Origin of the sequence: Gordonia pseudamarae, from assembly GCF_025273675.1 — a bacterium.
Taxonomy (GTDB): Bacteria; Actinomycetota; Actinomycetes; order Mycobacteriales; family Mycobacteriaceae; genus Gordonia; species Gordonia pseudamarae.
Genome location: NZ_CP045809.1, coordinates 4667581 through 4782923, shown reverse-complemented (window position 1 = coordinate 4782923; position 115343 = coordinate 4667581). Strand labels below are relative to the sequence as shown.

General features: G+C 66.6%; 100 protein-coding genes, 2 tRNA genes, 1 other RNA gene and 4 pseudogenes (2 of these 107 only partly in view). 64 read left to right on the top strand and 43 right to left on the bottom strand.

Annotated elements, in window-relative coordinates:
* From GII31_RS20910 to GII31_RS20890, 5 genes and pseudogenes are all read right to left on the bottom strand, one after another.
* Positions 1 to 1984, bottom strand: partial view of an Eco57I restriction-modification methylase domain-containing protein gene (locus GII31_RS20910; protein ID WP_246221986.1) — the 5' portion only. It extends 1502 nt beyond the left edge of the window; only the first 1984 of its 3486 coding nucleotides appear in the window; it begins with the start codon at positions 1982 to 1984; its stop codon lies off the left edge, out of view.
* Positions 1981 to 4800: a helicase-related protein gene (locus GII31_RS20905; RefSeq protein ID WP_213245240.1), complete on the bottom strand. Its 2820-nt coding sequence runs from the start codon at positions 4798 to 4800 to the stop codon at positions 1981 to 1983. Before GII31_RS20905 ends, GII31_RS20910 begins: the two co-directional genes overlap by 4 nt.
* A gap of 1 nt (position 4801) precedes the next feature.
* Positions 4802 to 9949, bottom strand: coding sequence for a DEAD/DEAH box helicase (locus tag GII31_RS20900; RefSeq protein ID WP_260840171.1), 5148 nt, complete (start codon positions 9947 to 9949; stop codon positions 4802 to 4804).
* A 124-nt stretch (positions 9950 to 10073) separates the two neighbouring features.
* A pseudogene (locus tag GII31_RS20895) lies at positions 10074 to 10445 on the bottom strand (TipAS antibiotic-recognition domain-containing protein); the annotation flags it as partial.
* Positions 10446 to 10494: 49 nt separating this feature from the next.
* Positions 10495 to 11040: a hypothetical protein gene (locus tag GII31_RS20890; RefSeq protein WP_213245239.1), complete on the bottom strand. Its 546-nt coding sequence runs from the start codon at positions 11038 to 11040 to the stop codon at positions 10495 to 10497.
* Positions 11041 to 11110: 70 nt separating this feature from the next.
* Between GII31_RS20890 and tgt the strand changes: the two genes are divergently transcribed.
* The 3 genes from tgt to GII31_RS20875 all read left to right on the top strand — a co-directional run bounded on the left by tgt (position 11111) and on the right by GII31_RS20875 (position 15016).
* Complete coding sequence (tgt, locus tag GII31_RS20885) at positions 11111 to 12385, top strand: tRNA guanosine(34) transglycosylase Tgt (RefSeq protein ID WP_213245238.1); 1275 nt, start codon at positions 11111 to 11113, stop codon at positions 12383 to 12385.
* Positions 12386 to 12639: 254 nt separating this feature from the next.
* On the top strand, positions 12640 to 14016 hold the full coding sequence (locus GII31_RS20880; RefSeq protein WP_213245237.1) for a hemolysin family protein: 1377 nt from the start codon (positions 12640 to 12642) through the stop codon (positions 14014 to 14016).
* Positions 14009 to 15016, top strand: coding sequence for a hemolysin family protein (locus GII31_RS20875; protein WP_213245236.1), 1008 nt, complete (start codon positions 14009 to 14011; stop codon positions 15014 to 15016). Before GII31_RS20880 ends, GII31_RS20875 begins: the two co-directional genes overlap by 8 nt.
* Before the next feature lie 37 nt (positions 15017 to 15053).
* Here GII31_RS20875 and gluQRS read toward each other — a convergent pair whose 3' ends face one another.
* Positions 15054 to 15962 carry a tRNA glutamyl-Q(34) synthetase GluQRS gene (gene gluQRS / locus GII31_RS20870; protein WP_213245235.1) on the bottom strand — a complete coding sequence of 303 codons (909 nt, stop codon included), beginning with the start codon at positions 15960 to 15962 and terminating at the stop codon, positions 15054 to 15056.
* A gap of 112 nt (positions 15963 to 16074) precedes the next feature.
* On the opposite strand from gluQRS, the gene GII31_RS20865 reads away from it, so the two are divergent.
* A complete protein-coding gene (locus GII31_RS20865; RefSeq protein WP_213245234.1) occupies positions 16075 to 17139 on the top strand; it encodes an ATP-dependent DNA ligase in 1065 nt (354 codons plus the stop codon).
* A gap of 2 nt (positions 17140 to 17141) precedes the next feature.
* On the top strand, positions 17142 to 18206 hold the full coding sequence (locus GII31_RS20860) for a DNA polymerase domain-containing protein (protein ID WP_213245233.1): 1065 nt from the start codon (positions 17142 to 17144) through the stop codon (positions 18204 to 18206).
* 12 nt (positions 18207 to 18218) lie between these two features.
* Here GII31_RS20860 and GII31_RS20855 read toward each other — a convergent pair whose 3' ends face one another.
* Positions 18219 to 19157 (bottom strand): calcium/sodium antiporter, encoded by a 939-nt coding sequence (locus GII31_RS20855; protein ID WP_213245232.1) that lies wholly within the window; start codon positions 19155 to 19157, stop codon positions 18219 to 18221.
* 132 nt (positions 19158 to 19289) lie between these two features.
* Here GII31_RS20855 and GII31_RS20850 point away from each other — a divergent pair, with 132 nt between their 5' ends.
* The 4 genes from GII31_RS20850 (at position 19290) to GII31_RS20835 (ending at position 23249) form a co-directional block, all read left to right on the top strand.
* A complete protein-coding gene (locus tag GII31_RS20850; protein WP_213245231.1) occupies positions 19290 to 20387 on the top strand; it encodes an HtaA domain-containing protein in 1098 nt (365 codons plus the stop codon).
* 81 nt (positions 20388 to 20468) lie between these two features.
* Complete coding sequence (locus tag GII31_RS20845) at positions 20469 to 21386, top strand: alpha/beta fold hydrolase (protein WP_213245230.1); 918 nt, start codon at positions 20469 to 20471, stop codon at positions 21384 to 21386.
* A gap of 40 nt (positions 21387 to 21426) precedes the next feature.
* Positions 21427 to 21759: a Fic/DOC family N-terminal domain-containing protein gene (locus GII31_RS22535; protein ID WP_322973041.1), complete on the top strand. Its 333-nt coding sequence runs from the start codon at positions 21427 to 21429 to the stop codon at positions 21757 to 21759.
* Between the two features lie 497 nt (positions 21760 to 22256).
* Positions 22257 to 23249, top strand: a complete 993-nt coding sequence (locus GII31_RS20835) for an aldo/keto reductase (protein WP_213245229.1) — start codon at positions 22257 to 22259, stop codon at positions 23247 to 23249.
* 88 nt (positions 23250 to 23337) lie between these two features.
* Here GII31_RS20835 and GII31_RS20830 read toward each other — a convergent pair whose 3' ends face one another.
* The 3 genes and pseudogenes from GII31_RS20830 to GII31_RS20820 all read right to left on the bottom strand — a co-directional run bounded on the left by GII31_RS20830 (position 23338) and on the right by GII31_RS20820 (position 24858).
* Complete coding sequence (locus tag GII31_RS20830; RefSeq protein ID WP_260840170.1) at positions 23338 to 23865, bottom strand: hypothetical protein; 528 nt, start codon at positions 23863 to 23865, stop codon at positions 23338 to 23340.
* 40 nt (positions 23866 to 23905) lie between these two features.
* A pseudogene (locus tag GII31_RS20825) lies at positions 23906 to 24595 on the bottom strand (DNA adenine methylase); the annotation flags it as partial.
* A gap of 177 nt (positions 24596 to 24772) precedes the next feature.
* A tRNA-Ser gene (locus GII31_RS20820) sits at positions 24773 to 24858 on the bottom strand.
* Between the two features lie 120 nt (positions 24859 to 24978).
* Here GII31_RS20820 and ffs point away from each other — a divergent pair.
* The 4 genes from ffs to GII31_RS20800 all read left to right on the top strand — a co-directional run bounded on the left by ffs (position 24979) and on the right by GII31_RS20800 (position 30219).
* Positions 24979 to 25073: signal recognition particle sRNA small type (gene ffs, locus GII31_RS20815), an RNA gene on the top strand.
* Between the two features lie 50 nt (positions 25074 to 25123).
* Positions 25124 to 26407 carry an aminotransferase class I/II-fold pyridoxal phosphate-dependent enzyme gene (locus GII31_RS20810; protein WP_213245227.1) on the top strand — a complete coding sequence of 428 codons (1284 nt, stop codon included), beginning with the start codon at positions 25124 to 25126 and terminating at the stop codon, positions 26405 to 26407.
* Positions 26408 to 26439: 32 nt separating this feature from the next.
* Positions 26440 to 27723, top strand: coding sequence for a glycosyltransferase 87 family protein (locus tag GII31_RS20805; RefSeq protein ID WP_407649858.1), 1284 nt, complete (start codon positions 26440 to 26442; stop codon positions 27721 to 27723).
* 9 nt (positions 27724 to 27732) lie between these two features.
* A complete protein-coding gene (locus tag GII31_RS20800) occupies positions 27733 to 30219 on the top strand; it encodes a DNA polymerase III subunit gamma and tau (RefSeq protein WP_213245226.1) in 2487 nt (828 codons plus the stop codon).
* A gap of 43 nt (positions 30220 to 30262) precedes the next feature.
* On the opposite strand, the gene GII31_RS20795 is transcribed toward GII31_RS20800, so the two are convergent.
* A complete protein-coding gene (locus GII31_RS20795; protein ID WP_213245225.1) occupies positions 30263 to 31585 on the bottom strand; it encodes a class I SAM-dependent methyltransferase in 1323 nt (440 codons plus the stop codon).
* A complete protein-coding gene (locus GII31_RS20790) occupies positions 31582 to 32979 on the bottom strand; it encodes an FAD-binding oxidoreductase (protein WP_213250823.1) in 1398 nt (465 codons plus the stop codon). Before GII31_RS20790 ends, GII31_RS20795 begins: the two co-directional genes overlap by 4 nt.
* 187 nt (positions 32980 to 33166) lie before the next feature.
* Here GII31_RS20790 and GII31_RS20785 point away from each other — a divergent pair, with 187 nt between their 5' ends.
* From GII31_RS20785 to GII31_RS20750, 8 genes are all read left to right on the top strand, one after another.
* Positions 33167 to 33628, top strand: a complete 462-nt coding sequence (locus GII31_RS20785; protein WP_213245224.1) for an SRPBCC family protein — start codon at positions 33167 to 33169, stop codon at positions 33626 to 33628.
* 19 nt (positions 33629 to 33647) lie between these two features.
* Positions 33648 to 34604: a pseudouridine synthase gene (locus tag GII31_RS20780; RefSeq protein WP_213245223.1), complete on the top strand. Its 957-nt coding sequence runs from the start codon at positions 33648 to 33650 to the stop codon at positions 34602 to 34604.
* Positions 34601 to 34942 carry a hypothetical protein gene (locus GII31_RS20775; RefSeq protein ID WP_213245222.1) on the top strand — a complete coding sequence of 114 codons (342 nt, stop codon included), beginning with the start codon at positions 34601 to 34603 and terminating at the stop codon, positions 34940 to 34942. Before GII31_RS20780 ends, GII31_RS20775 begins: the two co-directional genes overlap by 4 nt.
* On the top strand, positions 34939 to 35307 hold the full coding sequence (locus tag GII31_RS20770; RefSeq protein ID WP_213245221.1) for a YbaB/EbfC family nucleoid-associated protein: 369 nt from the start codon (positions 34939 to 34941) through the stop codon (positions 35305 to 35307). Before GII31_RS20775 ends, GII31_RS20770 begins: the two co-directional genes overlap by 4 nt.
* Positions 35308 to 35313: 6 nt before the next feature.
* A complete protein-coding gene (gene recR, locus GII31_RS20765) occupies positions 35314 to 35925 on the top strand; it encodes a recombination mediator RecR (protein ID WP_213245220.1) in 612 nt (203 codons plus the stop codon).
* A 105-nt stretch (positions 35926 to 36030) separates the two neighbouring features.
* A complete protein-coding gene (locus GII31_RS20760; protein WP_260840169.1) occupies positions 36031 to 37638 on the top strand; it encodes an alpha/beta hydrolase in 1608 nt (535 codons plus the stop codon).
* A gap of 117 nt (positions 37639 to 37755) precedes the next feature.
* Positions 37756 to 38331, top strand: coding sequence for a uridine kinase family protein (locus tag GII31_RS20755; RefSeq protein ID WP_213250820.1), 576 nt, complete (start codon positions 37756 to 37758; stop codon positions 38329 to 38331).
* Between the two features lie 20 nt (positions 38332 to 38351).
* Positions 38352 to 39074, top strand: coding sequence for a uracil-DNA glycosylase (locus tag GII31_RS20750; RefSeq protein ID WP_213245218.1), 723 nt, complete (start codon positions 38352 to 38354; stop codon positions 39072 to 39074).
* Positions 39075 to 39217: 143 nt separating this feature from the next.
* On the opposite strand, the gene GII31_RS20745 is transcribed toward GII31_RS20750, so the two are convergent.
* Complete coding sequence (locus tag GII31_RS20745; RefSeq protein ID WP_213245217.1) at positions 39218 to 39940, bottom strand: type 1 glutamine amidotransferase; 723 nt, start codon at positions 39938 to 39940, stop codon at positions 39218 to 39220.
* Positions 39937 to 41226 carry a Mur ligase family protein gene (locus GII31_RS20740; RefSeq protein WP_213245216.1) on the bottom strand — a complete coding sequence of 430 codons (1290 nt, stop codon included), beginning with the start codon at positions 41224 to 41226 and terminating at the stop codon, positions 39937 to 39939. Before GII31_RS20740 ends, GII31_RS20745 begins: the two co-directional genes overlap by 4 nt.
* 114 nt (positions 41227 to 41340) lie before the next feature.
* Here GII31_RS20740 and GII31_RS20735 point away from each other — a divergent pair, with 114 nt between their 5' ends.
* Complete coding sequence (locus GII31_RS20735) at positions 41341 to 42396, top strand: alpha/beta hydrolase (RefSeq protein ID WP_213245215.1); 1056 nt, start codon at positions 41341 to 41343, stop codon at positions 42394 to 42396.
* Between the two features lie 9 nt (positions 42397 to 42405).
* Here GII31_RS20735 and GII31_RS20730 read toward each other — a convergent pair whose 3' ends face one another.
* The 6 genes from GII31_RS20730 to GII31_RS20705 are packed head-to-tail and all read right to left on the bottom strand — an operon-like array spanning position 42406 to position 48936.
* Positions 42406 to 43167 carry an ABC transporter ATP-binding protein gene (locus GII31_RS20730; RefSeq protein ID WP_260840168.1) on the bottom strand — a complete coding sequence of 254 codons (762 nt, stop codon included), beginning with the start codon at positions 43165 to 43167 and terminating at the stop codon, positions 42406 to 42408.
* A complete protein-coding gene (locus GII31_RS20725) occupies positions 43164 to 44117 on the bottom strand; it encodes an ATP-binding cassette domain-containing protein (protein ID WP_213245213.1) in 954 nt (317 codons plus the stop codon). Before GII31_RS20725 ends, GII31_RS20730 begins: the two co-directional genes overlap by 4 nt.
* 17 nt (positions 44118 to 44134) lie before the next feature.
* Positions 44135 to 45283, bottom strand: a complete 1149-nt coding sequence (locus tag GII31_RS20720; RefSeq protein ID WP_213245212.1) for an RNA-guided endonuclease InsQ/TnpB family protein — start codon at positions 45281 to 45283, stop codon at positions 44135 to 44137.
* A 42-nt stretch (positions 45284 to 45325) separates the two neighbouring features.
* Positions 45326 to 46225 (bottom strand): ABC transporter permease, encoded by a 900-nt coding sequence (locus GII31_RS20715; protein ID WP_213245211.1) that lies wholly within the window; start codon positions 46223 to 46225, stop codon positions 45326 to 45328.
* Positions 46218 to 47240, bottom strand: a complete 1023-nt coding sequence (locus GII31_RS20710) for an ABC transporter permease (protein WP_246221983.1) — start codon at positions 47238 to 47240, stop codon at positions 46218 to 46220. The genes GII31_RS20715 and GII31_RS20710 overlap by 8 nt, the downstream gene beginning before the upstream one ends.
* Positions 47241 to 47256: 16 nt before the next feature.
* Positions 47257 to 48936, bottom strand: coding sequence for an ABC transporter substrate-binding protein (locus tag GII31_RS20705; protein WP_260840167.1), 1680 nt, complete (start codon positions 48934 to 48936; stop codon positions 47257 to 47259).
* Between the two features lie 200 nt (positions 48937 to 49136).
* Between GII31_RS20705 and GII31_RS20700 the strand changes: the two genes are divergently transcribed.
* From GII31_RS20700 to GII31_RS20685, 4 genes are read left to right on the top strand one after another with little or no spacing between them, the layout of a single operon-like run.
* Complete coding sequence (locus tag GII31_RS20700; protein WP_213245209.1) at positions 49137 to 50030, top strand: hypothetical protein; 894 nt, start codon at positions 49137 to 49139, stop codon at positions 50028 to 50030.
* Positions 49984 to 50787 (top strand): hypothetical protein, encoded by an 804-nt coding sequence (locus GII31_RS20695; protein WP_213245208.1) that lies wholly within the window; start codon positions 49984 to 49986, stop codon positions 50785 to 50787. Before GII31_RS20700 ends, GII31_RS20695 begins: the two co-directional genes overlap by 47 nt.
* Positions 50777 to 52261, top strand: a complete 1485-nt coding sequence (locus GII31_RS20690; protein ID WP_260840166.1) for an opine metallophore biosynthesis dehydrogenase — start codon at positions 50777 to 50779, stop codon at positions 52259 to 52261. Before GII31_RS20695 ends, GII31_RS20690 begins: the two co-directional genes overlap by 11 nt.
* Positions 52262 to 52307: 46 nt before the next feature.
* On the top strand, positions 52308 to 53510 hold the full coding sequence (locus tag GII31_RS20685) for an MFS transporter (RefSeq protein ID WP_213245206.1): 1203 nt from the start codon (positions 52308 to 52310) through the stop codon (positions 53508 to 53510).
* 58 nt (positions 53511 to 53568) lie between these two features.
* Here GII31_RS20685 and GII31_RS20680 read toward each other — a convergent pair whose 3' ends face one another.
* The 3 genes and pseudogenes from GII31_RS20680 to GII31_RS20670 form a co-directional block, all read right to left on the bottom strand.
* Positions 53569 to 54516: an EamA family transporter gene (locus GII31_RS20680; protein WP_213245205.1), complete on the bottom strand. Its 948-nt coding sequence runs from the start codon at positions 54514 to 54516 to the stop codon at positions 53569 to 53571.
* 177 nt (positions 54517 to 54693) lie between these two features.
* Positions 54694 to 55560, bottom strand: a complete 867-nt coding sequence (locus GII31_RS20675) for a DAPG hydrolase family protein (protein WP_213245204.1) — start codon at positions 55558 to 55560, stop codon at positions 54694 to 54696.
* Positions 55561 to 55639: 79 nt separating this feature from the next.
* Positions 55640 to 55758: pseudogene (locus GII31_RS20670) on the bottom strand (LLM class flavin-dependent oxidoreductase); the annotation flags it as partial.
* Positions 55759 to 56226: 468 nt separating this feature from the next.
* Between GII31_RS20670 and GII31_RS20665 the strand changes: the two are divergent.
* The gene (locus tag GII31_RS20665; RefSeq protein ID WP_260839988.1) at positions 56227 to 57231 is read left to right on the top strand and encodes an IS481 family transposase; all 1005 of its coding nucleotides are present in this window, start codon (positions 56227 to 56229) and stop codon (positions 57229 to 57231) included.
* A gap of 214 nt (positions 57232 to 57445) precedes the next feature.
* Here the strand turns inward: GII31_RS20665 and GII31_RS20660 are convergent, their stop codons facing one another.
* From GII31_RS20660 to GII31_RS20650, 3 genes are all read right to left on the bottom strand, one after another.
* Positions 57446 to 57961, bottom strand: a complete 516-nt coding sequence (locus tag GII31_RS20660; RefSeq protein ID WP_213245202.1) for a hypothetical protein — start codon at positions 57959 to 57961, stop codon at positions 57446 to 57448.
* Between the two features lie 95 nt (positions 57962 to 58056).
* On the bottom strand, positions 58057 to 59076 hold the full coding sequence (locus tag GII31_RS20655) for an LLM class flavin-dependent oxidoreductase (RefSeq protein WP_213245201.1): 1020 nt from the start codon (positions 59074 to 59076) through the stop codon (positions 58057 to 58059).
* 104 nt (positions 59077 to 59180) lie between these two features.
* Positions 59181 to 60164 (bottom strand): hypothetical protein, encoded by a 984-nt coding sequence (locus GII31_RS20650; RefSeq protein ID WP_213245200.1) that lies wholly within the window; start codon positions 60162 to 60164, stop codon positions 59181 to 59183.
* A 376-nt stretch (positions 60165 to 60540) separates the two neighbouring features.
* On the opposite strand from GII31_RS20650, the gene GII31_RS20645 reads away from it, so the two are divergent.
* The 3 genes from GII31_RS20645 to GII31_RS20635 all read left to right on the top strand — a co-directional run bounded on the left by GII31_RS20645 (position 60541) and on the right by GII31_RS20635 (position 63172).
* Complete coding sequence (locus tag GII31_RS20645) at positions 60541 to 61257, top strand: FadR/GntR family transcriptional regulator (RefSeq protein ID WP_213245199.1); 717 nt, start codon at positions 60541 to 60543, stop codon at positions 61255 to 61257.
* Between the two features lie 7 nt (positions 61258 to 61264).
* Positions 61265 to 62125 carry a sterol desaturase family protein gene (locus tag GII31_RS20640; protein ID WP_213245198.1) on the top strand — a complete coding sequence of 287 codons (861 nt, stop codon included), beginning with the start codon at positions 61265 to 61267 and terminating at the stop codon, positions 62123 to 62125.
* 159 nt (positions 62126 to 62284) lie between these two features.
* The gene (locus tag GII31_RS20635) at positions 62285 to 63172 is read left to right on the top strand and encodes a LysR family transcriptional regulator (protein ID WP_213245197.1); all 888 of its coding nucleotides are present in this window, start codon (positions 62285 to 62287) and stop codon (positions 63170 to 63172) included.
* Between the two features lie 210 nt (positions 63173 to 63382).
* Here GII31_RS20635 and leuA read toward each other — a convergent pair whose 3' ends face one another.
* From leuA to GII31_RS20610, 5 genes are all read right to left on the bottom strand, one after another.
* Positions 63383 to 65230, bottom strand: a complete 1848-nt coding sequence (gene leuA, locus GII31_RS20630; RefSeq protein WP_260840165.1) for a 2-isopropylmalate synthase — start codon at positions 65228 to 65230, stop codon at positions 63383 to 63385.
* A gap of 77 nt (positions 65231 to 65307) precedes the next feature.
* Positions 65308 to 65544, bottom strand: coding sequence for a hypothetical protein (locus tag GII31_RS20625; protein WP_213245195.1), 237 nt, complete (start codon positions 65542 to 65544; stop codon positions 65308 to 65310).
* Positions 65545 to 65609: 65 nt separating this feature from the next.
* Complete coding sequence (locus GII31_RS20620; protein WP_407649857.1) at positions 65610 to 66911, bottom strand: condensation domain-containing protein; 1302 nt, start codon at positions 66909 to 66911, stop codon at positions 65610 to 65612.
* A gap of 114 nt (positions 66912 to 67025) precedes the next feature.
* The gene (locus GII31_RS20615; protein WP_213245193.1) at positions 67026 to 67598 is read right to left on the bottom strand and encodes a nitroreductase family protein; all 573 of its coding nucleotides are present in this window, start codon (positions 67596 to 67598) and stop codon (positions 67026 to 67028) included.
* Between the two features lie 18 nt (positions 67599 to 67616).
* Positions 67617 to 69173, bottom strand: a complete 1557-nt coding sequence (locus GII31_RS20610) for an MFS transporter (protein WP_213245192.1) — start codon at positions 69171 to 69173, stop codon at positions 67617 to 67619.
* A gap of 117 nt (positions 69174 to 69290) precedes the next feature.
* Between GII31_RS20610 and GII31_RS20605 the strand changes: the two genes are divergently transcribed.
* Both GII31_RS20605 and GII31_RS20600 read left to right on the top strand, forming a co-directional pair.
* Positions 69291 to 69959 carry a TetR/AcrR family transcriptional regulator gene (locus tag GII31_RS20605; protein WP_213245191.1) on the top strand — a complete coding sequence of 223 codons (669 nt, stop codon included), beginning with the start codon at positions 69291 to 69293 and terminating at the stop codon, positions 69957 to 69959.
* A gap of 136 nt (positions 69960 to 70095) precedes the next feature.
* A complete protein-coding gene (locus GII31_RS20600; protein ID WP_213245190.1) occupies positions 70096 to 70605 on the top strand; it encodes a hypothetical protein in 510 nt (169 codons plus the stop codon).
* A gap of 157 nt (positions 70606 to 70762) precedes the next feature.
* Here the strand turns inward: GII31_RS20600 and GII31_RS20595 are convergent, their stop codons facing one another.
* The gene (locus tag GII31_RS20595; RefSeq protein ID WP_246221982.1) at positions 70763 to 72217 is read right to left on the bottom strand and encodes a hypothetical protein; all 1455 of its coding nucleotides are present in this window, start codon (positions 72215 to 72217) and stop codon (positions 70763 to 70765) included.
* 299 nt (positions 72218 to 72516) lie between these two features.
* Here GII31_RS20595 and GII31_RS20590 point away from each other — a divergent pair, with 299 nt between their 5' ends.
* From GII31_RS20590 to GII31_RS20485, 22 genes are all read left to right on the top strand, one after another.
* Positions 72517 to 73782, top strand: coding sequence for an aspartate kinase (locus tag GII31_RS20590; protein ID WP_213245189.1), 1266 nt, complete (start codon positions 72517 to 72519; stop codon positions 73780 to 73782).
* 6 nt (positions 73783 to 73788) lie between these two features.
* Positions 73789 to 74814: an aspartate-semialdehyde dehydrogenase gene (locus GII31_RS20585; protein ID WP_213245188.1), complete on the top strand. Its 1026-nt coding sequence runs from the start codon at positions 73789 to 73791 to the stop codon at positions 74812 to 74814.
* Between the two features lie 230 nt (positions 74815 to 75044).
* A complete protein-coding gene (locus tag GII31_RS20580) occupies positions 75045 to 76322 on the top strand; it encodes a lipase family protein (RefSeq protein WP_213245187.1) in 1278 nt (425 codons plus the stop codon).
* A gap of 34 nt (positions 76323 to 76356) precedes the next feature.
* Positions 76357 to 77037 carry a hypothetical protein gene (locus GII31_RS20575; protein ID WP_260840164.1) on the top strand — a complete coding sequence of 227 codons (681 nt, stop codon included), beginning with the start codon at positions 76357 to 76359 and terminating at the stop codon, positions 77035 to 77037.
* Positions 77038 to 77128: 91 nt separating this feature from the next.
* Entirely contained in the window at positions 77129 to 77557 is a 429-nt protein-coding gene (locus GII31_RS20570; RefSeq protein ID WP_213245185.1) for an organic hydroperoxide resistance protein, read from the top strand.
* Between the two features lie 101 nt (positions 77558 to 77658).
* Positions 77659 to 78114, top strand: coding sequence for a hypothetical protein (locus tag GII31_RS20565; RefSeq protein ID WP_213245184.1), 456 nt, complete (start codon positions 77659 to 77661; stop codon positions 78112 to 78114).
* Between the two features lie 210 nt (positions 78115 to 78324).
* A complete protein-coding gene (locus GII31_RS20560) occupies positions 78325 to 79656 on the top strand; it encodes a DUF2252 domain-containing protein (RefSeq protein WP_246221981.1) in 1332 nt (443 codons plus the stop codon).
* A 17-nt stretch (positions 79657 to 79673) separates the two neighbouring features.
* Positions 79674 to 81065, top strand: coding sequence for a dipeptidase (locus tag GII31_RS20555; protein ID WP_213245182.1), 1392 nt, complete (start codon positions 79674 to 79676; stop codon positions 81063 to 81065).
* Positions 81066 to 81149: 84 nt separating this feature from the next.
* Complete coding sequence (locus GII31_RS20550) at positions 81150 to 81971, top strand: sulfurtransferase (protein ID WP_213245181.1); 822 nt, start codon at positions 81150 to 81152, stop codon at positions 81969 to 81971.
* Positions 81964 to 83334, top strand: coding sequence for an MFS transporter (locus GII31_RS20545; RefSeq protein WP_246221980.1), 1371 nt, complete (start codon positions 81964 to 81966; stop codon positions 83332 to 83334). Before GII31_RS20550 ends, GII31_RS20545 begins: the two co-directional genes overlap by 8 nt.
* Complete coding sequence (locus GII31_RS20540) at positions 83327 to 84802, top strand: pyridoxal phosphate-dependent decarboxylase family protein (RefSeq protein ID WP_213245179.1); 1476 nt, start codon at positions 83327 to 83329, stop codon at positions 84800 to 84802. Before GII31_RS20545 ends, GII31_RS20540 begins: the two co-directional genes overlap by 8 nt.
* 67 nt (positions 84803 to 84869) lie before the next feature.
* Positions 84870 to 84943, top strand: a tRNA-Pro gene (locus GII31_RS20535).
* Positions 84944 to 85182: 239 nt separating this feature from the next.
* Entirely contained in the window at positions 85183 to 86874 is a 1692-nt protein-coding gene (locus GII31_RS20530) for a hypothetical protein (RefSeq protein ID WP_213245160.1), read from the top strand.
* 18 nt (positions 86875 to 86892) lie between these two features.
* The gene (locus GII31_RS20525; protein WP_260840163.1) at positions 86893 to 88668 is read left to right on the top strand and encodes a hypothetical protein; all 1776 of its coding nucleotides are present in this window, start codon (positions 86893 to 86895) and stop codon (positions 88666 to 88668) included.
* A gap of 60 nt (positions 88669 to 88728) precedes the next feature.
* Positions 88729 to 90167, top strand: a protein-coding gene (locus GII31_RS20520) for an IS3 family transposase (RefSeq protein WP_407649855.1) whose coding sequence is annotated in 2 segments (ribosomal slippage) — positions 88729 to 89101 and positions 89101 to 90167 — 1440 coding nt in all. Because the reading frame shifts where the segments join, the coding sequence is not laid out codon by codon here.
* Positions 90168 to 90202: 35 nt separating this feature from the next.
* Positions 90203 to 90442 carry a hypothetical protein gene (locus GII31_RS20515; RefSeq protein WP_260840162.1) on the top strand — a complete coding sequence of 80 codons (240 nt, stop codon included), beginning with the start codon at positions 90203 to 90205 and terminating at the stop codon, positions 90440 to 90442.
* On the top strand, positions 90439 to 91902 hold the full coding sequence (locus GII31_RS20510) for a hypothetical protein (RefSeq protein ID WP_260840161.1): 1464 nt from the start codon (positions 90439 to 90441) through the stop codon (positions 91900 to 91902). The genes GII31_RS20515 and GII31_RS20510 overlap by 4 nt, the downstream gene beginning before the upstream one ends.
* Positions 91903 to 91914: 12 nt before the next feature.
* The gene (locus tag GII31_RS20505; protein WP_260840160.1) at positions 91915 to 92079 is read left to right on the top strand and encodes a ribosome modulation factor; all 165 of its coding nucleotides are present in this window, start codon (positions 91915 to 91917) and stop codon (positions 92077 to 92079) included.
* A 267-nt stretch (positions 92080 to 92346) separates the two neighbouring features.
* Positions 92347 to 94233 (top strand): major capsid protein, encoded by a 1887-nt coding sequence (locus tag GII31_RS20500; protein WP_260840159.1) that lies wholly within the window; start codon positions 92347 to 92349, stop codon positions 94231 to 94233.
* Between the two features lie 5 nt (positions 94234 to 94238).
* Complete coding sequence (locus GII31_RS20495; protein WP_213245155.1) at positions 94239 to 94517, top strand: hypothetical protein; 279 nt, start codon at positions 94239 to 94241, stop codon at positions 94515 to 94517.
* Positions 94518 to 94587: 70 nt separating this feature from the next.
* Positions 94588 to 94974 (top strand): hypothetical protein, encoded by a 387-nt coding sequence (locus tag GII31_RS20490; protein WP_213245154.1) that lies wholly within the window; start codon positions 94588 to 94590, stop codon positions 94972 to 94974.
* 80 nt (positions 94975 to 95054) lie between these two features.
* Entirely contained in the window at positions 95055 to 95189 is a 135-nt protein-coding gene (locus GII31_RS20485; RefSeq protein ID WP_260840158.1) for a hypothetical protein, read from the top strand.
* Positions 95190 to 95201: 12 nt separating this feature from the next.
* On the opposite strand, the gene GII31_RS20480 is transcribed toward GII31_RS20485, so the two are convergent.
* From GII31_RS20480 to GII31_RS20470, 3 genes are all read right to left on the bottom strand, one after another.
* The gene (locus tag GII31_RS20480) at positions 95202 to 96041 is read right to left on the bottom strand and encodes a lysophospholipid acyltransferase family protein (protein WP_213245153.1); all 840 of its coding nucleotides are present in this window, start codon (positions 96039 to 96041) and stop codon (positions 95202 to 95204) included.
* Positions 96042 to 96167: 126 nt separating this feature from the next.
* Positions 96168 to 96824 carry a VIT1/CCC1 transporter family protein gene (locus GII31_RS20475; RefSeq protein WP_213245152.1) on the bottom strand — a complete coding sequence of 219 codons (657 nt, stop codon included), beginning with the start codon at positions 96822 to 96824 and terminating at the stop codon, positions 96168 to 96170.
* Positions 96825 to 96930: 106 nt separating this feature from the next.
* The gene (locus GII31_RS20470; protein WP_213245151.1) at positions 96931 to 97671 is read right to left on the bottom strand and encodes a TetR/AcrR family transcriptional regulator; all 741 of its coding nucleotides are present in this window, start codon (positions 97669 to 97671) and stop codon (positions 96931 to 96933) included.
* Between the two features lie 93 nt (positions 97672 to 97764).
* On the opposite strand from GII31_RS20470, the gene GII31_RS20465 reads away from it, so the two are divergent.
* On the top strand, positions 97765 to 98766 hold the full coding sequence (locus GII31_RS20465; RefSeq protein ID WP_213245150.1) for a hypothetical protein: 1002 nt from the start codon (positions 97765 to 97767) through the stop codon (positions 98764 to 98766).
* Between the two features lie 190 nt (positions 98767 to 98956).
* Here the strand turns inward: GII31_RS20465 and GII31_RS20460 are convergent, their stop codons facing one another.
* The gene (locus GII31_RS20460; protein WP_213245149.1) at positions 98957 to 99955 is read right to left on the bottom strand and encodes a metallophosphoesterase; all 999 of its coding nucleotides are present in this window, start codon (positions 99953 to 99955) and stop codon (positions 98957 to 98959) included.
* A gap of 295 nt (positions 99956 to 100250) precedes the next feature.
* On the bottom strand, positions 100251 to 102698 hold the full coding sequence (locus tag GII31_RS20455) for a penicillin-binding protein (RefSeq protein ID WP_287383608.1): 2448 nt from the start codon (positions 102696 to 102698) through the stop codon (positions 100251 to 100253).
* Between the two features lie 324 nt (positions 102699 to 103022).
* Here GII31_RS20455 and GII31_RS20450 point away from each other — a divergent pair, with 324 nt between their 5' ends.
* Positions 103023 to 103325, top strand: a complete 303-nt coding sequence (locus GII31_RS20450; RefSeq protein WP_213245148.1) for a WhiB family transcriptional regulator — start codon at positions 103023 to 103025, stop codon at positions 103323 to 103325.
* A 342-nt stretch (positions 103326 to 103667) separates the two neighbouring features.
* Here GII31_RS20450 and GII31_RS20445 read toward each other — a convergent pair whose 3' ends face one another.
* Both GII31_RS20445 and GII31_RS20440 read right to left on the bottom strand, forming a co-directional pair.
* Positions 103668 to 104762, bottom strand: a complete 1095-nt coding sequence (locus GII31_RS20445) for an ArsA family ATPase (protein WP_213245147.1) — start codon at positions 104760 to 104762, stop codon at positions 103668 to 103670.
* Positions 104763 to 105839, bottom strand: coding sequence for an ArsA-related P-loop ATPase (locus GII31_RS20440; protein WP_407649854.1), 1077 nt, complete (start codon positions 105837 to 105839; stop codon positions 104763 to 104765).
* Positions 105840 to 105883: 44 nt separating this feature from the next.
* Between GII31_RS20440 and GII31_RS20435 the strand changes: the two genes are divergently transcribed.
* Positions 105884 to 106048 (top strand): DUF4177 domain-containing protein, encoded by a 165-nt coding sequence (locus GII31_RS20435; protein ID WP_213245146.1) that lies wholly within the window; start codon positions 105884 to 105886, stop codon positions 106046 to 106048.
* A gap of 4 nt (positions 106049 to 106052) precedes the next feature.
* Complete coding sequence (locus GII31_RS20430; protein ID WP_246221977.1) at positions 106053 to 106520, top strand: RidA family protein; 468 nt, start codon at positions 106053 to 106055, stop codon at positions 106518 to 106520.
* A 151-nt stretch (positions 106521 to 106671) separates the two neighbouring features.
* Here GII31_RS20430 and GII31_RS22675 read toward each other — a convergent pair.
* Positions 106672 to 107289, bottom strand: a pseudogene (locus GII31_RS22675) (GlxA family transcriptional regulator); the annotation flags it as partial.
* Positions 107290 to 107318: 29 nt separating this feature from the next.
* Between GII31_RS22675 and GII31_RS20420 the strand changes: the two are divergent.
* Together GII31_RS20420 and GII31_RS20415 are read left to right on the top strand one after the other, a co-directional pair.
* The gene (locus tag GII31_RS20420; protein WP_213245144.1) at positions 107319 to 108743 is read left to right on the top strand and encodes an MFS transporter; all 1425 of its coding nucleotides are present in this window, start codon (positions 107319 to 107321) and stop codon (positions 108741 to 108743) included.
* A 10-nt stretch (positions 108744 to 108753) separates the two neighbouring features.
* Positions 108754 to 109578 (top strand): MBL fold metallo-hydrolase, encoded by an 825-nt coding sequence (locus tag GII31_RS20415; RefSeq protein ID WP_213245143.1) that lies wholly within the window; start codon positions 108754 to 108756, stop codon positions 109576 to 109578.
* 110 nt (positions 109579 to 109688) lie between these two features.
* On the opposite strand, the gene GII31_RS20410 is transcribed toward GII31_RS20415, so the two are convergent.
* Positions 109689 to 110363: a Crp/Fnr family transcriptional regulator gene (locus GII31_RS20410; protein ID WP_005185087.1), complete on the bottom strand. Its 675-nt coding sequence runs from the start codon at positions 110361 to 110363 to the stop codon at positions 109689 to 109691.
* 204 nt (positions 110364 to 110567) lie between these two features.
* A complete protein-coding gene (locus GII31_RS20405; protein WP_213245142.1) occupies positions 110568 to 110846 on the bottom strand; it encodes a hypothetical protein in 279 nt (92 codons plus the stop codon).
* A gap of 253 nt (positions 110847 to 111099) precedes the next feature.
* On the opposite strand from GII31_RS20405, the gene nth reads away from it, so the two are divergent.
* Genes nth through GII31_RS20385 form a run of 4 tightly spaced genes read left to right on the top strand, consistent with a single transcriptional unit; the run spans position 111100 to position 114693 of the window.
* Positions 111100 to 111888: an endonuclease III gene (gene nth, locus GII31_RS20400; RefSeq protein ID WP_213245141.1), complete on the top strand. Its 789-nt coding sequence runs from the start codon at positions 111100 to 111102 to the stop codon at positions 111886 to 111888.
* Positions 111885 to 112643, top strand: coding sequence for a TlpA disulfide reductase family protein (locus GII31_RS20395; RefSeq protein ID WP_213245140.1), 759 nt, complete (start codon positions 111885 to 111887; stop codon positions 112641 to 112643). Before nth ends, GII31_RS20395 begins: the two co-directional genes overlap by 4 nt.
* A gap of 2 nt (positions 112644 to 112645) precedes the next feature.
* Positions 112646 to 113446: an NUDIX hydrolase gene (locus GII31_RS20390; RefSeq protein ID WP_213250806.1), complete on the top strand. Its 801-nt coding sequence runs from the start codon at positions 112646 to 112648 to the stop codon at positions 113444 to 113446.
* A 47-nt stretch (positions 113447 to 113493) separates the two neighbouring features.
* Positions 113494 to 114693 carry a MarP family serine protease gene (locus GII31_RS20385; protein WP_213245139.1) on the top strand — a complete coding sequence of 400 codons (1200 nt, stop codon included), beginning with the start codon at positions 113494 to 113496 and terminating at the stop codon, positions 114691 to 114693.
* 19 nt (positions 114694 to 114712) lie between these two features.
* Here the strand turns inward: GII31_RS20385 and GII31_RS20380 are convergent, their stop codons facing one another.
* On the bottom strand, positions 114713 to 115343 hold the 3' portion of the coding sequence (locus tag GII31_RS20380; RefSeq protein WP_213245138.1) for an alpha/beta fold hydrolase. It continues 320 nt past the right edge of the window; the window shows 631 of its 951 coding nt (coding positions 321-951); its start codon lies beyond the right edge, outside the window; its stop codon occupies positions 114713 to 114715.

The window sequence follows — 115343 nt, the reverse complement described above, 5'->3', positions numbered from 1 at the left end:
CGACGACCTGCTGTACCTCTCGTGCCAGGGAGGTGTTTGTGGGAAGTGCTTCGCCCAGGCCGAACAGGCTGCCCTGATCGTTGCGTTCGGCCTTGTTGGCCTTGGTGATCGCGGTCGCGATCTTCTTGTCGTCCCCTTCGATCGGTTTGAACGCCGCGTCGGGCAGTTCTTCGGCGAGGAGGGCGGGTGTCGCGCCGATGAGGGCATTCCCCACCTTGATCTGCGCGTCGAGGTAAATCAACGGTCGGCCGGGTTCCAGGGCTTCCATCCACAACGACACCTTGGCCAGCTCGGCGGCGAGTGGGTTGATGTCTACGCCGTAGATGCATCGGCCTACCACATCGCGCATGGCTGTGCGGACGGGGTCGGGCGCGGGCTCCGGGTCACCGGTGCGAATCACGGCAACCCGCTTGGCGATACGTCGTGCCGCTCCCACCAGGAAATGCCCACTGCCACAGGCAGGATCGCAGACGGTGACGGCCAGCAGCGCAGAGATCTGACCTTCGGCATCCGATGCCGACTTGACCGCGTCATCGAGGACCGGATCCAGGGCGGTGTCGAGGAGTGAGTCGACCAGGGACGTCGGGGTGTAGTAGGAACCGGTGTCCTTGCGCTGATTACCGGACGCGATATCCAGGGTGTACGTCTTAGTCACCCCGTCCCAGTGGGGTACGAACTCCAGCAGCGCCTCGTAGATGCTGCCGAGTTCTTCGGCACCGAGATTGCGGTAGTCCACCACCCGCAGCACCCCGGATTTCGGCTCCCGGATCAACGAGAGCGACCGGACCGCGGACAGCAGCGCGTCGTTGCTGACCTGGTGCTCGGTAAGAAAGTCCAGTTCTCCGATGTCGAAGAGACCACCGATGCCCGGCAGGGCGAGCTCGGGCCGGCCGGTTTCGCTACCCAGCCCGCGCCACACCAGCGTCAGCGCCTGCCATCGGTCACCGTACCGGCCACCACCACGCCGCCGGCGCGATGTCCTGCGCAGGCGTGCGGTGGAGAAGTACTCCGCGTAGCGGGCCTTCGCAACCGGGTCGGCGCCGGGGTCCAGAAGTACGCCCCGGTCCTCGGCGACGAAAGTGAATAGCAGCCGGTACACCACCCGTAGCAGAGCATGGTGCACATCGGCGACCGAGAGGTCACCGGACGCGAGTTGCTCACGCAGCTCACCATTGTCGGGGTGGGCGAGGAAACCGCGACCAAGGGTCCGCAGCGCATCCACCACTCCGTCCCGCAATTGATTCAACGCACGCGAACCGGACTCGATGGACTCAGTGCGCCACTGCTCCAGACGGCACGATGACGCGCCGATCTCCTCGTCCAGCACCTCCACCCGCGACACCTGGCACAAGGTGTACAGCAGCAGGAAGTCAGGGAAGAGGTCACCGTCGAAGATCGCTTCCAGGTCGAACTCCACATACGCGGACCCGACCAGCGATGTCGAATCGCGTAGCAACCGCAGTGTACGTCCGTTCGACAGGATCGCCCACAGATGCGTGTCACTGCGGTTGAGTAGCTCCTGGACCATCGATTGCGGTGACGCCCCGGCCGCCCCCGCGGCACCCTTGGTGCGGGTATCGAGCGACGTACCGGCACCGAGAAGGTGGATCGGCGTGATACCCCACAGGTGCGACACCGGGAAGGACTGGCCGTCGGCGACGATGCCGCCGCGTCCGGTGGTGGCCACCCGGCCATAACCGAGCTGGTCGAGCAGGATCAGCAGGAAACGTTCACGGGTGAGCGAGGTGGTGGGTGCGCCGTCGGGCAGTTGCTCGAGTGCTTCCCGGTAACCGGTCCACGCGCCCCGCAGATACGCCCACACCCGGTTGGCGGCGTCGCGGACGGTCTCACCCGCGACAAGGTGATAGTCCTTGGGTAGCAGTGCTTTACCCGAAGGATCATGACCGGAGGACAGCAGCGAAGGCAGGTTGGCCGGTAGCAGACCACCGACGATCCGCACCCCGACAAACTGATCCAGGCTCATCGCCCACTCCCCGCAGCCGAATCCGGAATAAACACAAACACCCCGAGCACATCGGCGCCGGGCTCCGGGGTGACTTTCAAACCACGAACGATCTCGGCCGACGCCTGCCGCACCCGCCGGTGCGAGGCCAACAACTCCTGCGCCATTTCCTTGCCCCGATCCTCCAAATAGGGGCGGAGGGTGTCGATTCCGTCGACAGCGCGCGATATGAACTGCTTGGCCTGCGGGGCAGGAACATTGCCGCTCGGTGTGGCGGCCAGCAAGTCGGGAACCTTGTCCTTGCCAAGCCATCGGGCCTGGGCGGGAGAACCCTCGAACGCGAATGTGGCGGCATCCTCGGCAATCAACTGACGCAGCCCCGTCCGGGACGGAAGCTCAAGGTGAAAGCGGTAGCGGGTGACCAGCAGGGTGGTGCGCACCGATACCGCAGCCGTGCGCACCACCGAACAACGTCTGGCCGGGCGGAGTTCCGGGTCCAGCCCCTCATCGAGGGCCGACTCGATGACATAACCCGCGATGGCCTCCACCGATGCGTCGGTACGCGACAGTACGGCATCGCCACGGCGGACCGGAAGGTCGTCGGCGAACAACAGCGGGTCGTTCCGGTCCGGTGGTAGCGCGTCCAGCACGCCCAGGGGCAGGGGAGCGAGTGTGGCGAGCATGCCGTTTTCGGTGGTTCGCACTGTGGAATGCAAAGCATGCAAGGCATTTTCGACGCAGGAACGGACCTGGTCGCGGGTGCCGAGTGATTCACGTGCCGCAGTCAGTTCCGCCGACACCTCCTCGGGCTTGATCGCGTGCTGTGCGTACTTGGTCTGCGCGCGACGTTCCCGTTCGGCGCTCGACATCCACTCGTCGAACAGGCTGCCCTGCTTCGCCTGAACGCCCAGATCCAGGGAGAGCTGCTCGGCATCGGCGCCGCGCAACAACAGTCCTTCCATCAGTGCCTCGACCACGGCACCGTTGCTGTCGGGCACCGGAACCGACACACCCGTGGCCTTTCGGATCTGCTCGTGCTTACGCAGCAACACCTCGAGCACGATGCCGTCAATCTTGTTGTCGCGGCCATAGAGCGTCACCGCCCGAACCTGATCGGCGCGCTGCCCGAACCTGTCGACCCGGCCCTCCCGCTGCTCATGCCGGGTCGGATTCCAGGCGAGATCGTAATGCACCACAGCCTGGAAACTCTCTTGCAGGTTGACCCCCTCAGACAGGCAGTCGGTGGCCACGAGTACGTGGCGTCCCTCTGCCGCTGTCAGGTCCTCAATACGTGACACGCGCTCGGCCGGCGGGAGTGTGCCCGTCACCGGCCGCACAGTCACAGTGCGACCCAACGCCTTATCGAGTTGCTCGGCGACATACTCGGCGGTGTCGATGAAGCGGCAGAAGACGATCGGGTCGCAGCCCTCGGCGAGGAGCTTTTTGACCTCCTTGACCAGAGCGGCGACCTTACGATCGGCTTTTCCCTCCAGTTTCCTCGCTTCCGTGAGGAAGCCACGGAGTTTGCGTTCGGCCGAATCCTGGCCGGACTCCGGAGCCGCGCCGGGCGTGGTGTCGGATGCTTCGACGGCCTCGTCGTCGGCCTGATCGAGAACCACCGCGCGCCCGATGATGTCCGCCTCGTGGGGTGTGCCGGCCGCTGCCGAGGCGGCCCGGGTGCGCAGCGTTTGCGCAGCGGCGCGCGGGGACGACGCGAGCGCGCGCAGCAACGCGAGCGCGGACCACCAGTTCACCCGCTTGGTCAGGTCACCGTCGTCGGTGCGGACGGTTTCCCGTGCGTAGTCCAGGACCCGGTCGAACAATGACCGATACTCGTCCGACAGTGTGTACGCGACTTCCTTGGTGAGCCGGTCCTTCGGAAATGGGGTGTCCTCATCCAGGTAGCGGCGGATGTCACCGCGCCGGCGCTGCACGAAATGCCGGGCCAGCAACTCTCGGCCCCATCGTTGCTCCAGGTCCACCATCTCCAGTGCCGGGTCGAGGAGCCCGAGCAGATTGCGGAACGCTTCCTCATTACCCGAATGTGGTGTGGCACTGGCTAAGATCATGTGCCTCCGCTGATCCTTGGCGAGCTCCCGCATCAATTCGTAACGTTGGGTTCGGCCCGATCCGCCCTGCCCGGCCGCAGCGACGCAGGTATGGACCTCATCGACGATTACCATGTCCGGGCAGGTGCGCAGAAACTCGTGCCGCCTTCTCGACGACTTGATGAAGTCGGTGGATACCACCGTGATCGGATAGCGTTCGAAAATCGACTCACTGCCGATCCGGCCGCGTTCAAGGCGCCGCACTGTCGAGGACAACACGAGTTCGGCTTCCAACCCGAACTTCTCCCGCAGTTCCGACTGCCACTGTTCCGCGAGCGCCGGTGAGCACAGCACCGACAACCCCCGGGCTTCACCCACCGCCAGGAGTTCGGCCGCGATCAAACCCGCTTCGACAGTCTTGCCGATCCCCACATCGTCGGCGATCAGTAGCCGGACCACGTCCTGACGTAACGCCAACATCAGCGGTACCAGCTGATATGCGCGGGGCTGCACGGCGATCGAACCCAGACAGCGGAACGGCCCGGCAGTGGATCGAAACCCGATACGGAGGGCGTTCGTGAGAAGTCGGGCACTGAAATGGTCACCGAGGTCATCGGCGGACGGCGGCGGAAACGATGCGGGCTCAACACCTTCGCTCGCGAGAACACCGGCGACGTCGTCGTCGAGTCCACCGAGCGGGCGCAGCACCAGGAAATCATCGGTGCTGTCGGGCAGCACCACCCATTCACGGCCGCGTGCGGTCACCAGATTCCCAGGCGAAAAACCCATGTCAGTTCCTTCCTGTCCCGAATACATAGGTATGCTCACGAATCTGTGCCAGCCAGTCCCGATCGGCTCGCAGCCGGATCACCGACCAGCCCCGATCGAACAGCGAATCCTCGGCGGCGCCATCGCGGCCAGGTCCGGGATTGCCGGACGGCTCGTCGACGAACACCGCCGCAGACGCGGTGTCGTTGTGGAAAACGAAGTCGGCGTGGACGTCACCGACGGTTTCGTGGACAGCGTCGGGAAGCCGGTGCTCGTTCGAAGCCAGAGTATCCAGGAGTGCGCGTTCGGAGTCGGTCGCGCATAGGGCACGAAGCGCATCCATCCGCTGAGGATCGCTGCTGCTTCCATCGGCGGCCGGAGTGGTGCGACTATGTGCCATCCGCAGCAGCAGATCGCGTACGGCATGCCGGTCGATACGTGTGTGGTCGAGCTGATTCCCGTAGGAGAGCAGGCAGTCGTAGCAAGCCTTTTCGCAGCGCTCGGCAGGCTGTTTTGCCGCCTCGACATCGACTCCGTCAGTGGTGAAGTGGGCGATCTCCAAGGCGCGCAGCGCGACCCGCGCAATCGCATCCGGTTCGGCCACCAACCGACGAAGGACGCCCGCGCCGCCCTCGGCTGACTCGGTGAACAACATCCGGCCGTGATCGGTGTTGTCCGGCAACGACTCACTCGACAGTTCGGAGTCCTCCAGCTGGAACTCCGCCTCGATGCCCCGTTCCAGCGCATACCGCAACGTGGTGGTCACGGTCTGATCCTGTGACGTGGACAGCCGCAGCACGGCGATGTTCCGGGTGTCCTCGACGTACGGAATCACCTTCTGCGCCTTACCAGCCCTGTCCAGGTCTTCGAGGCCGTCGTCGTCGGGTGTCGCATCGGATGCGTCCTTTTCGCTGAGCCAATTGCCCTTGACGGTGTCGAGCCAATATCCGAGTTCATCCGGGTTCCTTCGGCGGCGGCGCCCCAAGTTGGTCACGCGGACAACCGCGGTGTCGCCGTAACTGATCTCCGCGAGCGGTAGATCGTCGGCCGTGACCTTGGCGTCGGCACGTCCTGCCTGCGGACCGTGCTGACTGAACCGGTACGAGGTCTCGAGCTCGAAACCGGCCCGCCGACGTTCCTCCTCGTCGGATGAGATGCGCTGGCGGCGCCGGGTGAACACCGTTTGCATGCGCATCAGGTTCTGTCGCGGAGCAGGCAAGACCGTTCCGCAGTTCTCGCACACGTCAAGACCGGGCTGCCGGATGTGGTGGTAACCGCAATCCTCGCATCGTCGGGCATCCTGCAGGTCGACGGTGCCGACACCCCCTGCCGCCATGGGAACCTGGATCCGGCGGACCTCGTACCGAGCACCCTCGTGGTAGATCAACGCACCGGGACCGAACTCGGATATGGCGAGAAACCGTGGCCGCTGAAGGTAGTTGCCCTGCTCGGATCCCGCGCCCGCCATTCTCCCGCCCGGGATGTACGCCGCGAGGGGGAGCCGGGGGAAACTGTAGCCGGGCAGGAATCCTTCGGAGGCGAAGTACCGGTACGTGTAGAAATCGGAATGGCCGGTATCGGAATCCTCGTTGCGCAACAACTTGAGCTGGTTCTCGGCGTCGCGACGCCGAGACTCGGCGGCCCGGCGGGCACCGGCACTGGCGGACGTGTCGAGCACAATGCGATTCTGTTCGACCTGATCGTCGAGTGCGGCACGGTACAGTTCGCGCCATCGATCACAGGCGGCATCAAATGATGTCGCAGCCGAATTGATAACCTTCTCGGTCCAACCGTCATACCACCAGGAGGTATTCACCAGCTCGGGATGCAGTGGCGCGATGATTGCCTCGGCACGCGTGGTCGCCCTTGTGGCGGCATCGGATTGACTCAAGGCGAACGCCAGGTCAGTCACGAGGGGTATCGCAGGAGACTCGACGTCGAGCAGCTGGGGCATCCGCGAATGCAGGCTCGCGCCGGTCTCGGCCAACCACAGGGCATGCAAGTGCGAAGCCAGTAGTGACTCATTGGTCAGGTCGAGTCGCGGAGCCGCGACCGAGCCCGCGACCATGTCCTGAGATCGTCGGAAATAGTATTGGTCATGTGAGTTTCCCGTCGCGCAGTAGGTAACCACCAGTGCGGGCTGACCAGATCGCCCGGCACGACCTGACCGCTGGGCATAGTTCGCCGGCGTCGGGGGCACGTTCCGTAGCCCTACCGCGTTGAGACTGGAAATATCGACACCCAGTTCCATTGTGGGTGAGCAGTACATCACCGGCAGTGCGCCGGAACGGAACTCGTCCTCTCGGTCGGCGCGGACCTGCGACGGCACCTGGGCGGTGTGCTCATGTGCGTGCATCTCGGCCAAGGTGGCCGCGGCCTTCTGATACAGATCGCGGAAGAAGGGATTCACGCGAATTCCTTGATCGGCGTTCGCGGTTCGGCGCAACTGATCTGGTGCGGCATTGACACCGTCCCCGGCGCACCAGATGATCGCTGACGCCTTCAGCCGATAGTTGGGGCCGGGATCATCAGGAATCGATACCTTCGTCAACAGGCCGGATCGCTCCAAGATCGCCAGGAGTTTCTCGATGACGTCCTGCGCATCGGCGGTGGTGAGCCTGCTGCCGTCCAGATTCCGCAGCGTGCTGCGATCGCGAATGTAGCGGCCGAGTGCGCTGCGGCCGGTCATTCGGGTGTCGGCCCGAGACAGCCCCGGTGTTCCGGGATGGGAGGAAACCGTCCCCACACGGGGCAGATCGCGCCCCGAGACTGACCACAACCCGGTGAGGTGTTGGCCGGACTGCCGCTGTAACCGGTCGAAACCGTCGTCGGTCAAGCACTCCACGTCAACGGCCAACTTGCGACGGAACTCATCGAGAACTATCTGGCACAGCTCTTTTCGTGCGCCCGCATCGGCATACCGGAGACCTGGCGGGCTCGACGACCACAGGTCCTGGTCTACGGCGATCTCAGTCAGCGACTCGTACGCGATGCGCAGTAGGGCCGTCTGCTCCAGGTTCGGCATGGTCACCCGCCAGCCCCGCTCCAGATCGGAATACAGGCGGTACTCGATGAATGCGGTGAACGCGCGCTCGGCGGACTTGCGCGGGCCGTACTTGGCATCCGGATTTGCCGCGTATGTCTCGTACGGGATGTTGAGCGCGGCCACCACTCGCTGCGCCACCTCGTCATGCAGCAACGGTCCATCTGCCAACGCCCGATACAACGCGCCGCGAATCTGTGTGACCTGAACAAAATCGTTGAAGTGTCCGGCTTGCAGACTGGCATCCTGGCGATTGTCGACGAAGGTCAACAGTTTTCGGGCAGCCGCATCGAGGTCGGCTGTCGGTAACTCTTTCAGCGAACGGACAATCGAGGTACTCACCACGGACACCGCCGAACTGCGGCCCTCGGCATCGAGGCTGGCCAGCTTGGCGAAATCGTTGCCGCGGGTCTGCTCGTAGGAAACCTTGCACCGCAGGCAAAATCGGAACGGTGACGGAACATACGTGGCGACGATCCCGTCGGGTTCTTCGGTACCGTCGACGGCGACTCGGACAATCCGGGGCTGATGTCGCCGCAGTCGATCGATCACCACACCGTCCGCGAGCCACGAATCAGGAAAGCGGCCTTCTGCGACCGGATCCTGCGGCCACGGCTGCTCCTCGGAGATATACAGGTACCCGTTTGCGTCATCACCGCCGCTCGCATCCCGGTCCCGCCTCGGTCGATACCGGATCGTGCCGCGGTCGTCGGTGCGGGCCACGACGAGATACTCCTGGCCGCATTCGCGGCAAAAGGACAGTGGGATAAGGATTTTGTGTGGTTCTCCGGGGACCGCCACCTGGTACGTCGACGTCACATGCCGAGTGCGTTCGGGCTCAATGGACGTGTAGACGGTGTCGCCCTTGGATAAGAACTGGTGGAGCCGGAACGCGAACAAGGGGCGGCCGGTACCCGAATGTGCTGCATTCGAGCCGGCGAGAAGTGTCGCGCGGATCGCTGTCGCACATTCGTCCGGGGTGCAGCCGCTGTGATCGGCCAGTAGGGCCGCCGCGTCTCGTACGCGTTGCGGCTTCTGCCGGATCACCCGTCCCGAGGAGGGTTCGGTATCGAGGCCGAATGTCGACTCGATCCAGCATGCCAGCGGTGATGCCGTCAGGTCGTCATAGGAACCGCGGGCGCCGCCCGCCCGGATCTCCGTCCGCAACTCCGGCAGGTCATCGACATCGCCGGTCGTGGCGGGAGTCAGGGTCTCACCGATCACATGTTCGGGAATCACCGAAGCACCGAACACCTGGCTTGCGACACCGGCGACCACTGCGCGCTGATCATCGAGATCGCCCGCGCTCGCCATCGTCGCCGACGTGCCGACACATTGCAGGCGTGGGGACCCACATGCATCCCGCACTCGCCTGACCAGCATCGCGACGTCCGCGCCCTGCCTGCCGCGGTAGGTGTGCAACTCATCGAGAACCAGAAACTGTAGTCCTTGGGAGACCTGGACCAGACGCTTGCGTTCCTCCGGCCTCGTCAGGACCAGCTCAAGCATCACGTAGTTCGTGAGCAGCATGTCGGGCGGATCACGCAGAATCTGCTCGCGGTCCTTGTCGTTCTCCTGGCCGGTATACCGTGCGAACGTCACCGGCTCGTTGCCGTTGCCGTATCCGTAGCGCAGGAACTTCTCCAGTTCGCCCACCTGGCTGTTGGCCAGCGCGTTCATCGGATAGACGATGATGGCCTTGACACCTCGTGGACGCTCACGCATCCGCAGAACACGGTCCACGATCGGAATGATGTAGGCCAGCGACTTGCCGGAACCGGTACCGGTGGTGAGGACATATGATTCACCGGTTTGTGCTGCCGCGATGGCCTCCCGCTGATGCATGTGCACCGTGATCGGGCGTCCACCGAGATCGGTCATCGAGGATTTCGGCCGGAAGATCCGCTCGCATTCAGGGTGCAGCAGACCGTCGGCAACCAACTCGGTGATCGAACCACCATCGGCGAACAATGGATTGAGCGACAGCCACGGCTCCGGCCACTGCTCACCCCTATCGGCCAACTCCTGGACGTGCTGTGCCAGCCTGCGTTCGCGGACATCGACCGCTGATGTTGTGAACGACTTGTAGTCGTCCACCAGCTGACGGTGCACCTTGAAGATGTCCATGAATCCTGCGGGTACCAATCCTTCGGGGACGCGTGGGGCAGTGGTGCCAGGTGATCACTGACACTACTGCCCCACTCGTCACACCAACAGATCAGCCGAGCAAACGAGTCCACTCGGCCGACAGCTACCCCCGCGCCTCCGCATTCGCCACGATGATGTCGTGCACGAACTGGGCCAGCCCCGGCGCGATGTTGTCGTAATGCCTGGTGAAGCGGGGATCGGCCACATACATGTGCGCCAGGCACACCTGCATCTCGTGGTCGCAGTCGTAGAAGCGGTCGATCGACGTCCGGTGTTGTTCGGCCAACGCGTTCGCCTCGGCGGAGCCGGCTCGCACCCCTCGCCGCAGCCCGTCGGCCAGGGACGCCTCCAGCGCGTCGGTGTCGGCCTTGACCGCGATCCAGTCCTCCTTGGTGAGCTTCGCGGTGCGTTCCCGGCTCTGCTTCCAGGCGTCGGTGTCGCCCCAGCGCTGCTGGGCCTCGGCGTCGTAGTTCTCGCTCACAGTCCCACCGTGGCCCCTCACGCGGCGTGAGGGTCAACCCCGATTACGGCGTGAAGCCGATCACGGACTGATCCTTCTGGCAGGCGGCCAGCAGGCCGTGTACCTGCGACGGCCCGCACGTCCAATCGCCGACCTTCTTCTGCTGCCCGGTGGCGATGGCCTTGGCGTTGTACTCCTTGGTGAGGCCCTTGGCCTCGGCGCAGGTCACCTCGCCCGCCAGGATCACGATGTGCAGAGCGCCGTCCGGTCCCTGCGTGGTGCCGCACTCACCGGTCGCGGGGGTGGGCGCCGATGTCGTCGTGCGGGTCGCCGCATCGGGGTCGGCCTTGTGTGAGCTGCGCTTGGACGCCGGGACCGGACCACCGACGATCGGGGCGGACGGATTCTCGGTCCGCAGCTGAGCCGAGTTCGATGTCGTCGACGAGGATCCCGATGACTCGGCGGCAGCGGTGTGCGAGGTGGTGGAGGAGGCCACCTCGGACGACGACGGGCCGCCGGTCGCATCGTCCTCCGAGCCGCACGCCGCGAGCGTCAGCGCCACGGCGACGGTGGCGGCGAAAACGGCAAGGCGGGGCGTACGGCGCGTCATGGTTCACTACGGTAGCGAACCGGTGTTCACCGGTTTGAGACCGCCGGTACTGAGCTGGGAAGATGCATCGGTGACCAATGGATCTTCGTCAGACCCGCGGACGGGGCGCAGCAGACCCGTCGACTACACGGTCGGCACGTCGCTGCCCGGCACCCTCGGCCGCACCGGCATCATCCACACGCCGCACGGTGACATCCACACACCGGCATTCGTGCCGGTCGGGACCAAGGCAACCGTCAAGACGGTGCTGCCGGAGTCGGTGGCCGCCCTCGGCGCCCAGGCCGTGCTGGCCAACGCCTACCACCTGTATCTTCAGCCCGGCCCGCAGATCATCGACGAGGCGGGCGGGCTCGGTGCCTTCATGAACTGGCGCGGACCCACCTACACCGACAGTGGCGGGTTCCAGGTCATGTCGCTCGGTGCGGGCTTCAAGAAGGTCATCTCGATGGACGCCGCAGAGGCACCCGACGACGACCTCACCGCGGGCGGCAAGGAACGCCTGTCCGACGTCGACGACGACGGCGTCACCTTCAAATCTCACCTGGACGGGTCGAAACATCGATTCACCCCCGAGGTGTCGATGCGGATCCAGCACCAGCTCGGCGCCGACATCATCTTCGCCTTCGACGAACTGACGACGCTGATGAACACCCGCTCGTACCAGGAGAGTTCACTCGAACGGACCCGGCTGTGGGCGATCCGCTGCCTCGCCGAACACAACCGGCTCAGTGCCGAACGCGCTCACCGGCCGCAACAGTCGCTGTGGGGGGTGATCCAGGGTGCCCAGTACGAGGACCTGCGCCGCAAGGCAGCGCGCGACCTGGTCGCCCTCAGCGAGGCCGACCGTGCCGCCGGCGGAAAAGGGTTCGGCGGATACGGGATCGGTGGTGCGCTGGAGAAGGACAACCTGGGCACCATCGTCGGCTGGGTCAATTCCGAACTGCCCGAGAGTGCGCCCAAACATCTGCTCGGCATCAGCGAACCCGACGACATCTTCACCGCCATCGAGAACGGCGTCGACACCTTTGACTGCGTCTCACCGACCCGTGTCGCCCGCAACGGCGCGATCTATTCGCGCGACGGCCGCTACAACGTCACCAACGCGAAATACCGTAAGGATTTCGGTCCACTCGACGCGGACACCGAAAACTACACCTCGCAGTACAGCCGCGCCTATCTGCATCATCTGTTCAAGGCGAAAGAAGGGCTCGCCGCCACCCTGGCGACGCTGCACAACGTCTCATTCATCGTCAACCTCGTCGACGGCGCCCGGCGAGCCATCGAAACGGGCGACTACCTCGCCTACCGCGACGACTTCCTCGGCCGCTACTACGCGGGCAGCTGACCGGCCGCCATCTCCGGCGCTGTCGCCCGGCCGGTGAACCAACGGTGACCGGCGTCGCGGCGACTTGCACCGATGCCCGAGTTTCGGCACCCTGGAGCGAACAATTACCGAATACCTGGGCCGCCCCGTCACCTGATCGGCGCCCGAAACAGTGAGAGAGAAATGAGACGCGTCAAGCGCCGAAAACGCCGCCGACGACCCGAACCGATCCCCGCTGACATACGAGCCCTGGCAGTGCACGGTGAGGACTGCCCGTGCTGACCGTCCTGGGAATCTTGCTGGGCGTTCTCGTCGTCCTGGCCATCACCGCGCTCACCGGCTACTTCGTGGCGCAGGAATTCGCCTTCATGGCCGTCGACAGGTCCCGGCTCGCCGCGCGCGCAGCGGCCGGCGACGCTGCCGCCAAACGCACCCTGTCGGTGACGCGCCGCACCTCGTTCATGCTCTCCGGTGCGCAACTGGGCATCACCATCACCGGACTTCTCGTCGGCTACGTCGCCGAACCACTCATCGGCAACGGGGTGGGCGACCTCTTCAGCGACATCGGCATCCCGGTGTCGGTGGGAGTCGCGATCGGCACCGTCCTGGCCGTCGGATTTTCCACCGTGGTGCAGATGGTGTTCGGTGAGCTTCTCCCGAAGAACCTCGCCATCGCCAAACCCGAACCGGTCGCACGCTGGCTGGCCCGGTCCACCACCATCTACCTGGCCGTGTTCGGCCCCATCATCACCGTCTTCGACAAGGCCGCCGAACTGCTGCTGCGGATACTGCACATCGAGCCCGTCCACGACGTCGAACACTCGGCCACCCCGCGCGACCTCGAACACATCGTCGCCGAGTCGCGGGAGACCGGCGAACTGCCCGCGCAACTGTCGACGCTGCTCGACCGGGTCCTCGACTTTCCCACGCGCAGTGCCGAACACGCGATGATCCCACGCGGCAACGTCGACACCGTCTCCGTCGACGACCTGGCCCGCGACGTGCTGGAGCTGATGAGTTCGGGACACACCCGATACCCGGTGGTCGACGGCGCGCACGAGGTCCGCGGCATCATCGACCTGCAGGTCCTGCTCAACTGGTCGCACGCCGGCGCCGACCCGACGGTCACCGCCGGCGCACTGTGCCGCCCCGCCATCGCCGTCCCCGATTCCCTGCCGTTGCCCGAGGTCCTCGACCAGATCGAGGCCGCGGACGGCGAACTGGCGATCGTCATCGACGAATACGGCGGCTTCGCCGGCATCATCACCATCGAGGACATCGCCGAGGAGATCGTCGGCGAGATCGACGACGAACACGACCCGGTGACACCCAAGGACGTCGAGCAGACCGACGGCGGCTGGCTGGTACAGGGCGACGCGCACCTGGACGAAGTGTCCCGGATCATCGGATACGAACTGCCCGAAGGGGATTACGAAACAATCGCCGGGCTTGTCATCACCATCTTCGAAGGTCTGCCCGACGTGGGCGACACGGTGACCATTCCGCTCGACCCCGACCCCGCGGACCTGATCGGGGAGGGCGGCGGCCACCACGAAGTGCGCGCCACGGTACGCGAGATCGAGAAACGGGTGCCGTCATTGGTGTTCGTGACATTTGTCGGCGGCACCGGCAAGGAGGCCGGCGATGAGTAATCCGTGGATCGTTCTGCTCGTGACGGCCTTCCTGATCGCGCTCAGCGCCTTCTTCGTGGCTGTGGAGTTCTCGTTGATCGCGGCCCGCAGGCACCGGTTGGAGGACGCCGCGGCCGGCAGCCGTTCGGCCGCCGCCGCACTGCGCAGCGCCTCCGAACTGCCCGTACTGCTGGCCGGTTCGCAGCTGGGCATCACGGTGTGCACGCTCGCGCTCGGTGCGATCACCAAACCCGCCGTGCACCACTGGATCACGCCCGTGCTCGACACCTGGGGGGCGCCGCACTGGCTGGCCGACGTGCTCGGCTTCATCCTCGCGTTGCTGATCGTGACATTCCTGCATCTGGTGGTGGGTGAGATGGCACCCAAGTCGTGGTCCATCGCCCACCCCGAGAAGTCGGCGACGATGCTGGCGCTGCCGATGCGGGCGTTCATGTGGCTGACCCGGCCTCTGCTGGAGTTGCTCAACCGGCTGGCCAACTGGTTCCTGCACAAGCTGGGGGTGCAGGCCGTCGATCAGGTTGCCTCCGGGCAGGATTCGGAGGCCCTCGCGCACCTGGTGGAACACTCGGCCGACGTCGGCACGCTCGACGAGGCCTATCACACCCGCCTGGCCAGTGCGCTGGAGCTGTCGAAGCTGACCGTCCGCGACGTGCTGCCGCCGGGGGCGACGCTGACCGGTGTCCGGCCCGATGCCACCGCCGCGGAGATCCGGGACATGAGCCGGCAGACCGGATTCCGCCGGATACTGGTGCGTGCCAACGGGCTGGTGGACGGCGTGGTGCATGTGCGTGACGCGGTTGCCGCCGCCGATGACGGGGTCCGTGCCGCCGATCTCATGCGGCCTGTGCTGGCCCTGGATGCCACTTCACCGGTGTACGAAGTGTTGCAGAAGATGCGCGAGACCCGTAGCCACGTCGCCACCGTCACCGACGGCGGCGTCAGCATCGGCATGCTCACCCTCAACGACGTCCTGCAGCGGCTCCTGGCCACCACCGACTGATGAGGCCCCGCCGGGGGCGAGGTCCCGGCCGGAACGGTCAGCCCCAGATGTCGGGGGTCACGATCCACGGATCGCGGGGGAGCGCCGCCGGGTCGAACCGCGTTGCGAGCGTGGCGGCGTCGACGATCTCGCCATGTTCGGCGAGATCGAGGGATTCGGCGATCCGGGACAGCACGATCGGTGTGGACACGCCCGCGGCGGCAAGATCGCCGAGGGTGACCGCGCCGTCGCGTTTGCTGAGCCGGACACCCTTGTCGCCCAGCACCATCGGCACATGTGAGTAGCCGGGCCGGTGGTACCCCAGGCGCGTCGCCAGATACGCCTGCCGGGGTGCGGACGAGAGCAGATCATCGCCCCGGACAACCTGATCGACCCCCTGCGCGGCGTCGTCGACCACCACCGCGAGGTTGTACGCGGGGGTTCCGTCACCCCGGCAGATCACGAAATCGTCGACCATGCCGGTGTATTCGCCGAGTTGTGTGTCAATGACGGTGAATTCGTCTACGGCCGTGCGTAACCGGATGGCCGGTGGCCGTCCTGCGGCGATCTTCTCGGCGCGGCGGGCGGCGGTCAGGGTGCGGCAGGTACCGGGGTACGCGCCGTCGGGGGAGTGCGGGGCCGACGGCGCCTCCAGGATCTCGCGGCGCGTGCAGAAGCACTCGAACGTCTCGCCGGCGGCGGTGAGTTCGGCGATCACCGAACGGTACACGTCCAGCCGGTCGGTCTGGTGGATCACCGGCTCGTCCCACTCGATGCCCAGCGTCGCGAGGTCGGCGAGTTGCTGTGCGTCGGCGCCGAGCGCGGTGCGATCCAGGTCTTCCATCCGGATCCGGAACGCCCGCCCGGTGGTACGGGCGAACAGCCACGCCAGCAGTGCGGTCCGCAGATTCCCCACGTGCAGGGCCCCCGACGGGGACGGGGCGAAACGGCCGGCTGCGGTGGTCATCGGGTCCGAGGCTACCGGCTCCGCGCAACTTTCTTCCGATATAGTCCCTGGCTCGGGCATATGGCCGAGCGAACCCCTATATCGGACGATCTTGCGTGGCACGATGGTGCGTATGCAGCTTCCGGTTCTGCCGCCCGTCGCGCCGATGCTCGCCAAGGCGGTTACCGCGATCCCCGACCAGCCGGACGGTGAACCGACCTGGTCGTTCGAGCCGAAGTGGGACGGTTTCCGGGCGTTGCTGTTCCGCGACGGTGACGACGTGGCGATCGGTTCGCGCGGCGGCAAGGACCTGGCCCGGTACTTTCCCGAGATCGTGGCCGCGGCCAGGAGCGAACTCCCCGACAAGGTGGTGCTCGACGGCGAACTGGGGGTGCCCGCACTCATCGGCGACACTCATCGGCTGGACTGGGATTCGCTGTCCCAGCGCATCCACCCCGCCGGATCCCGGATCACCAAGCTGTCGGAGCAGACCCCGGCGATGTTCATCGGCTTCGACGCCCTCGCTCTCGGGGAGGCGAGCGTGCTCGACAAGCCGTTCGAGGTGCGCCGTCGGGTACTGCTCGACGCCGTGGAACCCGATGGCGATGACCGGGGCCGCGATCGACGATTTCATGTGAGTCGGGTGACCACCGACCCGGAGCTGGCCCGGGAATGGTTCTCGGCGTTCGAGGGTGCCGGTCTCGACGGGGTGGTGGGCAAACGGCTGGCGGGCCCGTATGTGCAGAACAAGCGCGAGATGATCAAGATCAAACACAAGCGCACCGCCGACTGCGTGATCATCGGCTACCGGGTCCACAAGAGCGGAACGGGACTCGGTTCGATGCTGCTCGGTCTGCACACCGACGACGGCGATCTGCACATGGTGGGCGGGTCCAGCGCCTTTTCCGACGCAAAACGTCGTGAACTGCAACAACTCCTGGAACCGATGCGCCTGGATCCGGACAACCCGGCGATGGGGGAGCAGACGCGCTGGCGTTCGGGCAAGGACGGCGCGTGGATTCCGGTGCGGCCCGAACTGGTGGCCGAATTCGCCTACGACCAGATGGAGAACCACCGGTTCCGGCACACCGTCACCTTCCTGCGGTGGCGCCCGGACCGCGCGCCCGACAGTTGCGGCTACGGCCAACTGGAGGTGCCGCTCACCTATGACCTGCACGATGTGCTGGAAGGGAGCTGACCGTGGCATCACGTTCGCCCGCCGAGGAACTCGACGTGGACGACATTGCCGTCCGGCTGTCCAACCCGGACAAGATCTACTTTCCCGAGCTCGGCGAGAACGGCGGCCGCAAAAGGGATCTCGTCGGCTACTATCGCACCATCGCGCTGGCCGGGCCGCTGATGGCGGCGGTGCGGGACCGGCCGACGTTCATCGAACGCTATCCCGACGGCGTGGACGGCGATCAGATCTACCAGAAGCACATCGCGCGCACACGTCCCGATCACGTTCTGTCCACCCCGATCACGTTCCCGTCGGGCCGTACGGGCGATGCGCTGCGGCCCACCGTTCCCGCCGACATCGTGTGGGCGGCCAACTACGGCACGGTCATCTTTCACACCTGGCCCACGCTGCACCCCGACAACGATCATCCCGATCAACTGCGCATCGATCTGGATCCCTCGCCGGGTACCGATTTCGACGATGTGCGCCGGGTCGCGATAGACCTCGTGCGGCCGCTACTGACGGAACTGGGGCTCACCGGATTCGTGAAGACCTCGGGCAGCCGGGGCATTCATGTGTTCGTACCCATCGAACCGCGCTGGGACTTCATCGCCGGGCGTCGTGCGGTGATCGCGCTGGCCCGCGAACTCGAACGCCGCGACCGCGACGCGGTCACCACCTCGTGGTGGAAAGAGGAACGCGGACAACGCATCTTCATAGACTTCAACCAGAACGCCCGTGATCGTTCGATGTGTGCCGCGTACTCGGTGCGGCGCAGCCCCGACGGCCGGGTGTCCACACCGGTCACCTGGGACGAACTCGCCGACGTCGACCCCGCCGGGTTCACCATGGCCACCGTTCCCGACCTGCTGGCCCGGCGCCCGGATCCGTGGGCCGACATCAACGATCATCGTGCCGGTATCGAACCGTTGCTCGAGTTGGTGTCCCGCGACGAGGAGAACGGGTTGGGGGATATGCCGTATCCGCCCAGCTACCCGAAGATGCCGGGTGAGCCACCGCGGGTCCAGCCGAGCAAGAAGGTTGCGTCGCACTGGGATGAGCACGGTAACCGGGTCGACGGCTAGCGTGGCGGGCGGTCAGGTCCGGAACACCAACAGCAGCGTCAGATACACGGCGTAGGCGGCGACGAAGGCGGCGCCTTCGAGCCGGGAGATCCGCCGTCCCGAGATGAACACCGGGATGCACAGCAGCGCCACCGCCGTCATCAGCGGGATGTCGATACGTAGCAGGTCGTCGTCGACGGGTATCGGCGCGACCATCGCGGTGGCGCCGAGAATCAGTGTGATGTTGTAGACGCTCGACCCGATGAGGTTGCCGATGGCCAGGTCGCGGTTGCCGCGTGCCGTCGACACCAGCGTGGTGACCAGTTCGGGCGCCGATGTGCCGATCGCCAGGACGGTCAGGCCGATGACGGCCTCGCTGACGTTGAGGTCGGTGGCCACCTGTACCGCGCCGTCGACGAGCCAGTCGGCGCCGAGCACGACGACCGCGATGCCGCCGCCCAGTTGGAGCAGCGCGGTCGGCCACGGTCCGGGTGGAGCCTCCTCCGCTTCGGGCGGTGACGATTTCGACGTCAGGTCGGCGCGAATCACCAAACCCGTGTACGTCACGGCCAGTATGAGCAGCACCGCGCCATCGAAGCGGGACAGGGTGCCGCCGGCGCACAGGATGAGCAACGCGATGGCGCTGACCACCATGCACGGCAGGTCGACGCGCAGGGTTCGCCGATGCAGCACCAGCGGGACCATCGCGGCCGACATACCGAGGATGAGCAGGATGTTCACGATGTTGGTGCCGGCGATATTGCCGATCGCCATCGTGCCCGCATCGTTGAGGGCGGCGTCGATACCGACGGCCAGCTCGGGGAGGCTGGTACCGATCGACACGACCGTCAGCCCCACCAGCAGTGGGGACACGCCGAGCCGGGTGGCGATGGTCGCACCACCCTGGACGAGGGCTTCGGCGCCGGCGACCAGCGCCAGCAGTCCCGCGGCGACGAGAACGTACTGGTTCATGCGTCCGGTCCCATGCCTATAGACCCTATGTCGCGGCCGGGGATGTTGCAGCCGGGGATGTTGCGGCCGGGGATCTCCGGTAGTGACCAAGGACGGTGGTCACCGCGAGCTCCCGGGTATTAGGGTGCACTCATGGTGACGACGAGGTTCTGCAACAGGGTCGGCATGTTGATGGTGGTGGCCGGGCTGGCGGTGGCCCTTGTCGTGTCCGGCGCGGGGCTGACCGGATCGGCCCACGCCGCACCCGTTTTCCGGCCGCACATCGACGTATACCTCGCCGACGGTGTCACTCCGGTGGGCACCACCCGCGTGCATCCCGGTGACACCCTGGTGGTGAAGGGCCGCGGCTTCGACCCGAAGTCCAACACAGACGGCTTTCCGCTGCCGGTTCCGCCGGGCGTCCCGCACGGCACCTTCATCGCGTTCGGCGCGTTCGCACCCACGTGGAAGCCGTCGCAGGACGCTCCCGAGTCGGCGCGCGCGACCAGCAGGCTCGGCGTGCAGTGGGCGATGTCCCGCGAGGCGCTCGCCAGGGTGCCCTCGACGCCGTTCGACATGCGGCGCACCATCCGCCAGCAGTGGGTGCCGCTGGCCGCCGACGGATCGTTCACCGCCGAACTGAAGGCGACCACGCCCAAGGAGATCCCGGCGGGGGCCCGGTGGGGCATCTACACCTACGGCGCGGCCGGGGCCACCAACGCCGCACAGGAACTGTCGGTGCCGGTCAACTATTCGACGCAGCCCGGACCGAACACGCCGAAGCCCGCACCCGCCGACCTGGTCTGGGCCTACTCGCCCAACTTCTATGCCACCGTCACCGAGCGTGCGCAGGGCACCGTGTACGGCGCCGACGGCGCGGGTCTCGACGACCAGGACCGGCTGACGTTCACCCGCACCGGCGGGGCCGTCCACAACGGCACCGGGACATTGCGTTTCACGGGCACGATCGTCGCGTTCACCCGATTCCACCTGTTCGAGATCGCTCTCGCCGATCCGATCATCACCGTGCGCAACGGTAAGGGCGTGCTCAGCATGCGCACCTCGACCACCAACATGAACGGCACGGACGCCCTGCGCCGCGTCACCATCGCCGACGTCGATCTCGCCGGAATCGGTGACGGCAGGTCGGTGCGTGGTGCCAAGGTCACCTTCCGGCCCGGAATCCGGCCCGAGGCGCTGGCGGTCCTGAGCACGGGCCCGGCCTCGCCGCTCGATCTGAATCTGCGCTGACGACGCGTTCTCCGGCGACCGAACAGGGCGCATGGGCAGGTGGTGTGATTAGGTGAATCGCACAGCCGAAAGGAGCCCGCGTTGTCATCCACAGCCGAACCCGCATGGTTCACCCGGGCGATCGCACACACACCCGAGCACGGCTCGACGACGGTCGACGGTTGTGACATCCACTACCGCGCCTGGGGCACGGTGGGCAGCCCCGGCATCCTGCTGGTGCACGGTGGCGGCGCCAACTCGGCGTGGTGGGATCACGTCGCCCCGTTCGGTGCGGGCACCCACCGCATCGTCGCGCTCGACATGAGCGGTCACGGCGACAGCGGCCGACGGGACAGTTACCGGACACAGACCTGGGCGAAGGAGGCGATGGCGGCGGCGCGGGCCGGTGGCATCGAGGGCAAACCGTTCGTCGTGGGGCACAGCATGGGCGGCTGGGTGACCTCCCAGATCGCCGTCGACTTCGGTGACGAGCTGGCCGGGATCATCATCGTCGACTCGCCGCTCAACGACGTGCCGCCCGAGGTCGGTTCGATGGCAAAACGCGCACAGTCGGAACAGAAACGGAACGGCCCCCGCAAGTCCACGCTGGAGGAGATCGTCGCCCGGTTCCGGCCGCAACCCGCCCAGGACGTGGTGCTGCCGTACGTGGGCCGCAACATCGCCGAACAATCGGTGCGCGAGGTCGACGGCACCTGGGTGTGGAAGTTCGACCGGGGGATCTTCAGCCCCAACGAGCACGGTTTCAAACTGCGTGACCGGTTGCCGGAGATGAAGGTGCGCACCGCTTACGTGCGCTGCGAGCACGGCCTTATCCCCGACGACATGGCCGCCGACATCAACGAACTGCTCGACCACCGGGTGCCGATGGTGGAACTGCCCGACAGCGGCCACCACCCGATGCTCGACCGCCCGCTCACCCTGATCGCCGCGATTCGCGCGACGATCGGCGCGTGGGAGGTGTACGACCGGATCGAGGCGACTGGTCGGGCCGGTATGTGACTTTGACCGCTACCACCGGCGCTGTGGGATTGTGGGCGACATGACCTGGGAGCCTGGCCGGCCGTACAACGCGCTACCGCCGCCTGACGTGGACGCCCTCGAATCCAGGGCTGTACTCAGGGCCTCGATCGGTGCGACCTCGGCACTGGCCAAGCTGGATCAGGCTGCGGTCTCGATGTCCAACCCAACTGTGCTGATCAACTCAATTCCTGTACTGGAAGCGCAGGCGAGCTCTGAGATCGAGAACCCTTACCTCTTCGACTGCGTCTGCCGTGTGCAGCATCATCAAAGCTCGGGAGATGAAGGTGCGTGCCGTACCGGGGACGAGGATTGCGAACCCTGTGACGGGCGAAGTCATCTACAGCCCACCTGAGGGCCGGGATGTGATCGTGGACAAGCTATCTGAGTGGGAGCGCTTTGTTCATAGCGATAACGGCTTGAATCCTCTGGTGCGTATGGCCGCCGCTCACTACCAGTGATCGCCTCTTCATCAACCGTCAGTTCCTGGAGCTGCTGACTCGCGCCGAGTCGCCATAGATATGGAAAGGATTTTGCCATTCATGCCAAACATGAGAAGAAGTACAGCAAAAGTTAACAGATTCCTGTGATATATATCACATATGGGTGCTTGTCGAACCACTCACGACCCCAGCTGCCACGTCGACGTTGTGAGGACCACGGCCCGATCGTGACAGTCGGATGGCGCGGATCCGCGATGCTGGTTCGGTGCCGGAACAGCGATCGCCGTGACCTAGAACTTTCCCGAATTAAAGCCTCTGACCTGCACGTGAAGATTCAGTAGACCCGCCCGGGGCCAGAGTGATCGTTAGTGTGCGCCTACGACCACGGTGTAGATGGGAAGGGAAGATTATGGCTTCGATAGTGGAGCTCGGCGACGGGCTCAAGGTTTCAGCGCTCGGATTCGGCGGGATGTCGCTCACCGACGTCTATGGCGCGGTGACCGATGATGACGCACTGCGCACGCTCAACCAGGCTGTCGACAGCGGTGTCACATTCATCGACACCGCCAACGGCTACGGTGACGGCCGCAGCGAGACGACGATCGGGAAGCTGGTCGGGGCACGGCGCGACGAGGTGCAGCTGGCGACGAAGTTCGGGATCGTGAAGCAGAGCGGAGTCGGACAGCGTGGTGTGCGCGGCGACCGCGAGTACATCCGCGAACAGGTCGAGCTGAGCCTGCGGCGCCTCGGCACCGACCGCATCGACCTCTACTACCAGCATCGTGTCGACCCGCTGGTGCCCATCGAGGAAACGGTCGGCGCCATCAAGGAATTGATCGAAGAAGGCAAGGTTCTGCATATCGGGCTGTCGGAGGCCACCGGCGACGAGATCCGCCGGGCTGTCGGTGTGCACCCCATCGCGGCCATCCAGTCGGAGTGGAGCGTGGTCTCCCGCGACGTCGAGCGTTTCGTCGTGCCGTCGGCACTGGAACACGGGGTCGGTTTCGTGTCCTATTCGACGCTCGCCCGCAAGTGGCTGACCGGGCTGCTGAACTACGACGATCTCGTTGACGGGGATGTGCGGCTCAAGATCTCGCGTTACACCCCCACCAACCTCGCCTACAACCAGCCGGTGCTCGAGGAATTCCTGCAGATCGCCCGCGATGCCGAGCTGACGGGCGCGCAGCTCGCGCTCGCCTGGTTCTACAACAAGGCGCGGCAGATCGGTGTTCAGGCCGTGTCGATTCCGGGTTCGCGGTTCCCCGAGCGGGTCGAGGAGAATCTGGCGGCGGTCGAGGTCGTGCTGTCCGACGAGCAACTCGGGCGCCTCGACGGGCTGGCCGATCGGGTGCGCGGTCATCGCTCCGCGCAACCGCAGCTGGTGTCATCCGCGCGGGAGTAACGCACCGTGTACGAACAAGTGGAGCGTAGGTGCCACCAGGTGACACCTACGCTCCATTGGATCCGGCTGCAGGAATGGCCGCCGGTGCCTACCGGATGGCGATGTCGACTCGGGGCAGATCGCCGAAACATGGTGCGGTGAGCAGATTCCGACCGATGAAGCGGCCGCGCGTGGCGTACGGCAGGCTGAGGTCGATGGCGATCTCCTCGATCAGGTCTTCCAGCTTGCGGCCGGACTTTCCGGCTTGAGCTGCGGTGACGCGGGTACCCGCCCGGGCGACCAGCACATCGCCGAACGAGTAGGTGCGGCCGAGTTGCTCAGTCAGTAGCCGGTCCAATTCGAATGTGGCGATAAACCATGTGATCAGATCTTGTGGCTTTTCGCGCGCCAGCTTGACCCAGCCCGTTGTGCCGAAGGCTTCCCGCAGACGGTTCTTCAGTTTCTCCTGACCGAGGCCCACGACGAGACCGAGCACGTACGCTTCACGCGGATTCTGCTGGACCCAGGTGGTCAGAGTAGCTACGTCGAACATCCGCAGATGCGAAAGTGATCGGCCTGCTGACGTAATTCGCTCCATCTCCGGCGTGACGATGGTCGGGTTGACCCAATCACTCATGCTGCGAAGGTTCGAGCGGTAGTCGGCGAGTGAGATCGGGTTACTCATCGGTCCCCACGAACAAGTATTCGGACACGTTCTGACGGGTCGCGGCCGCGTGCGTGCCGAAGCTGTACTTGTGGTCCACCGCGATCGTTTCGATGTGTGGCTTGACCTTGCCGAGCAGGTCTACGATCCGGTCTGCCGGCGGCAGCGCGTTTGACGAGTACGACAGGATGATCGTGCCGGCGTCCTCGAACTGTTCGAAGCTGCGGCTCAAGGCTTCCTCGATGGTTCGCTTGTACGCGAACGGGGTGAACCGTTTGGTGAGTTTCTTGGTCTTGGTGTTCTCCATGATTTCCATGTCCCGCCAATAGTCACTGAGACCTTCGAGAGTCACTGAGACCTTCGAGCAGGTGATACCGCTTGATGTAGTCGGCGTCATCGGTCGGCGGGGCGTATGGCGGCTCCAGGTAGACCAAGTCGGGGGGTGCGTCGGCATCGTCGTCGGGCCGGAGGTCGAACACGTCGCCGTGATGCGCCTTGTGGCCTGACACGCCGTTGTCGAAGACCACCGCATTGTATGCTGCGACGGCCTCGCGGAAGTGCTCGGGAAACGACAGTCGGAGGTCACGCCTGCCGTCGGCGTACTTGGTCGAATCGGTGAAGGTGACACGCCGCGCGGCTGCTTTCGGGCGGCGGACAGTACGAGCGCCGAGATTGCGATGTCGCGTTCGTACCCGGACGGGCGCGCCGCAATGCCTCGGGGGAGTGATCGGGCATGGCACGTACCTTCCCTCAAACCGAGTCGTCGTGCCGCAGTCTACGACGGAGCTACGACACCGACCGGTCCGTCAGACTAAAGGGAGTGTAGGTGTCAGCTGGTGACACCTACACTCCCTTTGGATCCGGACGGCCGGATCAACTGCGGAGGATAGGGGATTTGAACCCCTGAGGGCTGTTAACCCAACCCGCGTTCCAGGCGAGCGCCATAGGCCACTAGGCGAATCCTCCAACATGGCGATGATAGCGGTAGACGCGCCGGTGCCCAAACCGCGTGTGACAGTGACCCACCCCAACCGCCCGGACGGCGGGCCCGGTGTGACCGTCGCGGCCGGTGCGGCTACACTCGTCAACGGATCCCGCGCGGCGCGCATCCTGTGAACTCCCCCAGGGCCGGAAGGCAGCAAGGGTCAACGGGCTCTGCCGGGTGCGCGGGGTCCCCTATGTTTTGAGGGGAAGATCCCCCCACACCCGGTTCACGGTGAGAGGTCCCGCGTTGAATTACCACTCGATGAGTGCCGACAATCTCCGCGACACCCAAGCCGAACTGCGAAAGCTCTACGACGAGCTGTGCGGGCTGGGCCTGTCCCTCGACATCACCCGCGGCAAGCCCGCCCCCGACCAGCTCGATCTGTCCAACGGGCTGCTCGCGCTGCCCGGCGAGGGCGACTATCGCGACGCGGGCGGCACCGACACCCGCAACTACGGTGGTATCGCGGGTCTGAAGGAGCTGCGCGAGATCTTCGGCGAACTGCTCGGCGTCGACGCCGCCGACCTGATCGCGTTCGGTAATTCGAGCCTGCAGTTGATGCACGACGTCACCGTCGCGGCGTTGCTGCACGGTACCCCCGATTCGGCGGAGCCGTGGGCGAAGCAGGGCACCGTGAAGTTCCTGTGCCCGGCGCCCGGCTATGACAGGCATTTCGCGATCACCGAGTCTTTCGGCATTGAGATGATCACCGTCCCGATGAATCCGGACGGTCCCGACGTCGCCGCGATCGCCGAACTGACGGCGAACGATCCGTCGATCAAGGGCCTGTGGGTGGTGCCCACCTACTCGAATCCGACGGGTGTCACCTTCTCCGAGGAGGTCACCAGGGCGTTGCTCGAGGTGCCCGCTGCCGACGATTTCCGGATCTACTGGGACAACGCGTACGCCGTGCACACGCTGGTCGAGGCACCCCCGGCCCCGCATCCGGTGCTGGAGTGGGCGGCGCAGGCCGGCCACCCCAACCGGGTCTACGTGCTCGGCTCCACGTCCAAGATCACGTTCGCCGGTGGTGGTGTCGCGTTCTTCGGCGCATCCGCCGACAACCTGGCCTGGTTCTCCAAGCACCTCGGAATCTCCACCATCGGCCCCGACAAGGTCAATCAGTTGCGGCATGTGCGTTTCTTCGGTGACGCCGACGGGGTGCGTGCCCACATGGCCAGGCATCGTGAGCTGCTCACCCCCAAGTTCACGCTGGTCCTGGACATCCTCGACGACCGGCTGGGCGATGCGAAGGTCGCCGACTGGTCGCGGCCCGAGGGCGGCTACTTCATCAACCTCGACGTGCTCGACGGTGCCGCCAAACGCACCATCGAACTGGCCGGGAACGCCGGTATCGCGCTCACCGCGGCGGGGTCGACGTACCCGTACAAGCAGGATCCGCGCGATCGCAACATTCGGCTCGCCCCCACATTTCCGGGCATCGACGATCTGCGGACCGCGATGGAGGGCGTGGCCACTTGCGTGCTGCTCGCCGCGACTGAGACGTTGCTCACCGCGCACAGTGACTGATCAGCGCCTCGCGTCGTGAACAATATCCCTCTGTGAGACCTGCCGGAGCGACGTTGGCCACCGTGGCCTTCGTCGTGCTCGCGCTTGCCGCGCTGTGGCTGCAGGATGTGATCGTCCCGTATTCGATGCCGTTCTGGGGACTGTTCGACAATCAGCTCGACCTCGACGTCTACCGGGCGGGTGCACAGACGGTCCTCGACGGCAAGAAGCTGTACGACGTCAAGCTGCTCGGGCAGATGGACTACACGTACGCCCCGATCTCCATCCCGTTTTTCATCCCGTTCGCGCTCATGTCGTTCGACGAGGCCCGAATAGTGTGGAGCGTAGGCATCCTGGTGGCGCTGTACCTGGTCATCATGCTGAGTTTCCGTTCGCTGGGCCGCCCGCCGTCATGGCGGCTGCGGACTATCGCGGTGTCACTGGTGGCGATCGTGATGTTGCTCGAACCGGTCCGCACCACCATCTGGTACGGCCAGATCAACGTGTTCCTGATGCTGCTCATCCTCGTTGACCTGACTCGCGACGACGATTCGCGGCTGCGCGGGGTGGGGACGGGGCTGGCCGCGGGTATCAAGATGACGCCGCTGATCTTCGGCCTGTACCTGGTGATCGTGGGCAGGTGGCGGGCGGTTGCCGGGCTGGCCGCCGGGTTCGTGGGCAGCATCGTGCTCGGGTTCGTGATCATGCCGAAGGCCGCGCTCAAGTTCTGGACCGCCCGCATCTTCGACTCGAACCGGGTCGGTTCGCCGCAGTCGGTGGGCAACCAATCGTTGCGGGGCTGGCTGGCGAACATCACCGACACCGATACCCCGAGCACCACCATCTGGTTGGTGTTGGTGCTGGCGGCGTCGGGGATCGGCATGTACGCGGCGTACCTGGCCCATCACCGCGGCAACGAGTTGCTCGCGCTCACGATGGTGGGAATGACCGGATGTGCGGTATCACCGATGTCGTGGGGTCACCATTGGGTCTGGTTCGTGCCGTTGACGGTGATCGGCGTCGACCTGTTGTTGCGGGCGGATACGTCGACGCGCCGGCGGCTGCTGGTGGCGGCGGGGCTGGTGGCGATGTTGCTGGCGGCGTTCTCCTGGCGCACCCACTACGACCACGCCATCTGGTTCGTGTTGCGGTCGGTGCCCGACGGCTACATGATCGGGCTGTTCTTCAAGACCGGCATCGGCTGGTTGCAGTGGTTCACGATTTTCCCGTACGGACCGATCTTCGCGGTGTCGGCGGTGGCCACGATCATCGTGTACCGACCGGTTCGGGTGGGTCCGGACACGCCTGAGCGGTCCGGGGTCGGTGGTCGCCGGTAGTCTCGACGCGTGGCTCTGTATCGCACCTATCGCCCGGCAACGTTCGCCGAAGTCGTCGGTCAGGAGCACGTCACCGACCCGCTCAGCCGTGCCCTCGACGGTGGCCGGATCAATCACGCCTACCTGTTCTCCGGGCCGCGCGGCTGTGGCAAGACGTCGTCGGCGCGTATCCTCGCCCGGTCGCTGAATTGCGCGCAGGGACCGACGTCGACGCCGTGCGGCACCTGCTCCTCGTGTGTGGCGCTGAGCCCGGGCGGTCCCGGCAATCTCGACGTGATCGAGCTGGACGCCGCCAGTCATGGCGGTGTCGACGACACCAGGGAGCTGCGCGACCGCGCCTTCTACGCGCCATCGGAGTCGCGGTACCGGGTGTTCATCGTGGACGAGGCCCACATGGTCACCAATGCGGGTTTCAACGCGCTGCTCAAGATCGTGGAGGAGCCGCCGGAGCATCTGATCTTCGTGTTCGCCACCACCGAACCGGAGAAGGTGCTGCCGACGATCCGCTCGCGCACCCACCACTATCCGTTCCGGCTGCTCGCCCCGCCGGTGATGCGCGGCCTGCTGGAGAACATCTGCGCCAAGGAACATGTCACCGTGGCGCCCGACGTGTATCCGCTGGTGATCCGGGCGGGCGGTGGCTCGCCACGGGACTCGCTGTCGATCCTGGACCAATTGCTCGCCGGGGCCGGCGACGACGGTGTGACCTATGACCGGGCGCTCGCCCTGCTCGGTGTCACCGATGTCGCGCTCATCGACAACGCGATCGACGGGCTCGCCGCCGGCGACGGGGCCTCGGTGTTCGCGACCGTGGAAAGGCTTGTCGACGCCGGACACGATCCGCGCAGATTCGCGATCGATCTGCTCGAACGGCTTCGGGATCTCATTCTGCTGCAAGCTGTTCCGGAGGCCGCCGAGCGTGGGTTGGTGGAGGCCCCGGGTGAGCAGCTGGCCCGGATGCGACACCAGATCGAGGTGCTCGGACCGGCCACGCTCACCCGTTTCGCCGAGACCACGCACGCCGCGCTCGGCGAGATGCGTGGCACCACTTCTCCGCGCCTGCTGCTGGAGGTGCTGTGCTCGCGGCTGCTGTTGCCCGCGGCGGCCTCGGATTCGACGGCTCTGCTGCAGCGGATCGAACAACTCGAAGCAGGTGTGATCACCGGTGGCGCTGCTGCCCGGCCACCCGCACCCGTACCCGACTCCGCGGTGGGTGTGGCGGCACCGGCAGCACCGCAGCCGCCGGCCACCGAGTCGCGTTTCATGCGTCCGTCCGAACGCAAGGCGATGGAGGAACGCAAGGCGGCCGCCGAGGCGGAACGCCGTAAGGCCGAAGAGGCCGAAGCCGATCATGCCGCGCAGGATCCGGCGGTGCGGCAGCCGGTGACCACACCCGCGACGACGCCGACGGAGGCACCGTCGCCCCCGGTGGAGATCCCGGAGGCCGTGCCGGTGGTACCGGAGACCCCGGCGGCGCATGCGGTTGAGTCGGTGACCGAAACGCCGCCGTGGGATCCGGATCCGGAACCGGCGAGTCCGCAGCCGGAGGCCAACGCGCCTGCCCCGGTGCCGCACGCACCGGCCGACGAGGATGAACCGGCGGTTGTGGATGTCGCTGCCGCCGCGCGTGTGGAACCCGAATCGGCTGTGCCGGAACATGTTCCGCCGCCGATCGGGTCACCCGGCGGGGACGTGGGTGCATCCGATGCCCCCGATCCCGCGGTGCCGGAGCGGGCCGGCCCGATCGCGGCGCCGGCCGGGGGCGATATACCGCTTCCCGATGAGCCGGTCGACGAGTATGCCCTGCCCCCGGAGGATTCGGTGCCGCCGGCCCGGCGCCCGGCGCCCGAACCCGAACCGGAGCCCGAAGTCCGGTCGGACGGCCTCGACCTCGACACCGTCCGTACCCGGTACCAGGAGTTCCGCAACGCCGTGCGGGACCGGGCAAAGACGCTCGAGCCGATGCTGTCGGCGGCCGTTGTGCACGACCTGCAGGATCGCACCGTGGTGTTGGCGCACCCGTATGAGGCGCTCGTGCAGCGCCTCGGTGCGCCGCACGCGGTGACGGTGATGCGTGAGGCGTTGCACGAGGTGTTCGGCACCGAACTCGATGTCCGGGCTGTGCATCAGGTGCCCGGCTCGGCCCCGGCCGGCGCACCCGCCGCCGGTGGTCGGCCACCGGCCGGCCGGCCGCAGCCCAAGCGTACCCAGACCTATTCGCGGCCCAGCGCCCAGAATCAGGCCCCGGCGGCACCTGTGGCACCGGCAACCGGCCGGCAACCGGCCGGACCCGAGCCGCTGGCCGACAATCAGCCACCGCCGCCCGAGCCGGAACCCGAACCCGGACCGCCGCGCGCCGACGAGGACATACCCGAGGACGAGCAGGCCGAGATGGTGGCCGACGCACACTCCGGCAACCCCGACCGCCGCCACGATCAGGGTGCGGTGGCGCTCGAACTGCTCCGGTCCGAGCTGGGTGCCACGGTCATCGAGTAGTGGTTCGCGGCAGGCCCTCGCGCCGCGGTCGGTGCGGGCGTGGCTACGCCTGCCACCACGGCCGCAGGGGGACCTGGTTGTTGCCCTGTGCGTCGAGTTTGGTGGCGAGTACGTGGTGGAGCTGAACGATGTTGCGGTCGAAGCCGATCCGGCACCCGGCCATGTACAGGCCCCACAGGCGGGCGGTGCCGTCGCCGACCTCGGCGACGGCCTCGTTCCAGCGGTCGACGAGGTTGATGTTCCAGTCGCGCAGCGTCATCGCATAGTGCTCGCGCAGGTTCTCCTCGTGGACCACCTCCAAGCCCCCGATGTCCTGGATCTTGGAGATGATCTTGCCCGACCCCGTCAGCTCGCCGTCAGGGAACACGTACCGGTCGATGAAGGTGCCCGCCCGGTTGCGGTTCGGGTTGTCCGGTCGGGTGATGCAGTGGTTCAGCAACATTCCGCCCGGCCGCAGCTTGTCGCGCATGAATCCGAAGTACGCCGGGTAGTTGCTCACGCCGATGTGTTCGGTCAGGCCGATCGAGGACACCGCGTCGAATCCGCTTTCGGTCACGTCGCGGTAGTCGCTGTGCCGCACCTCGGCGAACTCACCGAGACCTTCGTCGATGATCGCCTGCTGTGCCCACTCCGCCTGCTCGGCGGACAGCGTCGCGCCGATCGCGTGTACCCCCTGCCGGGCCGCGTATCGCACCATTCCGCCCCAGCCGCAACCGATGTCGAGCAACCGATCGCCAGGCTTGAGGCGCAGCTTCTCGAAGATCAGCCGGTACTTGTTGTCCTGGGCGGTTTCCAGCGAGGCGTCCCGGTCGGGGTAGACCGCGCACGTGTACGTCATCGACGGACCGAGCACCCACTCGTAGAAGGTGTTGGACACGTCGTAGTGGTATGAGATGGCTTCGGCATCACGGGTTTTCGAGTGACGCAGACCTTCGGCGAAGCGCCGCCAGCGTGGCACCGCCTCCTGCGGCGGCGGGGCGATCGGTTTGAAGTGTTCGATGCCGAGCGAGCGCGCCACGTTCGCCAGTTGCAGCGGCGAGGGCTTGTTGAACTTGAGATCACCGGCCAGCGCCTTCAGCGCGGGATACGGGTCGCCGGGGTGGGCGCCGATCAGCTTCAGGTCGCCGGATATGTAGGCGCGGGCCAGACCCAGATCACCGGGGGCGGTCACCAGGTATGTCGTGCCGCGCGGGGTCAGTAGGTCGAGGCCGAACTCGGCATCGGCGGGGCCCGCGGAACTGCCGTCGTAGGCGGTGATCCGGATCGACAGATCGCCACCCATCATCGTCTCGAAGATCTCGGCCAGGGTGAGCTTGCCCGCCCCGTCCTCCTGCGAGCGTGTCGATTGTTCTCTGAACGTGGTCACTGTCGCTGCACCGCCTTCGCGTAGAGGTCAAGCAGCCGGCCGTCCGGGTCGTACCGCTTCTTGAGGAGCTGATAGTTCTCCCCACCGTATAACTCGTCGAACTCGGCACGATCGTAGAACGACTCGGAATACAACGACTTGTGGCCGTCGAGTTCGGACACCTTGCGTTCGATGAGCTTGTTGGTGAACCCCGGGTCTCCGGGCGTCACCGGCACCCCCGACCAGAAACCGACATTCACATACGTCCGGCCCGGTTCCAGGGGGTACAGCGGCCAGGGTCGGTGCCGGCCCGCGTCCGCCTGTCCGGTGGCGGGGATCGAGTCCGAACGCAACCGCAACGGGCACAGCCAGACAGGTTCGATGGGGACGTTCTCCAGGAACCACCCGACGTAGGCCGCGGTGTTCTCGATGGGAACCTCGATGTCCTGGACCACCCGTTCGCTCGGGGGCAGGCCCTTGCGGGCGTTGAGCTTGTCGCCGATGTTCCAGCGGTGGTCGTAGGCGATCAGCTTCCAGTAGAAACTGCTGCGCAGCAGTCGTTTCGGCCACCACTTGCGCACCGTGGGGTGCTGGGCGCCGAAGGCGCGCGAACACCAGAACCAGTCGGTGTCCCACCGCCACAGATAGTCCGCGATGGTGAGCCGGTCGGTGTCGCGCTCCTGGATCGACCGATAGTAGATGTCCATGCCGGTGTAGTCGCTGACCGGACCGGCCTCGTCGCTCTGGCGTCCCAGCGTCAGATACGACTCGTCTGCGCTGAACACCACCCCGTCGAGGTAGTCGACGCGGTCGCCGTCGTGGCTGCCGTCGGTGACGATCCGGTCCATGGTGGTCTGTAACTCGGCGATGCTGCCGAAGCGGAGATGCCGCAACACCACGAACGGCGCCACCGATTCCAGCTCGATCCGCAGACGGACCGAATAGCCCAACGTGCCATAGGAATTAGGGAAACCGTAGAACAGATCGGAGTGTTCGTTGGTGGGGGACGCGGTGATGATGTCACCGCTGCCGGTGAGCACGTCGATCTCGATGACCGATTCGTGCGGCAGGCCGTTGCGGAACGACGTCGACTCGATGCCGAGTCCGGTGACCGCGCCGCCGAGGGTGATGGTCTTGAGCTGGGGCACCACTTTCGGTGCCAACCCGTAGCGGAGGGTGACGGCGACCAGTTCCTCGTAGGTGCACATGCCGGCCACGTCGGCGGTGCGCGCGGCCGGATCGACCGAGATCACCCCGCCCAGTCCCGAAACGTCAAGGCCGGGATGGGGGTTTTCGGCGCGTTTGCGGAAAAGGTTCGATGTCTTCTTGGCAAGACGGACTGTTGCGCCCGGCGGGATGGCCCGATAGCTCGCGAGGAGGGCTCCGACACCCTCAGCGAACGCCTCTGGCCCCATCTCCCGCTTCACAGACACCACTTGGCTAGCCTAGGACGGAAGCCAGAAGGCTGCCAATCAAGCCACGCCGCCAATCCGGGACTTCACCGCGAAAACGTCATCGCACCGCGCAACCGCACAGAACGCGACCGCACAGCACACAACCGCACAGAACGCAGCAGCGTCTCACACGAAGGAGCCCATCGGTATGGGTCAGGTTTCCGCAACACAGTCCATCGACATCGCCGCCGCACCCGATGCGGTGCTCGCCGCCCTCGCCGACTACACCGAGACCCGCCCGGCGATCCTGCCCGAGCAGTACCGCGATTACCAGGTGCTTTCGGCAGGACAGGGCGAGCGAAGCGACGGGGGATTGCCGGGGGACGGCACCGTCGTCCACTGGATCCTGCAGGCTACCTCCAAGCGTCAGCGCGACGTGAAGGCCACCGTCACGGTCACCCCCGGCACCATCACCGAGACCGACGCCAACTCGTCGATGGTCACCACCTACACGGTCAAGGCCTCGGGCAGCGGGTCGACGGTGACCACCACCACATCGTGGACCGGTGCCGGCGGTATCGGCGGCTTCTTCGAGAAGACCTTCGCCCCCAAGGGCCTGAATCGGATCCAGGCGGTGCTGCTGGCCAATCTCAAAGCGCGCGTCGAGTGATGTGCGGCGAGGCCGGGGCATGAGCCGCAGAACCCGACCGTCACCGCTGCCACCGCGCGACGGCGTCGATGCGACGCGCGTGGTGGTGCGGGCGGACGGGTGCAGCGTCGGTGAGGTGCTGTCGGCCGCACCGTCGCTGGCCGGGCTCGGCGCGGGAGCGCTGGAGGACCGCGCCCGCGCGGGTGAGATCGTCGACATCGACGGCCGGATGCTCGCCCTGGAACATCCGGTGCGCCGCAACTCCACGATCTTCCTGTACCGGGACCTGCCCGACGAACCGCCGATCCCGTTCGACCTGCCGATCCTGTACCGGGACGACAACATCGTCGTCGTCGACAAACCGCACTTTCTGGCTACGATGCCGCGCGGCCGGCACGTCGTGCAGTCGGCGCTGGTACGGCTGCGCCGCGACCTCGGCGTCGATGAGATCGCACCCGCACACCGGCTGGACCGGCTGACCGCCGGGGTGCTGCTGTTCACGCTGCACCCGCAGGTGCGGGCCGCATACCAGTCGATCTTCGCCCAACGCCGCGCCGTCAAGGAGTATCGGGCGCTCGCCCCGGCGCGATCGGGGCTCGCCGACACCGTCACCGTCCGCAACCGGATCGAGAAGACCGCCGGTGACCTGCGCGCACTCGTCGCCGACGGCGAGATCAACGCCGTCAGTGAGATCACTCTCCTCGGTCCCGGTCCCGGTCCCGGCACCGATACCGGTACCGATACCGGCCTGTACCGCCTGGTCCCACATACCGGTCGCACCCACCAGTTGCGGCTGCACATGGCGTTGCTCGGGGTGCCCATCATCGACGACCCGCTGTACCCGGATGTGCGCCCCGACCTGGCCCGGCTCCCCGACGACGGCGACTTCACCCGGCCGCTGCGGCTGCTGGCGTCGTCGCTGGCCTTCGACGACCCGCTGACCGGCGAGCGCCGGGAATTCATCAGCGCACTGCACCTGAACGGGGCCGCCCGATGAGCATCCACGCCTCGTACGAGAACCACACCGACCTGGCGTGCGAGGCCGTTGTGTTCATCGACGACGAGTCCGGTGCCTGCTTCCAGATCCAGCGTGACCTGCCCGACGGCGAATACTGCGTCACCACCGGTGCGTCGGCACCGGTGTACGGCGCCATCACCGCGTGGCGCGCCCGCAACACCACATTCGAGTTCGCGTTGACATCACAAGGCGGCCGGCTGTTCGGCGACAACCTGCTGTCCTTCGAGGTCACCGCCGCCGACGGGACCGTCGCCGAGTTGTCTTCGCATGTCGGGCGGTTGCTGGCCGGGGTGCCTCGTCTACCCTGGTCGGTGTGAGTCAATCTTTTGATCCCAGCGCGATCTTCGGCGGCGGTGCCGGCGGCGAGAACCCGATGGCCGGGCTGCTCGCGCAGGCCCAGCAGATGCAGGCCCAGCTGTTGGCCGCCCAGAACGAGATCGCTGCCGCCGAGGTCACCGGTACCGCCGGAAACGGCCTGGTCACGGTGACCGGCACCGGTACCGGCGAGATCACCTCCGTCACCATCGACCCCAAGGTCGTCGACCCCGCGGACGTGGAGACCCTGCAGGATCTGGTCCTCGGCGCGCTCGAGGATCTGGCCGGCAAACGCGATCAGCTCGCCCAGGACAAGATGGGTCCGCTCGCGGGTGGGCTCGGTGGCGGATTTCCCGGACTGGGCTGACCACCGGTGTATGAGGGCCCGATCCAGGATCTGATCGACGAACTGGCCAAGCAGCCCGGCCTCGGACCCAAGGGCGCCCAGCGGATCGCCTTCCACCTCCTCGCCGGTGAGAACGCCGACATCGACCGGCTCATCGCCGCCCTGGCCCGGGTGCGGGACGACGTCACGTTCTGCGACTACTGCGGCAACGTGTCGGCCGACCGGCTGTGCCGCATCTGCTCCGACGCCCGGCGCGATGCCACCAAGATCTGCGTCGTCGAAGAACCCAAAGACGTCCATGCCATCGAGCGCACCAAGGAGTTCCGTGGGCGTTACCACGTGCTGGGTGGGGCGCTCGACCCGCTGTCGGGGATCGGCCCGGACCAACTGCGCATCCGCGAGCTGCTCACACGCCTCGCCAACCAGCCGGACGGCGTCGACGTCACCGAGGTGATCGTGGCCACCGATCCCAACACCGAGGGCGAGGCGACCGCCACCTACCTGCTGCGGATGCTCAAGGACTTCCCCGGACTGTCGGTGACCAGGCTCGCCTCGGGCCTGCCGATGGGCGGCGACCTCGAATTCGCCGACGAACTCACCCTCGGCCGCGCACTGTCCGGTCGCCGCGTACTGGCATGACCGGACGCGACGGGCCGGCCTGAGTTGCCCGGCTCCGGGACCGCCGATGAGTGACAACCCGGTATCGGTCCGGCACGTGCGCCGTATGGTTTGGTAGGCATAGGTATGCCGACTCACAGGTATGCCCGTGTCCGTCGACGGCTACTGCCCGCGGCGGTGTGCGCATCGTTCGCCGTCATCGGGTCCGTGCTGACGGTGCCGGCACCGCAGGCGCAGGCCGCACCGGACCGGCTCCACTGGGGTGCCTGCGACAGGTCGTTCATGGCGTCCACGAGCACCGAGTGTGCGACGCTGCGTGTTCCCCGGTCCTATGACAATCTCTCTGGCGACAACCTCGCCGGACCGACCATCGAACTCACCGTCAGCCGCATCGCCGCGCGCGATCCCGGACGCAAACGGGGCGTGCTCGTGGGCAACCCGGGCGGCCCCGGATTGTCGGCGATCGGCATGTTCTCGCAGCTCGCGATGCCACAGGCGGTACGTGACGAATGGGACCTGGTGGCGGTGCAGCCGCGCGGGCTGCCCGGCGCCACCCCGGTCCGCTGCGCGGCGATCACCGATCCGTCGCGGCTGATCTCGGAGATGGGCCTGCTCAACCGGGAACGCTGCGACGAGAAGAAGACCGGCTACTACAGGACGTTGACCACCGAGACGGGCGCCCGCGACGTCGAACAGGTGCGCCGGGCGCTCGGCGTCGACAAGCTCAGTCTGTTCGGCCTGTCGTACGGGACGTGGCTGTTCGCCACGTACGCCACCCTGTTCCCGAAGCACACCGGCCGGCTGATCCTCGATTCGGCGATGGATCCGGCACAGGCGTGGAGCGACATCCTGATCGCGCAGACCACCGGTTACAAGCGGCGGGTCCACGAGATGATGGCATGGATCGCCGACAACGACCGCACCTACCATCAGGGCACCACACCGCTCGCCGTATACCGCGCGTGGAGTGCGCGGATCGAGAAGCAGGCGGGTGTGCCACCGTCATTGTCGGCGCCGCCGGCGCGGGTGGGCGATGTGCCACCGGGCTTGCAGGCGCTCGGCGAACTGTACGTCCGGGGTGCGAACCTGACCGCCGACACCCGCGCCCGGTTCGAGAACTACCTGGCGACCGTCACCAATCCGGGTAAGGCTCAGGTGACGTCGGAGCTGCTCGTGATGACCCGGCTCGCCGCACCCGACCGCAACATGTGGTCGATCGTCGGTCAGCTGCTGGCCTCCGAACGTGAGATCACGGTGTTCACACCCGAGGTGCTCAAGGACATGACGGCCTCCACGGACATGCAGCAACTGATGGTCTGCAACGAGAACCGTTCTGCCGTCGATCCGACGCTGTGGCCGGCGTCGTATGTGCAGAACTTCATCGTCGGCGACATCTTCGAAGCGCCGGGTCTGCTGTACAAGTCGGGTACCGCCTGCGCCGGCACCACGCCGGTGGGCAGGCCGGTTCCGGTGCGCAACCGGGGGCTCACGGTACGGCCGCTGCAGATCCAGAGCACGGGCGATCCGCAGACCCCGTATCGGGATTCGCTCGCGATGCGGCGGGCGATGGGCGCGCATCTGATCACCGTCGGCGGCGGTGACCACGGCCAGTTCGGTCGTCTGAACACAGCCGTCGACAACGCCGTCGTCACATATCTGCGCACCGGACGCACCACGGTCACCTCGGCCACTCCGGCGCCGATCCGCGCGCCGCTGTTCCCGATGAAGCGGTAGTCCCGTCGCCCGCGGCCGCGGAGTTTGGTAGGTGTATCTGATGCTGAAACCTCGCCTCCGTCGCCGCCCGCGCGCAGCCGCCGGAACAGTCGCGGCATGACAGCGTTCCCGCCGCGGATGATCACCGGCAACAGGTCGGCAGTCGTCGAGCTGGCCCCCACCGTGGAACGGCATCTCGACGTGCTGGCCGCGGAGCTGTCCACCGGCATCGTCGCCATCGACGGGCCGTCGGGGGCGGGCAAGTCGGTGATCGCCGACGCACTGGTGAACAAGCTCGCCGACCACGGCACCGCGGCCGTGCTGATCCGCACCGACGATTTCGCCACCTGGGACAACCCCGTCGCGTGGTGGCCCGAACTCGAGAACGACATTCTGCGGCCGTTCCTGCGGCGGCGTGACTACGTGTACCGTCCGCGGGTGTGGCACGACGGCGTGCCGTCGCTCGGTGGTCCGGTGTGGGTCCGGTGGGAGCCGCTGCTCATCATCGAGGGGGTGTCTTCCGCGCGTACGCGGATAGCGCCGCGACTGACCCGGGCACTGTGGGTCGACGGCGGTACCGAGGACCAGCGGCTGGCGCGCACCGTCGCCCGCGACGGCGAGGCCGAACGCGAGCATCTGCAACGGTGGCAGCGGTTCGAGCGCGGCTGGTTCGGGGTCGACCGCACCCGCGAACGGTGCCTGATCCTGGATTGACCGGGGCGTAGCGTGGGTGTGTGCGGTACCGAACGGTGGAGCAACTCGACGCGGCGTTGGTGACATGCCGCGCATGCCCACGTCTGGTGCGCTGGCGTGAACAGGTCGCGCGGGAGAAACGGGCCGCCTTCGCCGACCAAGAATACTGGGGCAGGCCGGTTCCCGGCTTCGGCCCGGCCGATGCGGCGGTGCTGATCGTGGGTTTGGCACCCGCCGCGCACGGTGCCAACCGCACCGGACGCATGTTCACCGGCGACCAGAGCGGCGACGTGCTGTTCCGCGGCCTCTACGACGTGGGCCTGGCCAGTGCGCCCACCGCCACCTCGGCAGATGACGGGATGGAGTTGTTCGGGGTGCGGATGGTGGCGCCGGTGCACTGCCCGCCGCCGCAGAACACGCCGACCACCACTGAACGCGACAACTGCGCCAAGTGGTTTCGCGCCGAACTCGACCTGCTTTTCCCCACCGCGCGATCGGTCGTCGTTCTGGGCGGCTTCGGGTGGCAGGTGGCGCTGCGGGAGTTGGCGGAGTTCGGCTGGGCGGTGCCGCGTCCGAGGCCGAAATTCGGTCATGGCGTACAGGTTTCACTGTCCCGCGGGGCTGAGGCGATCACCTTGTTCGGCTGTTATCACGTCAGTCAGCACAACACCTTCACCGGCCGGCTCACCCCGGCCATGCTGCGCGAGGTTCTCGCCGCGGCCGCCGACCACGCCGGGATATCCCGGCACATTCCGGCGAGCTGACACTCCCCGGAACACCAATGCGCCCCGCCACGAACGCACCCGTCACGAGGGTTGGGTGGGTCGGCCCGGTTCTTCGGCTGCCGGTCAGTGTCCATCCGTTCGCCGGCGCGGCCCGAGGGCGGAGGTCACCTCGACAGCGAGAATCAACCGCGACGGGCCGCTGCAAGACGTTCGGTACGCAGGCGGTCGACCTGGGGGAGGTCGAGCGGGGCGAGGGTGTCGACGCCCAGCGCCCGCTTGAGCAGGTGGTCGGCGAGCTGCGGATTACGGGCCAGGGCAGGTCCGTGCATGTAGGTGCCGAGCACCGAACCCTGCACCACGCCCTCGGTGCCGTCGCCCACCCCGTTGCCGACCCCGTGCCGTACCCGGCCCAGCGGCCGGGCATCGGAACCGAGAAGGGTTCCGCCGCGGTGGTTCTCGAACCCGCTGAGCGGTTCGGTGAGGCCGTCGGGCGTCGGCTCGGTGACGAGCTCACCGATGCTGCGCCTCTCCTGCGGGGAGGTGGTGAGGTCGAACAGTGAAATCCCTTCCACCCGTTCGCCCGCCGATGTCTCATACCAGTGGCCGAGGACCTGGATCGCGGCACAGATCGCCAGTACCGGGCGTCCCGCCGCGGCGGCGCGCTGCAGACCCGGAAAGCGGGTGAGGTGCCGGGTGGCCAGTCGCTGCGCGTAGTCCTCGGCGCCACCGAGGGTGTACACGTCGAGGGACTCGGGCACCTCGTCGTCGAGGGTTATCGAGATGATCTCGGCGTCGATGCCACGCATGCGTGCGCGCTGACGCAGGATCAGGGCGTTGCCGCCGTCGCCGTAGGTGCCCATCACGTCGGGCAGCACCAGGCCGATGCGGAGGGTCGATTCGCTCACTTCTGGTTCCCTCCGGCGGCTTTGGCCTCGGCGCGCTCGAGAGCAACACCCAGATCGCGGAACGCGGTGTAGTTGGCCAGGACCTCGACGCGGCCGGGCGGGCAGGAGGCGATGGCCTTCATCGGGTCGTCGATGGTGATGTGCTCGGCGCCCGCGTACAGCAGTCGCACCGACAGGTCGGCGGCGCGTTCGCCCGCCGCGACGACCTTCATCGTCTCGAACGCCTCGAACCGTACATCCCACAACCATGACAGGTCCTCGCCGTCGGGGACCTGACCGTTGACGGCGATCACCAGTCCGTCGGCGTCCTGATCGATCATCGACAGCGCCTCCTGCCAGCCGGCCGGATTTTTGGCCAGCAGCGTGCGCACCGAGTGGTTGCCCACCCGGTGGACGCCGTACCGGCCGGCGACTTCGCGGACAGTGCCCACCGCCGCAACGGCTTTCGCGGGATCGGCACCCATCGCGACCGCTGCCGCGACGGCCTGGGCGGCATTGCCGCGGTTCGCACTGCCGGGCACCGACAGTGGCATTTCTACCACGAAACCATCAGGGCCATATATCTTTTCGTCGTCGACCCACCAGTCGGGGGTGGGGCGTCGGAAAGTCTCGTCGCCGCTGGAGTACCAGCCGTCCTCGCCGCGGATGATGGGTTCGCCGGTGCGGGGGCAGCTCACCGAGTCGCCCACCCAGCTCGCACCCGCGGCCACCCACACCACGTGTGGCGCGTTGAACGCCGCCGAGGTGACCAGCACATCGTCACAGTTGGCCACCAGGACGGTGTCGGGGTGCCGGGCGATTCCCTCACGCAGGCGGCGTTCGATCATGTTGATCTCGCCGACCCGGTCCAGCTGGTCGCGGGAGAGGTTGAGCAGCACCAGAACCGACGGATCGACGGCGTCACTGACGTGCGGTACGTGCAGCTCGTCCACCTCGAGCGCGCAGATGCCGGCCGAACGCTGCAGCGACAGGGTGGCGATGATGCCGGCGTCCATGTTGGCACCGTCGGCCTGGGTGGCCACCTCGCCGAGTTCGGCGAGCGCGGCCGCAGTCATCCGCGTGGTGGTGGATTTGCCGTTGGTGCCGGTGATCAGCGCGGTTTTCTTGCCCGCGGCCAGCCGGGACATGATCTTCGGGTCGATCTTCTCGGCGATCAGGCCGCCGATCATCGAGCCTTTACCGCGTCCGGCGGTACGCGAGGCCCAGCGGGCCGCGCCGGCTGCTGCCAAGGCGACGGTGGTGCGTACCGGCAGCCGGGCTGGGTTGTGATGTTCGCGCTCGGGCATGCAGAGAGTCTGTCACAGGTGCCGCGTGTGTGAGCGGGGCGCGGGGGCCCGACGAATCACACTGTGACAACAGGGGTTGTCACACTATGGGGGTGGTCCCGTAGGCTCTGGAACGTGAGCCGAGCCACCACACCGCCACTGTCACCGGTCGCCAGGGTCCGACGGGCCCTGATCAAACCCATCGGGAAGGTGCCGCCCGTGCTCGTGGCGTCGCTGAGCCGATGGGGTCACGTCAACGCCGACGGTGACCGGCTCGACCCGCCGATGGCGGTGATCGCGTGGGCCGCGGCGAACGTTCCGGGCATGGCGTTGGTCAGCGGAACCGTGAGCCAGGCGCGGCACCGTCTGGACGAATCGTCGGCGATGATCGCCGAGACGTTCCCGCCGCTGGCGGTTGTCGAGGACTTCCGTATCGACGACACAGTGTCGGCGACCCGCTATCGGGCCGACGAACAATCGACGGGCATCATCCTGTACTTCCACGGTGGTGGATTCGTGCTCGGCAGCCGGGCGAGCCACGACGCGGTGGCCCGCCGCCTGGCGATCGGTACCGGCGCCGATGTGGTGTCGGTGGACTACCGGCTGGCCCCCGAACACCCGTTCCCGGCCGCCACCGACGACGCGCTGGCCGCCTGGCATCACGTGGTCGGGGCCGCGCCGGGCTGGGGTGTGTCGCCGGACAAGATCGTCGTCGCCGGCGACAGTGCCGGCGCCAACCTCGCGACGGTGCTGGCGGCGGACGTGCGCGGCGAGGATGTGCGGCCCGCCCTGCAGTTGCTGATCTACCCGGTGGTGAACGCGTCGGAATCGGCGGACACGGCCTCGCGGCGTGAGTTCGCCAAGGGGTTCTACCTGACCGCCGAACGCGTCAACTGGTTCACCGACACCTACGCTCCGGTGCCCGCAGACCGTTCCGATCCGCGGGTGTCTCCGATTCTCGCCGACGACCTGTCGGGCCTGGCCCCGGCCTACGTGCTGGTGGCCGGTTTCGACCCGCTCCGCGATGAGGGCATCGCCTACGCCGAACGACTCCGCGAGGCCGGTGTGCCGACGACCCTGGATCGGGCCGGTAGCCTGATTCATGGCTTTGTGAACATGACGGCGCTGTCGGCCGATGCGCGCGGAGTCTTCGACCGGATGTCGGCGGCGGTTCGGGCCGCATTGTCCTGATCGGCAGGGTCATGATCGGCCGAGTGTGCTGTCGATCCCGGAGTGCGGGTCCGACAGGGTAGTAGGCGCCGACGGTCGCTGAACGGTCCTGCCGTTGCCGACCATGAGTACCCGGTCGGCGACGGCCACGACAAGAGGGTGATCGTGACTCACGACGAGTACGCCCCGACCGTGCCTGTGGGCGATCTCGTCGAGTAGCCGCATCGCCACCGCCGCGCTGATCCGGTCGAGGGCGGCCGTGATCTCGTCGCACAACACGATCTCGGGCTGATGCGCGAGTGTGCGTAGCAGGGCGGCACGTTGAAGCTGACCGTCGGAGACCTCATGGGGACGCCGGTGCAGGAGTCCGGATGTGAGGCCGAGTGTCTCGGCGAGGCCGTCGAGCGGCACCGGCCGCGCACCCGCGGGCCCGCGGCGGGCGGCTTCTCGAGCGGACAACTCGATGGCGCGGTCCAGCCGCATCCGCGGATCCATTGCCGCCCTGGGTGACTGGAAGGTCACCCCGATCCGTCCGCGGACCGCCCGGCCCGAGGCGGCCCGGATCTCGCCGACGGGGGTGTCACCGAGGCGTACGCTACCCGCGTCCGGTGCGATCAGCCCGCTGAGCAATCGGACGATTGTGGTCTTTCCGGAGCCGGAGGGTCCGGTCAGTCCGACGATCTCACCGGGCTCGACACGCAGATCGAGTCCGGCGAGCAGCCGGCCGGTGGCCACCGGTGGCGTATACACCACCCCGGAGGCGACGAGCGGGTGGGCGGTTGTGCCGGTCATCGGACGGTCCCGTCGGTGTCGCCCGGATCATGCAGTGCGCCCGGATCATGCAGGGTCGCGGGGGCGTGCAGCCCGCGGGACGGCAGAGCCGCCAGCAGCAGCCGCGTGTAGGCGTGCGCCGGGCTCCGCAATACCTGGGTGGCGGTGCCGGTTTCGACGATCCTGCCGTGCCGCATCACGCTGACCTCCTCGGCGATCCGGGTGCTCTCGAGTTCTTCGATGTCGTGCGTCACCAGCAGGACTGTGCCACCGGCGTCGGCGTGGTCGCGCAGAATGGCCAGCAAGTGGGCGGTCAGCACCGGGTCGAGTGCCGAGGTGGGTTCGTCGGCGAGCAGCAGCGGCGGATCCCCGGCCAACGCGAGCGCGAACGCCGCCCGCTGGGCCATGCCACCGGACATCTCGTGCGGATACAGCCCGGCGTCGCCGGACCGGAGTCCGACGGCGGTGATGAGTTCGCCGACATCGCGCCGGTGTCCGAGCGCCGCGCAGGTTTCGGTGAGTTGGGCGCCGAAGGTCCGCACCGGCGTCAGAGCCGTTGCCGCCGATTGCGGTATGACGCCGATGACCCGGCCGGCCAGGGTGGGTGTCGGCGGCAGCATCGAGCGTCGGCGCCGCGCGGGGCCGAGGATGTCGGCGTGTCCGCCGGGAACGCCCCCGCCCGACAGTTCGATCCGGCCGCGTGCGTGCGCGGTCGGTGGCAGCGCGCCGCTGATTGCCCGCAGGACAGTGGATTTGCCTGATCCGGACTCGCCGATCACCGCGTGCACGCATCCCGCACCGACGTCGAGGTCCACCGCGCGCACCGCGGCGACGGTGCCGTGTTCGCCGGTGATGTCGACAGCCAGGCCCGAAATCAGCAGCCGTACAGACGATTTGACGTCCTCCCGGCCGTAAACGACCGGGATTCCTACCACGCCACTTCGTGGCGTCTTGGCGGGTTCCTGTTTCACCGAGTCGTGCTCCCCACTCACGCGGGAAGACTGACCGTCTCTCCGCAGGCGTTTAGTCTCTCGGAGCGCCCCTCCGCGAGAATGTTCTTGGCAGCGTTCAGGTCGCGGTCGTGGACCGCACCACACCCCCGACACGTCCACTCCCGAACCGAGAGCGGTTTCGGCCCGTCCTTCGCCCCGCACACCGAACACAGTTGGCTCGACGGGAAAAACCGATCCACCTTGACGACGGTGCGCCCGTACCGGGCGGCTTTCTCCTCCACCATACGCACGAACATGCCCCACCCGGCGTCGTGCACCGATTTCGCCAACCGCGTCCGCGCAAGCCCGGTGACGCACAGGTCCTCGACGTAGATCGCTTGGTTCTCGCGGATCAATGTCGTGGACAGTTTGTGCGCCCAATCCTTGCGGGAGTCGGCCACTCTGGCGTGGGCTTTGGCGACACGCACACGGGCCTTGGTGCGGTTCTTCGATCCTTTCTGCTTGCGGGACAGATCCTGTTGTGCTTTGCGGAGTTTGCGTTCGGCCCGGCGCAGGAACTTCGGGGAGTCGATCACCCGGCCGTCCGAGCAGACCGCGAACGAGGTGAGACCCAAATCGATACCCACCTCGAACTGCGACTCGGGCAGCGGTTCGTCCGAAGTCTCGACGACGAACGATGCGAAATACCGGCCCGCCGCGTCTTTGATGATCGTGACACTCGATGGCTCCGACGGTAGGTCGCGTGACCAGGCAACCTTCAATTCGCCGACCTTGGCCACATACAGCTTCCGATTCGCACGGATCGAGAATCCGTTGCGGGTGAGCCGGATCGCTTGCCGATTGTCTTTGCGGGACCGGAAACGAGGTGCGCCGACCTTGCGGCCCTTGCGTTTCCCGGACATCGAATCGAACCAGTTGCGATACGCACGCCGCGCGTCCTGGCTGGCTTGCACCAGCACCACCGATGCCACCTCGCCCAGCCATTGACGCTCTGGGGTTCGCTTGGCCTCGGTGACCACGAGCTTCTGCACATCGGTATCGGAGAGTTTTAGCCCGGCCTGGTAGGCGACCTGCCGTGCCCGTAGCGCGTCGTTGAATACCACCCGCGCACACCCGAACGCCTGGGCCAGCCTGTTCTGCTGTCCGGGCGTCGGGTAGACGCGGTACTGATATCGCAACTGCATGGTTCAATCCTACTGTGCCCCACTGACACTGTTGTTGATGCGCTAACCCGGCCCTGAAGGACCGGGCTTGCGCGCTACGTTTCTCGGCCATCGCACCTCCGCTCCGGTGATCCGCGCCGTCAGCGCCCGCCCCGCGACACCCACCGCCAGCACGGCCGCGATCAGTGCGCCGCCGGGGAACACCAGCAGCCACCATTGACCGAGCAGCAGACCGCCCTCGGCGTCGGACAGCAGGGTACCCAGACTCGGTTCGTGCGGCGGCAGGCCGATGCCGAGGAAGGAGAACGTCGACTCGTGCCACACGGCGTGCGGCACCAGCAGCAGTACCGAGATGAGTGCCTGGCCCAGCGCCGCGGGTACCAGATGATGCCGGATGATCTGCCCGCGTCCCATCCCGCTGAGCCATGCCGAGGCGATCACCTCCGAGTTACGCATCGATAACGTTTGGGCCCGAATGATTCTCGCTGTGGTCACCCAGTGGCTGAGTACCAGCGCCACGATGATCGCCGGCACGCTGCCGCGGAACATGGCCACGATCACCAGGCTCAGGATGAGATGGGGCAGCGCGTTGACGGTGTCACTGGTACGCATCAGGACCTGGTCGACGGCGCCGCCGACGAATCCGGCGATCACGCCCACCGCGGTGCCCAGGACCGTCGACGCCACCGCGACGATCAGCGCGATCGTCAGCGACAGCCGCAGGCCGAGGGCGACCCGGATGAACAGGTCGCGGCCGGCCGGATCGGTGCCGAGCGGATGGTCGGCCGACGGAGCCACACCGGCGATCGTGTAGTCGACGATGCGGGTGTCATGGTCGACGAACAGCGGCACGGCGAAGGCGTACAGGACCAGACCGATCAGCACGGCGAGCGCGCACCACAGTCCGATCCGGCGGGGACGGGGCCGGCGGGCCTGATCGGTCACAGCCGTGCGGTCAGACATCGGTGTCCACCCGCGGATCGAGCAGCACGTACAGCACGTCCGCGAGCAACGTGCACAACAGCACCGCGGCCGTCGAGGCCACCGTGAGGAAACACAGCAGGTCGAGGTCGAGGCGCTGGGCGGCCTGTACCATCGCCGCACCGATTCCCGGCCAAGCGAATACGGCCTCCACGATCACCGAACCGGCGATCAGCTCGGGTAGCCGGGTGGCGGTGAGTGCGATGAACGGGGGCGCGGCAACCGGCAGGACGTGGCCGACGACGATCGTGCGCCGCGGGATCCCCCGCAGCCGGGCGAACAGCACGGCGTCCTCGCTCAGCGTCCGAATCACCGTCTCGCGCAATCCGAGGATCAGCCACGGTACCTGTGACAGCGCGAAGACCACGGTGGGCAGCGCCAGATGCCGCAGCAGCGAACCGGCGGCGACCCCCTCGCCGGGGTCGGTCAGCCCGCCGGTGGGAAACAATCCCAGCCCCAGCGCGAACACGGCGATCACTCCCATGCCCAGGACGAACGGCGGCACCGCCGCCAGCACAGTGGCCAGTACACCGATCGCGCGGTCGGCGAGCGAACCCGGAGCCAACGCCGCCCACAGTCCCAGGCACACCGAGATGATCAGCGCGAGAACGAGACCGGAGACACTCAGCACCAGCGTCCACGGCAGCCTGTCGCCGATCACCGTGGATACGCTCTGCCGGTAGGACATCGACCGGCCGAGATCACCACCGAGGGTGGCTCGCAGCCAATCCCACCACGCCGACCACCACGACCGGTCCAGCCCCAGGGTCCTGCGCAGTTCGCCGCGCTGTTCGTCGGTGAGGGCCGCGGACTGGCCGGACATGTAGGCGTCGAGCGGATCGAGTGGGCTCAACGACGCCAGCCAGAACACGCCCACGGTGACGACGAGCGTGATCGGGGCGAGCAGCAGCAGACGTCTGCCGACGATGCGGGGCACCGCCGAGATCCGGCGGCGCCCCGTGTCGGCCGGCATACCGGGCGGGCCGGTGCACGTCACCGGCGGGCCGGTCCGGTCACGACGCGGTCCAGTCGGCGATGGTGTACCACGGACCGAATTCGACGCCGTGCGAGTGCGGTTCGAGCGCCACGCCCGGCTCTTTCCAGCCCATGTCGCGGGATACGTAGACGTGCTTGACATATGCGAGCTGCAGCATGCCCGGCGTCGCGGCGTACGATGCCTGCGCTTTGCGGTAGAGCGCGTCGCGGGTGGCGGCGTCCGGTTCGACGCGCGCCGCGTCGAGTGCGGCGTCGAGTTCTTTGTTGACGTAGTCGGATGCGTTGTCCCACTTGGCGCCGACTCCCGGTTCGGCGAACGTGGAATGCAGCACGGTGTAGAGCTGGGCGTCGATAGAGTACGGCTGGGAGCCGCCGCCGAGCACCAGCGGCGTGGTCCGGTAGTCCTCGTCGGAGACGTCGGCGGAGTTCTTGGCGACGGGGTGGGCGATGACGCCGATCTTGTCGAGTTCCGACGTGGTGGCCAGTGCGAGCAGTTTGCGTGTCTCGCCGACATTGGTGAAATAGATCAGGTCGAACTCGGCCCGCCGCCCGTCCTTCGCGCGCACGCCGTCGGAGCCGCGGGTCCAGCCGGCGTCGTCGAGCAGCTTCTCGGCGTGTGCGCGGTCGAACGGGATCTCCTTGGACTTGTCGTAGGCGTTGCCGTAGAACGGCGCGAGGAAGGTCGAGTTGGGTGTGCCGTGGCCGTCGAGTGCACCGTCGACGAGCGCTTGCCGGTCGATCGCGAGGTTGAGTGCGGTGCGCACGGTCTGGTCACCGACGAAGGGATGTGCGGCGGGCAGGGTGATCGCGTGCCAGTCGGCGCTGGTGCGGGAGGAGACGGTGAAGTCCTTGTTATTGTCGAAGGCCTTCGACAACCGGGTGTCGAGCAGTGTCCCGTCGCCCTCTCCGTTACGCAGTTGTTGTGCGCGCGAGTTCTCGTCCTCGACATGGCGGATGACGATCTTGCCGATGGCGGGCACGCTGCCCCAGTAGTCGTCCCGCGCTTCGAATATCGCCTGGTCGGCACGTAGGTCGGTGAGCTCGTAGGGTCCGGTGCCGACGGGGTCGGTGTTGAGTGAGGAGTCCTTCGCGGGCACGGCATCGGGGGTGGTTGCCTTCTCCGCGTCGAGGCGCTCGCTCGGCGCGATGCCCGTCAGCAGCAGTCTGTCGAACTCGGGCGAGGGGTCCTTCAGCCGGAACGTCACCTCGTCGGGCCCGGTTGCGTCGACGGTGTGCAGGTTCTGCCAGCGGACCAGCTCGGTGGAGGCGACCGCGGGATTGATCAGCGCCCGGTAGGTGGTCACGACATCGTCGGGACCGAACGGTGATCCGTCGGAGAAGGTGACGCCGGTGCGGGTCCTGACCGTCCAGGTCCGGTTGCCGTCACTCGGCACGGCCGGGCCGGCCGCCAGCAGCGGGGTGATGTCGGGCTGGGTGTCGGGCTGCCCCGGCTGGACGCGGAAGAGTCCCTGGTAGATGCGGGACTCGCCGTTGCGGCCGTGATTGTTCACCGGGTTGTAGGTGCCCAGCGGGTTGTTGTCGAGCACGACAACCGTCGTCGTGGAGCCGGCCGCGGGCCGGTCGTCGGGGTTGTCGCCGCACGCGGTGAGGGCCAGTGCCATGGCCGTACCGACGGCGGCGAGGGACCGCATGTGGGCGGGCGTCCCCGATCGAGCAGTAACGATAATGGTTGTCATAATGTTTAAGGTAACGTACCGTGACGTCGGTGCTGCCGAATGTGAGCTATGCCACCGCCCGGGCGGCGGGTGGAGTGCGGACTTGACCATCCGGGATTAGGTATGCCTATCCTTTGGTAGATCTCATGTGGCCGGACTTCGGCCGATACCTCTGCGCCGCCGCGGGGGGTGAATGCTGTGCGCTAAAGACTTGGGGAGTCATGCGGGAGCTTGAATTTGTCAAACTTGATCCAACGCAGAACGTCACAGTTCTGGTCAAGACGCAGCATCCGTCCGCGGAGTATGTGGCCATCGCACAGTCGCTGATGGGCTATGCCCATGTCCACGCCGAGCAGGTTGGATTTGTTGAACTATCTTCTCACCCAGAAGCTTTGGCTCGCATTCAGATGGCTGCGGGGGAGTTCTGCGGCAATGCGTGCATGTCACTCGCGGCATCGATAGCGCACGATAGTGAATTAGCCGAGGGTATGAGTACATCTGTGTGTATCGAGTCGTCGGGTACCGACGATCTGATCAATTGTGAGGTGCGGCGTGCCAACCGTCGCTACGAATGCAACGTGTCGATGCCGATTCCGCTCGCCGTCACCGTATCGGACAATACTATTCTGGGTGGTGGCTGGGGAATTGTTCTTTATCAAGAAGGAATTCACATCGTCGCAGAGTGTCGGCCCGATGATTCCGATACCCGGCGATTCGCGGCGGCCCTGGCGGCGGCGATCGCGCCGGTGCGCGAGTTCAGTCTCGTCGGGGTGATGCTCTATCACCCCGGTACCGGGTCCGTGCACCCACTGATCCATATTCCGGCGTTGGGCAGCATGATCTGGGAGCGGGGATGCTGTTCGGGAGTTGCCTCGGTGGGGGCCTACCTCGCGCACAAGAACAATCGGTCCGTCGCGGCCACGATGCGACTACCCGGCGGACCCATGCGGGTGGCGGCCGAGATCGACGGCAAGGGCATCTCTCGTCTGGTGGTAGAAGGGCATGTACGCATCGTTGCCCGCGGCCAGGCCTATCTGGCCGATGACCAGATGGAGGAAGCCCTTGTCGGTGACGCGATTGACCGGAGCCATGTTGGCGCACCTGCATACACTTGAGAGCCTCAACCGCAGGTACGACCGTTCCACGGACCTCTATCCGGAGCTGGAGGCGGCGGTTGCCGACCTCACCGCATTCGTGACAGACGCCGAGAATACGGCGCTGTGGAATGAGTGCGCGGCCGGTGCCGGCGATGACTTCGCCGAACTCGCCGAGTGCCTGCGCGACGAATCGGCGGCATCGGCCGCGACCATGGAGAAACTCCGTGCCCGCGAGTTCCTCGCCGGAGTCGAACGGCCGACCCGGTACTTCGACAATGTGGAGTCCTCCATCGACAGCGAATTCGGTTCCTTCGCACCGGAATCAGGGTCGAAAATCTTGATGATCGGGATCGGCTCGTTCCCGATGACTGCGGCCAATGTCGTTCGGCAGACCGGTGCCACCGTCTTCGGCACCGACATCGATCTCGAATCGATCGAACTCGGCCGGCGAGTCGTGCGTGCATTGGGCGTCGACGATCACGTAGAACTCGACGTGGCGGGGTCGCATCTGCGGCCCGTGGCTGCCGAGGTGACCCACGTGATCTTCAGTTCGACCATCAGCGACAAGTACCGGATTCTCAATGCGCTCCATCCGCTGACCCGCGCCGACGTGACCGTGGTGATGCGCTACGGCAACGGCCTCAAGTCGTTGTTCAACTACCCGAAACTTAATTTGCCGCAAGAGCTTTGGCGTGAGGTCGCCGGAGTGACGCGCCCCGGTCAGGTCTTCGACGTGGTGCTGTACCGGAAGGCCGGGGCGACCGATGCCGTCTGACGCAGCCATGCCGCCACATCCGTCCGGGCCGCTGGGCCGGGTCCTGATCGCGGGGACCGGTCCCACCGCGATCCAGCTCGCCGGCGCGGTCAAGAACGTGTACGGGTCGACCGTCGGCATTGCGGGCCGGGAATCGGTACGATCATCTCAGTTCTTCGACAACCTGCGCGCCGTCGACGGGGCGGCGTCGGTGCGGGTGCAGAACATCCAGCACGAGGCTCTGGCGGCCGACTTCCGGTTCGATGCGTCGTTCGAGGGTTACCCGACGGTGTCCGGCGAATGGGACACGTTGATCCTCGCCGCACCCGCCAACGCCTACGCGCAGATTCTCCGGGAGATTGACGCTGCGATCGGCTTCGCCGGGATCACGCTCATCGTCCTCGTCTCACCGACCCTGGGGTCCGGTGCCCTGGTCGCCGAATTGTCGCGATCGTCGGTGGCCGCACCCGAGGTGATCAGTCTGTCGAGCTACCTGGGTGATACGCGCTGGGCGTCGGGGATTCCGGGGCCAACAGTGCTCACCGCCGGCGTCAAGAACCGGATCTACGCCGCCTCCGACCGGGGGCGCACCCGCGCACTCGACGCCGTTCGCGGGTTGCACGTCGCACTCGGGATCGACGTCGAGGTGTTCGACGACCCGATAGCCGCGGAAAGCCGGAACCCGTCACTGTACGTGCACCCGGCACTGTTCTTCAACGACGTCACACTGGGCGCCGTCTTCGACGATCCGGTGGGGCCGCAGAGGTACGTCTACAAACTCTTCCCCGAGGGACCCATCACGCCGGGACTGATCGCCACGATGCTCGGTCAGTGGCGGGAGATGAGTGCGATCCTCGCGGCGGTGGGCGTACCCGGGGTGAATCTGCTCAGATTCATGGTCGACGACAGCTATCCGGTACGACCGGAGAGCATCTCGCGCGAGGACATCGAGAACTTCGAATCGCTGACCGAGACCGAGCAGTGTTACCTCGTGTACGTCCGATACGCCTCACTGCTCATCGACCCGTTCAGCACACCCGACGCGGACGGCAGATACTTCGACTTCTCCGCGGTGCCGATCGGACGGGTGTTCACCGACGCCACCGGCGTGCTCGACATCCCCCGGATGCCGGGCGAGGACTACTACCGCACCAAAGTCATCCGGGGTATCGCCGCCCGAGCCGGAATCGAGTGCCCGGCCATCGACGGCATGCTCGCCTGCTATGAAGGCCGGTTGCGTACCGCCGCCGGCAAGTATCCCGACCGGCAACTGTCGCCGGCCTTCACCGTCCAGGAATTCGACGGCGACGTTCAACTGATCTGGAATCGCCTGCGGGAACGAATACCCCGTGGTTATCGCCCGTCGCTACGCTCGCCGGTGAATCCCCCGTCGCTACGCTCGCCGGTGAATCCCCCGTCGCTACGCTCGCCGGTGAATCCCCCGTCGCTACGCTCGCCGGTGAATCCCCCGTCGCTACGCTCGCCCGGTCGATAGCCCCCATTCGCCACCCGTCCGCGTGCCGTGAAAGAGCAGGAGCCCGATGAGCGCGCCCACCATAGTCCACCAGTCCGATTGGTCGATGATCCGTAAGATCTGGCCGCTGCTGATAGCTGCCGCACTCGGCCTCGTGCCGTTCACTGTCATGTCGAATTTCCTGCCGGCGATCGCCTCCGACGCCGGGGTGGGCGTCGACCTGATGGGTAGTTTCCGGGGGCTGGGCGGCATCGCCGCGCTGATCGTGGGAGTGGCGGTAGCGCCGTTGCTCGACCGGTTGTCACGGACGGCGGTGGCCACGATCGCGCTGTCGGTGCTGGCGGTGGGATGCTTAGCCTCGCTGCTGGGTCATCCGATTGCGTGGGTGATGTTCTGTCTGTTGATCGGCGCCGGCACCGCCGTGCTCAACCCGGCCGTGGCGGCATTGTCGGCCGATCGATTCGAATCCGGTCACGACGCCGCCCGCGCCGCCACGCTGGTGTCGTCGACCGCCACCCTGACCGCCGTCCTCGCCGCACCGGTGCTCGCCCTGCCGGCGGTCCTGTGGGGGTGGCGGGCCGACATGATCGGGGTGTTCGTCGCGCTGCTCGTCGTCGCGGCACTGATTGCCCGGATGCCCTCGGATCAGCAGGGCCGCACCGCGCTCGGCTATCTCGAAGCGCTCCGCACGGCGACCCGGCGGCCCGGGGCGACGGATCTGCTGATGGTGTCGCTGCTGCGGACCACCGCCTTCATGGGGTCGCTGGCCTACATCTCCGCCGCGTTCGACGAGCGGTTCGGCCTGTCCACCGGCTGGTTCTCACTGGTGTGGTCGACATCGGGGCTGGCGTTCTTCCTCGGCAACTTCGGTGGCGGCAAATACCTGCATCGACGCGGCACCGAGGTCGCGATCCCGATGATGGTGGCCGCCATCTGCACCGCCACGATGGCGATGGTGGTTCTCTACACCGCGCCCACGCTGTGGTCGGCGTGGATCGCGGTGGCGGTCGTCTCAGCCTCCCACGCGGTGATCGCGGCGGGTGTCACCACCGCCGTCGTGCGGTCCGCGGGGCCTGCGCGGGGTACAGTCCTCGGGCTGAACGGAGCCGCGCAGGCGCTCGGTACCTTCCTCGGTGCCGCGATCGCGGGTGCGGCCCTGGCTGTCGGCGGCTGGGTGGCGGTGGCCACCGCGCTGGGCGCGGTCACCGCGATCGCCCTCTACTTCGCCCTCCGTGCCCAGACGCCGGGCTACGCCCAGATTTCCAGCTGACAGATATATCGTTCGGTGAGTTTGCTGTTGATCCCGGAAAGCGGGATCAACAGCAAACTCACACCGGGACCTTCTCCGTTACGCGACTGGTGGGGGTGTGGCTCGCGGACAGTACGCCGAGGGTGCACCCGGAGATCACCGCGGCGGCTCCGAGGAGTTCAGCGGCACTTGGTATTTCACCGAAGAAAAGCCAGGCGGCGGTGATTCCGACAACCGGCACCAGCAGCGACATGGGTGCGACGCGGCTCGCCGGATATCGGGCGATGAGGTCGGCCCAGAGGCCGGATCCGGCGATCGTGCCGAGCAGGACGATGTAGGCCAGTCCCGCGAGTGCGAGCAGTCCGCTGTGGCTGCCCAGGTCGGCGAGGGCGTCGATTCCGGCTGTGGGACCGTCGAACACCAGGCTCATCGCCAGGAACGGCAACGGCGGGATCACCGACATCCACAGCACCAGGCGCAGGGCGTCGCCGGGCCGGGCGGTGCCGGGTTCGCGGTCGGTGGCGGCGAGCCGGTTGCCGATGTTGCCGAACGCCCAGCCGAGACCGGCCAGAACGGTGAGTGCGATGGGGCCGACGGCGCTCCACCCGAGGCCCGTTCCGGTGGCCCGGGCCACCGCGATGATCCCGATCCCGATGACCGCCAGCGCGATTCCGCACACCTGACGTCCGGTCATCCGTTCATGCAGGAACAGCACGCCGAGAACGACGGTGAACGGCGCCGAGGTCTGCAACGCCAGCGATGCCAGACCGGTCGGCATCCCCACGTGCATCGCCAGGAACAGGAAGGCGAACTGGGCGATGCCGAACCCGCACGCGTACAACAGGAACCAGTGGACCGGAATCTTTGGGAACCGCACGAACAGCACTACCGGAACCGCCATCACCGCGAACCGCAGCGCGGCGAGGAAGAACGGCGGGAAGTGGTCGAGACAGTAGCGGATGGCGATGAAGTTCAGTCCCCACAGCAGTACGACGGTCAGGCCGATGCAGCGGTCACGAGTGGTCATGAATCCATCGTGGAGGCGGGTTCAGTTCAGCACAATCGAATTAATATGCATTTATTATGCAGTTTTGATTAATTAATATCGGCGATGCGCCGCGATCGTGGTCGAGACCCGGCCGGTCCGGCACCGCGGGCAGCGCGGTGTCGATCCCGCTCGACCGACCGACTCCGGCGGCAGGTGCTACGCGCTGTTCTTGCCCGGGCCGAACTCGGCGTACAGGTCGGGCAGAAGGCCCGCCAGGTGGGTGAACTCGATCTGGTCGTGCAGGAGCTGCTCGTACGCCAGACGCTCGCCGGCCAGGCGTGCCTTCATCGGTGCGGGTACCGCCTTGTCGATGTCGAGAGCGGTCCGTCCGCGGCCGAGCACCAGATGGTCGGCGAGGAAGTAGCGTGACCGAAGCTCGAACCCGTCGTCGGTGTCACGGATCAGGTGAACCATGGTGGCGCAGCGGATACCGGGTTTGCGCAGCGAGACGTAGCCGCACGCGCTGCCGTGTATGTCGGCTCCCGCGAGTGCGTTCTGGTCGATGCCGAGTTCGCCGGGGGCGACGAAATCGATGGTGATCCGTTGCAGTTCCGCGCCGATGTACTCATCGATGACATGCGAATTGCCGAGGTAACGTTGTTCATCGCTCAGGCCCGGTGCGGTGAGCACGTCGCGGTTGCGGGCGAGGGCGGACACGTGGTTCCACGGAAACCACAGCGTGTAGCGGGCGGCCTCCACCGAATGCCACCAGAACCACCAGCGGAACATCTCCGGCGTCGCCCCCGGAAACCGGGTGAGGCTGGTGGTGTAGCCGCTGCCGTCGGGCAACCCGCAGTAGCCGGTCTCCACCTCCTGATATCCGGGTTCGAGCAACCGGTTCAGCTCCGCACCCGGCCGGATCGCCTTCGACGGATCCATCGGCGCCCTCAGGTGCGGCAGCACGTCCTCGTGCAGCCACAGTTCGTCACGAAAGAAGTGCGCGTACGGTTTGTCCGCGATGAGCCCACGGTTGCGTTCGACGAGTCGTTGCGTCGCCGGCGGATAGTAGGTCACCGGAATCATAGGGCGCTCCTTGACTGGACGTGCTTCTGACTGGACGTGCTTGCCTACCCAGTCCTACCGCACCGTCCGCCGGACGGTCTCATCGCCAGCCGAGGGCCGGGCCACCTCCTTGAGGATGGACCCGATGACGTGTGTGTTGTAGTCGACGCCGAGTTGGTTGGGGACCGTCAGCAGCAGGGTGTCGGAGGCTGCGATCGCCGTCCTCGGTGCTGTACCGCTGGTGGTCTACTCGCGACCGTCACACGAATCTCTCCGCACACATCCGTAATCGGATGTGTGCGGAGATCGCCTTCAGACGACCTCGTGCTATCCGGTCGCCATTGTCGTGCAGGCGGTTTGGACTCGGCTACATCGGCTTCTTGACTGTCATTCCCTTCGATGTGCAGTCCGGGCACCGCTTGTCTTGTGGCATGTTCACCCCTCCGTGGGGCGCCGAACATATCGGACAGCGGACGATGGACGACTTTGCGGCCAGATGCAGATGTGTTCCCACAGACTTGGGTTCCGAGCTGACTGAGCCGCCTGATGGTGCGGCGAGCACAACTCCTATGGTGGCCAGAATCGCTAGGTGTACTTCCCCGACACGTTGTGAACATCTGAGGTAAGGCGAAGACCTCCGGGCAGGATGTGGGTTACCACACTCACCATCTAGCCACGGAGGTCTTCGTGACTCACGCTAACGCACCTTTGACGCCCGAGGGGCGTCGCCGTCTTGCTTCCCTGATCATCGATGAGGGCTGGTCTTTGCGGCGCGCTGCCGAACGGTTCCAGTGTTCGCCGGCCACGGCCAAGCGGTGGGCCGACCGTTACCGCGCCGGCCAGTGCCTGACCGACCGCAGTTCCCGCCCCGCCCGCTCACCGGCCCGGCTGCCCCGACGCACCGAACGACGAATCATCTGCCTGCGTTACTCCCGCCGGTGGGGACCGCACCGGATCTCCTATCACCTGGGTATCGCGCGTTCGACGGTCGGTCGGGTCCTGGAGCGCTACCGGATGCCGCTGCTGTCGAACATCGACCAGGCCACCGGACTACCGGTGCGCAGACCGAAACCGAAACGGTACGAGGTCGACCGGCCCGGACGACTCGTGCACGTCGACATCAAGAAGCAAGGCCGAATCCCCGACGGTGGTGGCTGGCGTGCTCATGGTCGCGGATCGGCCGCGGACCGTACTGCCGGTGTGGCCCGTGGCCGGGCAGCACGCTCGGGAGCACCGCACTCGCGGGGCTACCGCTACCTGCACCATGCCGTCGACGACCACTCCCGGGTGGCGTATTCGGAGATCCTCGACGACGAACGGAAAGAGACCGCGGCCAGATTCTGGCGGCGCGCCAACACGTTCTTCGCCGAGCGCGGCGTCGAAGTGACCGCGGTAATGACCGACAACGGTTCCTGCTACCGCTCCAACGCGTTCGCCCAGGCACTGGCCGAGACCGGGATCAAGCACAAGAAGACCAAGCCGTATCGGCCGCAGACGAACGGGAAGGTCGAACGTTTCAACCGAACCCTGGCCGCCGAGTGGGCCTACGCCCGCCCCTACACCAGCGAAGCCGAACGCACCACCGCCTACACCGCGTGGCTGCACCACTACAATCACCACCGACCCCACACCGGAATCGGAGGCCAAGTCCCCTCAGACCGCGTTCACAACCTCACGGGGAAGTACAGCTAGGGCACACAGTCCCACCGTTGATACCACGAGATCAGACCAGCCTGACCTGCGTGCGTTGCTGAGCATACGAACCCACCCCTATCGTAGTTCCACCGAGGCACTTCCCCGGTGGCTCCATGATTGGGCGGGGGATCGTTGCCGCCAATCGACTTGGCAGCACATGGGTGCAGAGATGCTGGTCAGCAACGATTCCGGATTCTCCGGACCGGAACTGTCATGCGTCTGGGACGCCCGTACGGTCGCGGAGGCGATCCGAGTATCGCCCGTCGAGCGACGCTCGTCCTGGTTGAAAATCGTCCGGACCGAGTAATCGACCCAGTCTTCCCTCCACGCACCCGATGCACAGGTGGCCCACTCTATCGGGCACGATGCTGAGCCAGAGTTCGTCCCGAAGCAGGTAGTATTCATCGACGGTCCGCATGTCAGTGCGGCAATCGAGACACCTCCAGTCAGTGACATCCAAGATGATCCAGAAGTCCATCAGTGAACCGTCCGCAAAATGGGCGGTCACGCTCAGAAGCGACGCGGCTATTCGAGTTGGTTCTGATGGCTCCCTTCGGATGGCGTCCTCAATCGTGGACTCTGCCTCGGCCCGACTGTGTACTTTGTAGTTGATACGCTCCGATTCGGTGCCGTCCGGAAGAGTTCTCACCGCGGCCAGACCCCACAGCACGCTTACTTCCGGTGCGATTTCGTATTCGTAGTGGTCGGTATCAAAGATGAGAGCCATGCAGCCCAGGATAGTCGCGGTACACGGTCGTACCGAATACCCGCGGAATCGCGCGCGAACTGTGCGTGCAGGCCAGGCAGGCGCCGGGAATTGTCTCACCGCCAGCCGAGGGCCGGGGCCACCTCCTTGAGGATGGACTCGATGACGTGTGTGTTGTAGTCGACGCCGAGTTGGTTGGGGACCGTCAGCAGCAGGGTGTCGGCGGCGGCGATGGCCTCGTCCTCGCGGAGTTGTTCGATGAGTTTGTCGGGTTCGTCGGCGTAGCTGCGGCCGAAGCGGGCGCGGGTGTTGTCGATGATGCCCACCTGGTCCCGGTCGTCGCCGCGCAGACCGAAGTAGGCGCGGTCGCGCTCGTCAGTGAGTGCGAAGATGCTGCGGCTCACCGACACCCGTGGTTCCCAATCGTGACCGGCTTCGGTCCACGCATCCCGGAACCGCTGGATCTGTTCGGCCTGCAACTGGTGGAACGGTACCCCGGTGTCCTCGGTGAGCAGGGTTGAGGACATCAGGTTCAGCCCTTGGCGCGCAGTCCATTCGGCAGTTGCCCGGGAGCCTGCGCCCCACCAGATCCGCTCGCGAAGTCCGGGGGAGTGGGGTTCGATCCGCAGCAGACCGGGTGGATTGGGGAACATGGGCTGCGGATTGGGTTCGGCGAATCCGTCGCCCTCGATGACCTTCAGGAACACCTCGGTGTGCCGGCGTGCCATGTCGGCGTCGGTTTCGCCGTCGGCGGGTGCGTAGCCGAAGTACTTGTAGCCCTCGATCACCTGCTCCGGCGATCCCCGGCTGATGCCGAGTTGCAGCCTGCCGCCGGAGATGAGGTCGGCCGCACCGGCGTCCTCGGCCATGTACAGCGGGTTCTCGTAGCGCATGTCGATGACCCCGGTGCCGATCTCGATGCTGCTGGTCCTGGCACCCACGGCAGCGAGCAGCGGGAACGGGGAACCGAGCTGCCGGGCGAAGTGGTGCACCCGGAAGTAGGCGCCGTCGGCGCCGAGTTCCTCGGCGGCCACCGCGAGGTCGATCGATTGGAGCAGGGTGTCGGCGGCGGTGCGGGTCTGCGAGCCCAGGCCCGACGACCAGTGGCCGAAGGAGAGGAAGCCGATGTTCTTCATACCAGGTAAATAGAACTCCGGTCCGTTTTATTCCGGACGTGTCACCGTAACCGGACGAACCCCGACTACCGGTTCGGGAGCCTTAAGCCATCACCTGTTGCCCTTCAACCAGCGAACTCGGCCAGTTGGTTGCGTGCAGACGCATCAAAAGTGGTGTCGCTCAGCAGGGTGACAGCAACTTCGGCCTCGGTGCGGTTGTCACGGAGAGCCAATATTTTGACAAGGCCCCGAAGCGCGATGCCGTTTCCGGGCGTGTGATCGTAGCGGCCGGGATCGTGTGCGAACCGGGCAAGACGTTCGAGATCGGCCTGCGCGGCGGCCCCGTGAGGATCAGCTCGAAGGCGGTCGACGAGGAACAGACTCGCTCCGGCACGAAAGGCGTATCCCTTTCGCTTCTCGGCAATGTCGAGTAGATCATCAAGACGTGGATCGTCGCGACGGTCGAGCTGACGAAGCAGACTGCTGATGAGCACCCAGCCCGGGGCCTTGGTGTAGATCGAGGTCCAGTTCGCGACAAGGTAGTCGAGAGAGGCATCAGAGAGATCGGGTGACTCCGTGATCCATCCGACGACTGCGGCCTGGGCGGCGATGCTGCCGTGAACGAGCACGTCCTCAAACCAGGCGTGTTCGTCGAGTGTCCATGTCTCTGGCTTGCGTCGCGAGACGGGGCCGGTGATTGCCTTGATCCGAGCTTTCACCGCCGTGGTGTCCGCAACGTCGGGAAAGTCGGCGGTGAGTCGCGACTGGGTGGCATCGCTCACAACCTCGATTGCCCCGCCCGGGCCGTGATCGATGATGCGCAACGGTGCGGGAATCGCGGCCAGCGCGGTCAGCACCTTATCGTGATCGCCACCCCAATGCAGGCGGAGGCCGGAAGTGAGATTGCCGTTGATATCGAATACCCCATCAGACTGGTGGTGCCAGAACACCCAACCAGGGTCGGCGACACCGCGCTCGTCGGCAATCCGTCGGGCTTCGTCATGCTCCTCGTCTTGGTCGAAGCGTTCTCTGCTTGGGGCGAGCGCGATGAAGTCACCGACATCAATTGACCGTAGAAAATCTACAATGAGACTTCGTTCACTACTCATGGGAACCATCATTCCAAATTCTGGCGAAGTCCAAGTCGATCATATTCGGAGCGCGGCATCTCCCTGCTCGCACCCGCGGACGAGCTGGGTCTGAGTCGGGTCCGGGCGCCTCATGGATGGGGGACCCCTCGCCCGCCAGGTGCTTGCGGGAATACAACACCCGCTGGTGTTGGGCAGCGCTACTCGCGTAGCGCTCCGGCGGTACCCCCGAAACCGGACGAACCCCGAATGCCGTTCGCGACGACCAGGTCGTCCGCACGGTATTCGGGGTTCGTCTTGCGGGGTTTGAGCCTCAGCCACGAGCTGTGGCCCGAAGTTACGGTAGCACTGGTCCAACCAGTTGACCAGAGGGCTGTGATGATTCATGATCGTCGGCATGGAGATCCAGCCGATTGCACGCGCAGCGGTATCCGACGAGGTGCTGGGGCAGCTCGTCGCCGAGATCCTGTCCGGTCGGCTCGCCCCCGGGGATCCGCTGCCCGCCGAGCGTGAGCTGGCACTGCGGTTCGGTGTCAACCGGCACGCGATCCGTGAAGCCCTCAAGGGCGTGCGGCAGGCCGGACTCGTGCGCATCTCGCAGGGTGACAAGACACGGGTCCTTGATTGGCGCGAGAACGCCGGCCTCGACGTTCTGGTCGCCCTGGCCGCCACCGGCGCGGTGCCGCCCGCGGAGCTGATGCGCGATGTGTTCGAGATGCGCCGCTCCCTCGCCGTCGACGCCGCCCGGCTGTGTGCGCAGCGCGCCGACGACACGCAGATCGCGCGGGTCGTCGAGGCAGCCGCCGCATATCCCGAACGTGCCGCCGAAGCCACCCCCGAGGCCGTCGTCGGCGCTGACATCGACTTCTGGCTCGCCGTCATCAACGGATCGGGCAACCTCGCCTACCGGCTGGCGATGAACACACTGCTGTCGGGGCTGGACTCCCTCGGTATCCCGGCGATGCGGCAGCTCGGCCTGCTCGACGAGTACGCCGATCGCGACGCCCACATCCGACTGGCTCGGCACATCGCCGATCGGGATGTCGCCGCCACCACAGACCTCGCCACCACCCTGCTCAGCCGAGTGCTCGACGCGATCGCCACAACGGAGTGAGCCCGCCATGTTCGACCTGATCCTGTACGCCATACCGGTTTTCGCGCTCTGCCTGTTCCTGGAAATGGCCTCGTTCTACTTCTTGCCCGACGACGACGAGCGCGGTTACGAACTGCGCGACAGCTCGACCAGTCTGGCGATGGGCCTGGGCAACGTGGCGGTGAACGTGGGCTGGAAGCTGGTGGTGCTCGCGGTGTACGCGGCCGTCTACCAGCTCAGCCCACTGAGCCTGCCCGCCGACAATCCGTGGACCTGGGTGGTGCTGTTCGTCGCAGACGACTTCATCTACTACTGGTATCACCGCACCCATCACACGATCCGGATTTTCTGGGCCAGTCACGTGGTGCACCACTCCAGCGAGTACTACAACCTCTCGACCGCGCTGCGCCAGCCATGGACCCCGTTCAGTTCCATGCCGTACTGGATTCCCCTTGCCGCGCTCGGTTTCTCGCCGTGGATGATCTTGCTCCAGCAGTCCGTGAGCCTGGTCTATCAGTTCTTCATCCACACCGAACGCGTCGGGAAGCTGTGGAAACCCATCGAATTCGTGATGAACACCCCGTCCCATCATCGGGTCCACCACGGTTCCAACCGGAACTACCTCGACCGCAACTACGGCGGCATCCTCATCATCTGGGACCGCATCTTCGGGACTTTCGAGACCGAGGAGGAGAAGGTGATCTTCGGGCTCACCAAGAATATCAACACCTTCAACCCGGTGCGGGTGGCCACCCATGAGTTCGCCGCCATCGCCCGCGACGTGTGGCACGCGCGGAAATGGCGTGACAAGTGGGGGTATCTGGCGAAGGGGCCGGGGTGGCAGCCCGAAGGTGCCACGTCGTCCCGCACCATGTCCAACGCTGGTTGAGGTGTGCGGAGCGCGAGCAATGAGCCTCGAAACCTGTTGAGAGGACATTGTTCTCACAGGAGGCTTCGAGGCTCGGCCGCTGGGCGGCCGCGCACCTCAACCGACGGGGAATCGGTCGGCGGGGAATCAAGCGGCGCCCTCGAGCGGTAACGTACATGCATGGAAGTGCGCAGGTTGCGGCTGCTGCGGGAGTTCGCCGACCGCGGGTCGGTGGGTGCCGTGGCGGCCGCTCTGCACATGACGCCGTCGGCGGTATCCCAGCAACTCAAGGTCCTCGCCGACGAGGCCGGGGTGGAACTGCTCGAACCGGACGGTCGTGGGCTCCGGCTCACTGACGCCGGACGCGCGCTCGTCCTGCGTGCCGACGATGTGATCGCCGCCGTCGAGCGGGCCGTCGAGGAGATGTCGGCGTACCGCTCGGGCAAAGCCTCCGTACGGCTGGCGATGTTTCCGTCGGGTGCCGCGTTGTTGTTGCCGGGCCTGCTCCATGAGGCAACAGCGGCCGGGATCGACGTGCGCGCAGGACATCTTGACGTCAGCTATCCCGACGCGCCCGCAGCGCTCACCGACTACGACATAGTTGTTACCCACCGTGACGAACGGACCCACGCCCTGTCCTCGCCGCGGGTGCGCATCACCGAGCTGATGCGCGAACCCCTGGACGTGATCGTCTCGGCCACATCGTCTTTCGCGCACCGTGCCACGGTGTCGGTGGCCGAGCTGGCCGATGCCGACTGGATCAGCGTGGAGGGTGGCTATCCCGTCGACGATGTCCTGTTGTCGATGTCGGCGGTCACCGGTGTCGCACCCCGCGTCGCCCAGCGGATGCTCGACTTCACGACCATCGAGGCGCTCGTCGCCGCCGGGCACGGAATCGCGCTGATGCCGCGCCACGCGGCGCGCGATCCGGCGGTGACGGCGGTGACGCTCACCGGAGTCCGCGCCGCCCGCGTGTATGAGGCGCTGACACGGCCCAACCCGCGCCGCTCCGTCGAGGCCGTGGTCGATCTGCTGCATGCGCAGGCGGATGCGATCGACGCCCCCTGACAGTCCGCACGAACCGGAAAGACGCACCCGGCGAGCCGTGTGGGCGACTGCCGGGTGCCGATCCTGTGGATGGCAGGCTGATCACCGGGCAGACGTTGCCGGGGGCGAGGCCGCCGATCACAGCGGGGATCGCTCGCTGAGGTGACCGGCGGCCTTCACCCGGTGGCGCAACAGGTAGGTCGGTCACCGGAACTCAAGGGGTGCGCGCTGTTACGGTGCCCAGGTGCGTGGCGCGGCGTCACCCGAATCGGCCGGGGCGGCCGCGCGATGGGCGCGGTTCACGGCCGAGACGACGGCGCGCAGGCTCGCAGTGGTGATGGACGGGGCGATGCCCACACCCCACACCGTCTCGCCGTTGGCCTCCACCTCGACGTAGCAAACGGCGCTCGCATCGTCACCCGAAGTCAGGGCGTGCTCGGCGTAGTCGAGGACGCGGACGTCGAAACCGACCGTGCCGATGGCGTTCACGAACGCGGCGAGCGGGCCGTTGCCGACGCCCTCGATCTCGCGCTCAACCCCGTTGACCTTCACGATCGCGGTGATCTGGTCCTCGCCACCGTCGACCTCGGAGGCGTCGACACGCTGACGCATCCGCTCCAACGGAGTGATCGGCAGCAGGTATTCCTGGCTGAAGACATCCCACATCTCCTTGGGATTGACCTCGCCGCCCTCGCCGTCGGTGATCTTCTGAATCTCGCGGCTGAACTCGATCTGCAGACGCCGCGGCAGATTCATACCGTGGTCGGCCTTCATGATGTAGGCGACGCCGCCCTTGCCGGACTGGCTGTTCACCCGGATCACTGCCTCGTAGTTGCGGCCCACATCCTTCGGATCGATCGGCAGGTACGGGACCGCCCAGACGATGTCATCGACATCCGAATCCTGCTCGTCGGCGTCGATCTTCATCTGGTCCAGGCCCTTGTTGATGGCGTCCTGGTGGCTGCCGGAGAACGCCGTGTACACCAGATCGCCACCGTAGGGATGCCGCTCGGGCACGTTCAGCTGGTTGCAGTACTCGACCGTGCGGCGGATCTCGTCGATGTCGGAGAAACTGATCTGCGGGTCGACGCCGCGGCTGAACATATTCATGCCGAGGGTCACCAGACACACATTGCCGGTCCGTTCACCGTTTCCGAACAGGCAGCCCTCGATGCGGTCGGCCCCGGCCTGATAGCCCAACTCGGCGGCGGCGACCGCGGTGCCGCGATCGTTGTGCGGATGCAGGCTCAGGATGATCGAATCGCGGCGGGCCAGGTTACGGCTCATCCACTCGATCGAATCGGCGTAGACATTCGGGGTGGCCATCTCGACCGTCGCCGGCAGATTGATGATCAGCGGCTTTTCGGGAGTGGGTGCGATGATCTCGGAGACCGCGTCGCATACCTGTTTGGCGAACGACAGTTCGGTGCCGGTGTACGACTCGGGAGAATACTCGTACCGCCAAGTGGTGTCGGGGTACTTCTTCTCCTCCTCCAGCACCAGACGCGCGGCATCGGTGGCGATCTTCACGATGGTCGGCTTCTCGGCCCGGAAAACCACGCGGCGTTGCAGCACCGATGTTGAATTGTAGAAGTGCACAATCACATTCGACGCACCACGGCAGGCCTCGAAAGTGCGCTCGATCAGCTCCGAACGGCACTGGGTGAGCACCTGGATGGTGACATCCTCGGGGATCGCGCCGTCCTCGATGATCTCGCGGACGAAATCGAAATCGGTCTGGCTGGCCGACGGGAAACCGACCTCGATCTCCTTGTAGCCCATCCGCACCAGCAGGTCGAACATGCGGCGTTTGCGGGCCGGACTCATCGGGTCGATCAGCGCCTGATTGCCGTCACGCAGGTCGACCGCGCACCACAGCGGCGCCTTGGTGATGACCTTGTCGGGCCAGGTGCGGTCAGGTACCGATACCTTCTCCACCTCATCGGCGAACTGCAGGTAGCGGTGGACGGGCATCGCCGAGGAACGCTGCGGATTCCAGACGGGCTGGTCGGCGGGGATGGGGCCGGAAGGCTCAACGATGCGGCTGGCTCCGGAGGTGAAAGTGTCTGCTGCGGCCATGATGGGTCGGTCTCCAGGTCAAGAAAGTAAGGGGAGTGACCGGCACGTCTGATCCCCGCGGCGGAGAGCCGGTCGAATCAGACCCCGCCGCGGCAACCGAGAAGGAGCGCACGCTGCATGCCGAACACTGTACTCCTGCCGATGCACTCGTCCAAATGGCCCGGTTCGGCGGCCGGCCCGCAGGCCGGCGACCTGATGCCGACTGCGGCGAGACCGGTGACGAACAGCGGCCGGCGACCGTACCGGTCACCGAGCCGGACGCTGACGATCAGGCCGACGGCGTGCTCCTCGTGGTGGGATGGGGAACACGCCATGAGTCATTGCGGACGGCTTCGGTCCGCGTGGGAAATGCGATGCGGTGGGAAAAGCGATGCGTGTGTCAGACGGTGGCGGTGCGTGCGGTGTCGGTGTAGCGGCGCAGGCGTTCGGCCAGTGAACAGACGAGGGCGTCGACGGTGGCGTTGGCCGTGGTGGTGTCGGGGTAGCGTATGCGCAGGTCGAGGCCGTCGTGGTGGCGGGAGAACCACATCTGCACGCTGTCGGTGGTTGTGCTGTTGGAGATGTGCCGGGCGCCGGGCAGCGGATCTCCCAGTCGGCGGTAGTCGAGATAGGACACCATGAAGATGTCGGCGGTGGTCATCGCCGGTCGGCAACGCTGCAACACGTGGTCGAGGGGGACGGCGGCCAGGCCGAGCGCGGACTTGAGGGCGCGGCCGGCACCACCGACATCGCCGGCACGCACCCGCACCGGCGCGTTGGTGACCAACCAGCCCGCCGTGCGGTGCCATGGTGAGCTCGACCGGCCGCGGGTGTGCACGGGAATGACCGTCGACAGTGTTCGTGGCCCGCCCTGTTCGGCGATGGATGCGGCGAGCAGGGCCAGGAGCTTTGCGAACGCACCGCGTCCGAGTGCGTCGGCGGCGGTGTCGTCGAGCAGTTCGATCACGCGCGTGCGCTGTGGGGCGCCACCCGGCGCGATCTCACCCAACGGCAGCGGGAAGGTGGGGATGGCATCCCCGTTGGCGGCGAAAAACCTTCGCCAGGCGGGCAATTGGGGATGCTCACCTTCGGTGGCGGCGAGCTTCTCGCTGAGGAATCCGTCGAGTTCGGATCGGTCGAAGAAGCGCTGACCGGGACTGCGACGGGTATCGGGATCGATGTACAGCTCACGAATTCGGCGTAACGCCAGATCGACGGTGAGGGCGTCGCAATGGGCATGGTCGAAGCCGACGATGAGCGTCGAGTCGAGTAGGCCGAAGAGCACCCCCGGCACCTCGCCGCTGCGGCACCTGTCTCCCAGAAGTGTTGCCAGATCATCAGATCCGATCTTCCCGTGGGGGGTGACGGTCACCTGTACCTGGTTCGGCCCGAACACGTCGGCGTACGGCCCGCAGGTGTCCGGATCGAATTGGAAGCGCGCGCGAAGTGCGTCGTGCTCCGACAGGAACCGGGCGACCGAGAGCGCGGCCCGATCCGCGTCGACCGGTTCGGCACTGCTGCCGAGATCGACAGTGCCGGCGATCCACACCCCTTGGGATGTTGGATCAGCCAGTCCCAGAAGATGATTGGCCTGATTGAAAGTGACCGCGAGCTGGCGCCGGACCGGTTCGCCGGACCAGTGTGTGCGCAGTTCGGTGAACGATCCGGACAGCATCACCAGGTCGATTGTGGTCACGTGCATGGCGCCCCCCGGATGTCGCGTCTGGCGGCTTCGGTTGTCCGCGCCATCGGTCAGCCTATCGCGGATCGCGTACCGACACCGCCGGTGTGAACAAGATCGCTTATCGCCGACTGCTCATGGCTGTGCTGCGAATGCCTGCCCCCAGGTCTCGGCGAAGGCGATCTCGTTGAGCGGAAGTCGTTTTCGGGGTGCCGAATCCCGTTCGCGCACTTCGGGGCTGAGTGTCGACGGGTCGTCGGATAGGCGGCCGACGGCCAGGATGACCATCGCCCGACTGTCCTCGGGCAGGGCGAATCGCGCTCGCGCACCCGCGGTGTCGAAACCGGCCATCGGATGCGTGTTGATACCTAGTGCCTGTGCCTGGATGCTCATCTGGGCCACCGCCAGCCCCAGGTCGACGGCGCCGTAGTCGTGGGCCTTCGCGTCGTCAGGGTTGTCGGTGGTGCATACCATGATCAGTGCCGCCGCGTCCGGCGCCCATGGCTTGTTTCCCCTGGTCAGCAGCTCCGTCATCGCCGTGAATGTCACGTCACCGCGAACCCCGACGATGAACCGGACCGGCTGCACCTTACCCCAGGTGGCGGCCCACCGGCCGGCCTGCAGGATCTCGGTGAGATCGGCTGTGGAGATGGTGGCCGTGGGGTCGTAGCCGCGGGCACTCCAGCGGCCTGTGATCAGTTCATGCACCCTGACGACGGTAAGGCATCAGGCAGCGATCGGCTCCTCGACCACCGGCCGGGCGGCGGGCCGCATCACGAACACGAGCACCACGGCAACCACCGTCAGCATGATCGCGGTGACCGATGCCGCCACATGCATACCGTCGACGAACGCCTGTCTGGCGGCGTCGGCGAGCGCCTGGCCGGATGTGCCGAGGCCGTCGGCGGTATGCATCGTGTCACCGAGCGTGTCACCGAATTCGTGCCCACCGGATTCGTTGCCACCGGACCCCGCGCGGAAAGTGAGGGTGGCCAGCGAACCGAGCAGCCCCAGTCCGAGTGCGGTGCCGAGTTCGAAGCACGTTTCGGAGATGCTGGAGGCCGCACCGGAACGTTCCGGCGGCACCGACCCGACGACGACCTCGGAGACCAGACTGAACTGGATACCGAAACCGACGCCCGCGATGCTGGTGAACACGACGTAGGTCCATACGGGGCTGTTGACGCCGAGCGCGAGCACGCCGGCCGCCCCGATGGCGGTGAGCACCACTGAGCCGACGAACGCGGAGCGGGTGCCGACCACGGATGCCACTTTCGCGGCGCCGACGGAGAAGACCGCCACCGCGCAGGCCATCGGCAGGCCGGCGATCGCGGCCGCCAGCACATCCATATTCAGGACCGACTGCAGGTAGACGCCGGTCAGGTACGACATGCCGCCCAGGGCCATCATGCCGGTGAGGGCGACCGCGACCGATCCGCTGAACATCGGGTTGCTGAACAGCGACAGATCCAGCAGTGGGTGCGGGGTGCGCTTCTGGTGCACCAGGAACGCGACCAGCAGGGCGAGGCCGGTGATCCCGATCAGCAGGGTGCCGACCGAGAATCCGTGTGCGGCCATTGTCTTGATCGCATACATCAGCGGCAAGATGCCCGCCATCGAGAGGACGACCCCGAGGACGTCGAAGGGCCCGGTCGCGCCGGCACGGAACTCCGGCACCAGGCGCGGCCCGACCAGCAGCAGCACGATGACCACGGGCACGTTGATGAGGAACACCGAACCCCACCAGAAGTGGTGCATGAGCACGCCGCCGACGACCGGCCCGACGGCGCTGCCACCGGCGAACACCGCAGTCCAGACGCCGATCGCCAGGCCCCGGTCACGGGCGTGGACGAACATGTTCGCGATCAGCGACAGGCTCGACGGCAGCAGGGTGGCGCCGCCCAGGCCCATCAGCGCGCGGGCCGCGATGAGCACACCCGCGCTGGGTGCGAACGCGGCGATCGTCGAGGCGACCCCGAACAGCACGGCACCGGCCAGCAGGATCTTGCGGCGGCCGATGCGGTCGCCGACATTGCCCATGGTGATGAGCAGGCCGGCGAGCAGGAAGCCGTAGATATCGAGGATCCACAGCTGTTCGGACGCGGACGGGTCGAGCGCCGAGGTGATCGCGGGGATGGCCAGGTAGAGGACGGACACGTCCATCGACACGAGCATCACCGGCAGGGTGAGCACGGCCAGGCCCACCCAGGTGCGGCGGTCGGCGCGGGGGGCGGAGGGTGCCGCCTCGGCGCGCTGGTGACTGCTCTGGTGGTCGATGGCCATGGGTGGCTGCCTTCTGCTCGATGGTCCGGGATGCCGTGCGTACGGCGTACGCGTGTCACGGTACGTAGGTGAGTACGCTGTACGCAAGCCGGTTATTCCCACAACTTCCCCGGAGGTATGCACACAGTGGCCCCCGAGTACCCCAAACTCACCCTGCCCGCGATCGTCGACGCCGCGATCGTGGTTGCCGACCGGGATGGGATGGGGGCGCTCTCGATGCGTCGGATCGCCGACGAACTCGGTGTCGGCGCGATGTCGCTGTATCGGCACGTCGCCGACAAGGACGCCCTCATCGAGGAGATGACCGTCGAGGTCGGGCGGCGTTTTCCGTACCCGATCGCCACCGATCCGCGGCTGGGCTGGCGCGAGCGGGTGGCCGCGGCCACCGACATCGACTGGGACCTGTACCAGCGGCATCCGTGGGTGGTGCAGGCATACAGCTCACCCCGCTACGGATTCGGCGCCGACTCGCTGCGCTGCCTGGACTGGCTGGTCGGTGGTTTCATGGACGGCCTCGGCGTCGACGTCGAGGTGGCCACCGAGATGTCGCTGACCGTGTGGAGTTTTGTCAACGGTGTCGCCCTCGCCGCGTTGCCCAGCGTCGCACTGGCCTCCGAATCGGATGCCCCGGGTGGTCTGGTCGACGTCATCGAAGGCCGTGCGATCGACCCACCGACCCATCTGGCCGGACTGGCCGGCAGCGCCCGTGGCCGAGAACTCACCGACCCCCGCGCCCAGGTCGACCGCGGCATCGCCTGGTTGTGTGCGGGTTTCGCCGCCGGCTGACGACCCGGTCGGGCCACCCCCCGTCTTCATCGTGCGTGGGGTCGCGCCGCCGCAGGGGAGTTCTCCCCACCGGAAAGGCCGTGCAGGGGAGTTCTGCCCATCGCCTGCGGCGATGGGCATGCGTCATCGTTGAGTCATGACACAGATCACCGCATCCCACCTCGCCCGTCGTTCGGCGGTCCTCGTCGCCGGAATCGTCGCCGCGGCCGCACCGCTGGCGGTCACCGTGCCCACCGCCTCGGCAATCCCCGGCGAGTGGCCGAAGGTCGACCCCGCAGACTTCCGCGTGGGCGGCAGCTACTACTTCACCTCCCCGTCGGGCAGCTGGAAATGCGCGATCCACCTCGACCGCGGTGCACCCTGGGCGGGCTGTCAGGGCGCGGTGCCGGCCGGGGCGCCCAGGGTGTCCGGCGGCGGGGTCGCCTCGATCCACCCGAACGGTGTGTCGATGACCACCGCGACACCCGCGCGGTTCACCTTCTACAGCGACACCACCGTCGAGGTACCCCGCCAGCGCGTGTTGCCCTACGGGAAACTGCTGCAGGTGCGCGGGATCACCTGTTCCACCGACCCCGGATACGGCGTCAACTGCGCCGGCGGCGGCCACCACTTCACCATCTCCACGAACACCTATCGGATGGGTTGACGGACATGTCTCACAACTCCGACAAAGATCACGACCATCGCCGCCGGTGCAGGACATCGGCCGGCGTCCGGCACTGCGGCCCCGGATCACTGCGCGGCGCCCCGGCATCCTGGCGATTCGGTGCGCTGGTGTGCCCGCGCCGAGCGGCCTGACCGGTTCACATCGCGTGTGGATATACGGTGAGCATGTGGGCACCGAACCACGAACTGGCCGCGACGATCGGCACCAGCGTGGCCGCGATCGCGGCCGGACGCCACCGCGCCATGATCACCGCGAACGGGATCAGCAGCACGAACGCCGGTAGCAGCAGCCGCGCCCGGCTCATCATCAATCCGCTCGACGCCACGATCGACACCACCACCAGCGCCGCGTACAGCAGAACCGGCCACGGCAGCCGCGCCCATACCGCCACCGTGATCAGCAGCGGCGTCGACAACATGATCCACGCGGTGGCCACGGGGGCGACCTCCCCCGAATGGGCGAGGGTGTCGTTGACGAACCGGACCGCGGCCACACCGAAGTCGAACCGGGTGTCCCAGCCCTCGGTCTGGATGGTGAACCAGCCCAGCGGGTTACCTGTGTGCGCCCATACCGCACACAGGTAGCCGAAATAGCCGATGGAACTGAGCGCGATCGCCGCCCGGATCCGCGTGCGCGCGTCGGCAGGGCGGCGGCCCGGTCGCCGTCGCAGTGCCGACAGACCGGCGAGAACGACGACCCCGATCACCACGATCCCCGTCGGCCTCGTGGCACCCGCGAACAGGGCGCACACACCGGCGAGCAGCCATCGTCCTTCCAGTACGCCGATCAGCGCCCACACCGCCAGCGCGCAGAACAGGGCCTCCGTGTACGCCATGTTCAGCACGATCGACATCGGGGTGGCGGCGAACAGTGCGACCGCGATGAGGCCGACGGTGCGCGGGTTCGGGGAGCCGGGTATGTCGGAGGCAGGGTTGTCGGAACCGCGGGTGGTGGTGCGCCGGCCGTCGGGCGCGGCCGGGACCAGCAGTGTCAGGGAGCGCGGCAACACCCTTCGCACCCGATCGCCCGACCACGGCGGCGCGGCGGACATCCGCTCGGCGCAGAGCGCGCCGAGCCGGGCCACCCCGGCCGCGGCGAACACGCACAGCACCACGTTGACGGTGATCGCCGCGCCGTAGGTGGTGACCAGTGGAAGCCTCGCCACCAACGACACCAGGTACGGGTATCCGGGGAAGAACGCGTACGCGGTGTCGGCGGTGTGCACGCCCCGTGCGTCGGTGAGGCCGGGCGGGACACCCCCGTATCCGTGCTCCGCGATAGCCAGCATCCACTCGCCGTCCCACGCCGCGAGCCGGTCACCGAGGGACTTGCCGTTCGCGTACGCCATATCGGCGAGTACCAGCACCCCGATCGCGCGGATCACGAAGAACACGGCGACCGGCGCCGCCCACTGCCGCAGCACGTGCGCGGCGGCATCGAGGCGGGGCCGGGCCGCGGAGACCGCGCGGGCCCGGGTGTCCGGCTTCGGCGCGTCATGGATCCGGTCGCCCGGAACGGCCGCATCACCGACCGGCGGGGTGTCGGCGGTGTCGCCCCGGGCGGGCCTGGATTCGTCGGCAAGCGATGCCATGGCGGCGATAGTAGGCGGACTCGGTGTCGGCACGGGTCCGCCCATCGCACGTGCCGTCCACCGAGACCGCATCGATACATTGCGACGGTCATCGGCGACGGCGGGTAGCCCGCTCCGGTTACCGGCCGGTCGGCACCGGGCGTCGGAGGCGGTGTGTTCGCCCCGGCCGGGACGCGGGGCGCATCGCCGGTAAGGTTGACCCCGACTACCTGCACCCGGGCACCCGGAACAGGCAGAATCACCCGAACCCCAAAATGACCCGAATCACAGAATGACCCGAATCACAGAAGGGAACCGACGTGGCACTCGTCGTGCAGAAATACGGAGGATCATCGGTCGCGACGGCCGAGCGAATCCGTCGTGTCGCCGAGCGCATCGTCGAGACGAAGAAGCAGGGCAACGACGTCGTCGTGGTGGTGTCGGCGATGGGTGACACCACCGACGAACTGCTCGACCTCGCCCAGCAGGTCAATCCGGCCCCGCCCGCCCGCGAGATGGACATGCTGCTCACCTCCGGTGAGCGGATCTCCAACGCACTCGTCGCGATGGCGATCGCCTCGCTCGGCGCCCAGGCCCAGTCGTTCACCGGCTCGCAGGCCGGTGTCATCACCACCAGCAGCCACGGCAAGGCCAAGATCATCGACGTGACCCCGGGCCGTGTCCGCAGCGCACTCGACGAGGGCAAGATCGTGCTGGTCGCCGGCTTCCAGGGCGTCTCGCAGGACACCAAGGACATCACCACGCTCGGTCGCGGTGGTTCCGACACCACCGCCGTCGCGCTCGCCGCAGCGCTGCGGGCCGACGTGTGCGAGATCTACACCGACGTCGACGGTGTGTACACGGCCGACCCGCGCATCGTGCCCGACGCCCGCCGGCTGGAAAAGGTGTCGTTCGAGGAGATGCTCGAAATGGCCGCGTGCGGCGCCAAGGTGCTGATGCTGCGGTGCGTCGAGTACGCGCGCCGCTACAACGTTCCCGTTCACGTGCGCTCGTCGTACTCGACCAAGCCCGGCACCATCGTGACCGGATCAATGGAGGACATTCCCGTGGAAGAAGCCATTCTCACCGGCGTCGCACACGACCGCAGCGAGGCCAAGATCACCGTCGTCGGGCTCGACGACAAGCCGGGTTCGGCGGCCAAGGTGTTCCGTGCCGTCGCCGATGCCGAGATCAACATCGACATGGTGCTGCAGAATATCTCCAAGGTGGAGACCGGTAAGACCGATATCACCTTCACCCTGCCACGTGAGCTCGGCCCGCTCGGTGTGGAGAAGCTCACCGGGCTCAAGGACGAGATCGGCTTCACTGACCTGCTCTACGACGACCACATCGGCAAGGTGTCGCTGGTCGGGGCCGGCATGAAGTCGCACCCGGGCGTGACGGCCTTGTTCTGCGAGGCGCTGAGCAAGGTCGGCATCAACATCGAACTGATCTCGACCTCGGAGATCCGTATCTCGGTGCTGTGCCGCGACACCGAACTCGACGACGCGGTGCGCGCCCTGCACGAGGCATTCGATCTCGGCGGCGACGAAGAGGCCGTCGTCTACGCCGGAACGGGAAGGTAGACGGACATGACTGTGCGAATCGGTGTCGTCGGCGCGACCGGGCAGGTGGGGGGCGTCATGCGTGCTCTGCTGGCGCAGCGCGGGTTCCCCGCCGACGAGGTGCGGTTCTTCGCCTCGGCGCGGTCCGCCGGCAAAAAGCTGCCGTGGGGCGATGGCGAGATCGTCGTCGAGGACGCATCCACGGCCGACCCGTCGGGTCTGGACATCGCGCTGTTCTCGGCCGGTGCGACGATGTCACGGGAGCAGGCGCCACGGTTCGCCGCCGCCGGGGTGACCGTCATCGACAACTCGTCGGCGTGGCGCAAGGATCCCGACGTGCCGCTGGTGGTGTCCGAGGTGAACGGCGAACTCGCCAAGAACCCGCCCAAGGGCATCATCGCCAACCCCAACTGCACCACGATGGCGGCGATGCCGGTACTCAAACCGCTGCACGACGCGGCCGGCTTGCAGCGGCTGATCGTGTCGTCGTATCAGGCGGTCTCCGGTAGCGGTCTGGCCGGTGTGGAGGAACTCGCGGGCCAGGTGCGCGCGGTGGCCCCGGACGCCGAGAAGCTGGTGTACGACGGTTCGTCGGTGGCATTCCCGGACCCGGTCAAGTATGTGGCGCCTATCGCGTTCAACGTTGTCGCCCTGGCCGGTTCGCTGGTGGACGACGGATCGGGCGAGACCGACGAGGATCAGAAGCTGCGCAACGAGTCGCGCAAGATCCTCGGCCTGCCCGACCTGCTGGTGAGCGGCACCTGTGTGCGGGTGCCGGTGTTCACCGGACACTCGCTGTCGATCAACGCCGAATTCGCGCAGTCGATCTCGCCGGAGCAGGCGCGGGAGATCCTGGGTTCGGCTGCCGGCGTGGAGCTTTCCGACGTGCCGACCCCGCTCGCCGCGGCAGGCAAGGACGTCTCGCTCGTCGGGCGTATCCGGCAGGATCCGGGCGCGCCCGACGGCCGTGGTCTGGCGCTGTTCGTCTCGGGTGACAATCTGCGAAAGGGCGCTGCGCTCAACACGATTCAGATCGCGGAGCTGCTCGCCTGAGTCTCGGTGATTACGTGAGAAGGGCCTGGGGCAGCGCGCCCCGGCCCTTCTTCGCTTTTCGGGGCCGGCCGACGACAGAACTCGGTCGACCGAGCCGAACCGGCAAGAGATCCATGTGGCGTCCGATGTCCGGGACGACGGCGCCATACCGGTGGTGATGGGCACCCCGTTCGCACGATTCGGAGGCTCGGGACACGTCCTCAAGTTACTGTGAGGTAGCCTACCGTTCCATGGAAATTCTCAGGGGAGGGAAAGCGCGCCGCCGTGGGCTCCGGATGGCCGCGGTTCTGTTGGCAGGTGCGATGACCGCAACCGTCGCTTCGGTGGCGGCTCCGGACGCGTCGGCCGCAGACTTTTACACACCACCGGCCACGATCGCCGACAAGCCCGGCGCGATACTCAAGACGCAGTCGATTCCGCTGCTGCTGCAGATCCCGGGTGTCAAGAACCAGTGGCCGGGCACCGCCAAGAAGGTGATGTACACCTCGCGCGATGCCCACAACAAGTCGGTCGGAGTAACCGGTACCGTCATCGAACCCACCGCGCCCTGGACCGGCAAGGGACCGCGGCCCACCGTCGTCGTCGGCCCCGGAACCATCGGCCAGGGCGACCAGTGCGCGCCGTCCAAGATGATGTCGTTCCCGGCGTCCATCGATATCACCAAACCGTCGATCGGTGTCAACTACACCGCTCCCGAGATGTATATCTTCCTGCTCAACGGCGTCCGGGTGTTCGTGACCGACTACATCGGTATGGGCACCCCCGGCATCCACACCTACGTGAACCGTTCCGAGACCGGCCACGCCATGCTCGACGGCGCCCGCGCCGCGATCAACGCCAGCGGGGCTCCGAAGAACTCGCCGGTCGGCTTCGTCGGCTACTCGCAGGGCGGTGGCGCCGCGGCGTCGGCCGCCGAACTGGCCCAGACGTACGCGCCGGAGCTGAAGGTGAAGGCCACCTACGCCGGCGCTCCGCCCGCTGACCTGCGCAAGGTGTTGGCCGCCGTCGACGGCACCACCATCTCCGGTGTCATCGGCTACGCGATCAACGGCATGACGGCCCGCTACCCGGCGCTGCGCGAGGTGGTGGACAAGGAAGCGAACGCGAGCGGCAAGGCCAGGCTCAAGCAGGTCTCCACTCAGTGCATCGGCGACACCATCCTGACCAATGCCTTCCAGCCCACCAACAGCTGGACCATCTCCGGTAGGCGGCTCGGCGAGATCGCCGACAAGTACCCGGACGCGGTGAAGGTGCTCGAGGAGAACCGGATCGGTCAGCTCAAGCCGAACGCACCCGTCTACCTGCAGGGCGGTCTGCACGATGATGTCATCCCGTATGGTCAGGTCAAGGATCTGTACCGGAACTGGAAGGCTCTGGGTGCGAACGTCACGTTCCACACCGACGCCACCCCGGCGATCCTGACCAAGGTGATCGTCAATCACGTGGTGCCGATGCTGACGACGCTGCTGCCGGGTACCAACTTCGTTCTCGACCACCTCAGAAGGTGACGCGCAGCCGTCCGAACGAGAGGTAGAACCGGCGATGAAGGACGGCGACGGGAGATCACACGGCGACGGAGAATCTCCTGATCCGGATGTGCCGAGCCAGGCCGAGCTGGACGCCGAGGATCTGGCCGAGCTGGCCAAGCGATCGTCGCAGGACCGGGATCGGGCGAGTTTGTATCCGGTCCGCCGCGGTGATCCCGGCAACGTCCCGGTACCTCTGGCCAAGCACGCCGTCGCCGCATTCTGGGCGGCGGCCGTGGCCGGGGCGATCTGCGTGGTCTACGGCTTCCTGAACCTGGGCACCATTCAGGATCTGCTGCATGCGCGTCTGCTCGACGGGCTCCGCGACGATCCGGGTAACGCGGCGCCCGAGGATGAGGTCTCGGGTATCGCATCGACGTTCCCGCCGGTGATGCTGATCCTGATCATCGTGTTCCTGGCCGTCGAATATCTGCTGCTGGTGAACGCCGCCAAACACAACAGCCGCGGGGTACGCAATGTGTACCTCGCGGTTGTTGTGGTGAACATGATGTGCATTCCGATCGGCGTGGACCTGCTCTTCGCCTATGACACGCTGTCCGTGGCGGTAGTGGTGGCCGGTTGGGCACAGTTGGTCTTCCTGGCCTTGTCCGCACTGTGCACGCTGCGCAAAGAGGTCAACAACTGGTTGCCGGCGCCCAACAAGGTGCGGTCCGGTTCGATGTTCGGCCGGGGATGACACGGATGACGTGCCACTGATCGCGACCGCGGCAGCGGCGGCAAGGGCACAATGGGGCCGTCAGTGAAAGACGTCACCCAGGAGGAAACAAATGTCAGTCGACGCCGTGTACCACGTCTCATCAACAGCGGCCGGTGGAGGCCGTGACGGCGAGGTGGTCTCGGAGACCGGCCGGATCGATCTTGAGTTGCGCCCGCCCACGGAGATGGGTGGCAGCGGTGAGGGAAGCAACCCCGAGGAACTGTTCTCGGCCGGCTACGCCGCGTGCTACCTCGGTGCGCTGCGGGCCGTCGCGGGCAAGCAGGGCGTGACGGTGCCCGAAGGCACGACGGTAAAGGTGACCGTGGGTATCGGAAACGACAGCGAGGGCGGGTTCGGGCTCACCGCCGACATCGAAACCTATCTGCCGGGTCTGGACGAGGCCCAGGCGCAGGCTCTCGCCGACGGCGCGCACGCCTTCTGCCCGTATTCGAAGGCCACCCGCGGCAATATCGCGCACACGGTGACCGCCCGCGTCTGAGGCGCGAGACAGCCCGGTTCCGGTGGCATCACGGTGCCGTCGGAACCGGGTTCGGCGGGGCGGTGTGAGGTGCCGCACTCATCCGGGTAGCGTATTCACTCGTGGATACAGGGTGGGCTGGACTTGGATTGATCGCCGCGGCCGTCGCCGTCGTCGCCTATGTGCGCTACCGGGACCGGGAGACCACGACGCTGGGCGCAGGCACGGAACTGGCGCGGGAACTGCGCTCGCTGGCCGCCGGTGATCCGGTGCGCATCGCGGCCGTCGAAGAATACGAGACGACGATCTACCAGCGGCTGTTCTATGCCGCGGTGATCGGCCCGCGGGTACGGGCTGCGGCATGGGCATTGCTCGGTGCGGCGCTGGCCGCGTTCGGCGCGCTGGTGACCGATCCGGTCGACGGTGCACTGGGCACGGTTGTGACGATCTCGTTCATCGTGGTGGCAGTGGTGTTCGCACTGTCGGCACTCGTGTTGGCAGGTATCGCCGCCTATCAGGCCGCGACCACCCCGCGGGTCTCGTTCGCCGAGTCCTACGCCGACGAGATTCCCGAATAGTCCGGATTACCCGAGTCTCTCTTCTTCTCGGCCTCCGGTCCGGCGAACAGCAGGGCCGGCGTCACCGTCCTTGTCGGAGAATCGATCCGTCGGATGGCGGGTGTCGTGGGACAATCGTCAGGCGTCCGCCCGACGCGCAGTCATGGTGTTCGGTTCGAGGAGGATGTCATCAGCCCAGCAACGATTGCTCAGCTCGCGGAGGTACCCGCGGTGTCCGGGCGCCGCGATCCGGTGTCGATACTCGAGGACCAGGCCCTGACCAGGGATGCGGATCTGATCCCGGTCCGGCACGCCCGGATGTCGGCGACTCCGTTCACCTTCTATCGTGGCGCGGCGGCGGTGATGACCGCCGATCTCGCGGCCACCCCGGACAGCGGTATCCGGACGCAGCTGTGCGGTGACGCCCACCTGAGCAATTTCGGTGTGTTCTACACCAGGGAACGCCGGATGATCTTCGATATCAACGACTTCGATGAAACCCACCCCGGTCCGTTCGAGTGGGACGTCAAGCGGCTGGCGGCGAGTGTGGTGATCGCGGGCCGGAACAACGGATTCCCGCCGAAACACACGGCCAAACATGCCGCGGCGGTGGCCCGGCACTACCGGCGATACCTGGCCGAGAGCGTCGAGATGTCGACGCTGGATTGCTGGTACGCCAGGATCGACGTCGACACGCGGTTCCCGGAGTTGCGGCAGAAGCTTGACACCTCGACCGCCAAGAGCACCCAGAAGATGCTGAAGAAGGCGCGCCACCGTGACAGCATGCAGGCCGTCAGCAAACTCTGCCGGATCGATGAGCGGGGCCGCGCGCACATCCGCAGTGATCCGCCGCTGCTGGTGCCGTTGAGCGAACTGGCCGCCGACCGGATGTTCCCCGGCGGCGGCGTGCGAACGGCCGGTGAGGTGGCGGCGGCCGGTACCGCGCTCATGGGCCTGTACCGCGACAGCCTGCCCGACCACATCAGCGCACTCTACGACCAGTACGAGATCGTCGATGTGGCCCGCAAGGTGGTCGGGGTCGGCAGCGTCGGACTGCAGGCATGGGTGATCCTGCTGTGGGGCAAGGGCAAGAACGACCCGCTGATGTTGCAGGTCAAGCAGGCCCAGCGGTCGGTACTGGCCGATTACGTGCCTGTCCCCGACTATCCGGGTGAAGGGTGGCGGGTGATCGAGGGGCAGCAGATCATGCAGGCGGCCAGTGATCAGATGCTCGGTGCCATCACCGGCCGTGACGCCGACGATCATCTGCACGACTACTACGTGCGCCAGTTGCGTGACGGCAAGGGGTCGGTGGTGGTCGAGGCGCTGGATCCGGACGGGATGAAGGCCTATGCCGCGCTGTGCGGTCGTACGCTCGCCCAAGCTCACGCCCGCACCGCGAGTCGTCATGAGATCGCCGCCTATCTCGCTGCCGACGACGACTTCGACGAGGCCATCGCGGAGTTCGCGCTCGCCTACGCAGATATCAACCAAGGTGATCACGCGGCGATGATGGCGGCGATCGACTCCGGCCGGATCGAAGCGGCCGACCTCGCGTACTGAACCGACGGAGGTGTGTGATGAGTGGTGTGAACAGTACTTTGCGGGAACAGGTTCGGAACCTGATGCCGCGAGCGAAGACGGATCTGACCGAAATGGTGGCGTTCCGTTCGGTGTTCGATGCCGAGCAGTTCCCGGTCACCGAATGCGACGGCATGGTCGACTGGCTGCTGACGGCATTCGGCGATCTCGGTTTCGCCGATGTCGCAGCGCATGTCACCTCCGACGGCAGCAAGGCCGTCACCGGCAGAATCGCGGGTTCTGACGGCGCACCGACGGTACTGCTGTACTTCCACCACGATGTGCAGCCTCCGCTCGGTGAGGACGAATGGGATTCCCCGGTCTGGGAACTCACCGAACGGGACGGTCGCTGGTACGGACGCGGAGCGGCCGACTGCAAAGGCAACATCGCTGTGCACCTCACCGCATTGCGTGCCCTGGCGGACGGTGCCCCGATCGCACCCGGGCAGTTGCCGGTCACCGTCAAAATTCTCGGGGAGGGTTCGGAAGAACAAGGTGGCGGCGGTATCGAGGATTTTGTGGTGGCTCGGCCCGAATTCGCGCAGGCCGACGTCATCTTGATCTGTGACTCCGGTAATTTCGCCGTCGGCAGGCCCACACTCACCACCAGCCTGCGGGGCGTGGCGAACGTGGTCGTGTCCGTGGAGGCGCTGGGTTCGGCGATGCATTCGGGTATGTACGGCGGGGCGGCGCCCGACGCGCTGGCCGCATTGATCACAATGCTCGCCACCCTGCGAAACGAGCACGGCGACACCACGATCGACGGACTGGCCGCCGATCAGAGCTGGTCCGGTGTCGAGTATCCGGAGGAGGCATTCCGGGCCGATGCGAAGGTACTCGACGGGGTGCGCTTGGTCGGCTCCGGGTCGGTCGCCGAAATGCTGTGGGCGCGACCGGCCGTCACCGTGCTCGGGATCGACTGTCCGCCCGTCGTCGGATCATCGGCGTCGGTGGTGCCCCATGCCCGTGCCCGCATCAACTTGCGGGTGCCACCGGGTATGGACGCCGTCCGCGCGCAGGATCTGCTCGTCGACCACCTGACCGCGGCCGCGCCGTGGGGCGTGCGGGTGTCGGTGGAACGGGAGGCCGTCGGGTCACCGTTCTCGGGCGCGACGTCCGGGCCCGGCCACGACACACTGGTGGACGCGTTGTCGGCGTCGTACGGGGTTCCGGTGTCGCGGCAAGGGCAGGGCGGGTCGATCCCGCTGTGCAGTGTGCTCGCCGAGACATTCCCCGACGCCGAGATCATGCTGCTGGGCGTCGAGGAACCGGCCTGCCTGATCCACGCACCCAACGAGTCGGTGGATCCGTCGGAGATCGAGCACCTCGCGCTGGCCGAGGCGGTGTTCCTCACCGAGTACCGGGCACGGGCCGGCGGGGCCGCCCCCTAGCCGAACCCCGGGTGTTCTGTTCGCGTTGGGCCGGGACGCGCAAGACGGTGGACCGGGTGCCGGTGGGCATCTAGGTTTGACCCTATGTCCGTGCTGATCTCGGTCGACGACCTGGCCGCCGCGCTCGCCGGTCCCCACCCGCCCGTCGTGCTCGATGTGCGGTGGACGCTCGGCGGGCCGCCCGGTCACGGTGAGTACTTGCATGGACACATTCCGGGCGCGGTGTACGTCGACCTCGACACCGAACTCGCGGCGCACGGCGAACCCGCCGACGGGCGGCATCCGCTGCCCGCCGCCGACGATCTGCGGCGGGCGGCGCGACGATGGGGGATCAACCCCGGAACCGCCGTCGTCGCCTACGACGGCGGCGGCAACCTGGCCGCCGCGCGGGCCTGGTGGTTGTTGCGCTGGGCGGGACTGACCGATGTCCGGTTACTCGACGGCGCACTGCCGGCGTGGGTGGCCGCGGGGCTGCCGTCGGCGACCGACGATGTGCTGCCCGAGCCCGGGCGGGTCGAATTGGCCGACGGGGCGTTGCCGACACTGACGCTGGAGCAGGCCGGCGGCTTCGATGGGATGCTGCTCGATGCGCGTGCGCCCGAGAGGTTCCGTGGGGACACCGAACCGATCGACCCCAAGGCCGGGCACATTCCGGGGGCCGTCAGTGCACCCACCGTCGACAATCTCACCGCTGACGGCCGTTTCAGGTCGGCCCGGGACCTGCGGGAACGGTTCACGGCGCTCGGCATCGGCGACGGAAGACCAGTCGGCACCTATTGCGGCTCGGGGGTGAACGCGGCACATCAGATCGCGGCGCTGGCCATCGCCGGATTCGGCGCCGCGCTGTTCCCCGGGTCGTGGTCGCAGTGGTCCAATCATGATCTGCCGGTGGCCGTCGGTGACTGAACCGCCGCCGTTGCGCCGCCGGACGGTGATCCGGTACGGGATCGGGTCGGTGGGCACGGCGGCCTTCGGGACGCTGCCGGGGCTGGTGCTGGTGTACTACCTGACCGACACCCTGGGCGTGCCGGCGTTGGCGGCCGGTGCCCTGATAGTGGTGGCGAAGATCTGGGATGTGGTGATCGACCCGGCGATCGGGTTCGTCAGCGATCGCCTCGCGGCGGTGCGCGGGTCGCGCCGGCAGCTGATGGTGCTCGGGGCGATCAGCCTGCCCGTCGCCTTCGTCGTCACCTTCTCCGCGCCGGGCACGCTGCCCACGGCCGCGCAGGCACTGTGGGTGGCGGCGGCATTCCTGTTCTCGGCCACGGCATTCAGTCTGTTCCAGGTTCCGTTCATCGCCCTGCCCGCCGAACTCACCGACGACTACGACCAGCGCACCCGGCTGCTCACGGTGCGGGTGGTGGTGCTGTCGGTAGGGATCCTCGTGTTCGGGGCCGGTGGCCCGGCGCTGCGGGATGCCGGGGGTTCGGAGGCGGTCGGCTACCTGCTGATGGCCGTGGTCACCGGTGCGCTGATGGGCGTGAGTATGTGGGTGTCGTCGCGGGCCGCCGACGACGCGCGGCAGGTGGTCGCGGACGGTGCCGTCCCGATGTCGCCGGCGCGGGCGTACTGGGCGGCGATCGCCGCCCTGCGACGTAGCCGGGCACTTCGAATGCTGCTGGGGGCATTCGTTCTTCAAGGTTTGGCGACCGGACTCATGCTGGCCGGTGCGCAATACGTGGCCACCTGGGTACTCGACTCGGAGGCCGCGGTGTCGGCGCTGTTCACCGCGCTCATCGCACCCGCCCTGATCTGTGCGCCACTGTGGGGAGCGATCGCCCGGCGAAGGGGCAAGGAGTACGGATTCATCGCCGCCACAGTGTTGTTCGCAGTCGCCGCAATATCGTTGACCGGGCTGTGGTGGTCGTCGGGGGTGTGGGTGTACGGTTCGGTCGCCATCGCCGGTGCCGCCTACGCGGGAATGCAGTCGCTGCCGCTGGCGATGCTGCCCGATGTGATCGGGCACGACGAGGCGAGGCACGGCGAGAGTTCGGCGGGCACCATCGGCGGTGTGTGGACGGCCGGTGAAACCTCCGGGATGGCACTGGGTTCGGTGTTGTTCACCGTCGCCCTCGCAGTCGGTGGATACATCTCGTCCGACGAGCCCGGTGCCGTGACGCAACCCGGATCAGCCCTCGACGCGATGGTTGTCGGGTTCAGCGTGCTGCCCGCCGCACTGGCGTTGCTGAGCGTGCCGCTGATCGTGCGCTACCCGCTGCGGCGCAACAGCTCTGATCCACGAAGTGAAGAGAGGGCGGCCGGTGACTGATCCGCGTGTGGAGGAAGTACTCGCCCGGCTCACCGATCTGCGCGCGGGTGACGCTCCCACCAGGGGCGGCCGGGTCCTGTCGTACGTCTACGACCCCGGCCTGGCCGTCGTCGACGAACTGGCGCGCCGCGCGGCCGAACAGGTGCAGCACGTCAACGGTCTGGACCCCACCGCGTTCGGGTCCGTCGCCCGGATGGAGGCCGACGTGATCGGATTCGCCGCCGGACTCGTCCACGGTGCGGACACTGTCGGTGTGGTCACCAGTGGCGGCACCGAAAGCTGCCTGCTGGCGGTGAAATCCGCGCGGGACCGGTGGCGGACACGCCACCCCGGTGTCGCCGGACCGCCCGTCATCGTCGCCCCGGTGACCGCGCACGCCGCCTTCCACAAGGCGGCCGAATACTTCGGTCTGCACCTGGATCGGGTTCCGGTCGGCACCGACGGTACCGTCGGTGCAGACCAACTTATCGGCCGCTGCGACGAGCGCACCGCGCTGGTCGTGGTCTCCGCCCCGAACTATCCGTTCGGCGTGATCGACCCCGTCGCCGAGGTTGCGCCCCGCGCCGCCGCCCTGGGCATCGCCTGTCACGTCGATGCGTGCATCGGCGGCTGGGTGTTGCCGTTCTGGGGTGAGCCCCTGCCGCGCTGGGACTTTCGCATATCAGGGGTGGCCAGTATGTCGCTGGACGCACACAAGTACGGCTATTCGCCGAAAGGCGTGTCGGTGCTGCTGTTCGCCGATCGGGACGCCAAACGCGCAGCATCGTTCGCCACCACCGAGTGGCCCGGCTATCCCGTCGTCAACCCGACGATGCTCGGCAGCCGATCGGCCACATCGCTGGCCGCGGCGTGGGCGGTCCTGCAATACCTGGGCGTCGACGGGCTGGCGGAGCTGACCGCCCGGACCCGGCGGGCCACCGAGGCACTGCTGGGCGTCGTCGCCGGAATCGACGGGCTGCGGGTGGTCGGCACCCCGGCCGGGCCGCTGTTCGCCGTCCGGACCGACCCGGACGTGGACTCCGGTCGGGGAGTGGACCCGCACCAGTGGTCCGACCGGGTCCGCGAACTCGGCTGGACCCTGCAACCGCAACCGGGCCTCCGGCAGCGGAGCGGTCAGGCGCTGGCACCGACCACCCACCTGACCATCACCCCGGTGACCGCAGACAACCTTGACGCACTGACCGCCGCGATGGTCCGGGCCGCCGACGATGTTCGCGGACGGCCGCCGATCGACCTGTCCGCGTTGCCCGACGCGCTACCCGCACTGCGATCGGAGGCCACGCTGGACTCGGCCGCCGCCGGGGAAATCCTGGCCGCCCTGGGCCTGGCCGACGGCGGGCCGACGTTACCCGATCAACTCGCCCCCGTCATGGCGCTGCTCGAGGTGATCGATCCGGCCCGGGCACAGGAACTCCTGACCGAACTCCTGGCCCGCCTCAACGAGAACCCAGCCGCCCCGTGCGGTTGAATCTGGCCTCTGACCAGGCGATTTCCCTCTGCTGTGGGTGGTGATGTACCCTTTCTGAGGTTGCACACGGGGTGTGGCGCAGCTTGGTAGCGCGCTTCGTTCGGGACGAAGAGGTCGTGGGTTCGAATCCCGCCACCCCGACGCTTTGGTTGAGAAGCAGTAGAGGCCCTGACCAGGAGAAATCCGGTCAGGGCCTCCTCGTTTCCGTAGACTGGTCAGTCAGCGGGTCAATTGCCAGATGTGTGTATGGCTGTCGGCGTTGCACCTCCACCGTTTACGCTCACCCACAACTACATAGACCTATGTAAGCGGTTGCTGGCGGATGGGCCGAACCGAACACCCCACACCTGGGGTGTCGGAATCGGCACAGGAGAACTGCCGTGGCACTCGACCTACAGACCCTGATCGACAAGGCCGCCGAAGGCAGCACCGAGAAGCAGCGCACCTCCGCCGTCGCCAAAGCGTTGGAAGGCGCCAACCGTGGCGACCTCGACGCTCTGCTCGGTGAAGTCATCGACAAGTTTTCGGCCCTCGCCGGCACCGACCTCGGCACCGAAGACGGGGTACTCGGTCTCGAATACCTGGTGGCGGTAGCGGTTGCCGCGAAGTCTGTGCAGGAAGCAGCAGACAAGCACGTCGACGAGATCCGCGCCAGGCGTGCCGAACTCGCCGCGAAGGTCCTCGGTGACACCACTGCGGACACGGACAGTGCAGATGCCGATCAGGGTGTAGAGGACGCCGCCAAGCCCGCCGTCGTCATCCCCGCAGCCGCCGACGTATCCTGCTATGCAGGCGCCCAAAACCTCGACTACACAGGGCTTGTCGCCGCCGGCGGCTGGTGTGACCCGTCGGAAATGATCTGCGACCTCGTGGATTTGCTCGCCGGCCGCAAGACCGGGTTGCTCTCGGTCCCCGAAATCCAGGCCAAGCGTGGCGGTATCAGGACCGCGATGAACTTGGGCTTCGCGAAGGTATGGGCGGGTAACGCGGGTCTGATCCAGACCGATGTGCAGGCCAACGAGACCCCCGTCCTGACACCACCGGTGGACGCGCCCGATGAGCAGCCGGTCGCGCCGCAGGTAACGGATCTGTCCGGGCTCACCGACACGGACCTGTTGGAGTTGATGCAGGACGCGAACCGTGTCGGGGATGACGAGCTGTACGACGCTGCGGTAGCGGAGTGGGATGCGCGAGCAGCACGCCCCGACGACCCCGGGATTGCGGACGATCCTGAACCGGTCCCGGCCGGTGGCGGCCAATTCGACGACCTCGACGACACCGAACTCCTCGCCGTGATGAACGATGCGATCAACGCCGATGACGATGACCTGTACCGGGCCGCAGCCGCCGAGTGGGCACGCCGCGAAGGACTCACCTCCGCCGGGCGTCGGCACGTACGCAACGTCAGCTACTGGTCGCGTAGGTTCGGGCGGCCAGCTGTCAAGGGGGAACCTCTCGACGGCATCGACCACCGCACCCCCCGCCGTCGTATGGGAACGCGGCGCCTCGCGGACATCCAGACAGTGGGAGACAAACGCGCGCACCGATCCAGCCCGCACCCGCACAAACTCCGGCCCTGGTCGAGTCAGCGGCGCGCCGACGAGCAGGAACGAGCGTTACCCGACTATCGCGGGGAACCACTCGCGCAGCACGAGGTCGAAGCAGTGAAGCGTTTGCAGCGGCTTGGGCACCAGGTGGAATGGCTACCGCTTGGAGAGTGGGAGTACAACGATGACGGTAGGCGGACTGGGCGCACGCCGTCGAACGACATGATTTGGCAACAGGACGCCGAAAGTGAGGCGATCCACGTGGAAGTCAAATCCACCAAGAACACCGCTTACGCGATGCATGGGGCGATCAGGAAGGCAGTCAAGAGCGCACGGGAAAAACATGATCCCCCGTTCATAAAAGACAGGTTCATCATCGACATCGGCCCCGCCGAGCTGACCTCTGAGCTGGAACGAGCGATGTCGATGTACAACGTGGCTCAGGCGCCGAACCCCAGTAACCGGATCAAAGACCTGTGGGTCCTGCACTCCGACGGGAAGATCCGAAAGATAACCCTAGCGTAGATATGTAAAAGCAGGGCGGTGGTGCCCCCAGCTTTCAGTTGGTCTATTTTTTCAAGACTCGCGGGGGGGTCGCCCTGCAAGGCTCAGAGTATCACGATGCCACCCGCCTGTGCACCCTTCACGGGCACACTGCCCCGTATGGGTACAGCTGTTGTTGACGCGATCACTGCCGCCGGGATCACCTACCGGCGAACCGACTTCGCAGACCCCCACCTGTCTGGCCCGACAGCGCTCACTGTCACCGCGGACGGCCACGTCTACGGACACCTCGCCACCTGGGGATCGTGCCACATCGGATACGGCGACCAGTGCGTCACCCCACCCTCATCCACCAGCGGCTACCAGTACTTCCACCAAGGCATCGTCGACACCGACGACGGCGCCCTGCCGGTCGGGAAGATCACGCTCGGCACCGGCCACGCCGGTCTCGGGGAAGATGCCGCGTCAGCGGCCGCGCACTACGACAACACCGGCGCTGTCACCGCGATAGTCCGCGCCGGCGAAGACGCTCACGGTATCTGGCTCGCCGGCCGTCTGGTCCCCGGCATCGGGGACCAGCGTGTCGACGAGTTGCGCCGGTCCGGGGTATCCGGTGATTGGCGCGGCATCAACGGAAACCTCGAACTCGTCGCCGCGCTCGCGGTCAACGTCCCCGGGTTCCCGGTCCCACGCACCGAGCAGCTGGTCGCATCCGGGGGTGTGAGCACTCTGGTCGCGGCCGGGATCGTTCCGCCCGCGTCGGCGCTACTCCCGCAGTCAGTCGCCGAACTCGACGCGTACGTGCTGTCGAAAGTGCGTGCTGTGGCTCGTGCGGAGGTCGCCCGCACCCGCCTCGCGGACGCTCGCAGCATGGTCGCTTCCGCCCGCCGTGCCCGCCGAACCACAGCCTGTGACGTGCTGGTGGCGGTTACGGCGTCCGCGCACGAGCAGCGCGCTACCCGCGTTGGCCGTGCCCGCAACATCCTCGGCGACGCGACCAGCCGTGCTCGGCGTGCCCGTGACGCGAAAGCGGTGATCGCAGCCGCCACCGCGCCACCCTCACGCGCCACCGTGGCACGGGACACGATCACCGCCGCGATCGGTGCACGCGGCCTCAACCGCGGCGCTGACCCCATCAACCGCGGCCGATTCAGTGCATGGACCACCAGCAGCAGCCCTACCCCCGACGCCACCGCACCAGCAAAGGCCGAAGCCCACACGTTCACCGTCGAAACACTCACCGACGAACTCAGAGCAATCGGAATCAGCGAAGCCACAACGAACACGGTCGTGACCCGCGACACTGTCCGGACAATCAACGGCGCAGTCGCCGACAGAACCGCAACCATAAACGAGGGGCTCGCAGAAGGCATCCCCATCTACGACCTGTCCGACACGCAACTCCGCACTGTCGACCTGCTCGAAATGGTGCAGGAGGGCACAACAAACCTGCCGGCCGACGACCCTGCGGTCCTCGAATTGGGCTACCACGTCGCGAACCCGCCGACCGTGCCGGTGTGGGATGCGCGGGACCACTACCCGACAGAATCGTTTTCCCCGGAAGTCTTGGCTGAGCTCGACCGACTCGACCAGCTGCCTGATGTGGACAGCGTCCGAACAAGACTTGACGATCTTGGGGAACTGTTCGAAGCGGCCAGTAACGTCGAGGAATTCATGAGCGCCGACCGGGTCTTACGCATGGAGCTTAACAGTGCCATGGACGAGCTCTTCTACCATCAGTCACGGGATGATGTAGCCCAGGTTGACCAGACGTTCGGCCACATTATGGCCGTGAAACCCTGCGTGTCAGGGTGAGTTGAGTCCAGCGGTTCAGAGCAAACCCGCCTGCAGGGCGAGATACGGATCAACCCCACGATGACAATTTCCAGCCTGGCCGTGGCCGGGGACAATGCCTGCATGGATTCCTCGCATCCGCGTTCTGACGGTCCGCGCCGACGCCGCACGTTCACCCCGGCGGACAAACTCGCCCACCTGGCCGCATATGAACAGGCCTGTGAGCGCGGCGAGGGCGGCGCCTACCTGCGTACCGAGGGCCTGTACTCGTCGCTGATCAGCGAATGGCGCAAACAACGCGACGCCGGTGTCCTCGACGGCAAACCCGCTGGGGTGAAGATCGGCAAGCTCACCGCCGAGCAGGTCGAGATCGCCCGACTCAAACGCGAACTCGACAGGACCGGCAAGCGGTTGGCCACCACCGAGGCGGCTCTGGAGATCATGGGAAAAGCGCACGCGCTCTTGGAACAGATCTCCGAGAGCGCGGACACCGACGAGCCGCGCAAGAAGCACTGATGGCCACCCATCACGACCTGACCGAGGCCGGCGTGAGCACCCGGGCAGCCACCTCGCTGACGGCGGTGACGCGATCTACCGCCGCCCGCAGCAGGGCGCGCAGGCAGTGGCCGGCACCGGCCGCGAGGAAGGTGCCCGTGAACAAGCTCACCGACGCCGAACGCGCCCGCGTGTTGACGATGTTGAACTGTGACCGGTTCGTCGACCAGGCCCCGCTCGAGGTGTATGCGCAGCTGCTCGACGAGGGCATCTACCTGTGTTCGGTATCGACGATGTACCGGATCCTGCGGGAGAACAAACAGGTCACCGAGCGGCGCCGGCAGGCCCGACACCCCACCCGCACCTGCCCGGAGCTGGTCGCGACCGGGCCCCGGCAGGTCTATACCTGGGACATCACGAAGCTGCCCGGGCCGGTCAAGGGCGTCTACTACGACGCCTACGTGATGGTCGACATCTACTCCCGCTACATTGTCGGCGCCCACGTACAAACCCGCGAATCAGCAGTACTCGCAGTGGAATTCATGACCGACGTCTTCAGGGTTCATGGCACACCAACGGTGGTGCACGCCGACCGGGGAACATCGATGACCAGCAAACCGGTCGCAGCGCTGCTCGCGGACCTCGAGGTGACCCGGTCACATTCGCGACCGAAGGTGTCCAACGACAACCCGTACTCCGAATCACTGTTCAAGACCCTCAAGTACGGGCCCACGTTCCCGCAAAGGTTCGGATCCATCCACCACGCCCGGGACTTCCTCGACACGTTCGTGACCTGGTACAACCACGAACACCGGCACACCGGCATCGGCCTGCACACCCCGGCCGACGTCCACTTCGGCCTCGCCACCGACAAAGCAACGCAGCGAACTGGTGTGCTGACCGCGGCCCGTTTGGCCCACCCCGAACGATTCACGCCCGCAGACCCGACACCGAAGATCCTGAACCTGCCGGCCAGCGCCTGGATCAACAAGCCCGACACCACGACCGATCACGCCGCCGCGTAACACCCACTGGACTCAATCACCTTGACAAGTTCCGCTTGTCCGACACGCAACTCCGCACTGTCGACCTGCTCGAAATGGTGCAGGAGGGCACAACAAACCTGCCGGCCGACGACCCTGCGGTCCTCGAATTGGGCTACCACGTCGCGAACCCGCCGACCGTGCCGGTGTGGGATGCGCGGGACCACTACCCGACAGAATCGTTAAACGGGCGCGAAGTCGAGTGGGTATCCGGTTGGGTGCGATCACTGCGTCTGGTCGACTCATTGACGACTTGACTGCGGCTGCGGTCCGCCGTGTCCGCACACCGGCCGGCGCGAAACGCTACAAACAGCCCATCGGATCGATCATTATCGCCCGCCCCGGGAAGAAGGCACTCAGCCTGTCCGCGATGGGAGACAGCGACCTCACCGAGCTGATGGGGGATGCTGCCGCGCAGGACAAAAACCCCGACGTGTACGAGGCTGCGTTCACCGAGTGGGCGCGCCGGCAACCGGACCGGGAAGAACCCGGCCCCGACATCGACGACCGGGTTGGGCCACCCGAAGACTTGGATTCGGTGCAGCTCGATCTTGTACGCGCCGAACTCGACACCGCGACTGCCGATTTGAAGGCCCGAATCGATAGCGGTGGCCCGGATGTGGATGCGGCGATCGCTCGTGTCGAGGTCGCAGAGGGCCTGTTGCGGCATGAGCAGAAGATGGCCGCCGCACGCGCAGGCACCAATGACGGTGCCCGGCCGGAGACCGCTACCTCGACAGCGGGGGACGCCCCGGCAGTGGAGGCGACACCGGAACGCGCACAGGCATGGAACACGGTCCGGGAAACCGAAACGAAAGCCGAGCAGGACGGCACCGGGTTTGAGGAGGCGTTGGGCAGGTCGCCGGAGGAGACGGCAGCGGCGATCGCTGAGCGGGACGCGGTCCGTGACGGCTACACCTCAGCAGCAGACAAAGCCCGCGACGAACAGGACGTATCTGCTGACCCGGCCCCGGCTGGCCCACCCGCGTCGGAGGATCAAATCAAAACGATCCGTGAGCTGCGGGATATGTACACGGCGGAAACGTCCCCTCAGGCCGCCGAAGAAGGCGTCCGCGTCAAGCGAATGATGATCGCCAACATGGCGGCCGAGTTGGCGTTGTCGGATGCGGTAGATCGCGGAGAGCACCCGATCCAGCAGGAGAAGCTGGGTGTAGAGATGACGCCGGAGAAGAAGCGTGAGTTCCGCCATGCGCAGAACGCAGCAAAAGCTGAGTGGGTGCAGCGCATCAACGAATCTGAGGCTGAACGTGACGCGGCCCGTTCAGCGATATTGGACTCTCCGCTAGTGGAGGAGATGAGCGCCGAGCAAGCGGAGGAAATGCACCGTATTCTCGCCCCCGGCATCCCACGGCCGGAGGGTCGAGAGTGGGAAACCACTGCGGAAGCTGCGCAACGTGCCCGCAGATGGGAACCACCACACGATCCCGAGTCGTATGCGATCAAGGCGCAGAAGGCGTCGACTGGCCTACCAGCCATGTCAGACAACGACATCATAAGGAAAGCTGAAAGCCTTGCGGCTCGGAAACGGTTCGGGCAGGACGTACAACAAGAGATCGCGGCGTTGAAGTCGGAAGCTGCACGTAGGAACCCTGGTCTAGATATGGCGGTTGGCGGCATTCTGGCGGTTGACGTACGGCAAGCGCGTGAACAGGGCGTTCGTAGCAGCCGCCAAAGAACACGATGGCGGCGTCGGTAGAGGGAGGACCACATGACTGATCGGACGATGGTAGAGGCAGCGTACCGGGAGGGACAGCAGGCCGAACCCGGTGCGTCGAACCCGTATTACGGGATGCCGGTGTGTGCCCGTATGTGGCGGGAAGGGTACCGCGACAACCACACCCGCCCACAGGAGGTGGCCGACAATGGCCTGTAACTGTGGTGGTCAGAAGCGGGTCATCGTCCACGAGGCACACCGCCCGAACGGCACGGTCAAACGGTATCTGTCCGAAACGGATGCACGCCGAGACGTAGCAAAATACGGGGGGCACTACGCGCAGGTCAGCACACCCGCATAGCCGGGTGCACCCCCAACGTTTACGCTCACCCACAACTACATAAACCCTTGTAAGCGGTTGCTGGCGGATGGGCCGAACCGAACACCCCACACCTGGGGTGTCGGAATCGGCACAGGAGAACCGCCGTGGCACTCGACCTACAGACCATGATCGACAAGGCTGCCGAAGGTAGCACCGAGAAGCAGCGCACCGCCGCCGTCGCAACCCTGCTCGAAGACGCAACCCGCGGTGACCTCGACCAGCTGCTCAGCGAGGTGACCGACAAGTTTTCGGCCCTCGATGACACCGACCCCACCAGCGAAGACCAGGTTCTGGGTCTCGAATACCTGGCGGCAGTGGCGGTTGCGGCGAAGGCTGCGCAGGAAGCCGCCGACAAGCGCATTGATGAGGTGCGCGCCAAGCGCGCCGACCTCGCCGCGAAGGTGTTGGGCGACACCACCGCAGACGTGGCCGCCGACGACACCGACCCAGGTGTGGAGGACTCCGCCGAGCAGGGCAACGACACCAGCACCGACGGCGCGGAAACCGACACCGAGCAGCGCGTCGAGGTCACCGAGCCTGTCGCCACCGACGTAGCACCGGCAGTCGAAGCCGTCTCCGAACCGGTCGCGGTCGCCGCATCCGCCGGGAAACGCTTCAACCTCGCCAACATCCAGCAGAAGGCCCCCGCACCCACCAAACCCGCCGTCACGATCACCGCATCCGCGGACGTGTCCGGTTACGCCGGAGGCCAGAACCTCGACTACACCGGCCTCGTCGCCGCCGCCGCATCAAAGATCGAGTCGGTGACCCGTGCCGGTGTCAACACCTCCGGCAGCATCGCACAGGTACATCTCGACTTCCCCGACCATCTGGTCGCATCCGGCGCGAACGACGCCGACGTGATCGAGACCGCCGTCGACCAGTCGAAACTGGCCGGTGGTTCCATCGTCGCCGCCGGCGGCTGGTGCGCACCATCCGAAGTGATCTACGACCTCGTAGACCTTCTCGCCGACACCAAAACCGGACTGATCTCGGTCCCCGAAATCCAGGCCAAGCGTGGCGGTATCAGGACCGCGATGAACTTGGGCTTCGCGAAGGTATGGGCGGGTAACGCGGGTCTGATCCAGACCGATGTGCAGGCCAACGAGACCCCCGTCCTGACACCACCGGTGGACGCGCCCGATGAGCAGCCGGTCGCGCCGCAGGTAACGGATCTGTCCGGGCTCACCGACACGGACCTGTTGGAGTTGATGCAGGACGCGAACCGGGTAGGGGACGACGAACTGTATGAGGCGGCGGTAGCGGAGTGGGATGCACGATCTGCACTCGACCATTCTCGAGAAGACGACACGGAAACCCCCAGTTCGCTGAGTGAACCCGCAGGTGGTCCGGTCGAGACGGATGCCCAGTTCGCCGGGCTCGACGACGCCGAACTCATCGCCGTGATGAACGATGCGATCAACGCCGATGACGATGACCTGTACCGGGCCGCCGCCGCCGCCGAGTGGGCACGCCGCGAAGGACTCACCTCCGCCGGACGCGTGCGGGACGAGGCGTTCTGGTCTCGGCGCTGGCGTCGGCCGGCTGCATACGGCGAACCGATTCGTGGTGGCCGCTCACAGATCCCGCAACGTGGCGGCGACCACCCACAACGGACAACCAACCGATTCATGCCGAGCGGAACGGACCTACCCGATGAATACCAGGACCTACCGGGTGGGTCGCCGATTCCGTTCACGCCCCGAACCGCACCGATGCCCACCCCTGAGGACATGGAGCGGGTACTCGATAAGCACCGGCATGATTCGACCGTCCCGAACAAGAGTCGCTTTCCTGAAAGCTGGTCAGACCAAGACGTTGCAGGCGCGATCGCGATCACCATTCAATTGCCTGATCGACCGGTCCAACGCTTCGGGACATCTCTGGTATTTGAGCGAGATGTTGATGGCATACTAGTTCGGGCTCAGGTGCGGACAGACTCGGACCCGTCCATATTCTGGTCGGCGTACCCTCCGAAGGTTGTAGACTGAGGCGTATGAGTCAAGTGGTGGAACAATTTGCGCGGCGCATCCTGGATGCGTACGGCGATGCCATGGACTCCGCTGCACGTCAGATGGCGGTTGAAGCGCTTGGCTCAGGCGAGCCTGAAGTGGCTGCGACCATGGCAGTCGAGTTGGCTCCCGTTACCGCGAACGACGTTGACGATTTCCTCGCCTTGGTCACTAAGTCGTTCACGGGCGTGGACGCTGTTGTTGCTACCCGATCAGCCGCCGCTGCGCGTGCCCGACTGGGGCTTTCACCGTCGCACGCCTGACCGCCGAGCATCGCGGGACCCCCAGTCAAACGCGCCACCCCTATGCACCCTCCCCGGGCACACTGCCCGCATGGGTACAGCTGTTGTTGACGCGTTGACCGCCGCCGGGATCACCTACCGGCGCACCGACTTCGCAGACCCCCACCTGCCCGGCCCCACCGCCCTCACCGTCACCGCGGACGGCCACGTCTACGGCCACCTCGCCACCTGGGGCACATGCCATATTTCGTTCGGCGACCAGTGTGTCACCCCAGGTGAAGTGGACCTGACCCTTGACGGCGAACCGGTCACCGCGCCCGGCACGGTGGCCTTCCGGGGTGCGATGCTCAGCGGTGTACCGAACTTCGCGTTCTGCGTCCGCTATTTCAACCTGTCGTGGACGATGAGATCGGATATTACGGCACGATTCGTCGCCCGGGTCTCCTGCGCTTCAACGGCGACGAGCACACCGTCGTGACGCCCGTGTGCACGGGCGAACGACCCGACAGACCGTTCCTGGACATGCAGTCCGGCTACCCGTGACGGGGCGCGGCGCTCATGCCCCGGGCCGCCGACGAATATCCGTGGGCGATGGCGCAGAACGTTATTCGCGACGCCTGGCACACCAACCGGGCCGACCTCGACAACGGTCTGGTGTGGACCGGGGTGAACCAGCGCATCACCTCGGGATGAGCTCCGGGGTGGTCACCGGCCCAGTTTATGGCGCCACCACGGGCGCGCGGGGCGGGCCGCCTTCTGCGCCTTCGCCTCGGCGCGGCGGCGGGCCTCCGCCTCCTCCAGTTCGGCGGCTTCCGCACGGGTGGGCGCCGAACCGCCCAGTCGCGCCGGAACCCAGAGCTCGCCGGCCGGGTGCGGGCCGTAGCCCTCCTGGGCGTCGAGCAGCATGCGGTACATCACCTCACGTAGCCGCGCGGTCTCGGCGGCGGCGTCCGCGTCGCCGGCGACGGTGATCGGCGGGCCGAACGTGACCGACACCGGAATCTTCGACCGGCCCATACGGCGGATGCCGCCTTTGGTCCACTGGCGCTGCGCACCCCACACGATCACCGGGACGATCGGCACGCCGGACTCGGCGGCCATCCGCACCGCGCCGGTCTTGAAATCCTTCAACTCGAAGCTGCGGCTGATCGTCGCCTCCGGATACACGGCCACCACCTCGCCGGACCGCAAACTGTCGACCGCCGCCCGGTACGCCTGCGCGCCCGCCGACCTGTCGACGGCGACCGTGCCGGTGCGGTTGACCAGAAAACGCATGATGCCGATCGACATGACCTCGGACTTGATCATGAATCGGGTTCGCCGGCCGGCCCGGTACACGCCGAGGGCGGCGGGAATGAAGTCGACGTAACCGGTGTGGTTGATCGCCAGAACCGCCCCATCGGAGCGGCGGCCGGGGATGTTGTCGATCCCGGAGTAGCGCAGCTCCAGCCCCTGCACGCGGACAAGAGTGGTGGCGATGATCTCCAATGTTCGGAACACTGGTTCGCGGCGATGTCGCGATGGCGCCGGAGTGGGGCGGCTCATAGGTATCCACCGTAGCGCGCCCCGGTCGGCGTGCGGCAACGACCGTCGCCGCGCCACAGCAGGTCCCCTGCGGATACGCCCTCTGTGTGGATACTGCTTCTGTGTGTACTTCTTCTGGGAGTGCCTTCAGATCAGCCAGTCGCCCAGAATATGGGACACCGCGAGTGTGCCCGCGCCCATGATGACCGAGCGGGCCACGGTCTTGCGGATATCGGATCTGCCCGAACGCGCCAGGACGAACGAGGTGACCGTCAGTGAGACGATGGCCGCGACGATCGTCCATTCCTCACGCCACCCGATCGGCAGGAGATAGGCGATCAGGACGGGGGCGAGCGCGCCGATCAAGAAGCCGACCCCCGCCGAGATCCCGTCGGTCCAGGCGTCGCGGGAACTGGTCATCTCCCGGATGCCGTACTCGATCTCCAACTGCGCGGAAAGTGCATCGGCCTCCGAAAGCTCCACGGCCACCTGGCGGGAGGTCTCTTCTGAAACGCCTTTGGCCACAAACCAGTCGACGAGCTCGGCGATCTCCTCCTCGGGCTGGAGGTCGAGCAGGCGTTGTTCTTCGGCGGCCGTGGCGATCTCGGCCTCACGCTGAGCAAAGGCCTCGCCGAGTTCGGCGCCCAGCACCGACAGCGCACCCACCACCGCACTGATCGTGATGACCGCGAAAGTGGTGGTGCGTTCGACATCGGCACCCGCCAGGCCCAAACTCATCCCGGCCACGGCCATGATGCCATCGTTGACATCGGTGATGCGGGCACGGGCGGTCTCAGGGGACATCCGGGTAAGCGGAGACGCGCTCAGGAGACCTCCGAAGTGTGGCGGCATCAGAGAACAATAACCGACGACCGGGCAGGTCGTGCGGGGCCGTATCGGCCGGCGGCGGTCAGCCGATACGGCCGCCCGGTCGGGCGTCCGAATCAGGCGATATCCCCCAGATCGATACCAGCCAGATCGCCGAGATCACCTCGATGAGGTGTTCGCGGGCGGTGTCCGCCGGCCGCCGGTCCGGATCGTCGCTGTCGGGATCGTTGCTGTCGGAATCGTTGCCGTCCGGACCCTCGTCGGTCCAGGTGCTGTTGACCAGCGACCACACCGTCATCCCGAACAACGCCTCGACGAGGGCGGTCAGGTCGTCGGAGGCGGGCCGGATACGACCCGCCGCGCGTAGGAGTTCCAGGACGCCGCGGATCTGCTCGCAGTTCTGTTCGAGTAGCCCGTCCCACAGCCGGGCGAGCTGATCGTCGGACGACCGTGCCTCCAGGGCGGCCGCGATGAGTCGATGATGCGCGCCCCACACACGTACCGCGTTGCCGGTGAGCCGGCGCGTCATCTCGGCCGGCGGAAGCCGCGGATCTACCGCCGACATCGGGGATTTGGTGATCGCGAACTGCTTCCACACGTCATCGACGGCGGCGGCCAGAACGGTGTACTTGGACTCGAAGTACACGTAGAACGTCGGCCGGGTGATGCCCGCCTGCTTGGCGATCCCCTGGACCGACACCTCGGAGATCGGATGGGTTCGGAGGAGTTCCACCAGGGCGTCGATGATGCGCGCCCGTTGCGCGTCGCCCTTGCTCGACGCGCGACGATCGCCGACGGCGCGGGTGGTTGCGGGCTCACTCACGTGGTCGACGATACCGGCAGAGCATCACCCTTGACACACCGTATGGAAAAAGCTGACACTGTGTAAAATTATCGATAGGAAAGGTACGCACCCATGTCCTCGTTCGACGTCGAAAACGCCGACATCATCGCCGACGTATCGCTGGTGGACGCATCCACCCAAGACCACTCCACCGGCGACAAGCAGTTCCCCGGGCTGCACAACGACCTGTCGTTCCTCTGGGCGATGGTCGACACCGAAGACGGCAAACGCTACGAAGTCGTCCGCAGCGTCTCCCAGAGCTGTGCCTACGACTTCACCGTCCACGAATGCCCCACCGACATATGGGAAAAACCCCGCGGCATCCGCATCCCCGGCGAGCACGACCTCTACTGGGGCCCCGCCGTCTGGCTCGGCCGCGGAGAACGGCGCCGCATCACGCCCGCCAACTTCGACATGATGGTCAAGCACCCCATGAACATCTCCCTGTCGCCGACGAAATACATCTGGCAGGAAGAAGACGTCGTCGACATCGAACTCACCCCCCTCCCCGGCAACGTCACCCGCATCGACGTTCCCGGCGACCCCGACCCCGTCGGGTACACCAGCACCGGCTGTTCGATCACCGGCTCCGTCAACGGCAGCACGATCACCGGCGGCTACGGCGGTATCGACCGCATGTACTGCATCCCCGGCCTCAGCGCCCAACTCTCCAAGATCGCCCAACTCGAGCACTACTGGTTCGTGTGGGGCGCCATCCACGAGGACGGCACCTGGGAAACCGGCAACGCCATGCTCGGCGCCGGCGGCTACGCGACCGCCACCTGGCACCGCCAAGGATTCGACCCCATCATCGCCACCAACGACGACGTCGAATCGAAAGTCCTCTGGGAAGACCGCGAGAACGGCGAATCACAGCCCGTCTCAGCGCGTCTCACCTTCGGCGGACGCACCTTCGACTTCACCACCACCCACAACGCGGCCGCCCAAGCCGCATCCCTCGGCATCAAATGGGTCCACGGAACCGTCCAGGAAGAAGGCGGACCGGTCCCGGTGCAGACCTGGTCGACAATGGAAGTGATCATCCGCAGAGCCGAAACAGCCACGTCGAGATAATGCGGCGGGCCTGGTTTTCTTGCCCCTTGTTCCCCGTTCTTCACTCCGACACGCGGGGCTCGTTCCTCGCTCGCGTGTCGTCGCTCCAGAACGGGGTCGGGGCAAGAAAACCAACCCGACTGGGCGACCAAACACGTTGTCGCCCCGGCATCGGCCTGACGCTGACGTGAGCCGAGGCCCGCCGCATGATTCAGCGTTTGATGGGCTCCTTGCCTACCGTGGCGGGAGGGAGTGAGTAGGCCTCATCGAAATCGGCATCGCCATGCGACACCGGGGTCAACGTCAACAAACTCGCCTCAGGGCGGCAACAGAAACGGGCCGGGGCATACGGCGACGTACCGATACCAGCACTCACATGCAACTTCATCGTCGAACCCCAATTCGACGGACCCTTCACCCGCGACCGGTCAATATGGCAATTGGTAACCAGAGCGCCATAGAACGGCAAACACAACTGACCGCCATGCGTATGACCCGCCAACACCAGGTCGTAACCATCGGCGGCGAAACTGTCCAACACCCGCGGCTCCGGCGAATGCGTCAACCCCAACCGCAGATGCGCCAACGGATTCGGTCGCCCGGCCACGGTCTCATAGCGGTCCCGCTCGATATGCGGATCGTCGACACCCGCCGCCGCGATCCGCACCCCGCTCACCTCAAGCTCACGGATCGTGTGCGTCGCATCCAACCAGCCGCGTTCCACGAACGCCGCCCGCAAATCCTGCCACGGCAACGGATCACCATGGGTGCGCTTGTGGTTCTTCTTGAAATACTTGAACGGATTCTTCGGCTTCGGGCCGAAATAATCATTCGACCCGAACACGAACAAGCCCGGCCGCGACAACAACCCGCCCAACGACTGCACCACCGCCGGCACCGCCGCCGGATGCGACAGATTGTCGCCCGTGTTCACCACCAGATCAGGCTCCAGCGCATCCAACTCCGACAACCACGCCTGCTTCAGACGCTGCCGCGGCACCATATGCAGATCACTGATATGCAACACCCGCAACGGCGTCGCACCAGGCTCCAACACGGACATCGTCGTATGCCGCAACGTGAACGCATTGCGCTCGATCACCGTCGAATAGAACAACCCACCGGCCGCAAGCCCCGCCAACCCGGCAACTGCGCGCACAGCGGCCTCGCCGGAGACCGGCACCCGAAAGTTTGTGTCAAAGGCAACCATCGTCACAGACTACTCCGCAATATGGCGCCCGCTCGCAAGCTCGCGGATCGCGGGTCCTGCGGGCCACAAGTCGTCGTCTTCCCTCGTCATTCGCGCGGGCTCCTTCGTCGCCCGGCTCATTCCTCAGTCCAGACAACGACAGCCCGCCGGACCGCACTATGGCGCCCGCTCGCAAGCTCGCGGATCGCGGGTCCTGCGGGCCACAAGTCGTCGTCTTCCCTCGTCATTCGCGCGGGCTCCTTCGTCGCCCGGCTCATTCCTCAGTCCAGACAACGACAGCCCGCGATACTGCGGATCAACCTCCGGGGAGTTCGACCTCCACCGGGCCGATGCCGGGGACGTCGACCATGGTGCTGGTGGGTGGACGGCTACGGCTCGCGCGCTGACGCCCGTTGGACACCGACATGGTGATCGTGCTGCCCGGCATCGCCGAACCCGACGGGGTGGTCGTCACCACCGTGCCCTGCGGACGCGGACTGTCGACCTCCACCTCGACCACCTTGAACCCGGCCGCCTGCAGACGCGACTTGGCCGAACTCGCCGGCAGCCCCGCCACCTGAGGCACCCGGCCCTTGTCGTTACCGGCCATGAACTGGGGGTCCGGCCTGGCCAGACGCACCGGGCCGAACTTGGTCGCGATCGGCCCGATCGCCTGGAACCACGTGCGGGCCGGTTCCATGCCGCCGTACAGGTCGCCGTCGTAGCACTGCCGCAGCGGGCTACTGCAGATGCCCGACGGGTTCGGGCCGTCGTTGTACACGTACGCCGCACCCGCGAGCTGATTGGTGAAACCGAGGAACGCCGACGAGCGGTGCGCCTCGGTCGTACCCGTCTTGCCCGACATGGGCAACGTCCAGCCGCTGCTGTTCGCCGCACCGGCGGCCGTACCACCGATGTGATCCTGACCCATCACGAACGCCAGTGTGTTCGCCAGTCCCTCCTCGACGACCTGCTCGCATCCGGGAGGATTGAACGGCACCGGCACCAGCGCCGGATTGCCCTTCGCGTCGAGCATCGGGTTGCCGTACTTGTCGCGTTTGATGCTGCTGATCGAGGCGATCGGATTGGGCGGACACCACACGCCACCCGAGGCGAGAGTGGCCGCGACATTGGACAACTCCAGTGTGTTGACCGCGGTCGGGCCGAGCGTGAACGAACCCAGGTTCCCGTCCTTGACGTACGAGGCGATCGACTTGTCGCCGTACCCGGACGTGCCCGGACTGTTGTAGGACCGCAGGCCCAGGCGCACCGCCATGTCGACGGTCGGCTTCACACCCACCTGCTGTAGCAGATTCACGAACGCGGTGTTCGGCGACATCGCGAGCGCCTGCGTGATCGACATCGTCGCCGGATACCTGCCGTCGTTGCGAACGCAGTACATGCCCGCGGGGCAGCCGTTGGCGCCGTCGGACGAACCCATGCCCTCCACCGCGATCGACGCGGGCACCGAGATCTGTGCGCTCGCACCGAGCCCCTTCTCCATCGCCGCGGCGACCGTGAAGATCTTGAAGATCGAACCGGCACCGTCACCGACCATCGAAAAGGGCTGTGGCTGCACCGTGTGCTCGGCATTGCTGTCGAGACCGTAGAAACGGCTCGACGCCATCGCCAGCACATCGTGTGACTTCTTACCGGGGCGGATCACGTTCATCACGTCGGCGACGCCTTCGGCGCTCGGGCTCGCCTGGGACTGTGCCGCGCGGGTGGTGAGCTGCTGCACCTGTGGGTCGAGGGTGGTGCGGATGATGTAGCCACCGCGCAACACCGTGTTGCGGGAGAGTCCGTTCTCGGCGAGGAACTGCAAGGCGTAGTCGCAGAAGAAGCCATCGCTGCCCGCAGAGATACACCCCTGCTGCGGGGTACGCGGCTTAGGGAGAACCCCCAGCGGTTCGGCCTGCGCCTGCTCGATCTCCGCGCGCATGTCGGGGAAATTGGTGAGCATCGTGTCGAGCACCGTGTTGCGGCGTTCCTTGGCGCCCTCGGCGTTGGAGTACGGGTTCAGTGCCTCACTCGACTGGACGATGCCGGCGAGCATCGCCGACTCGGCCAACGTCAGATCCTTGGCCTTCTTGCCGAAGTACGTCTGCGCGGCGGCCTCGATGCCATAGGCGTTGTTGCCGAACGGAACCACGTTCAGATAGCGGGTGACGATCTGCTTCTTGGCCTCCTGCTTGGCGGCGGCATCGCTCAGACCCTTTTCCCGTTTGGCCTGGTCGCGGAGCGTCTGCTCCATCGTCAACGCCATCCGTACCTCGCGGAGCTTGCGTGCCGGGGTGGTCTCCACCGCCGCCTCGCGTTCGGCTTCTGTCCGTGCCAGGACGAGCAGCTGATAGTTCTTGATGTACTGCTGATCGAGCGTCGAGGCGCCCTGCTGAACCTCGCCCGACGACGAGTTCTTCAGCGCGGCGCGGATAGTGCCCTTCCAGTCCACCCCGTCGTGCTCCAGGAACCGGCGGTCCTCGACGGAGATGATCGCGCGGATCATGTTCGGCGAGATGTCGTTGTACCCGACCTGGGTGCGGTACTGGTCGTAGAGGACGGCGATCGGCCTGCCGTTGGCATCCGTCATCGTCGTGACCTCGGGCATCGTGCCGTCCACCAACTCCGACGACACGTTCTCCACAGCCGCCACAGCCCGATTCGAGAGGACCCCCAATCCGCTGGCGACGGGGTAGAGCAATCCGGCGACCAGGACTCCTGCGAGCAGGCACGCCCAGGTCAGAGGCCAGAACTTCTTCAGCAGCAACACGCCCACAGGATACGTGTCGATTATGTGATGTCGCCAAACTTCCGGGCCCAGCGAGCCACCCGCCACCTGCGTCTCACCGGCAGTCGGAGCGCCACTGTCGTCTGTTTGGACGGTGGTCCCACTTTTGTTGGCTCCAGGGCTTGCGTACGCAATCGTGGAACCCTAAATTAAGGATCGAATGTGACTCACGTAACATTCGATTTCCAGAGTGGTGCAGTACTCGTTGTGGTTGTGGTTTCGCCAGGGCTTACCCGCCCGGCATCACGACGCGATCGAACTGCGCAGACGCTGAGACAGGGCGAAGGAAGGGGTCGGCGGATGGCGACAGCGGCGGTTTTCATTGGAGAAGATCGGCAATTGTGGGTTTCCCAGGCCAGATGCCGCGGAGGCGACCCCGACGAACTGTTCGTCCGCGGCGCTGCCCAGCGCAAAGCGGCCACCATCTGCCGACACTGCCCGGTGCAACTCGAATGCGGCGCCGACGCCCTCGACAACCGAGTCGAATTCGGCGTCTGGGGCGGGATGACCGAACGACAGCGCCGCGCCCTCCTGCGCCAGCACCCCGAAGTCACCTCCTGGTCGGAATTCTTCGAAGCACAAAAACGCCGCCAGGCTGTGTAATTTGCGCCCGCTCGCAGGCTCGCGGATCGCGAGTCCTGCGGGCCCGGAGTCGTGTTCTTCCCTCCTCGTTCGCGCGGGCTCGTTCCTCACCCGGCTCACTCGTCAGTCCAGAACACGACGGCCCGCCGGACGGTGTAATCTGCGCCCGCTCGCAGGCTCGCGGATCGCGAGTCCTGCGGGCCCGGAGTCGTGTTCTTCCCTCCTCGTTCGCGCGGGCTCGTTCCTCACCCGGCTCACTCGTCAGTCCAGAACACGACGGCCCGCCGGACGGTGTAGGTGGCACCCGCTCGCAGGCTCGCCGATCGCCGGCCCTGCGGGCCAGGGGGCGACGTCCGGGGGTGCTTACCCCCGGCTGACGATCTGCTCCGCCACCGCCTCCAGTGCCGCCTTGTCGGCGACCTCGAATGGGAGGGCGGGAACACCGACGATCGGGACCGCCGGGTGGGAGGCGGTGAACCGCTGCAACAGGTGCAGCTCGCGGCGGGCCGTCGCGGCCCGGTCGGCGTGAATGGTGAGCACACCCCGGGTCAGCTCGTCCGATACCTGATCCAGAGCCACCTGCACCGACGTATCGGTGACCGACGTCAGATTCGGGTGCGTCCGGTTGAGGATGAGACCCGCCAGCGGCATCGACTCCTCCGACAGCCGGTCGACGAAGAACGCGGCCTCGCGCAGGGCGTCGGCCTCCGCGGCGGCCACCACCACGAACCGGGTGCCGGGCTGTTTGAGCAGCTCATAGGTTTGCAGCGCCCGCTCCTGGAAGCCGCCGAACATCGAATCGAGCGACTGCACGAACATCGCCACATCGCGCAGCATGTCGCCGCCGATGATCGTCGAGATACCGCGCATCGCCAGGCTCATCGCACCGGTCACCATGCGGCCCACGCCGCGGCCGCCGCCGACCAGCACCTTCATCAGTCGCCCCGACAGAAAAGATCCCAATCGTTTCGGCGCGTCCAGGAAGTCGAGGGCGTTCCGCGACGGCGGTGTGTCGACGACGATCAGGTCCCAGCGGTCCTCGGAGAGCAGCTTGCCGAGCTTCTCCATCGCCATGTACTCCTGCGTACCCGAGAACGACGATGCGACGGTCTGATAGAAGGAGTTCTCCAGGATCGCCGCGGCCCGGTCAGGCGTCGAATGCTCCATCACCATGTCGTCGAAGGTGCGGCGCATGTCCAGCATCATCGCGTCCAGTGACCCGGCGCAGTCCAACGGCACCGGCTGCGGCTCGTTGGTGAGCGCGGTCATCCCCAGCGACTGCGCCAACCGGCGCGCCGGATCGATCGTCAGCACCGCGACCCGGCGTCCCTGCTCGGCGGCATACAGTGCCATCGCGGCGGCCGTCGTCGTCTTGCCGACACCGCCCGCGCCGCAGCAGATCACCACACGGGTGCCCGGATCCTTGAGGACCGACGCCATCTTCAGATCGACGGCCATCTACGCACCAACCTTCCGTAGGACGCCTGCCAACTCGTACGCCGCACCCAAATCGATACCGTCGCCGATCTCCGGCAGATCCAGGATCGGCAGATCCACGTTGTCCAACTGTCCACGCGCGATCTGCTGAGCCTGATGTCTGCGCGCGTAGTCGATGGTCTCGGTCAGCAGCCCGGCCATATCGGCGTCGGCCGCGTGGAACCCGGCGTCGGCCAGGTGTTCCTTGATGCGGACGGCGTCGATGTGCCCGTCCGCGATGTCATCGATCTCGGCTTCGGGTAGCAGCGGCTCGCGCACCCGGTTGACCAGGACCGTTCCGATCGTCAGCTCCTTGCTGTGCAACTCGTCGATAGCCTCGACGGTCTCCTGGATCGGCATCGCCTCCAGCAGCGTCACCAGGTGCACGACGGTCTGATCCGAGTGCAGCAGCCGCACCACACCCTCGCTCTGGTTGCGGATCGGACCCGATTTCGCCAGATCGGCCATCGCCTTGGTCACATCCAGGAACGAGCCGATGCGTCCGGTCGGCGGGGAGTCCACCACCACTGCGTCGTAGCGTGCCTTGCCCTGCTTGTCGACGGCGATGATCCGTTCCTTGATCTTGCCGGTGATGATGACGTCGCGAAGTCCGGGTGCCACCGTCGTCACGAAATCGATGGCGCCGATCCGCTTTATCGCCCGGCCCGCGAAACCCAGGTTGTAGAACATGTCCAGGTATTCGAGCAGCGAGTGTTCTATGTCTATGGCCAGCGCGGACACCTCGCCACCGCCTTCCGCGGTGGCGATCCGGGTGTCGGTCGGCGGCAACGGGGGGAGATCGAACAGTTGCGCGATACCCTGTCGGCCTTCCACCTCCACCAGCAGAACCTTCTTGCCGCCGGCCGCCAGCGCCAGAGCCAGCGCGGCGGCGACGGTCGTCTTACCGGTGCCGCCTTTGCCGGACACGAAATGCAGCCGCGCGCGACTGGCGGCGGCGGGCCAGCTGTCCGTCTGTGATGCCGCGTCCGTCTGTGATGCCGCGTCCGTCGCCGGGGCGAGCGGAGTGACGGGGGACGTTACGGGTGCCTCATTGACCACACGATCACCTTAGTCGGAACACGTCGCCGGTTAATGTAGGTCCCATGAGTGAACTCACCGCATGGGAGTACGTGACCGTGCCGCTGCTGACCCACGCCACCAAACAGATTCTGGATCAGTGGGGCACCGACGGCTGGGAGCTGGTCAGTGTGCTGCCCGGCCCGACCGGCGAACAGCACGTCGCCTACCTCAAACGACCGAAAGGCTGAGCCTATGAGCTGGACCCAGCGCCTGGCCGACCTCGGGATCACCCTGCCGGCCGTCGCCACACCGGTCGCCGCCTACGTGCCCGCGGTGCGCACCGGCGATCTGGTCTACACATCGGGGCAGCTACCCATCGTCGACGGCACGCTGTCGATCACCGGCAAGGTCAGCGAAACCGCCGAAGGGATCGTGAGTCCAGACGACGCCTATGCGGGAGCCCGTCAGTGCGCGCTCAACGCGCTGGCGGCCGTTGACGCCCTCGTCGGTCTCGACTCGATCGTGCGCGTGGTCAAGGTCGTCGGTTTCGTGGCCTCGGCCCCCGGATTCACCGGGCAGCCCAAGGTCATCAACGGTGCATCCGAGGTCCTCGGCGAGATCTTCGGCGACGCCGGTGTGCACGCCCGCTCGGCCGTCGGCGTGGCCGAACTGCCGCTCGGCGCACCCGTCGAGGTGGAGCTGATCGTCGAGGTCGCCTGACCCTTCCGGCCATCAAAGACCCCACCGATGTGCGCAGGTGCGTCGGTGGGGCTTCTTGTGGCCGGAATCGGCGGAAGGTGTTCGCCGGCTCCGGGTCCGGGTGCGAACGACTATGACACGGACGGTGTGAAGCTGTCGCGGTAGCCACTGGGGACAACGACATCCGGTTGCGGAATTGGGTACGCAGGGCGGTGGGACTCAGCCCCACCGCGGCGGCGATCCGGTCGATCGACTGGTCGGTACGCTCGAGCAGTCGGGTGGCGACGAGAATGCGCTGCCCGGCGAGCCAACGGCCCGGGCTCATCCCGTAAGTGGTGGTGAATTGTCTGTTGAAGGTGCGCAACGACATTGATGCCCGGCGGGCGAGATCGGCGGTGGTGATCGGCTGGTCGAGATTGGTCAGCGCCCAGGCCGTCGCGGCCGAAAGAGCGCTGTGCGCCTGCAGGTTCGGCGGTCCGACAGGTATCGTTCCGTGGTCGGGCGGCATGAACTGCGCCTGGCCACCGGGGCGCCGGGTGGCCACGACGGTGCGCCGGGCGGCATCCAGGGCGACCTCGGCCCCGAAATCCTGCTCCACCATGTGCAGGCACAGATCGATACCGGCGGCCAGGCCCGCACTGGTCAGCACGGTGCCACTGTCGACGAACAGGACCGATGGGTCGACGTCGACCTGCGGGTAGCGGGCCTGGAGGGCGGCGGCGTCACGCCAGTGAGTGGTGGCGGTCAGGCCGCTCAGCAGGCCGACCTCGGCAAGGGTGAACGCGCCCACGCAGATCGACGCGGACGGAAGGTGGGGAAATGATGACAACCCCACCCGAAATACGACGCGCGCAAACCCGCACGCTCACCCTGCTGTGCGCCGGACAGATCCTCGGCGGTGTGTCCACCGGGACCTCGCTGGCGCTGGCGGGCGTGGCCGGCGCCAAACTGTCGGGCAGTGAGACCTTCGCCGGATTACCGGGCACCGCAACCACTCTCGGCGCGGCAGCGGTCGCCCTGCCACTCGCCGCGGCGGCCCGCCGTCGTGGTCGCAGGCCCGCGCTGGCCGGAGGCTTCTTCGTCGCCTCGGTCGGCGCGCTGCTGGCCGCCCTCGCCATCGACCTCCACATCTTCGCGCTGTTCCTGGTGGCCATGGCGATGTGCGGCTGCGGCGGCGCGGTCAGTCTCCAGGCGCGTTTTGCCGCCACCGACCTGTCGGCACCGGGGTCGGCGGGACGGGATCTGTCGCTGGTGGTGTGGATGACGACGGTCGGCGCGGTGATCGGGCCGTCGATCACCGGGGTCGGCGCCGATCTCGCCCATCTGCTCGGAATCGCCGATCTGGCCGGGCCGTTCGTGATCGGTGCGGGCACGTTCCTGCTCGCCGGCACGGTGCTGGCCGCCGGGCTACGACCGGATCCACTGCTCATCGCGCACACCCGGACACCCGCCGCACCACGGCAAGCGTCATCGCGGCTGGGTGAGGTGTGGCGAACGGTCAGAGCATCGGCGGCCTCGCGCAACGGCTTCGTCGCGTTGCTGTCAACACACGCGGTGATGGTGGGGGCGATGTCGCTGACCCCGGTGCACCTCGCGCACGGCGGCGCGACCCTGAACATCATCGGGCTGTCGGTGAGCGCACACCTGGCCGGGATGTACGCCCTCTCGCCGCTGATGGGGCTGGCGGCGGACAGATTCGGCCGGGTGCCGCTGATGCTGGCCGGGCAGGCCGTACTGCTGGCCAGTTGCGTCGTCGGGCTGTGCTTCGCCGGAACCGAACACCACGGCGCGGGCACTCGGGCGGGATTGGTGGTGGCGATGGCGCTGGTCGGCCTGGGCTGGTCGGCGACCACCGTCGCGGCGTCGACACTGCTGAGCGAGAGCGTGCCCGACCGGACGCGGCTCGGCGCGCACGGGCTCGCGGATTCCTCGATGGGGCTGGCCGCCGCCGTGGCCGGGGCGCTCGCCGGGGTGGTGGTGGGGGTGTTCGGGTATGGCGCGCTGATGATCGTCGTCGGGGTCGGGGTGCTCGCCACCGCGGGCTACCTGCTGCTCGACAGAACCGGTCAAGCAGACCGCGAGCGGGCCGACACGATGCCTGAGCCGTACGTGGCGGAAACCTGTGTGGCGGAAACCTGTGTGGCGGAAACCGACGCGGCGGGGCCGCACAGGGAAGACCCGCACAACGAAGGCCCGTGCAAGCGAGGTGAGGGGTGCAAAGAATGGGATTCCTCGCGGCGGTAGTGTGCGGAATATGACCGAAGATGCCCGTGACGGGGCGCCTGTCCACCCCGCGTACGGTGTGCTGCGGCCGGTGACACCGTTTGCCTCGGTGTTGCTGTGCGACAACCCCGGAATGATGGAACTCGACGGCACCAACACCTATGTGTTGCGCGCCCCCGGCCATCCCGACTGCGTCATCGTCGACCCGGGCCCGCCCCGGCACGGCAAACACGTCAAACGAATCGCACGACAGCCCGGCATCGTGCTGACCCTGATCACGCACCGCCACTTCGACCATGTCGGCGCGATCCCGAAGCTCTACAAGCGCACCGGGACGCCGACCCGGGCCCGACTCGACGAACACTGCCGTGACGCGCCGCCGCTGCGTGACCGGGAGGTCATCGAGGCGGCCGGGCTCACGATCACGGTGCTGTTCACGCCCGGGCATTCCGGGGACTCGGTGAGCTTCCTCATCGAACACGGCGACGACAGGGCGATGCTCACCGGCGACACGATCCTCGGCAGCGGTACCACCGTCCTCGACCCCGCCGACGGTGGCCTGCGCGACTACATGAACTCGCTCAACCGGCTCATCGTCGAGGGGGAGCAGTGTCACCTGCTGCCCGCGCACGGCCCCGACCATCCGGCTCTCATCCCCGTCGCCCGCTACTACAAGGCACACCGCGAGGAGCGGATCGACCAGATCGTGGCCGCGCTCGATGAGATGGGTAAGTCGCCGAACGAGGTCAAACCGATGAAGGTGGTGCGCCGGGTGTACGCCGACGTCGACAAGAAGCTGTGGCCCGCGGCGAAGATGTCGGTGAAAGCGCAACTGGAGTATCTGCGCGACATCTGACGGGCCAGGTCACAAACCCGGCAGATCACCATGCCGGCAGGTCACAATACGGCGATGCCCGCCACCACTCGGTGACGGGCATCGCCGTATCGGTGTGCGAACGCGGATCGTCAGCGGGCGCGGCGGGCCAGACGCTCCGAATCGGCGATCAGCACGCTCTTGCCCTCCAGCCGCAGCCAGCCACGCTGGGCGAAATCGGCCAGCGCCTTGTTGACGGTCTCACGGGAAGCGCCGACCAACTGGGCGATCTCCTCCTGCGTGAGATCGTGGGTGACGCGCAGCGCACCGGCCTCCTGCGTGCCGAAGCGCTGGGCGAGTTGTAGCAACTGCTTGGCGACACGACCCGGCACGTCGGTGAAGATCAGGTCCGCCAGGTTGTTGTTGGTGCGGCGCAGGCGGCGAGCCAGCACGCGCAGCAACTGTTCGGCGATCTCCGGCCGATCCTGAATCCACTTACGGAGCGCGTCGCGGTCCATCGAGACCGCACGCACCTCGGTGACCGTGGTGGCCGACGACGTACGTGGACCCGGGTCGAAGATCGACAGCTCACCGAACATGTCCGACGGGCCCATGATGGTCAGCAGGTTCTCACGGCCATCGGCCGACCGGCGGCCGACCTTGACCTTGCCCGACAGGATGATGTACAGGCGATCACCCGGCTCACCCTCGTGGAAGATCACATGTCCACGAGGAAAATCGACCGGTTGAAGTTCTTTGGTGAGCGCCGCGACGGCGGAGGGCTCGACCCCCTGAAATATGCCCGCCCGCGCCAGTACTTCCTCCACTAGGAACCTTTCTCATTCGATCACCCAACTCAGGGTGACAGGCTACTCCGGCACCAAGCATAAGTGTTGGATGGGTCACTTGTGCGTCAATGCCGTGTTCGGATCTCGACAAGGCGGTATTGCGGTGGATCCTGTTGCGGTGAATCGGCGCCCGAAACGAACGAATCGGGCCGGATCAATCGGGCGAACCGGAAAAGGAAACCTTCAGCTGGCGCGGAAGCTGGGCGTGGCGTGCAGGTCGGTCTCGCCGGACCCGGTCAGGATGTCGTCGCGGCCGGCGCGGCGGTCCCGCAGTTCGTCGAGTGCGGCCGGCAGTCCGGTCTTGGCGAGGTTGTTGACAGCCTCGTCGTCGGCATCGGCCAGAAACTCATCGACGTGCGCCGGGGACACGGAGAGCCTGTCGATGCGGCACTGCACCCTGTCCATCGCGACGGCGAACAGCATGAGTACGGCGGGGACGAGCAACGCGGCGAGCCCTTGCATACGGACAGTAAACACAATCGGCACCCCGCGGGCGAAACCCAGAGCCGTGCTGTCACCGACTTGTTATCAACCGTGTGGATGACACGCCGCGGCCCGCCGCCGACCGACCCCAGAGTATGGTGACGGCGGTCATTGTGTAGGTCGCGGGTGCCGGCGCCGGGGAAAAGTGCCCCGTCACCACCATCGGGGCGGGGAACCGTCGGCGCGAGGCGTCCGGCGCGCCAGCCGGCGATGAACCACTAGTCTGAACATGATGAGTTCCCGAACGACGACGCAGGTGAGGTCGGTCAATCGCCGCAGCGACGAGACCCGGCTGGGTCTGGTGCGTCGTGCGCGCCGGATGAACCGCACCCTCCGGCTCGCGTTTCCGCACGTCTACTGCGAGCTCGACTTCACCACCCCGCTCGAACTGTCGGTGGCCACCATTCTGTCGGCGCAGTGCACCGACGTCCGGGTCAATCAGGTCACGCCCGCACTGTTCGCCGCCTACCCCGACGCCCGCGCCTACGCGGAGGCCGACCGCACCGAACTCGAAGAGATGATCAGGTCCACCGGTTTCTACCGCAACAAGGCCAACTCGATCATCGGACTCGGGCAGGCCCTGATCAGCCGGTTCGGCGGTGAGGTCCCGGGTACCCTCGAAGAACTGGTCACTCTGCCCGGGTTCGGCCGCAAGACGGCCAACGTCGTCCTCGGCAACGCCTTCGGTGTCCCCGGCATCACCGTGGACACCCATTTCGGGCGACTCGTGCGGCGCTGGCGGTGGACCGAGGAGACCGACCCGGTGAAAGTGGAACGGGTCGTCGGTGAACTCATCGAACGCAAGGAATGGACCGACCTGTCCCACCGCGTCATCTTCCACGGCCGCCGGGTCTGCCACGCCCGTACACCGGCGTGCGGGGTGTGCGTGCTGGCCAAGGACTGCCCGTCGTACGGCGAAGGCCCGGTCGACAAACGTACCGCGGCCGCGCTCGTGAAAGGGCCGGAAACCCCACATCTGCTGGCGCTGGCCGGGATCGGTGACGCGGTTATCGAGCCATGACGAACGAACCAGCCGACCCGGACTCGACGAACACCGAGCCGGGCAACACATCATCGGAGGCGGCCGGCACCGCGACCGGAGGGCGCCCGCCGCGCTTTCCGCCCGCCGCCCGCTGGACCGTCGTGTTCATCGTGGTGATGGTGGCCCTGCTGGCGGCGATCTGGCCGCGCGGCGACAACAGCCCGGCGATCGATGCCGACACGACCACCACCGTCGGCACCCGGACCAGCGTTCCGGTCGACACCGGCCAACTCGCCGGCGCGCGCACCGAGGCAGCGCTCGCCGACTGCCCGGCACCGGCCTCGACACCGGGCGCGAACGCGGCGCTGGCCGGAATCGTCGCCGAATGTCTGGGCACCGGCCGGACCTACGACCTGGGCGACGCGACGGCGGGTACCCCGTTGCTGGTCAACATGTGGGCCACCTGGTGCTATCCGTGTCGCCAGGAGTTGCCGATCCTCGCCGACTACGCCACCCGCGCGGGCAGCAGGATCAACGTCCTGACCGTGCACGCCAAAGAGGGCGCGAACAACCCGTATCTGGTACTGAAGTTCCTCACCGAACTCGGTGTGCACCTGCCGGCCACGCTCGACACCGACGGCAGGATCGCCGCCGCTCTGCGTGCCCCCCGGGTCTTCCCGTCCACGATTCTGATCCGCGCCGACGGCACCATCGCCAAGGTTCTGCCGCAAGTCTTCGACAACACCGACGAGATCGCCGGTGCCGTACGCACGCACCTGGGAGTGGATACGTGAGCATGACCCCGGCCGACTACACCGGACACGGCCCCACCGTGCCGCAGGCGCAGATCCCGCCCTGGCTGCATGCTCTCACCGACGACGTCACCGCGGTCACCGCCAAGGTGCTCGGCCGCGGCGGTGATCGCACCCGATGGATGTCGATGATCCAGCGCAACAAGCGCACCGCCGCGGTCCTCATCCTGTTCTCCGGGTCGTGGGCCGCCGATCCCACGGCGCACGGCGGGCTGCCGGCAGACGTCGACGTACTGCTCACGCAGCGTGCCCCCACCCTGCGCCAGCACAGCGGGCAGGTCGCCTTCCCCGGCGGCGGCTTCGACCCGGGCGACGACTTTCCCGTCGGCACCGCCCTGCGCGAGGCGAACGAGGAGACCGGGCTCGTCGCCGGCGGCGTCGACATCCTCGCCACCCTCATGCCGTTCCCGGTGCCCGCATCGGGGTTCGAGGTCACCCCGGTGGTCGGGCATTGGCGCAAACCCGGACCCGTCGGTGTCGTCGACACCGGCGAAACCGCCCGCGTCACCCGCATCAACATGCGGGAACTGCTGCACCCCGACAACCGTTTCCAAGTACAACGGTCGGTCCTGGGCGGCAGCGTGTACAAGGGTCCCGCGTTCTTCGTCGACGGCATGCTCGTATGGGGCTTCACCGGCGGGCTGATCGCGGCGATCGCCGAGGTGTCCGGCTGGGAGATCCCCTGGGACAAGAACGACGTGCGGCCCCTCGACGAGGCCATCGCGCTGGCCGAATCCCCCCAATCCAACAGGGTCCACCCGCCCCACGCGGAGCCCACGACATGACAGGGGCACCGACATGACAGGGACACCGACATGACGGGGAGAGCAGCATGACGGGCTCGATCTGGGTCGACCTCCTCGTCGTCGGCGTGGCGATACTCGTCGGAATCAGCGGATACCGGCAAGGTGCCGTCGCCTCGGCGCTCGCGTTCATCGGGGTCCTGGCCGGTGCCGTCGCGGGCATCCTGCTCGCCCCCAAACTGATGGAACAGGTCGACTCGCGGGAGGCGCGCCTGCTCATCGGCATCGCGCTCCTGGTCATCTTCGTCATAGCCGGGCAGGTCGCCGGACTCGTCCTGGGCCGTGCGGCCCGCGGCGGGATGCGATCGCCGGCCGCCCGCACCGTCGACAGCATCGTCGGCACCGTTCTGCAGGTCATCGCCGTGGTTATCGCCGCATGGCTGCTGGCCATCCCCATCTCCAACTCCGGTCCCACCAAGGTGGCATCCGCGGTCCGCGATTCGGCCGTCCTCGGCGCCGTCGACGACCTCGCCCCGCAATGGCTGCGCGACCTGCCCAACGATTTCAGCGCGCTCCTGAACAACTCCGGCCTGCCCGAGGTCATCGGACCGTTCGGGCGGGCCCCCGTCACCAACGTCGGACCACCCGACGAGGCGATCGCCCAGCAGCAGGTTGTCAGCCGGGTCCGGCCGAGCGTCGTCAAGATCATCGGCGTGGCACCCAGCTGCCGGCAGGAACTCGAAGGCAGTGGCTTCGTCGTCGGTCCTGAACGCGTCATGACCAACGCGCACGTCGTCGCCGGTACCCGCAGCCTCAGCGTCGAAGTCGAATCCGGGCAGCAACTGTCCGCCCGGGTGGTCCTGTTCGACTACAACAACGACATCGCCGTCCTGGACGTGCCGGGCCTGACCGCCCCCGCCCTGACGTTCGCCGACGGCCAGGCCGGCACCGGCGACGACGCCGTGTCCCTGGGCTTTCCGGGTGGTGGACCGTTCACCGCCACCGCCGTCCGGATCCGCAACGTGATCCGGCTGTCCGGACCCAATATCTACAGCTCGCAGCAGGTACGCCGCGAGGTGTACACGGTCCGCGGGCAGATCCGGCAAGGCAACTCCGGCGGGCCGCTGATCGATCTCGACGGCCGTGTGCTCGGCGTGGTGTTCGGGGCCTCCCAGGACCCCGCCGACGAAACAGGTTTCGTCCTGACCGCCGAGCAGGTGAGCGACAATCTGGCAACCTCGGCAAACCGGTCCTCGAGAGTCAGCACTCACTCCTGCATCGGGGGCTAGCCCGTTGGGCTAGCCGTGATCAGGTGCTGATGAAGCCCAGCAACTGCCGGGACACCGCCTCGGGTTGTTCCTGGTGGGCGAAGTGGCCGCTGTCGGGGATCTCGACGTAGGCGAATCGGGAGGCGTAGCGGCCCGAACGGGTCAGTGGCCGTTCGAAGATGTACGGGTCGTCAGCGCCGCGCAACGCCAGCACCGGGACGGTGAGCCGGACGTCCATCTGTTTCATGAATGTGGCACCGTCGGGACGGAACTGGGAACGGAACGCCCAGCGCCGGTACTCCAGGCTGCTGTGCGCCACATACGGTATCTGCAGCGCCGACCTGTTCCGGGTGACCGTGTCGGCGAAGTCGGTGCCCTGCTGCCATTGGGGTGACGACAATCGCCGGAAGTAGTGGTCGACGAAGCGTGCGTCGTGGTGCACCAGCCGCCGCTCGCCGACGCGCGGCAACTGGTTGTGCAGAAACCCGGACAGGAACGCCGAACGCTGCGCCCGGTGCAGCAGCACCTCCCGGCGCAGTGCGCGGGGGTGGGGGGAGGCCAGCACCGCGATCCGGTCGACGACCCGAGGATGCAGCGCGGCCGTGGCCCAGCACACCAGCCCCCCGTCGGCGTTACCGACGAGCGTGGCGGTGCGATGACCGAGCGAGCGC

What these genes read in the sequence shown, in the direction of transcription:
- GII31_RS20905 (WP_213245240.1), bottom strand. Translation starts at nt 4,800, where the DNA reads ATGGGTTTTTCGCCTGGGAATCTGGTGACCGCACGCGGCCGTGAATGG.
- GII31_RS20900 (WP_260840171.1), bottom strand. Translation starts at nt 9,949, where the DNA reads ATGGACATCTTCAAGGTGCACCGTCAGCTGGTGGACGACTACAAGTCG.
- GII31_RS20890 (WP_213245239.1), bottom strand. Translation starts at nt 11,040, where the DNA reads ATGACGCGCCGTACGCCCCGCCTTGCCGTTTTCGCCGCCACCGTCGCC.
- GII31_RS20875 (WP_213245236.1), top strand. Translation starts at nt 14,009, where the DNA reads ATGAGTAATCCGTGGATCGTTCTGCTCGTGACGGCCTTCCTGATCGCG.
- gluQRS (WP_213245235.1), bottom strand. Translation starts at nt 15,962, where the DNA reads ATGACCACCGCAGCCGGCCGTTTCGCCCCGTCCCCGTCGGGGGCCCTG.
- GII31_RS20865 (WP_213245234.1), top strand. Translation starts at nt 16,075, where the DNA reads ATGCAGCTTCCGGTTCTGCCGCCCGTCGCGCCGATGCTCGCCAAGGCG.
- GII31_RS20855 (WP_213245232.1), bottom strand. Translation starts at nt 19,157, where the DNA reads ATGAACCAGTACGTTCTCGTCGCCGCGGGACTGCTGGCGCTGGTCGCC.
- GII31_RS20850 (WP_213245231.1), top strand. Translation starts at nt 19,290, where the DNA reads ATGGTGACGACGAGGTTCTGCAACAGGGTCGGCATGTTGATGGTGGTG.
- GII31_RS22535 (WP_322973041.1), top strand. Translation starts at nt 21,427, where the DNA reads ATGACCTGGGAGCCTGGCCGGCCGTACAACGCGCTACCGCCGCCTGAC.
- GII31_RS20835 (WP_213245229.1), top strand. Translation starts at nt 22,257, where the DNA reads ATGGCTTCGATAGTGGAGCTCGGCGACGGGCTCAAGGTTTCAGCGCTC.
- GII31_RS20830 (WP_260840170.1), bottom strand. Translation starts at nt 23,865, where the DNA reads ATGAGTGATTGGGTCAACCCGACCATCGTCACGCCGGAGATGGAGCGA.
- GII31_RS20790 (WP_213250823.1), bottom strand. Translation starts at nt 32,979, where the DNA reads ATGGGGCCAGAGGCGTTCGCTGAGGGTGTCGGAGCCCTCCTCGCGAGC.
- GII31_RS20785 (WP_213245224.1), top strand. Translation starts at nt 33,167, where the DNA reads ATGGGTCAGGTTTCCGCAACACAGTCCATCGACATCGCCGCCGCACCC.
- GII31_RS20780 (WP_213245223.1), top strand. Translation starts at nt 33,648, where the DNA reads ATGAGCCGCAGAACCCGACCGTCACCGCTGCCACCGCGCGACGGCGTC.
- GII31_RS20775 (WP_213245222.1), top strand. Translation starts at nt 34,601, where the DNA reads ATGAGCATCCACGCCTCGTACGAGAACCACACCGACCTGGCGTGCGAG.
- GII31_RS20760 (WP_260840169.1), top strand. Translation starts at nt 36,031, where the DNA reads ATGCCGACTCACAGGTATGCCCGTGTCCGTCGACGGCTACTGCCCGCG.
- GII31_RS20755 (WP_213250820.1), top strand. Translation starts at nt 37,756, where the DNA reads ATGATCACCGGCAACAGGTCGGCAGTCGTCGAGCTGGCCCCCACCGTG.
- GII31_RS20740 (WP_213245216.1), bottom strand. Translation starts at nt 41,226, where the DNA reads ATGCCCGAGCGCGAACATCACAACCCAGCCCGGCTGCCGGTACGCACC.
- GII31_RS20730 (WP_260840168.1), bottom strand. Translation starts at nt 43,167, where the DNA reads ATGACCGGCACAACCGCCCACCCGCTCGTCGCCTCCGGGGTGGTGTAT.
- GII31_RS20720 (WP_213245212.1), bottom strand. Translation starts at nt 45,283, where the DNA reads ATGCAGTTGCGATATCAGTACCGCGTCTACCCGACGCCCGGACAGCAG.
- GII31_RS20715 (WP_213245211.1), bottom strand. Translation starts at nt 46,225, where the DNA reads ATGTCTGACCGCACGGCTGTGACCGATCAGGCCCGCCGGCCCCGTCCC.
- GII31_RS20705 (WP_260840167.1), bottom strand. Translation starts at nt 48,936, where the DNA reads ATGACAACCATTATCGTTACTGCTCGATCGGGGACGCCCGCCCACATG.
- GII31_RS20700 (WP_213245209.1), top strand. Translation starts at nt 49,137, where the DNA reads ATGCGGGAGCTTGAATTTGTCAAACTTGATCCAACGCAGAACGTCACA.
- GII31_RS20690 (WP_260840166.1), top strand. Translation starts at nt 50,777, where the DNA reads ATGCCGTCTGACGCAGCCATGCCGCCACATCCGTCCGGGCCGCTGGGC.
- GII31_RS20685 (WP_213245206.1), top strand. Translation starts at nt 52,308, where the DNA reads ATGAGCGCGCCCACCATAGTCCACCAGTCCGATTGGTCGATGATCCGT.
- GII31_RS20680 (WP_213245205.1), bottom strand. Translation starts at nt 54,516, where the DNA reads ATGACCACTCGTGACCGCTGCATCGGCCTGACCGTCGTACTGCTGTGG.
- GII31_RS20675 (WP_213245204.1), bottom strand. Translation starts at nt 55,560, where the DNA reads ATGATTCCGGTGACCTACTATCCGCCGGCGACGCAACGACTCGTCGAA.
- GII31_RS20660 (WP_213245202.1), bottom strand. Translation starts at nt 57,961, where the DNA reads ATGGCTCTCATCTTTGATACCGACCACTACGAATACGAAATCGCACCG.
- GII31_RS20655 (WP_213245201.1), bottom strand. Translation starts at nt 59,076, where the DNA reads ATGAAGAACATCGGCTTCCTCTCCTTCGGCCACTGGTCGTCGGGCCTG.
- GII31_RS20650 (WP_213245200.1), bottom strand. Translation starts at nt 60,164, where the DNA reads ATGAGTAGTGAACGAAGTCTCATTGTAGATTTTCTACGGTCAATTGAT.
- GII31_RS20645 (WP_213245199.1), top strand. Translation starts at nt 60,541, where the DNA reads ATGGAGATCCAGCCGATTGCACGCGCAGCGGTATCCGACGAGGTGCTG.
- GII31_RS20640 (WP_213245198.1), top strand. Translation starts at nt 61,265, where the DNA reads ATGTTCGACCTGATCCTGTACGCCATACCGGTTTTCGCGCTCTGCCTG.
- GII31_RS20635 (WP_213245197.1), top strand. Translation starts at nt 62,285, where the DNA reads ATGGAAGTGCGCAGGTTGCGGCTGCTGCGGGAGTTCGCCGACCGCGGG.
- leuA (WP_260840165.1), bottom strand. Translation starts at nt 65,230, where the DNA reads ATGGCCGCAGCAGACACTTTCACCTCCGGAGCCAGCCGCATCGTTGAG.
- GII31_RS20625 (WP_213245195.1), bottom strand. Translation starts at nt 65,544, where the DNA reads ATGGCGTGTTCCCCATCCCACCACGAGGAGCACGCCGTCGGCCTGATC.
- GII31_RS20620 (WP_407649857.1), bottom strand. Translation starts at nt 66,911, where the DNA reads ATGCACGTGACCACAATCGACCTGGTGATGCTGTCCGGATCGTTCACC.
- GII31_RS20610 (WP_213245192.1), bottom strand. Translation starts at nt 69,173, where the DNA reads ATGGCCATCGACCACCAGAGCAGTCACCAGCGCGCCGAGGCGGCACCC.
- GII31_RS20605 (WP_213245191.1), top strand. Translation starts at nt 69,291, where the DNA reads ATGCACACAGTGGCCCCCGAGTACCCCAAACTCACCCTGCCCGCGATC.
- GII31_RS20600 (WP_213245190.1), top strand. Translation starts at nt 70,096, where the DNA reads ATGACACAGATCACCGCATCCCACCTCGCCCGTCGTTCGGCGGTCCTC.
- GII31_RS20595 (WP_246221982.1), bottom strand. Translation starts at nt 72,217, where the DNA reads ATGGCATCGCTTGCCGACGAATCCAGGCCCGCCCGGGGCGACACCGCC.
- GII31_RS20585 (WP_213245188.1), top strand. Translation starts at nt 73,789, where the DNA reads ATGACTGTGCGAATCGGTGTCGTCGGCGCGACCGGGCAGGTGGGGGGC.
- GII31_RS20580 (WP_213245187.1), top strand. Translation starts at nt 75,045, where the DNA reads ATGGAAATTCTCAGGGGAGGGAAAGCGCGCCGCCGTGGGCTCCGGATG.
- GII31_RS20575 (WP_260840164.1), top strand. Translation starts at nt 76,357, where the DNA reads ATGAAGGACGGCGACGGGAGATCACACGGCGACGGAGAATCTCCTGAT.
- GII31_RS20570 (WP_213245185.1), top strand. Translation starts at nt 77,129, where the DNA reads ATGTCAGTCGACGCCGTGTACCACGTCTCATCAACAGCGGCCGGTGGA.
- GII31_RS20555 (WP_213245182.1), top strand. Translation starts at nt 79,674, where the DNA reads ATGAGTGGTGTGAACAGTACTTTGCGGGAACAGGTTCGGAACCTGATG.
- GII31_RS20550 (WP_213245181.1), top strand. Translation starts at nt 81,150, where the DNA reads ATGTCCGTGCTGATCTCGGTCGACGACCTGGCCGCCGCGCTCGCCGGT.
- GII31_RS20505 (WP_260840160.1), top strand. Translation starts at nt 91,915, where the DNA reads ATGACTGATCGGACGATGGTAGAGGCAGCGTACCGGGAGGGACAGCAG.
- GII31_RS20495 (WP_213245155.1), top strand. Translation starts at nt 94,239, where the DNA reads ATGAGTCAAGTGGTGGAACAATTTGCGCGGCGCATCCTGGATGCGTAC.
- GII31_RS20490 (WP_213245154.1), top strand. Translation starts at nt 94,588, where the DNA reads ATGGGTACAGCTGTTGTTGACGCGTTGACCGCCGCCGGGATCACCTAC.
- GII31_RS20485 (WP_260840158.1), top strand. Translation starts at nt 95,055, where the DNA reads ATGCCCCGGGCCGCCGACGAATATCCGTGGGCGATGGCGCAGAACGTT.
- GII31_RS20480 (WP_213245153.1), bottom strand. Translation starts at nt 96,041, where the DNA reads ATGAGCCGCCCCACTCCGGCGCCATCGCGACATCGCCGCGAACCAGTG.
- GII31_RS20475 (WP_213245152.1), bottom strand. Translation starts at nt 96,824, where the DNA reads ATGTCCCCTGAGACCGCCCGTGCCCGCATCACCGATGTCAACGATGGC.
- GII31_RS20465 (WP_213245150.1), top strand. Translation starts at nt 97,765, where the DNA reads ATGTCCTCGTTCGACGTCGAAAACGCCGACATCATCGCCGACGTATCG.
- GII31_RS20460 (WP_213245149.1), bottom strand. Translation starts at nt 99,955, where the DNA reads ATGGTTGCCTTTGACACAAACTTTCGGGTGCCGGTCTCCGGCGAGGCC.
- GII31_RS20450 (WP_213245148.1), top strand. Translation starts at nt 103,023, where the DNA reads ATGGCGACAGCGGCGGTTTTCATTGGAGAAGATCGGCAATTGTGGGTT.
- GII31_RS20445 (WP_213245147.1), bottom strand. Translation starts at nt 104,762, where the DNA reads ATGGCCGTCGATCTGAAGATGGCGTCGGTCCTCAAGGATCCGGGCACC.
- GII31_RS20435 (WP_213245146.1), top strand. Translation starts at nt 105,884, where the DNA reads ATGAGTGAACTCACCGCATGGGAGTACGTGACCGTGCCGCTGCTGACC.
- GII31_RS20430 (WP_246221977.1), top strand. Translation starts at nt 106,053, where the DNA reads ATGAGCTGGACCCAGCGCCTGGCCGACCTCGGGATCACCCTGCCGGCC.
- GII31_RS20420 (WP_213245144.1), top strand. Translation starts at nt 107,319, where the DNA reads ATGATGACAACCCCACCCGAAATACGACGCGCGCAAACCCGCACGCTC.
- GII31_RS20415 (WP_213245143.1), top strand. Translation starts at nt 108,754, where the DNA reads ATGACCGAAGATGCCCGTGACGGGGCGCCTGTCCACCCCGCGTACGGT.
- GII31_RS20405 (WP_213245142.1), bottom strand. Translation starts at nt 110,846, where the DNA reads ATGCAAGGGCTCGCCGCGTTGCTCGTCCCCGCCGTACTCATGCTGTTC.
- nth (WP_213245141.1), top strand. Translation starts at nt 111,100, where the DNA reads ATGAGTTCCCGAACGACGACGCAGGTGAGGTCGGTCAATCGCCGCAGC.
- GII31_RS20395 (WP_213245140.1), top strand. Translation starts at nt 111,885, where the DNA reads ATGACGAACGAACCAGCCGACCCGGACTCGACGAACACCGAGCCGGGC.
- GII31_RS20390 (WP_213250806.1), top strand. Translation starts at nt 112,646, where the DNA reads ATGACCCCGGCCGACTACACCGGACACGGCCCCACCGTGCCGCAGGCG.
- GII31_RS20385 (WP_213245139.1), top strand. Translation starts at nt 113,494, where the DNA reads ATGACGGGCTCGATCTGGGTCGACCTCCTCGTCGTCGGCGTGGCGATA.